A 114,446-nucleotide genomic window follows, 5' to 3' on the forward strand; every position below is an offset into this window, starting at 1 on the left:
TCCGTCAGTCGCTGGCCGGTATGAGCAAACTGCAACCGTATCTGTCGCACGGTGACCGGGTGCGCATCGAAGTGCTGGATCCGCACGGATATTCGCCCTTCGGTGCCATCCACCAGCGGGTGATAATTCGGGAGCGGGGAGCGGCAAATACGCCCGATATCGGCATGGTTTGATTGGTCCCAAGGCGGCATGGCTCACCGGCGCGATTATTGATGTCGATGGCGGTTTTCAATTAATGCCCTGAAAGTCGAATTTTTTATTAATGACTCTCTCTTATTAACACAATGAGGTGTGATGATGTCTCAAGACGATACGATTTATTCCGGCTCTGATAACCCACGTCAGGTCGCTGAGTTCGTTTGCCACGCGGTCAACGGCTGGACGGAAGACCCGACGCGCATGCTTCCTTATTTTACCGAGGATGGTGGCTGGGACTTTCCTTTCGCTCCCGAAGAGTTTGGCTTGTTCTTTAAGCAGCTTCGGGGGAAAGAGGCGATGAAAACCTATTTTTCATCACTGACGCCATATATGGAAAAGCTGGATGTAGGCCCTGCGGAAAATTGGGGGGCTCATAAAATCAATGTCCCCTGGACCTATCTCTTTACTTACTCTGGAACCGCAATCATCAAACCGAGCGGTAAGCCTTACAAACAAGATTATATTTCCGTGGTGACACTGGAGCACGGGAAGATAAAGAATTACCGGGAGTATTGGAATCCCTATGTCGCCTTGGTCGATTTCGGTTTGGCGGCCCCGGTTGGTCACCCCTGAAATATCTGCTACTCACTGTCTGGTTATCGAGTTTCGTGTGAATAAATTCAAATAAGGTGGTCATGATGAATGCAAAAGAAGTTGTTGCCGCAATGTGGGATGCGTTAATGACGGCGGGCGATCCCAATACTATCGATACTTACGTGGATCCTCATTACCGGCAGCATAGCCCCTATGTAAAAGATGGTCCGGAAGGATTGCGCGATCTCCTCGCCACATTGCGACCGGATTATCGCTACGAGCTGGTGCGCATTATCGGCAACCAGGAGTTCGCGGTGATGCACGGCATACACCATAACTGGTTGAATGGCGTATTTACCGGCGGTGAGGCGGTCGTTGGTTTTGATATGTTCCGGGTTAAAGACGATAAAATTGCGGAACACTGGGATGCTTCCATCCCCAGATTGCATGTCAGCGCGTCCGGACGCAGTCAACTGGACGGGCCGACGGCAGTGGGCCAGCCGCAACTGACCAACGCCAGTCAATCCGCCGGTGAGGCCTACGTGCAAACGGTGCTCATTGATGGCCACAGAGATAAGCTGTCCATTTTGGTGCGAAGCGACGTCAAACAACATCGCCCAGAGGTCGATGATGGCCTTGAGGCGTTGCAGAACGCGTTGGCGGAAAGCCATCAACATTACGACAAGATCCTGCATGTTATCGCTGAAGGTGAGTTTGTGGCCGTGCACTCCAGTGGTAACGTTCGGCAACAACCGTACTCTTTCTGGGATCTGCTGCGTGTCGACGATCAGGGATTGATTGCCGAACAATGGCAGGTGGCGGCGGTCTACCCGGACGTTGTCGCTCATGACAACGGCCCCTATTAATCACTGCAGCGGGGTAACGGTGAAGTGCCGGGGCTAAGGGAGATGATTAAACGCCCGATGAGGTTCATCGGGCGTTTCTATTCCAGGGCCAACTCGGCCGCGTTACGTCGACTCGCCTCGCTACCGACGCCGCCGTTCAACGCCAAACTACCCTCGCGCGCCGTCGATCATCGCCATCACTTGCCGGAACATCGCGCTTTCCGCATCGGCGAGCTCGTTGACCAACGTAAAGTGATTGCAGTGGCGGTCTGCCAGCAGCTGGACGTCGAGACCATGCGCCAGGCAAGCGTCATAATAGGCCTGCGTCTGGTTTTTAAACCCCTGCGTTTCCCGCTGGCCGACGTCGAGCAGGATCTGCGGCGCATGGCCTTTCGGCGGCAGCAGAAACAGCGGGCTGAGGGTGTGCGCCTGCTCGGGCGTCAGGTGCAGCCAGTCGTTGATATAGATATCGCACAGCGGGCGCAGATCGTATAAGCCGCTCAGCGCCAACGCGCCTTTGATTGCATCGGGCGGCAGACGATAGCGTTGCTGCCAGCCGTCGGCGATCAGCATGCCGCACAGATGCCCGCCGGCCGAACTGCCGCTGACGAAAATGCGCGCCGGATCGATGCCGAATGGTGCCCCGTGATGATAAAGCCAGGCGACGGCGCTGCGTACCTCATGCACGATCTCCGCCAGCGTCGCTTCCGGCGCCAGCGTGTATTCCAACGTGGCGACCGCCACGCCGCGGCGGGCAAACGCGGCGGCCATCGAACAGGCTTCCTCTTTGCGCTGCGAATGCCAGTAACCGCCATGAATAAAGATCAGCAGAGGGGCGGGCTGAATGCTGGCCGGGAACAGATCGAGGCGTTCGGCGGCGCCCATGCCGTAGCGCAGGTCATAAATGCCCGGCGTCTGCGCCTTGGCGCGCTGGGCCAGCGCGGCGTATTCCGCCATGCAGGCGTCAAAATCCTCGACCGAAGCGCGGGCGTTGTATTGCACGGCGCGCGCGTTCAGGTTTTCAAACGTCAGATCGATGCTCATCATTTCTCCTGGTTGTTATGCGTTCTGCCTCCATCATTGTCCAGGCGGCGAAAAGATGTTTGATCTCCTGTGCGCGCCAATGCGTCTTCTCTGATGCCGTTTTCTGCTGTATATTGCTGTTTAATGCTTTTTATTGCGGGATAAACCATGCACAAAGCGGCGCGACAACGACATTTACTGGATTTGCTCAGCGAACGCGGGCAGGCGGCGGTAGCGGAATTGGCCAACGCCATCGGCGTTTCCGTTGATACCGTGCGCCGCGATCTGGCCGATCTCGAGCGGCAGGGGCTGGCGCAAAAACATCACGGCGGGGCGATCGTGCTTGAACCGTCCGGCATGCCGCGCCAGGCGCGCGCGGCGCTGTTGCCGCAGATCAAACAGCGGCTCGGCCGCGCGGTGGCCGCACAGATCCCGCCCGGCAGCACTCTGATGCTGGATGCGGGCAGTACGCTGCTGGCGGTGGCGCAAGCGTTGCGCGGCCCGGCCACGGTGATCACCGCCTCGCTGGATATCGCGCAGTGCCTGAGCGACAGGCCGGAGATCCAACTGATCCTGCTGGGCGGTCAGTGGGATGCGCGTCAACGGCTGTTCGCCGGCAGCGCCACGTTGGCGTTGCTGGCGCGCTATCGCGCGGACATCGCCTTGCTGGGCGCCTGCGCGGTGCATGCTCAGCTGGGGCTGAGCGCCGGCGAAGAGGCCGATGCCGAGGTCAAACGCGCCATGCTGGCCAACAGCGGTGAGCGCTGGCTGGTGGCCGACCATATGAAGCTGGATCGCTGCGAACCGCATCACGTTGCGGATCTGGCGCAGATCCAACGCCTGTTTACCGATCGCCCGTGGGACAACCTGGACGAGCAATCAATGATTGAACTTTGTGTCGTCGCCGACGACCGCTAGAGGAGAACACTGATGAACGATAACGCTCAACCGTTGCAGGTGGCGCTGATTGGCTACGGCTTTGTCGGCAAGGCGTTTCACGCGCCGCTGATCAACGCCGTGCCGGGGCTGGAACTCAGCGTGGTGGCTTCGCGCGACGCCGCCAAAGTTCACGCCGACCTGCCGCATGCGCGTGTGATCGCCGATCCGCTCGAGGCGATCCGCCTGCCGGAGGTCGATCTGGTGGTGATTGCTTCGCCGAACGCCACCCATGCGCCGCTGGCGCTGGCCGCGCTGGAGGCGGGAAAGCATGTGGTGGTGGATAAGCCGTTTACGCTGGACCTGGCGGAGGCGCGCACGCTGATTGCGGCGGCGGAGAAGCACGGCCGCCTGCTGTCGGTATTCCAGAACCGCCGCTGGGACAGCGATTTCCTCGGGGTGAAACAGGTGATCGAGCAGGGGCTGATCGGCAAGGTAACGCATTTTGAGTCGCACATCGATCGCTACCGCCCAGAAGTGCGGGTGCGCTGGCGCGAACAGAACCTGCCCGGCAGCGGGCTGTGGTTCGATTTGGGGCCGCACATGGTCGATCAGGCGCTGCAGCTGTTCGGGTTGCCGCACAGCGTGCAGGCCAACATCGCCACGCTGCGCGCCAACGCGCAGGTCAATGACTGGGCCCATGTGGTGTTGAACTACCCGACGCACCGCGTGATCCTGCACGGCAGCATGCTGGTGGCGGGCGGCGTTTCACGCTTTACCGTGCACGGCGATAAGGGTAGCGTGGTCAAGGCGCGCGCCGACGGGCAGGAGAGCCAGCTGCTGGCCGGTGTGACGCCGGGCTCGGCGGAGTGGGGCAAAGACGACGACGCGATGAGCCTGTTTATCGGCACGGAGCCGGCGCGCACGCTGCCGACGCCGGATGGCGATCAGCGCCAATATTACTTCCAGGTGCGCGATGCGTTGCGCGGCACCGGCGCCAACCCGGTTACCGCGTCGCAGGCGCTGGCGGTGATGGCGGTGCTCGAGGCGGCCACCCTGGCGGCGGAAACCGGCGTCACTCAAACGCTGCCGCTCACTGCGGCGGAGATCGCCGCCTGGTAAAGGCGTTGCGCCAGATAAGGCGTCAGATGCATTGATACAGTGCATATCGTGCGTCTTCCGCCATTCCAGACCCTGACATAGGCTAACCCTCAGTCTATGTCAGGAGTCTTTATCATGTTATCCCATCCTTCGCCGCAGGGCGTCCGCGGCATACTGGCCGCACTTTCTCTGAGCATGCTGCTGTCGTCGCTCGGCATCAGCATCGCCAACGTCGGGCTGCCGGTGCTCGCCGCCGCGTTTCATGCCTCGTTCCAGGCCGTGCAGTGGGTGCTGCTCTGCTATCTGCTGGCCGTCACCACCTGCATCATCGGCATCGGCCGCTTGGGCGACAGCTGCAATCGCCGGCGCCTGCTGCTGGCGGGCATCGCGCTGTTTACCGCCGCTTCGCTGGCTTGCGCGTTGGCTCCGCAGCTTTGGCTGTTGTTGGCGGCGCGCATAGCGCAGGGGCTGGGAGGCGCTGTGATGATGTCAATCGCCATGGCGCTTGCGGGCGAGGCGCTGGGCGCGGAAAAAATCGGCCGCGCGATGGGGCTGCTCGGCACCATGTCGGCGGTGGGCACCGCGTTGGGCCCGTCGTTGGGCGGCGCGCTAATCGCCGGTTTCGGCTGGCGGGCGATGTTCCTGATCAACCTGCCGCTGGGCCTGCTGGCGTTGTGGCTCGTCTGGCGCTGCTTGCCGGATGGGCCACGGACGACTGCGCGCCCGGAACCTTTCGATCGCGCCGGCACGTTGCTGCTGGGCGGCGCATTGCTCTGTTACTCGCTGGCGATGACCCTCGGGCGCGGCAATTTCAGCGCGCTCAATCTGGCGTTGATGTTGGGCGCTTTGCTGGCGGGGGCGCTGTTTATCCGCGTGGAGCGCCGCGCCGCATCGCCGCTGTTGGCGCCGACGATGTTCCGCCATCCGGCCTTGACGGCGGGGCTGGCGGCCAGTGCGTTGGTGATGACGGTGATGACCGCCACGCTGGTGGTCGGACCGTTCTATCTGTCGCGTGCGCTGGGCCTAAGCGCCGCGCAGGTCGGGCTGGTGATGTCGGCGGGGCCGGCGGTGGCCATTCTGACCGGCATTCCGGCCGGCTATCTGGTGGATCGCTTCGGATCGCAACGCATCGCCCAGTTTGGGCTGGCGGCGGTGGCCGCCGGGGCGGCATTGCTCTCGTTGCTGGGCCGTTGGGGCGTGCTTGGCTATGTTGCGCCGATCGCGCTGTTGACCGCCGGCTATGCGCTGTTCCAGGTGGCCAACAACACGGCGCTGATGAAGGATCTGTTTCCTGAACGGCGCGGACTGATCGCCGGCATGGTGAACCTGGCGCGCAACCTCGGCGCGATCACCGGCGCTTCGGCGATGGGGGCGCTGTTTTATCTGGCTTCGCAACGGGTGGCGGGCGCCGCCGCCGCGGCCGCTTACGGTATGCAGGTGACCTATGGTGCGGCGGCGCTGTTGGCGTTGGCGGCGTTGCTCATCGCCCTCGGTGGCCGCCGATTGACGCTGCGTTATGACGCGCGCTGAACGGCATAACGCTCTTGTACGAAACCGTTGTCCGATTGTGTAACGGCGAGCAAGCGCAGACGCTGCTCAGGGGCATCGACGCCGAACAAGGGAATGCCGCCGCCCAGCAGCAGCGGCACGCGCGTGATGGTCAATTCGTCGATCAATCCGGCCTGCAGAAAGCGCTGCACGGTCTGGCCGCCGTCGATATACAGATGACGGCAGCCTTGGCTGGCCAACTGCGCGACGATGGCCGCCGGTTCGCCATTCATCCAGCGAACGTGGCCTGCTTCTTGCGGCGCGGGCGGCTGCGTCGACAGCACCACCACCGGCAGTTCGCCATAGGGCCATTCGGGAAAGGCGCGGACTTTTTCATAGGTATGGCGTCCCATCACCAGCGCGTCGACGTCGGCGATAAACGCCTCATAGCTCAACCCGTTGAGCAACGACACTGCGTATTCGGGACGCAGCAGCCAGTCGATGTCGCCGTCCGCACCGGCAATGAATCCGTCTACGCTGGTGGCGATGTAAACCGAACATTTCATCAGGCGAGATCTCCCCGGTAAACCAAATGAACCTTGTTGCCGTCGGGATCGCGCAGGTAAGCGCCGAAATAGCCTTTGCCGTAGTGCGCGCGCTCGCCGGGTTCGCCTTCACTGCTGCCGCCCGCCAACAGGCCGGCGGCGTAGGCGCGTTTGACCGCCACTTCATCGGCGGCGAGAAAGGCCAGCATGCTGCCGTTGCCGGCGCTGGCGGGCTGCCGGTCGAAGGGCTGGTAGGCATAGAAACGCGGCAGTGTCTGGCCCGGCATCACCCAGCAGCGAGCGGCGGGGCCGCCGTCCGGCGTCACTTCCCGCCGTTGTAATCCCAGCGGCAACAAAATCGCGTCGTAGAACGCGGCGGCGGCGTCCAGATCGCTGACGCCGACGGTAATATGGCTGAACATGGCGCTTCCTTTCCGAAAAGAGAGTGTGAAGGCATAGAACAGTAGCAGCGATATCGCAGGATGGACAGGCCGCAGCGGAGGATTCGGATTAAGGACGCGCGCAGGGGCGAACGCGCTTCACGGTTTGCGGAGCTGGCGCCGATCAATTGCTCTCGACGCGGGGATTGGCGTGCGTCGGCTGGCTGGGATAATCCACCTGATGCTTTTGCAGATAATCGCGGATCAGCTGGCGCACCACTTGGGAAGGGGTAACGTCCTGCTGCAGACAGAGTTCTTCCAGGGCTTTCTTTTTGTCCGGGTCAATCAGCACCGTCAGCCGCGCCGTTTTCTTTTCCATCAGGATCCTCCAGAGAATGATAACTGAATGATAATACCATGTGGGCGAAGCGGCCAGCCAGAGCGCGCCGCCGCCCGCGTTCAGCGGAAATGCAGCCGCTCTATTTTGCGCGACAGGTAGCCGAGCTCGCAGTTGAACAACTCGCCGCTGCCGGCGGCCAGCGTGCGCAGCGTGCTCAGCGGCAGCGTCACACGGGCCGGCGTAGCGTAAATGATCACGTTGCCGCTGGGGGCGACGCAAAACAGCACGGTGTTGAATACCCGATGCAAGCTGTGATACAGCAGGCTGTTTTCGTCGGGCAGGTCGTGGTAATTCAGCACCAGCCAGCCCCCGTCGTTCAGCCGCGCGGCGCAGTTCTCCAGAAATGTCTGACTGCCTTGCTGCGGATCCATGGCGAACGCCGAATAGAGATCGGAAAAGATCAGATCGTAGCGCGCCTCGGCGGGCGGGCGCACGAAGTCCATGGCGTCGGCGGTGCGCAGGCTGATGGTGTCGGTGGCCGGCAGCGTAAAGTAGCGGCGCGCGACGGCGATCACCGCGGCGCGCAGCTCGACCACGTCCAGACGCATCGCCGGATCGAGGGCATGCAGCGCACGCAGCAGGCTGCCGCCTCCCAGGCCCAGAATCAGCGCTGATGCCGGCGGCTGCCAGGCCACCGCCATCAGCATCGCTTTGATGTAGTTGTGGATCGGCTGCGCGGGGTTGCTGAGGCTCATCTTGCTTTGTTCGCAGATGCCGTCAAACCGCAGCGTGCGGTAGTCCTTGTGATCGGAAACGATGATTTCGCCCCAGGCGTCGGCTTCGCGGGCGATCACCTGACCGCGCGGGGAGAAATCGAGGGTTCTGAGTAAGCTGTCAACCAGAGACATGGTATTCGCAGGGCTCCTTTGGCAAGCGGCCTATTTACGGGCGCACATGAAATCGGCGGTGCAAATGCGCCGGCCATCGATGCTGGCGCGGCCGGTGAAGCGGGCGATCGCCCCGCGCCGACGCACGAAAGCGACCTCCATCAACACCTGGTCGCCGGGACGGGCGGCGCGATAAAACCGCGCCCGCTGAATGGCGGCGAAGTAGTAATGTTCCCCTTCATTGAGCGCCCCGAGATAGTAATGCGCCAACAGACCGGTGCTTTGCGCCAGCGCTTCCACCAACAGCACGCCGGGAAAACCGGCGAAATGCGCGTGGCCGCTCCAGAACGTCGGCTCATTGGCGGTGATGTTCTTGATGGCGCTCAGCCGCCCTTCGGCGATGCAGGTACCGGCGGGCAGCACGCGATCGACCAACAGACAGGGATAGCGATGAGGCAAAATCGCCTGAATATCGTTGAATTGCAGGGGTTGACCATTCAATGGCATGGGAGTGCGTGATCCTGTCTGCGGCGAAACCGGTGCGATGCCGGCGTTCAGTTCATTATGAGTGTAATGACATTATAATAAAATTATCATCAGATGTGCCAGGTGAAAAAACAGACGGCGGCGCGCAGGGGGAGTTAGGCGTGGGAGAGGCACCCGATCCTGACGATCGGGTGTCGCGGCGAGCTTAGTGCTTGGAGCGGGTCACCTTGTCCAGGTAGCCCATCACGAAAGCGGAGAGCACGAAGGTGAGGTGGATGATCACATACCACAACAGCTTGTTGTCCGGTACGTTCTTGGCATCCATAAACACCCGCAGCAAATGGATGGAGGAGATGGCGACGATAGACGCGGCGACTTTGTTTTTCAGCGACGTGGCGTCCATTTTGCCCAGCCAGCTCAGTTTCTCTTTCCCTTCGCTGATATCCAGCTGCGAGACGAAGTTTTCATAGCCGGAGAACATCACCATCACCAACAGGCCACCGACCAACGCCATGTCGATCAGCGACAGCAAGGTCAGCACCAGATCGGCTTCGGTAACGGCAAAAATATTTGGCAGGACGTGGAGAATTTCCTGAAAAAACTTGATCGACAGAGCGACCAGGGTAAGCGACAGGCCAAAATACACCGGCGCCAGCAGCCAGCGAGAGGCGTACATCGCATTTTCTAACAAGCGTTCCATAACATTATCTGAGTGTGGTCAAAAGGGCGCTCAGTATAGCGCAGGAGACCCGGGCGAAATCAACCGCTTGCCAATGGCTTGGGGATATTTGCGGTTGGGCATTCGCCGTAGCCTTAGGCATGACAATGGCATCATATGGGCATAAACTGCCGCTCTGTCTTGTCTTGCCACCGTGCGTCGATGGCTGCTCAAACTAAGGATGGTTATATGACTGACAACGCGTTTATCGCGAGAACACGAGCCGTCAACGGCTGTTTTTCCATGTTCTTGCTGATGTTCCTGATTACATTTATTCCGTTGTTTATTGAGAACCGCGCCGTATTGATGCAGCAAGGACTATTGCTGCCGTTGCTGTATGGGATGGAATTCGTCGCTATATTTTCGCTGTACCTTCTCTTTTTCCGCCGCAGGGAAGGATTAGGCAAAGGCGAGGTTAAACGCAGCGACTTTGCGCTGCTGCTGTTCGCTCTGTTGGTGATTCAATTCATTTTACCGCGCTTGCTGGGCGTGGAAAAAACGGAAGCTTGGGTGACGGAGCAGGTGGCGCTGCCCGGTGAGATTTTAGCGCTCAATGCCGGCTTGTTGATCTTCGTCGTCCCCATCTATGAAGAGATCGTATTTCGTGGCTGTTTGTTTAACGCGCTGATGTATTGGTTTAACGATAGGGTGCTTTGGACCGCGTTAACGGTGTCTGTCATCTTTGCCGTTTTACATACCCAGTACACCGATTGGCGCACGTTGGTTGCCCTGTTTTTAATCTCGCTGGTGTTGACGGCCGCCAGAGTGAGATCCAAGGGACTCGCTTTATCCATTGGGCTGCATATGACCATGAATGGCGTCGTGATGGCGGCCAGCTACGCGCTAAGTTGAATTCGCCATTACGCCGGCTGGGCTCCGGGTCTCAGTGCCGGGCTTTTTTACCGTCGCTGTGGCCGAGAGAACGCTCGGGGAAACTGTGATCGCGCAGCCGCTGTTTCAGCTGTGCCGCATCGGGGAAACCGCCGTCAATCTTGCGATCCCAAATCATCACGCCATCGACGCTGATTTGATAGACCCCGCCGGTGCCCGGCATCAGGGTGACGGAGGCGAGATCGTCGCCGAAGGTATCGAGCAGCTCTTGCGCCATCCAGCCGGCGCGCAGCAGCCAATTGCATTGTGAACAGTAGTGAATCGTAACGGCGGGGGCGTTTTTCATCATTGATCGACCGGTTAGTGGAAGCGGCTTGCAATCAGCCCGATGGCTCGCAAGCGATGGTGGCTTTGTCGCGCCAAATAGTCAAGCGCCTGCTGAGGCCGCCAAGCGCGGATAACGGCGGCGGCCTCAGACCCTCGGGCGCTATGGTTTGCTTTTGGCGAGCCATTCGACCCCACGCAGCATGCCCGCCCAATAAAATCGGGGTAAAAACCAGGCTTTCAGCCACCATGCCATGCGGCTGGGTTGGGTGTTGTCGAGCAGGGGAAAGGTGGGGAGCAATTTACTGTCGTAACCAAACTCAGCCAGCACAACCTTGCCTTTTTCTACCGTCAATGGGCACGAGCCATAGCCATCGTAATGCGCCGTGGGCGGAGCGCCGTTAATAAGCGCCGCGATGTTCTCGGCTACCACCACCACCTGTTTGCGAGCCGCAGCCAGGGTTTTGGCGTTGGGCGTGGCGCAACAGTCGCCAACGGCAAAAATCGTCTGCCAGCGCTTATGCTGCAGAGTGAACTTATCCACGTCGCACCAGCCGGATCCGTCAGACAGGCCGCTTTGGGCAATAAACGCCGGTGCGGACTGAGGCGGCACAACGTGGAGCATGTCGAAGGGCAGTGTGACCTCACGTTTATCTTCTTCATCACTATCACTGTCCAGAGCAAAGATCGCCTGCCGACGTTTCCCATCGACGCACACTAAATTATGCCGAAAATTGACCTGTGCGCGGTATCTTTTCAAATAATCGGTCAGCGGAGGAACAAATTGCGGCACACCGAAAACCGCCGTGCCCGCAAGGCAGAAATTGACGTTAATATTATTCAGAACGCCTTGTCGCCGCCAATGATCGCATGAAAGATATAAGGCTTTTTGCGGCGCACCGGCGCATTTTATGGGAAGCGTGGGTTGGGAAAATATCGCCTTGCCGCCTTGCATCTCCCGGACAAGTTTCCAGGTGTATTCTGCAAGATCAAAACGATAATTAGAGGTGACGCCGTTAAACCCTAACGTCTCTTCAAGGCCTTCTATTTTATCCCAACGTAAAACAAGGCCGCAGGCAACAATAAGGAAATCATAGCTTACGCGTTTCCCCTGACGGGTCTCGATATATTTTTCATCGGGGTCAACCCTGACAACGCTGTCCTGGAGCCATGAGACGCCAGAAGGAATAACATCGCGCATGGCGCGCCGCGTTTTACTTATATCAAAGAGCCCGCCGCCCACCAGGGTCCATGCCGGCTGGTAATAATGACAGTCATTGGGTTCAACGACAGTTATATCCGCATCTTTAACTCGCTTCCTTATGCTTGCGATGACGCCGATGCCAGATGAACCACCGCCAATAACAACAACTTTCTTCAGGGTGTTTATTTTTTCTGGTTTCATGCAGGTCTCCTTTCATAAGAAAGTAGGGGGTTGCGGCTCAGATTTAAAGATAATTTATAGAACTTATGGTTATATTAAAAATGACATATTCGATTTTGCTATATGTAATAGCTAAATGTAATAAGTTATTTGACAATCAACGAAAACTGATCGTTAATAAATGCCATAAATATCGAAAGGGAATTAATGCATTGGATTTTTTCCATTTTACTTTTTATACCCTGACGCTGTTGGTGATAACCGGGGGAATAGTCGGATTTCTCCTGGCTCTGACCGGGGGAGGCGGATCCATCGTCTGCGTGCCCTTGCTGCTGTATATGGTGAAAATCCCGGATACCCACTTGGTTATAGGCACCAGTGCCATGTCCGTTGCCATTAGCGCGCTGATCAATCTTTTTGTTCATGCCGCCAAAGGAAACGTCCGGTGGCAGACCGGCGTTACCGTTTCGCTGGTGGCGGTGGTGGGAACGCTGGTGGGCTCTCAGGTGGGAAAAATGACGGACGGGCACCATTTAACCCTGCCTTTCTCTTTGCTGATGCTGGTTGTCGCCGGATTGACGCTGAAAAGAAATCATCGGGCAGGCAACGGATTACCGTCCTCCCATCCGACATTTCATCCCGCCATCGTGTGGCCCAGCGTGCTGGCGCTGGGCGCGGTGGCCGGTTTTTTGGGCATCGGCGGCGGATTTTTGGTGGTGCCGGCGCTGCTCTGGTTCTTCCGCTTTTCGCTGGTTGAAGCGGTGGCGACCTCACTGGTCGTGGTTTCCGCCATGGGATTATCGACAAGCGCAAGCTATGCCATGTCCGGCAAGGTGTCGCTGGCCATTACCTGCTGGCTCATTGTCGGCGGCGTTCTGGGGGGCGTCGTGGGAGTGACGCTCACCGAGCGCCTGAAAAAACGCGAGGACATTATCCGTGTGCTCTATGCCGGCATGTTGCTGGTGCTGGCCCTTTATATGCTTTTTAAAAGCCTATAAAACAAAAGGAAAAAATATGCACATCCGTACTTACCATCATCAGCTCTCCTTTTCGGGGGCGCCCGCAGCGAATGATTTCGCTATCCTGCATCAACAAGGCTATCGGTTTATCGTCAACAATCGACCAGATGAAGAGCCGGGAGAGTACCTTAACCATCAACAAGAGAAAGCGTTGGCTGAGCAATGGGGAATGGGCTACGTCTATCTGCCTTACACGTTCGACACGCTGACCTGGGAGACCGTTTATACCTTCCATTACCTGTTGCGGCGGGGTGAGAAGACCTTGGCGCATTGCAGGAGCGGAGCGCGTTCTGCCTGCCTTTCCCTGCTGTATGCGCTGCGCGAAGGCCAGATAGACGAAGCGCAATTTCGCAGCCAGTGCGCAGAGTATGGCGCCGATGCCGATAAGGCGCTGGGCTGGTATGGTCGGCATCAGGCCGTTCAGCCTCACGCGGAAGTGCACGCGTTTTATGAGCCGGAAAGCGGCAGCCTGCAGTATGTCGTCGCCGATCCCGCAGCGCGCCGCTGTGCGATCATCGATCCGGTGCTGGATTTTGACCGCCGCTCGGGAACGGTATCGCACCAGCAGGCCCGCAAGATCCTGGATTTTACTCAGCAACGGGGGTGGGGCGTCGCCTGGGTATTGGATACCCATCCGCATGCCGACCACTTCTCCGCCGCCACCTGGCTGGCGCAGAAAACCGGCGCCTTCACCGGCATCGGCGAAAAAATTGCCGCGGTTCAGGGGCTGTGGGAAGAGATCTACAATTTAAAAGACCTGCCTGCGGCCAATACCGTCTGGGATGCGCTGTTCGCGGATGGAGACGTCTTTTTTATCGGTAACCTGCGCGCTGAAGTCTTGCTGTCTCCCGGGCACACTCTGGCGTCGGTCACTTATTACATTGCGGATGCGGCCTTTATCCACGATACGTTCTTCATGCCGGACAGCGGCACCGCAAGGGCCGATTTCCCCGGCGGCAATGCGGAAGTCTTATGGGATTCATTGCAGCGGATTCTGAGCCTGCCTGCGGATACCCGGCTGTTTACCGGCCATGATTACCGCCCGGCGGGGCGTGAGGCCCGCTGGGAAAGCACGGTGAGAGAGCAGCGCGAGAACAATCCCTGGGTGGTCAATATGGATAAGTCCCGATTTATTGCGCAAAGAAAGCAGCGGGACGCCACGCTGCCGCATCCGGAACTCATGCTGATGGCGCTGCAGGTCAACATCCGCGGCGGCGTGCTGCCCGACTGCGAAGACGATGGGCAGCACTACCTCAAAATTCCTGTTAATCGATTCAAGGGATGAGTCAAACAACAACATTTCAGGTGGAATAGACAGAAATCATCGGCGCCGGCAGTAGGGCCGTGGTGTCAGTGGTTTGATGCTTGTTTTGCGGCAATCCGGTTGATGCCATACAGCAAAATAACGCTGACGCTGCTCACGAGCAGCGAACGCAACAAGCCACTAACCCCCTGGGTTAGGCCCCAGCTATCCAGCGCCATAAAGAGCGCAACGGTAAGCAGCACGGCCAGTGGCACGCTCCACCAGCGGAACTGTATTTTGGAGAACATGTGCAGTTGCCTCTTCATTTTGCGTTGGTGGCCCGATCGCGCCTCGTTGATGACATGTAGGCAATATCTTGACCCTTTCTTATCATCCGCCGCCGCTGGGGCGGCTGTCAATTCGAATGAGATCGCGCCGTCTGTTAATTTTTTTTTATGAAATAATCATCCTGATTCATATTTAATTATTTGTTTTTACACAAAACACGCGGTGCTTGCCCTCACCGAATACAGTCACTACATTAACAACTGTACTTCCCACTCTGCTAAGGAAAACACCATGAAAGCTGCCGTAGTGACGAAAAACCATACCGTAGATATTCAGGATAAAGTGCTGCGCCCGCTCAAGCACGGCGAAGCGGCGTTGAAAATGGAGTGTTGCGGGGTGTGCCACACCGATTTGCACGTGAAAAACGGCGATTTCGGCGAGGTGCCGGGCATTACGTTGGGGCATGAAGGCATCGGCGTGGTCTCCGCCGTCGGTGAGGGCGTCACCTCGTTAAAAGTGGGTGACCGCGCCAGCGTCGCCTGGTTTTACCAGGGTTGCGGCCATTGCGAGTATTGCGTCAGCGGCAACGAGACCCTGTGCCGCTCGGTGAAAAACGCCGGCTACAGCGTTGACGGCGGCATGGCGGAAGAGTGCATCGTGGTGGCGGACTACGCGGTGAAAGTGCCGGACGGGCTCGATTCTTTCGCCGCCAGCAGCATCACCTGCGCCGGTGTCACCACCTACAAAGCGGTGAAAATTTCCGATATCAAACCGGGGCAGTGGATCGCCATCTATGGCCTGGGCGGGCTGGGCAACCTGGCGCTGCAGTACGCCAAGAACGTGTTTAACGCCAAAGTGATCGCCATCGACGTCAACGACGGCCAGCTGGAGTTCGCCAAACAGATCGGCGCCGATCTGACCATCAACTCCAAAACGCAAAATGCGGAAGAGATCATTCAGCAGCAAACCGGCGGCGCTCATGCGGCGGTAGTGACGGCGGTGGCGAAAGCCGCCTTCAACTCGGCGGTCAATGCGGTGCGCGCCGGCGGTAAAGTGGTGGCGGTGGGGCTGCCGCCGGAGAGCATGGATCTGAGCATTCCGCGCCTGGTGCTGGACGGCATTCAGGTGGTCGGCTCGCTGGTGGGCACGCGCGAAGACCTGAAAGAGGCGTTCCAGTTCGCTGCCGAAGGCAAGGTGACGCCGAAAGTGACCAAGCGGCCGCTGGGCGATATCAACGCCATCTTCGATGAGATGAAAGCCGGCACCATTCGCGGGCGCATGGTGATCGATCTCGGCATGGCGAAATAACCCGCGTCATCCACTGCGTGAAAAAAAGGCCACCTGCGGGTGGCCTTGTTGTTGTTACCGCGAGTCAGAACAAACCCAGCGGTTTGGCGTCGTAGCTGACCAGCAGGTTTTTCACCTGTTGATAGTGCGACAGCGCCGCCTTGTGGGTTTCGCGTCCGATGCCGGAGTTCTTGTAGCCGCCGAACGCGGCGTGCGCTGGATACAGGTGGTAGCAGTTGGTCCATACGCGGCCGGCCTTGATCGCGCGTCCCATGCGGTAGGCGCGGTTGATGTCGCGGGTCCACAACCCGGCGCCCAGTCCAAACTCGGTATCGTTGGCCAGCGCCAGGGCTTCGGCCTCATCCTTGAAGGTGGTGACGCCAATCACCGGCCCGAAGATTTCCTCGCGGAAGAAACGCATGCTGTTGTTGCCGGTAATCAGCGTTGGCTGCAGATAGAAACCGTTTTGCACTTCGTCGCCACGCTGGGCGGGTTCGCCGCCCACCACGATTTTGCCTCCCTCGTTTTTAGCGATGTCGATATAGGACAGGATCTTGTCGTACTGCTGCTTGGACGCCTGGGCGCCGATCATGGTCTCGGTGTCGAAGGGATCGCCCTGGCGGATGGCTGCGATGCGCGCCAGCACTTTCTCCATAAACTGCGGGTAGATGGATTCCTGAATCAACGCCCGTGAAGGGCAGGTGCAAACCTCACCCTGGTTGAAGAAGCCCAGCACCAGCCCCTCAACCGCCTTGTCGATAAACTCCGGTTCCGCCTGCATGATGTCTTCAAAATAGATATTCGGCGATTTGCCGCCCAGCTCGACGGTACTGGGGATAATGTTCTCCGCCGCACAGGCGAGGATGTGACGGCCGACCGGCGTGGAACCGGTGAAGGCGATTTTTTCGATGCGTTTGCTGCGCGCCAGCGCTTCGCCGGCCTCGGCGCCGAAGCCTTGCACCACGTTGAGTACGCCCGGCGGCAGCAGATCGCCGATCTCTTCCATCAACACGCTGATGCCGAGCGGCGTCTGTTCCGCCGGTTTCAGCACCACGCAGTTACCGCCCGCCAGCGCCGGCGCCAGTTTCCAGGCGGCCATCAACAGCGGGAAGTTCCACGGAATGATCTGGCCGACCACGCCCAGCGGTTCATAGATATGGTAGGCCACGGTGTTTTGGTCGATTTCCGCTGCGGTGCCTTCCTGCGCGCGCAGGCAGCCGGCGAAGTAGCGGAAATGATCGACCGCCAGCGGCAGATCGGCGTTCAGGGTTTCGCGGATCGGTTTGCCGTTGTCCCAGGTTTCGGTCAGCGCCAGCATCTCCAACCGCGACTCGATGCGATCGGCGATCGCCAGCAGCACGTTGGAACGTTCCTGCACGCTGGTTTTGCCCCAGGCGTCCGCCGCCGCATGCGCCGCGTCGAGCGCCAGCTCAATGTCTTTGGCGTCGGAACGCGGGAATTCGGCGATCGGCTGGCCGGTCACCGGCGAGGTGTTGGTGAAGTAGTTGCCGGATACCGGTTCGACAAATTTGCCGCCAATGTAGTTGCCATAGCGTTTGCGGAACGAAACCAGCGAGCCAGGCAAACCGGGGTGGACATATTTCATGTGAAGCACCTCTCTGCAGATGATAACCGGCGCTATTGCGCTGCGCCTGTGAGTGCGGCATGTCGCCGCCGCACAGAGAAGCACGCCCCGTGCCAGATTGATGAAGGGCAAGGGTGCTTATTAAAAGTGATTGTTTATTATGGAATTAGAAATTCATGCCGCTTGGCGAATCGCGCGGCGTCGCCGTCGCCGATGATTTTTTGTGTCCCGTGTCGCAACGCCTGATACACATTTATGATACAAGTTTGCAACACTCGCGAACGGGGGAGAAACGCATGTTGCCTGACGACCGCTTGCCCGCAGAGGGCGCCAGCTTGCTGACCCAGCCGTTGGCGGAATCCTGGCAACGCAGCCAGGGTTATGGCTTGACGCGCACCGATCAACATATCCCGTTTATCAAAGCCGGATTGCTTGAAGAGCTGCGCAGCCGCAACGATTGGGTGCCGCAGCGGGTGCAGCCGCTGATAGAGCAGCTGGGCGCGAAAATTACGCGCCAACCCGCCATCGTAGTGATCGCCGACGCCGACGGGCTGGTGCTGGAAACCTGCGGTAATACCGACTTTCTGCACAAAGCGTCGCGCTTTGCGCTGGCGCCGGGCAACCAGTGGGGAGAAGCGGAGCGGGGCACCAACGCCATCGGTACCGCGCTGGCGCTGGGCGCTTTCTGCGAAGTGCGCGGCGACCAGCATTTTCTCAACCAAAATGCCGGGTTGAACTGCACCGCCGCGCCGATCTATCGGCCGGATGGCCGCATTGCCGGCATACTGGATCTCTCCGCGCCCGCCCAGCGTCCGTATCCTGACGCGCAGCGCCTGATCATGCAGGCGGTGCGGCATATCGAACACCGTTGGGTCAGAAGCGCGATCGCCGATCGCCACTGGACGCTGCGCCTGCACGCCGATGCCGGTCGCCTGGGCAGCGCGCAGGAGCTGTTGCTGGTATTCCACGACGAAGTGCTGGTCGCCGCCAATCGGTTGGCGATGATGGAGTTTCAACTCTCGCCGGCGGCCTTTGGCTCGCTTGAGTTCGCCCAGCTGTTCCCCGAACTATTACGGCAGCCCGCCGGCGCGCCGCGTCAGACGCTGGCCGGCAATCAACGGCATTATTATTCGCTGCTCGAGGCGCCGCAGCGCCGCGTCAGCGCCCTGCGTTCGGTGCCGCCGGAGGAAAGAGCCGACGAACAACATCAGAAGGCGTTGCGCATTCTCAACGCCGGCCTCGCCTTGTGCGTGACCGGTGAAACCGGCTGCGGCAAAGAGCACTTCAGCCGCCGCCTGTTCCAGGAGAGCCGCTGGCGCAACGGCAACTTTGTGGCGATCAATTGCGCGGCGCTGCCTGAACCGCTGATCGAGTCCGAGCTGTTTGGTTATGCGCCGGGGGCGTTTACCGGCGCCAACCCTAAAGGTTATATCGGCAAGATCCGCGAGGCGGACGGCGGCGTGCTGTTCCTGGATGAGATCGGCGACATGCCGGCGGGCCTGCAAACGCGCCTGCTGCGGGTACTGCAGGAAAAAACCGTCACGCCGCTCGGCAGCCGCAGCGCTTATCCGGTCGATTTCGCGCTGGTCTGCGCCACCCACCACGATCTGCACCGGCTGGTGCAGGCAGGGGCGTTTCGCGAGGATTTGCTGTATCGCATCCAGGAATACAGCCTGCGCATCCCGCCGCTCAGAGAGCGAGCGCAATTGGAGACCTTCATTCTGCAGCTGTGGCGAGAGCTGGGCGGCGATCGGCGCGGCATTCGGCTGTTGCCGGAGGCGCTGGCGATGCTGGCGCGCTATCCGTGGCCGGGCAACGTGCGGCAATTGCTGAGTACGCTCAAAGTGCTGCTGGCGCTGGCGGACGATCACGCAGTGCTGAGCCTGGACGATCTGCCGCAGTCCATCGCGGTGTTGGCGCCACAGCGGGTGGACGCCGACGCCGGCCTTGGGGATCTGCAGGCGGCGATCGACAAGGCGAATGGCAACCTCAGCCGGGCGGCGAAAGCGCTCGGCGTTTCGCGCAGCACGTTGTATCGCAAGCTGGGGAGGCAGAAAGCGCTGGGGAATGAAACGGCATGATTGGCCGTCGGTAAGGCCCCGCCGCGCGGGGCCTGTGCTTATCTCAATCCCCCAGTCCCGGCGGGTTAATCTGCGAATGGTCGATTTTCTCGTCGCTCTCCGCCCAGCGATCCAATACCTGCAGATAGCTGCCGTTGGCGATGGCGCCGTTGAGCGAAGCCTGCACCGCGTCCACCAGGCCGTTGCCTTTCTTCAGCGTGACGGCGATGTTGGCGGTCTTCGGCCAGCCGCCGGGCACGATGCCCACCAGCCGGGTTTTGCCGGTCAGCCGCGCCTGATAAGCGCCTGAAACGTTGGGCCCGAAGGTGGCGTCGGCGCGGCCGGACTGAATAGCCAGCGTGGAGGCGGCCTTGTCGGTGACATACACCGGCTGCAGTGGCGCCAGCCCTTTGGCGCGGTTCTCTTTGTCCCAGGCCAGCAGCACCGCTTCCTGATTGGTGCCGGAGTCGACGATGATCTTTTTACCGGCGATATCCGGCGCCGTTTTGATCTGGGTGATTTTACTGTCGGATTTGACGTAGAAACCCAGCGTATCCTGCCGATAGGTGGCGAAATCGAATTTGGTCTTACGTTCGTTGGTCACGGTGATGTTGTAAACCGCGGCGTCATATTTGCCGGAGGCCACCCCCAGCGGCCAGTCTTCCCACGAGGTGGGCACCAGCTTGAGTTTTAACCCCAAACCGTCGGCCACCAGGCGCGCAATGTCCGCCTCGCTGCCAATCACCGTTTTATTGTCGCGGGCGTACAGGCCGAACGGCGGGCCGCTGCCCAGCAGGGAGATGGCGACCGTCAGCGTGCCGGGTTCCACGAACCGGAAGCCGGCGGGGATTTTGGCCACGGCTTCGGCGCTCTTCACCGTGTGGATCGGCGTTTCGTTGGCGACGAGATCCACGCCCGGTGCGGCGGCGGCGGAAAAGCTCAGCAGCGCCGCAATCATTATCATTTTTTTGCTATCTATCATTATGTTAATTACCTTCATTATTATGGGTGTCACACGGTCGTTGCACTATCTCTGAAGGCGGCAGATCTGTGAACGAACAAAATCAACTAACCAATCTTGGAAAAATCATGATGCGCCGCCGGCGCTGAAGACATCGAGGATGAGCCATGCTGTCGCGCTTCGCTACGTTGGGCCGCATACCGCGCGGCGTGTGGGTGTTGGGTGGGGTAAGCCTGCTGATGGACGTTTCCTCGGAAATGATCCACAGCCTGTTGCCGCTGTTTATGGCGACGACGCTCGGCGTTAGCGTGATAGTCATCGGCTTGATCGAAGGGCTGGCGGAGGCGACGGCATTGGTCGTTAAGGTGTTCTCCGGCGTGCTCAGCGATTATCTCGGTAAACGCAAGGGGCTGGCGCTGCTGGGCTACGGGCTGGGCGCCATCAGCAAACCGTTTTTCGCCATCGCGTCGTCGTCCGGCATGGTGATGAGCGCGCGCCTGCTGGATCGCGTGGGCAAAGGCATCCGCGGGGCGCCGCGCGATGCCCTGGTGGCCGACGTGACGCCGCCGGAAATTCGCGGCGCGGCTTTCGGGCTGCGCCAGTCGCTGGATACCGTCGGCGCCTTTTTAGGGCCGCTGCTGGCCGTTGGCCTGATGCTGCTGTGGCACAACGATTTTCGCGCCATCTTCTGGGTGGCGGCGATCCCGGCGGCGCTGGCGATTGCGCTGCTGTTTTTCGGCCTGAAAGAGCCGGCCGCCGCGATAACCCACAAGCGCACCAACCCGATTACCCGCGCCAACCTGCGGCTGTTGGGGCGCAGCTATTGGTGGGTGGTGAGCATCGGCGCGATCTTTACGCTGGCGCGTTTCAGTGAAGCGTTCCTGGTGTTGAAGGCGCAGCAGGGCGGCACGCCGCTGGCGTTGATCCCGCTGGTGATGGTCGCCATGAATCTGGTCTACGCCTGTTCGGCCTATCCGTTCGGTAAATTGTCCGACCGCATGAGCCATGAAGGATTGCTGAAAGCCGGGCTGCTGGTGCTGATCGCCGCCGACCTGGTATTGGCGCTGAGCGATCATTGGGCGGGCGTGCTGTTTGGCGTGGCGCTGTGGGGCGTGCACATGGGCATGACGCAGGGACTGTTGGCGGCGATGGTGGCGCACACTGCGCCGGCGCACCTGCGCGGCACCGCGTTCGGCATGTTCAATCTGATCAGCGGCGTGGCATTGCTGCTGGCGAGTCTCGGGGCCGGAACCCTGTGGGAACTGTTCGGTTCCGCCTCCACCTTTTACGCCGGGGCGATCGTCTGCGTGGTGACGCTGGTCGGCATGAAGCTGGCACCGTTCGGCGAACGGCAGGGCGCTTAGCGGCCCTCGACAAACTGCGGCATCGCCTGCAGCAACTCGGGCACCTGCTGGGACTCCACCGCCCGGCTGAACAGAAAACCCTGGCCGATATGGAAACCGGCTTCGCACAGCGTTTGGCGCTGCTGCTCGGTTTCCACGCCTTCGGCGATGATATCGATCGACAGTTTTTGACCGAGAATGCCGATGCTTTCCACGATCGCCAGGATCGCCGGTTCGGTGTTCATGCGTTGAATAAAGTCGCAGTCCAGCTTAATGCAGTCCAGCGGGTAATCCATGATATGGCTGAAGGAGGAGTGGCCAGTGCCGAAGTCGTCCAACGCGATGCGGATGCCCATTTCCTTGAGCATTTGCAGCGCGCGCAGCACGTATTTCGACCCGTGTTTGTTGAACGCGTGTTCGGTCACTTCCAGTTCGATCAGGTGGTGGGGAATATGGAATTTCAGCAGGCGCTGCAGGAAGGTTTCGGCATAATTGTCGCGTAAAAATTCGATCGGCGACACGTTCAGCGAAACCGGCCGCACCGCCACGCCGGCTGCGCGCCAACGGGCGATATCGGCGAACACCTTCAGCTGCATGGCTTCGCTGATTTTGGTCGCCAGCTCGTAGTCGTTGAATGCCTCGCTCACCGTCGCCGGCAACTGCACGCCGTTGACCGGGCAATGCCAGCGCAGCAGCGCTTCGAAGCCGACAATGCTACCGTCGGTCAGGCAGACCTTCGGCTGATAGTTGGGGCGGATGCAGTTGTCGCGCACGATCTGACGCGCGTAGTTGAGTTGGCTGGCGCGCGCGCTGGCTTTGTCCATCATCTTGCGATCGAACATATAAACGCCGCCGCGGCCGCCGTCCTTCAACTCATACAGCGCGGTATCGGCACATTTCATCAGCTCTGAAGCGTCGCGGGCGTCTTTGGGATAGATAGCGCCGCCGATGCTCATGCCGCAATGCAGCGTTTTGCCGCCGTGGGTGATCGGCGTCTCCAGCTGTAACAAAAACTTGTTGGCGATGCGAAAAATGTCCTGCTCGTTTTCGACGTCGCTTATCACCACGGCGAATTCGTCGCCGCCGAGACGCGAGACGAACGAGTGGGTATTCATGCAGGCGCTGAGCCTTTTACCCAGCACCCGCAGCAGATGGTCACCCGCTGCGTGGCCCAGCGTGTCGTTCACCAGCTTGAAATGGTCAAGGTCCAACAGCATCAGCCCGAGCGACATGCCGCCGTGCAGGGCGCGTTTCATCTCTTGCTTCAGTTTTTTCTTGAACAGACGCCGGTTGGGCAGGCCGGTCAATTCGTCATACTCGCTGGCGAGCAACAGACGCTGCTCCATCACGCGCTGCGAGGTTACGTCGCGCGAGACGCACAAGATCTCGGCCACCGCGCCGTGTTCGTCGCTGACCGGGGTGAGAATATTGTCCCAGTGCTGTTTTTTGCCCTGCGGCGTCACGCTCAATCCCGTGAAGCGCGCATTTTTACCCGCTCTGACGCTGCGCAGCGCCTTGCGGCCACGGCGGCGGATTTCGGGCGACAGCAACCCCAGCCAGGACATGCCAAACTCTTTTTGCGCCGGGTCAAGACCGAGCGCCAGGCTGCCGGACCGGTTCATATGGCGCAGCGTCCCGTCGTTATTGATCACTTTGATACAGTCGAGGCTGGCGTCCAGCATGTCTTGCTGGATGGAGAGCGCCTGAACGTTTTGCTGGCGCTGCAGCATTTGCAGATGAATATCGGTGGCGGCGAGGTACCAGCTGGGCTCTAACGCCATGCCATCCTGGCGGGCATTGAACGCCAGCATAAACCAACGGTAGATGCCGTGGCGATCGCACAGGCGAGCTTCGCCGGCGAACGAGGAGAGGGCGACGATCGCCTGGCGCCATTGCGCGGCCATCCGATCGCGATCGTCGGGATGCAGGGCATCGAGCCAGTCGGCGGCGCCGTGCTCGCCGGCGTTTGCGCCGGTATAGTCGCGCCACTGTTTATTAAAGTAGCCGCCAAGGCGGTTGCCGAAGCAAATCAGACCGGGCAAGTCGTCTACGATTTCGCCATAGAGATCAATCGGATTTTTGTTATTGGTCTGCTTGGGCAACAGGGTCATGCGGTATTTCCTCGGAAAATTACCCATATTCTCGCTCTATAGCAGAGCCTCTTTCAATATAGTTTTGCCAATGAAAATGGGAATAGCCAGCGGGCACGGCTAAAAATCAGCCCGCTAGCATGGAATACATCCCGCGCGAACGCATTAGGAATATTCCTGTTATTTATAAGCGGTCCTTATATTGCGACGAAAAATAAGTGATCCGACCACGATCGGATATTGCCATAAAAATTAATCAATCTTGATGTTTCTATTTGATGAAATGTTCAGGCGTTTTTATGCTCTCCCACCGGCTGTTCTGCCGGCTCTATGCGTCTTCACTGACGAAAATCTCACTTATGGCGGCAATAACCGCCATTTTATGCACTCTCCAGCGGTGGTCGCAGCGCCGTTGGTCGGGGTTTAGCAGAAAAGTCATGATACAAATCAAGAAATGTTTTGTTTCATCTGTTGACACTTTGCTTACGTATAAGATAGCCTCGCGAATGAAAATCATTAGAGAAACTGGATGATAAAACGAAATGCACCCACAGCCTGATCCCCAGGCCCGGTCCCGATGGCCGGGCCATTCCGGCGCAACGGCGCCGGCAAGCGTACATTCGCCTCCTCTTTAGACGTCTGCGCCATAGGCGCCCGGCGCGGCGACATTCCTTTGTCTGCCAGCGCCATTTGCATCACTCAGCATGTCTGTTCATGCGGCCCGCGTCGGGCCTGCATGCGTTATCTGTCGTTTCACGATCGAGGGAGGTCGCAGGGCGGTTAAAACGTAAGTTTTCTTCTGGGTATAAATAAACATGGAGCGTAAAATGATACTTAATAAAAGATTGAAGTTAGCGTATTGCGTTTTTCTGGGTTGTTATGGCTTATCCATTCATTCTTCTCTTGCCGCTTATCAGGATCCCGGCCGGTTGGGCGTGCCTGACAGTTGGAAAACCGCCGAGTTTAATCGTCAATGGGGGCTTGCGGCGATTTCCGCCGAATATGCCTATGCCAGAGGCTATACCGGTAAAGGCGTCACTATCGGTATTATCGATAATGCCATTCTTTCCCATTCTGAATTCGCCGGTAAACTGACGCGTCTGGATAACGGCAGTTATAATTTCTCATACGATAAACTAGATAATATGTCTTTCGGCGATCACGGCACGCACGTAGCCGGTATTGCTGCGGCTAAAAGAGATGGCGCTGGTATGCACGGCGTCGCTTTCGACGCGGATATTATCGGCACCAAATTGAATGATTACGGTAATCGCAACGGCCGTGAAGAGCTGATTCAGAGCGCGGCGCGCATCATCAGCAACAGCTGGGGGATTGCGCCGGACATTCGGCGAGACGCCAAGGGTGACATCATCTGGTTACCTAACGGCAGACCGGACTATGTGGCGTTCGTCAAAGGCGATGTGATCGGCGAAATGATGCGCAGCAAGTCCAGCGTGGAATGGGGCAGCCAACAGCCGGTGCCGACCGGCGCGCATAGCTCCATGTCGGCGCTGCTGCGTGCGGCCAGGCACGGTAAGCTGATCGTCTTCTCGGCAGGCAATTACAACAATTACAACATTCCCGAAGCACAAAAGTCACTGCCTTATGCCTTCCCGGACGTGTTGAACAATTACCTGATCGTGACCAACCTGAGCGACGAAAACAACTTAAGCGTCTCTTCGACCAGCTGCGGTCAAACGGCGAGCTACTGCGTTTCCGCGCCAGGCTCCGATATATACAGCACGGTCGGCCGGTTGGAGTCTAATACCGGCGGCGCCGTTAATCGTGATGCTTACAATAAAGGCGAGCTGTCGGTTAATCAAAATTACGGCTTCAAATCCGGCACCTCAATGGCCGCGCCGCATGTCAGCGGTGTCGCCGCCGTATTGATGCAACGCTTCCCTTATATGAGCGCCGATCAAATATCCGCCGTAATCAAAACCACCGCCACCGATTTAGGCGTGCCCGGTATTGATAATTTGTTCGGCTGGGGGCGCGTCAATTTACGCGATGCGATCAACGGGCCGAAAATGTTTATCACCAAGGAGGATATTCCGCAGGAATATTATGTGCCGGGCTCCTATAGCGAAAAACAATTCGTGGTAAATATTCCCGGCCTCGGCAATACCGTTGAATCCGGCACCACGGTTGAGCGCCGCTGCACGTCGCGCGAGTGCGATTTCGATTCGTGGAGTAATGACATCGCCGGCCACGGCGGGTTGACCAAAATCGGCGCCGGTACGCTGGAACTGGCGGGGAACAATACCTATCGCGGTGATACCTGGGTGAAACAGGGCGCGCTGGCAATCAACGGCTCGGTGGTATCCAACGTCTATATCGAAAACGGCGGCACGCTGGCCGGCAGCGGCAGCGTGAATGCCTTCCGGGCTGGCAGCGGCGGCAGCGTCGCACCGGGCAACGGCATCGGCACGCTGCACGTGGTGAATGACGCCGTCTTCGATCGCGGTTCGCAGTATAACGTGGAAGTGGCGGACAAAGGCCGCAGCGATAAGATCGCCGCGCGACGCGCTTTCCTCAACGGCGGCAGTGTGAACGTCAGCCTGGAGCGCAGCCAAAACCTGCTGTCGCAGAATGAGGCGCAGAGTCTGCTGGGCAACAAATACACCATCCTGACCACGACGGACGGCGTGACCGGTCGATTCGAAAACGCCAACCCGTCGTACCCGTTCGTGAATGTCGCGCTGGATTATCAGGGCAATGACGTCGGCCTTGGCATCACGCGCACCGCCGCCCGTTTTGACAGCCTGGCCAGCACCGAGAACGAGAAAGCGGTAGCTCGTGCGGTGGAGACGCTCAACGCGACGGAACCGGTCACGGCAACGGCCCAGCGCGGCGTGACGATCTCTGCGGCTGAAGCGGCCAACCTGCTGCAAAGCGATGGCGGCGAGGCGCAAGCCGTGAGCGAAGAGGCGAGCATCGTGGCCGGCCATCCGGTCTATGAAAGCTTCCTCGGCTTCACCTCAGCCCGAGATCTGCAGCAGGCGACCCGTCAGCTGTCTGGCCAGATCCACGCGGATATGGCTTCCGCCCAGATCAACGAAAGCCGTTACCTGCGCGATACCGCCACCGAGCGCTTGCGCCAGGCGGAAGGCCGCCGCGTCGCTACCGATATTAAAGCGGATGACAACGGCGCCTGGGCGAAACTGCTGGGCAGCTGGGGGCATGCTTCCGGCAACGACAACGCCACCGGTTACCAGACGTCCACTTACGGCGTGCTGCTGGGGCTGGACAGCGAACTGTTCGACGATGGTCGGTTAGGGGTGATGACCGGGTATACCCGCACCTCGCTGGATGGCGGTTATCAGTCAGACGCACACAGCGACAACTATCATCTGGGGCTGTACGGCGACAAACGCTTCGGCGCAGTGGCGCTGCGGGCGGGGGGGACTTATACCTGGCATCGCATCGACACCTCGCGCTCGGTGAACTATGGCGCGCAGTCAGATCGCGAGAAGGCCAAGTATAACGCGCGCACCGGTCAGCTGTTCATCGAAAGCGGTTACGATTGGACGAGCGATGCGGTCAACCTTGAGCCGTTCGCCAACCTGGCGTACACCCATTACCGTAATGAGGGGATCACCGAGCAAGGCGGGGCGGCAGCGCTGCGCGGCGACAAACAAAGTCAGTCCGCTACCGCTTCGACGCTGGGTCTGCGCGCCGACACCCAGTGGCAAGCCGACAGCGTGGCGATCGCTCTGCGCGGCGAGCTGGGCTGGCAGCACCAGTACGGCAAGCTGGAGCGTAAAACGCAGCTGATGTTCAAACGCACTGATGCGGCGTTCGACGTGAACAGCGTGCCTGTGTCTCGCGATGGTGCGGTCCTGAAAGCGGGCGTGGATGTAGCGGTTAACAAAAACGCCGTCCTGTCCCTTGGCTACGGCGGGCAGCTGTCGTCCAACCACCAGGACAACAGCGTCAACGCCGGTCTGACCTGGCGCTTCTGATCGCTGTTAACATGCTTCGTTTTATTCAGCCCTCATCGTGACGATGGGGGCTTTTTTTTGCGTCCAGGCGGCGTTGAAACCTTCTTTGGCATGAGGCGATGCTTTCTGCGCGACATATTCCCCCCGGCCGGTGTTCGCCGCTGGGTAAATCAATCAGAGGAAAGCAAACGCTGCTGCCAATCGCGCAATTGCGCCGGCGTGAGGGACGTAGCGGCGGCGACCGCCTCGCGATGTTCCAGGGCGATTTCCCGGGCGCGCTGCAACGGCTCGGCGCTGAGGCATTGCACAGTTTGCCGCAGCGCCTGCTGTGCCTGTTCCAGTTCATCAGCGCCAAGCTGCGCCAGCTCATGACGCATCTGCAGCAAGAATTCGTCGGTTAACTGCTGCAGCTGTTCAACGGTGAATGTCGGGGATTGCAGCGCAAACAGCAGGCCTTCGACATCGGCGCTGCGGTGAAAGGCGCATTGCACCACGTAACCGATGTTGCGCTCCACGCGCAGCCGCTGAAAATAGCGCGGCGCGTAAAGCTGGGCCAACACGCGCAGCGCCCAGCGGCCTTCGGCTGCATCGCTTTGCAGCGGGTAAAACCGCAGCAAGGCGTGTTCGGCGCCGCTTTCCGTCAGCGTGACGGGGCGATGAAGCGGAGGGAGCGGCCTCTGCGGCTCGGCGGTCACGGAATAGGGAAAGTCGTACAGCAAATGCGACAGCCGCCGCCGCAACTCGCCATCGCCGCCGATTAAGGCGGCATGCCATTGCGGCGTCGCCGCTGCCGGCGTGCACAACGCCGCCGGCAATTGGGCCAGCAGGCGGCGAATGGCGACGGCGTTTTGTTGTTCCGACTGGGCGAGGCGCAGGTTTCTTTCTGCTTCATCGAGGATGGCCGGCGGCAAGGCCGCCAGCGCGCGGTTCACGACGTTCAGGCCGTGACCGATCAGCGCCTCGCTGCCCGCCAATTGCAGCAACCACAGGCCCTGATGGCGCGTGAAGCTTAAATGCCCCTCCCGATGCGCGAGCTCCGCCGCCCCGGTGCGTAGCGCCGCCTGTAAACCATAGGCTTGCTGCTCGCTGAATGCGCTGGACGGCGAGGGGCGCAGCAGCAACACCGGTTGCGCCGTCTCGGGGTGCAGATGCCGCAGTGGCGCCTGGCCGGCTGGCAAGTTCGGGATCGGCAACGCCGCGGAGGAGGAGAAAAAGCGGAAAGGTTCCGTTGCGGGCGTCAGGGCGGCGCAGGCGAAAGGGGTGAGCGCCAGCGGCAGCCCCTGAATTTCGCGCGTTTCGCCGCCATTATCGGGCCACACGGCTAGCCGGCGACGCGGCGCGCTCATCAGCGCCGAAATATGCCGTGGCCAATCGTCGTTCGGCTCAGTCGGCGGCAGCCCAAACGCTCTGGCGCGCAGTTGTTCGAGCGGCGCCAAACGCTGAAAGTCGCGATTTGCCAGCTGCCCGAAATGTTCGAGCTGCGCCGGCGTCAGCGAGCGCAGCGCCTGCAGCCACGCCAACAGGGCGCTTTCGATGCGGGCGGCTTCAACGGCTGTCCCCTGATTGACGGTGAAGATAAAACTCAGCAGGGCGCTGTTTTCGCCGCAGCGGGAATAATCCAGCCGCGCGGCGTCGCACCATGCGTGAGCGCGCAGCCGGGCCAACAACCCGCCAGGGGCTTCATCCTGCAGCAGACGCTCCAGTCGCCGCAGCCAGCCGCGTGAGCGGGGGGCCGGCAGGGAAAAGACCAGCCTCAGCTGCGGCGCGCCGGGGAGATGCAGGGTGTAATCCGCCACGGCGGTCAACGGCGGCGATGGTTGGCGCGGGGCGGCGGCGTCCGGCGGCAAACGGCTGGCGCAGCGCTGCGCCAGCGCATGCAGCTGTTCCAGCGATTGCGGGCCTTGCAACCACAGCGTCATGTTTGGTGCTCGGTAGTACTGACGGTGAAACTGGCGCAGTGCCTGCTGCAGTGCGGAAATATCGCTGCCGAAAGCGGCGCGGCTGCCGATGTGAAAGCGCTGCAACGCGTCAAGACCACTGAACATCTGCCGCTGCGCCGCTTCGCAGCGGGTTTCAACATCGGCGCGCAGTAAGCGGTATTCGGCATCGATAACCTCGATCTCCTGAGCGATCGCCTCCGCCGTCAACCGCGGGGCGGCCAGCATATCGCTCAGCCGTGCCCACCCTTCAGCCAGATGGTCGGCGCCCACCTCAAAGAAGAACGCGGTTTGCGTGGCCTGGGTCGTGGCGTTTAACCGGCCGCCGACCGACGGCGCCCAGCCCATCAGGCCATCCTGCGCGCTGAAGTTCACGCTGCCGCGAAACAGCATATGCTCCAGCAGATGCGCCAGGCCCGGCCAGGCGGCAGGCGCCTGAAAGCTGCCCGCCTCGATGCGCACCAGCGCGGCGGCGGCCTCGGCGTCAGGGGTGCTTATCGCCCTGACGGCCAAACCGTTGGCGAGCTGCCACGAGGCGGCGAGTGTCATGGTCAGCCCTTGAAGATCAAACGGGAGTTGGTCTGATTACGAAAACGCAGCTGATCGATACCGACCTGCGAGCGATTCGCCGCTTCCCGCGCCGCCAGGATGGTGCCGTGGTGCGGCGATTTGCCGCACACCGGATCGGCGTTGTCAGCGTTGCCGGTCAGCATGAACGCCTGGCAGCGGCAACCGCCGTAGTCTTTCTCTTTCTCCGAACAGGAGCGGCAGGGCTCCGGCATCCAGTCATAGCCGCGATAGCGGTTAAAGCCGAACGAGTGATACCAGATATGCTGCAGATCGTGCTCCAGCACCGACGGGAATGCGATCGGCAGCTGACGGGCGCTGTGACAGGGTAACGCTATGCCCTCCGGCGTCACGCTCATGAAGATTGCCCCCCAGCCGCCCATGCAACCTTTGGGACGCTCCTCGTAATAATCCGGCGTGACGAACAGCAGATTAGCCAGCTTGCCGTCGGCGGCCATGCGTTCGCGATAGCGTTTCACCACCGCTTCCGCGTCGGCGATCTGCTCGCGGGTCGGCAACAGGCCCTCGCGATTCAGATGCGCCCAGCCGTAGAACTGGCAGGTCGCCAGCTCGACGTCGTCGGCATCCAGCTGGATCGCCAGTTCGATAATGCGATCGATCTGGCCGATGTTATGGCGATGCAACACGAAGTTGAGCACCATCGGGTAGCCGAGCGCCTTGACCGCCCTAGCCATTGCCAGCTTTTGCTGGAACGCCTTGGCGGAGCCCGCCAGCGCGGCGTTCAGCGTTTTGTCGCTGGCCTGAAAACTGATCTGGATATGGTCCAGACCGGCGTCGGCGAAGGTTTGCAGTTTCTTCTCGGTCAGACCGATGCCGGAGGTGATCAGGTTGGTGTAGAAGCCGAGATCGCGCGCGGCGGCGATCAGTTCAGGCAGGTCTTTACGCACCAGCGGCTCGCCGCCGGAGAAACCGAGTTGTACGCTGCCCATCGCCCGCGCCTGGCGAAACACCGCGATCCATTGTTCGGTCGTCAGCTCTTTTTCCTGTGCGGCAAAATCGAGCGGGTTGGAGCAGTAGGGACACTGCAGCGGGCAGCGATAGGTGAGCTCCGCCAGCAGCCAGAGCGGCGGATTGACCGTCGGCGCGCGTGGCTCAGTCACGGAAGGTCACCCATTTTTGTTCGTAGGCGCGCTGGAAAAACTCCAGCACGTCATCCGCCAACCCCTCGGCGCCGGGGAAGCGGGCGTTCAGCTGCGCGATGATGCCGTTCAGCGTGGTGTGGCCGTCGACCAGCTGTAAAATGGCGGCGGCGCTGTCGTTCAGTTTGGCCATGCCCTCCGGATAGAGGATCACGTGGCTATTTTGCACCTGCTCCCATTGCAGGCGGTAGCCGCGGCGGAAGACCGGGGTATGTTCAGGATTCGGCGTCATTACACCAGCCTCTGGTTGTGCCATACCCGCGCGGCGGTCACGCTGTGGTAAGGCGGGCGGTTCAGGGTATAGGCCATGCTCATGGCGTCGAGCATGCTCCACAAAATATCCAGCTTGAACTGCAGGATTTCCAACATGCGCTGCTGCTTTTCGACGGTGTCGCAATAGTCCAGCGCCAGCGCCAGACCGTGTTCCACATCGCGGTTGGCCTGGCCGAGGCGGCTGCGGAAATAGTCGTAACCGGCGGCGTCGATCCACGGGTAGTGTTGCGGCCAGCTGTCGAGGCGCGACTGGTGGATCTGCGGTGCGAACAGTTCGGTCAGCGAGCTGCAGGCCGCTTCTTGCCAGCAGGCGCGGCGCGCAAAATTGACGTAGGCATCCACCGCAAAGCGCACGCCCGGCAGCACCAGCTGTTCAGAAAGCAGGGCGTCGCGCTGCAACCCGACGGCCTCGCCCAGACGCAGCCAGGCTTCGATGCCGCCTTCGCTGCCGCCGTAGCCGTCGTGATCCAGGATGCGCTGCACCCATTTACGGCGGATTTCCGGCTGCGGACAGTTGGCCATGATCGCCGCATCCTTGATCGGAATGCTGGTCTGGTAGTAGAAGCGGTTGGCCACCCAGCCCTGGATCTGCTCGCGGGTCGCTTCGCCGTTGTGCATCGCGATGTGGTACGGGTGGTGAATGTGGTAATAAGCGCCTTTGGCGCGCAGCGCCGCTTCAAATTCCTGCGGAGTCAGTGGGAGTGGTTGCGTCATGGCGATTCCCTACAGTTCGATGTTCATGCCGTCCCAGCTCACTTCGATGCCGGCGGCGGTCAGACTTTGCCGCTCTGCCGAGTCTTCATTGAGGATCGGGTTGGTATTGTTAATGTGGATCAGGATCTTGCGTTTGGCGGGCAAGGCGCTGAGCAGGGCCGCCAGCCCGTGCTCTTCCGCTAGCGCCAGGTGCCCCATATCCTTGCCGGTGTTGCGCCCCACGCCGGCGTTGGCCAGCTCATTGTCGCGCCACAGCGTGCCGTCGATCAGCAGGCAGTCGGCGCGGCGCAGCCAGGGCATCAGTGCTTCGTCCGGTTCACCGAGGCCCGGCGCATACAGCAGGCCGACCCCGCGCGCGATATCTTCGATGAACAACGCCACATTGTGGCCCGGCAGCGGGCGATCGCGGTACGGCGAATAGGGCGGTGCGTTGCTGAGCAATGGAATGGCGGTAAAGCGTACGTTCGGGCAGACCGCCGTGTGGAACGGTTCACCGGGCGTTACCGGGTGGTGAATCAACCCGCCGTTCCAGTGGGAGAGCATGGGAAACACCGGGAAGCCGGTGCTGAGATCGTCATGCACTTCAGGCGTGCACCAGACGTGGTGCGGGCACCCCTCACGCAAATTGAGCAAGCCCGCGCTGTGATCGATCTGGCTGTCGGTCAGCACGATCGCGCCGATACCGGTGCCGCGCAGCACGTCGGGATTGTTCAATTCGGGCGAAGCCAGCAGTTGATGGCAAATGTCCGGGGAAACGTTGCACAGCACCCAGTTTTTACCGTCATCGCTGACGGCGATGGAGGACTGCGTGCGGCGCGTGGCGGTGATGCTGTGGTCACGAACGCCGCGGCAGTTGTCGCAGTTGCAATTCCACTGGGGAAAGCCGCCGCCCGCCGCCGAGCCGAGAACTTTTATCTGCATGTCTAAACCAGAAGAAAAGGGAAAGAAATGCCCGCGCGAAAGGCGGGCAGACGGGCGATTAACGGTTGGAAATGTACAGTGTCACTTCCAGCCCCAGACGCAGGTCAACAAACTCAGGTTTAGTCCAGGTAGTCATAGCGGTGCTCCTTTGCATGCATCGTGATAGTTCGAAGCCAATGAGAAAGATTCGCATTAGGCTGGTCCAATGTTGACGAAATGTGACGTTGATCGCAACCTTTAAAGCGTAACCGGGTTATTCACCCCAGGTGGCGGAGAGTACGCTCAGCCAGTTGCGCCAGGTCAGCTTTTCCAGCAGCCGGTTATCGAACCCGGCCTGCGCCAGCGCTTGCGTCAGGCGCGGCAGGCCGCCGACGTCCTCCAACGGTTGCGGTACGTTGACCCCGTCAAAATCAGAACCAAATCCCACGCGATCTTCACCAAGTTTAGCGATCAAATACTCAACGTGTTTAACAATTTCTGTGAAGTCAGTCGTTGCACTGTCACGCTTTCCGTCCGCCCGTAGAAAGGCGGTGCCGAAATTGACGCCGACCATCCCGCCGCTGTGAGCGATGGCGTCCAGCTGCGCGTCGGTCAGGTTGCGCGGCTGCGGGCAGAGGGCATGGGCGTTGGAGTGGGTGGCGACCAGCGGGGCGCGGCTCAACGCGGCGGTTTGCCAGAAGGTTTTCTCATTCATGTGTGAGACGTCGATCATGATGCGGCGGCGGTTGCAGGCACGGATCAGCGCCTCGCCGGCCGGCGTCAGGCCGGGGCCGGTATCGGGTGATCCGGGGAACGGCCCGCTGACGCCGGTACCGAAGGCGTTCGGCAGATTCCAGAACGGCCCGATGCTGCGCACGCCCAGCCGGTAGAAGGCTTCCAGCTGCGTCAGCTCCGCATCGATCATTCCCGCGCCTTCGATATGCAGCACCACAGCGATTTGCCGGTTGAAACGGCACTGTTCTATTTCGGTGGCGGTGCGGCAGATGCGCAGCCGCCCCTGAGAGGCCTGTTCCAGCTGATACATGATAGCTATCTGCCGTTCGGCGATCGCCAGCGGATCGAAGGCGGCCTGCGCCGCGTCCAGCGTTTGGTTGCGTATCTGGGCGATATAGCTGACCGGGGGAATAAACACCGCGAACAGCCCGCCGCAGAATCCGCCGCGCCGCATGCGGGAAAAATCGAGGTGGCCCGGCGTGACGCGGGAATAAAAGGCGGCGACCGGATCGTCGTCGTGCTGCAACCACAGGTTGAGCAGCAGATCGTTATGGCCGTCGAACACCGGCCAGAGAGGGGGAAGCGTCATGGGCATTTCACTGAATCAGGCATCATGAACGCTATGTTGTATTATTGCGCAATACCTGGCAAGTTTTCACATTATTCAATTAAGTAAAACACTTATAAAATAACAGATAATGGAGGTGGGCGCTTGACGTCAATTTTACTTTTGGCAAAATAAATTTTAGCCTAAAGCGCTTATTATAAGCGGAAATCTTTGCACGCATTCCATTTTTATTGGAATAATTTCTTATTGTTATTTTATCTACCGCAGCTTATTTGGAGTGAATTGTGAGCGATTCTGGGATTGAGAAATATAAGGACATGGATGCTTTGATGGCGGATTGGTACACAAGATTATGCAATGCTCAAACGGGGCACTATGTGTGTTCGGAAAGGTTGTATCGGAGAGCTGATTATACAGGCTATTTATTGATTTTTAGCTCAACGATTGTGACGTCATGTTTTTTTCTGCAGGCCGAAGGTGGGTTAAAACTCACGCTATTTTTCATCAGCGTGCTGTCAGCGGCATTGTCGGGCATCGTGTCGTTCGGCCGCTTTGCTGAGAAAGCCGAGTTGCATCGTTCGGCCGCGAGCTGTTATGGGAAATTAAGACGGCAGCTCGAGAACCTCCGTTCAAAAAAATCAGGGCTGCAAGATGATGACATGATTTCAAAATTGAAAGTATTGCGTATTGAGTGGGAGTATATATCTGAGAACTCACCACTGACACCTAAGTCAGCATTAGTGCGAAACTGATTAAGGTCTTATTGTTCGGCATGCATTTTATTGATCTGTTCTCTGGCGGCAGACGGCCAACACCAGCTGCCGCAGCCAGCGGTGATCCGCCTCGGCCTCCAGGCGCGGGTGCCACATTTGCGAGACGGTGATAGGCGGCGTTTTTACCGGCAGTTCGAACATGCGCAGCGGGCCGTCGGCCGGTTGGGCCTGCAAAAAGGAAGCGGGCAGCAGCGCCAGCAGGTTCGAGGCCTGCGCCACCGCCAGCGCGGCCGGAAAGCTCGGCACCACGGCGGCGATATGGCGCGCCAGCCCCAGCTCCGCCAACGCGGCGTCTACCGGCCCGAGGATGCGCCCGCTGCGCGAGGCCACCACGTGGCCACAGGCGGCGTAGTCGGCGGCGCCGATCTCCAGCTGTTGCGCCAGCGGGTGTGATGTTCTCATCACGCCGACAAAGCGATCGCGAAACAGCGCCTGCAGGCGGATTTCCGGGCCCATCTCGCCCAGCACGCCAATCTCCAGATCGATCCGGCCTTCGCGCAGGGGGCGGTCGCTCTTCTCCGGCTTAGGCGCAAAGCGCAGTCGCACCCGCGGCGCCTGTTCGGCGGCGGCGGCGATCAGCGCCGGGCCGAAGGCCTCGACGAAACCATCGTTGGCGCGCAGCGTGAAGGTGCGATCGAGCATGGCGGGGTTCAGCTCGCCTGGCGCCGGCCGCAGCACCGCACGGGCCTCGAATGTCGCGTTTCGCGCCCGCTCGCGCAGCGTCTCGGCATAGGGCGTCAGCACCATATGGCGGCCGGCGCGCACCAGCAAGGGATCGCCGGTGGTCGTGCGCAGTCGGCTGAGGGTGCGGCTCATCGCCGAGGCGCTTAAACCGAGGCGGCGTGCCGCGCCTGCCACGCTGCCCGTCGTCAGCAGCGCATCGAGGGCGATCAGCAGGTTAAAGTCAGGGTCGGTCATGCGTGCGTATCCTGTCGTGCAGAACATGGGAGAAGGCGTTTGATGCAGTATATCAGCGTAAGCGCTGCGTCACTTGCTATCTGATGGGCGATAAAAAAGCCGATAACCTGGGCAGTTATCGGCTTTTAATGCGCAGTGGCGGAGGGTTACGCCGGCAGCTGCTGTGCGGTTTTCTCGACCAGCGCCAGCAACAGCTTGATGTCTTCCAGCGTGACGATCGGGTTCAGCAACGTCATCTTCAGGCAAGTCACGCCATCGGACTCGGTCACGCCGACGTTGGCGCGGCCCGATTCCAGCAGGGCGTCACCGATGCGCTGGTTGAACAACGCGACGGCCGCGTCGCCCTTCGCCGCCAGCTGCGCAGGGCGGTAGCGGAACAGCACGCTGGCCAGCTGCGGCTGCATCACCAGTTCCAGCGACTCCTGATCGGCGATGTAACGCGCCACCTGTTGTGCCAGCGTGACGCCATGATCGATGATCTCGGCGTATTGCTTCTGCCCCAGCGCTTCCAGCCCCATCCACAGCTTCAACGCATCGAAGCGGCGGGTGGTTTGCAGCGATTTGGAAACCAGGTTCGGCACACCTTGCGCCTCGTCGAACTCGGAGTTCAGGTAAGCCGCCTGGTAACGCATCAGCTCATAATGGCGCGCGTCTTTCAGCAGGAAGGCGCCGCAGCTGATGGTCTGGAAGAACTGCTTGTGGAAGTCCAGGGTGATGGAATCCACCAGCTCCAGGCCGTCCAGGTAGTGGCGATACTGCTCGGAGAGCAGCAGCGCGCCGCCCCAGGCCGCATCCACGTGTACCCAGATCTGCTGCTCCGCCGCCAGTCGCGCGATTTCACGCAGCGGGTCGATCGCGCCGGCGTCGGTGGTGCCGGCGGTGGCGACAATCGCCATCACCTGCTCGCCGTTGGCTTTAGCCAGCGCCAGTTTTTCCGCCAGATCGTTCACGTCCATGCGGGCGAAGCGATCGGTTTTCACCAGGGTGACCGACTGATAGCCGAGGCCCATCAGCGCCATGTTCTTCTGCACCGAGAAGTGGGCGTTTTCAGAGCAGAACACCTTCAGCTTGCGCAGATCGCCCACCAGGCCGTCCTGCTGCACGGAGTGGCCCTGACGCGCAAAGAACGCGTCGCGCGCCAGCATCAGCCCCATCAGGTTGCTTTGCGTGCCGCCGCTGGTGAACACCCCGGCGTCGCCGGACGAGTAACCGACCTGGTCGCGCAGCCACTCGATCAGCTTCATTTCGATCAGCGTGGCCGACGGGCTCTGATCCCAGGAGTCCATGCTCTGGTTGGTGGCGTTGATCAGCACTTCGGCGGCCTGGCTTATCACCAGGCTCGGGCAGTGCAGGTGCGCCACGCACTGCGGGTGGTGCACCGACAGGCTGTCTTTCAAAAAGTACTCGATGGCGCGCTCGATCGCCGCCTGGTTGCCCAGGCCTTGCGGGGTGAAGTCGAGCTTGATGCGCTCGCGCAGTTCGGCAACGCTTTTGCCCTGATACATCTCGGGTTGCTGCAGCCACTGCACGACGGCTTCACTGCTTTGCGCGATCGCCTGGCGATAAGCCTCGGCGCTGTGTGCCGAGGAAGCCAGAATCGGGTTTAACTTGGACATCGCGGTCATTCGCTCCAATCAGACTGGCTTGACGCCGGCGGCCAACAGCGCCTGCTCAAATTTATCCAGGAAAATACCCAGCTCATCATTGGTGATCAGCAGTGAAGGCAGCAGACGCAGTACGCAGCCGTTACGCCCACCGCGCTCCAGGATCAAACCGGATTCGAAGCATTTTTTCTGCAGCAGCGCAGACAGCTCGCCATCTGCCGGGTAGCAGCCCATGTGATCCTGCGCTTCGTTCGGCTTGACGATCTCGATGCCGATCATCAGGCCCAGACCGCGGACGTGACCGATCACCGGATAACGTTTCTGCAGATCCGCCAGTTTGCCTTTCAGCCATTCGCCCTGAGCGGCCACTTTGTCGGCGACCTTGTGCTCTTTCAGGTATTGCAGGGTGGTCAGGCCGGTGGCCATCGCCAGCTGGTTGCCGCGGAAGGTGCCGGTGTGGTGACCCGGTTCCCAGGCATCGAACTCTTTCTTGATGCCCAGCACCGCGAGCGGCAAGCCGCCGCCGACCGCTTTCGACATCACGATGATGTCCGGCTCGATGCCTGCGTGTTCGAAGGCGAACAGCTTGCCCGTACGGGCGAAACCGGCCTGAACTTCGTCGATGATCAGCAGAATGCCGTGTTCACGCGTCACTTTGCGGATGCGTTGCAGCCACTCGGCCGGCGCCGGGTTAACGCCGCCTTCGCCCTGAACGGCTTCCAGGATCACCGCCGCCGGCTTACGCACGCCGCTTTCCACGTCGTTGATCAGGTTGTCGAAGTAGTAGGTCAGCGCCTTGACGCCGGCTTCGCCGCCGATGCCCAGCGGGCAACGGTATTCATGCGGATAAGGCATGAATTGCACTTCCGGCATCATGCCGTTGATCGCCGCTTTCGGCGACAGGTTGCCGGTGACCGACAGCGCGCCGTGGGTCATGCCGTGATAGCCGCCGGAGAAGCTGATCACGCCGGAGCGGCCGGTGTGCTTTTTCGCCAGCTTCAGCGCGGCTTCAACCGCATCGGCGCCGGACGGGCCGCAGAACTGCAGGCAATACTCTTTGCCTTCGCCCGGCAACAGAGAAAGCAGGTAATCGGAGAAACGATCTTTTAACGGGGTCGTGAGATCGAGAGTATGTAACGGCAAGCCGCTGGTAATGACATTTTGGATGCTTTGCAGGACGTCGGGGTGATTATGTCCAAGAGCCAACGTTCCCGCCCCGGCCAGGCAATCAAGATATTGATTATTCTCAACATCAGTGATCCAAACGCCCTGGGCTTTCGCAATTGCCAACGGCAATTTGCGCGGATAACTCCTAACATTCGACTCAAATTCGGCTTGGCGCGCCAAATAGGTTTCATTGTTTCCGTTTAATGAGTTTGCAACTAAAGTATCAATACGGACTTTATCCGTCATCATATCTCTCCTACAACCGAAGGTCTCAACACGCTACGATTGAATTAATGAATTAGAAAAGTAACTGCCTTGTGAAAAGCGCGACCAATATATGGCTTTTTCGCCTGGGACTCAATAGCCGATTTTGTTTTGAATTGTTTAGTTTTTTCTTAGGCTCATCAATATGTTGTTGATTTATTGACCGTTGGTTTTGCCGACAAAAAACAACATATTGTTAACATGGCGTGAAAACCCGTTCCGCCGCCAACCTGACGGTTTCTTTAATGCATTTATAATTAAGGTAAATTTCCGGCTAATAACATAAATAGAAAATAGCGGCTTATTTTTATCTATTCACCACCTTAAGTCCTATAGCGTTTATATACACAGAAATTGTGATGAATATAAATGACCAACCGTTAAAAGCGCAGCATCCAGATCGGTGATTTCTCTCAGATTTCACGTAGCGCGATCAAAAAAGCGCGATTTTTACGCAGCGCCGGCCAATTGGCCGGCGCCGTTGTTGTTAACGTTGCCGTAACCAGGCGTGGTAGCGCTGCAGGATACGGCGGGTGCGCCACCGATCGACGAGCAGCGTGAACAGCGGGGAGTAGCGCACGCTGCGTGGCCGATTGTCACTCAGCGCCCGCATGCGGCGTTTGACCAACGCCATGCGGGCGAGCGCCGCCATCGTTTTATTTCGCCAGGTAACCGGCGCGGGCAACGCATGAGGGGCGGCGCCGGTTTGCCAGCGCCGCGGCAGATCGGGCATTTCCGCCATGGCGGTGGCGATGCCGGCCACCGCGACGCCGCTGTCCAGCACCTGTTGCGCCACCGCCGGGCGAGCGATGCCACCGGTGGTCATCACCGGCATGCGGGCCACGGCGGCGAGATCGCGGGCGAAGGTCAGAAAATAGGCTTCGCGCGCCAGGGTGCGGCCGTCCGCCGTTTCGCCTTGCATCGCCGGGCTTTCATAGCTGCCGCCGGACAGTTCGATCAAATCGACCGGCAGATCGTTCAACATCAACACGACCTGCCGGGCATCGTCTGCGGAAAACCCGCCGCGCTGAAAATCGGCGGAGTTCAGTTTGACCGCTACGCAAAAGCCCGGTGAAACCCGCGTGCGCACCGCGCGCACCACCTCCAGCAACAGGCGGGCGCGGTTCGCCAGTTCGCCGCCCCAGCGGTCGCTGCGCTGGTTGGTCAGCGGCGACAGAAATTGAGAAATCAGGTAGCCGTGCGCCGCGTGGATCTCAACGCCGGTAAAGCCGGCCTGTTCGGCGGCGTGTGCGCTGGCGGCGAAGCGCGCGATGACCTCGGCGATCTGCGCTTCATTCATGGCCTGCGGCTGGGCGAACAGTTTGCTGTGCTTGCCCATCGCCAGCGGGATAGCGGAGGGTGCCCACGCGTTGCCGCCCATGTTCGCCATCACCTGACGCCCCGGGTGGTTGAGCTGCATCCACACCTGCGCGCCGCCCTGGCGCGCGGCCTTGGCCCAGGTTTCGAACGGCGCAAGCGGCGTATCCTGTTCCAGCACCACGCCGCCGGGGCCGGTCATGGCGCGGCCGTCGATCATCACGTTGCCGGTGATGATCAAACCGGCGCCGCCCTCGGCCCAATAGCGATATAAACGCCACAGCGCGGGGCCGGGCAGTTGGTTCCGGTCGGCCAGATTCTCTTCCATTGCCGCCTTGGCCAGACGGTTGGTCAAGCGGCTGCCGTTGGGCAAAGTCAGTGGGGTAAACATCGGGTTTGCGCTCCTGTCGCAGGGGAATGGCGTTATACTAGGTTTAAAGTTAACTTTAAGGTCAATAGGGCATGAAGATCGGAGAATTGGCGGAGCGCGTCGGGATGGCCACCTCGGCGATACGTTACTACGAGCAGCAGGGGCTGTTGCCGAAAGCGGTGCGTGGCGTCAACGGCTACCGGGTGTATAGCGAAAGCGCGCTGGAGCGGCTGCACCTGATCCAAATCGGCCAGAATCTGGGGTTTTCGCTGCAGGCGATTCGCGGAGTATTGGCGCTGCAGGGCAGCGCTTATGAGGAGGGGCTGATACAGGGCGTCGATGCCCGTTTGGCGGAAATCGAACGGATGATGGCGACGCTGAATGAGCAGCGAGAAGCGTTGCTGGCGACCCGGCTGACTTTGCTGCAGTCCGGCGTGGCCGGGCTGTGCCGCGCAAAAGATGAAAAGCGGGCCGGCGCGTTGCCGGCCTGCAAATCTTAACGCCGTTTGAAGGCCGATCGGCCGGCATACTCGGCGGCGGCACCAAGCTGATCTTCGATGCGCATCAGCTGATTGTATTTCTCGATGCGTTCGCCGCGGCTCGGCGCGCCGGTTTTCAGATGGCCGGCTCGCATCGCGACCGTCATATCGGCGATAAAGCTGTCGACGGTTTCGCCGCTGCGGTGCGAGATAAAGGTGCCCCAGCCGTTCGCCTGGCAAAGCTGCACGGCGGCGAAGGTTTCGCTCAGTGTGCCAATCTGGTTCAGCTTGATCAGCGCCGCGTTGGCCAGGCGTTCATCAATCCCGCGCTGGATGTATTTGACGTTGGTGACGAACAGATCGTCGCCGACCAGCTCCACCTGATCGCCCAGGGCGTCGCTGAGCAGACGCCAGCCGGCCCAATCGTCCTCGGCCAAGCCGTCTTCAATCAGCACGATGGGGAAGTCCTGCACCAGCCGTTGGTAATAGGCCGTCATTTGGGCGGCGTCCAGCTCAAGGTTCTCGCTGCGCAGACGGTATTTGCCGTTGGCGTAGAATTCACTCGAGGCCGGATCCATGCAAATGGCGATATCTTCTCCCGGCCGGTAACCGGCTTTTTCTATCGCCTGCACGATCAGCTCCAACGGTTGCCGGTTAGAGGCGACCGCCGGCGCGAAACCGCCTTCGTCACCGACGCCGACCGACAGGCCTTTGTCCAATAGAATTTGGCGCAGTGTCTGATAGACTTCGCTGCCCCAGCGCACGGCCTCGCGCAGCGACGGCGCGCCCAAGGGGGCAATCATAAACTCCTGAAAATCCGCCCCTTGCCAGCGGGCATGCACGCCGCCGTTGATGATATTCATGCAGGGTACCGGCAGCAGGTTGGCGCCGATGCCGCCTAGATAACGATACAGCGGCAGCTGCGACAACTGCGCCGCCAGGCGGGCGGCGGCCAGAGAAACGCCGAGCAGGGCGTTAGCGCCCAGGCGGCTTTTGTTCTCGCTGCCGTCCAGCGCGATCAGCCGGCGGTCTATCTCCTGTTGTTGGCGCACATCCACCCCGCGTAGCGCCTCATTGATCGCCGTTTTGACGCTTTGCACCGCTTCCAGCACGCCTTTGCCGCCGAAACGGCGCGGATCGCCGTCGCGATGTTCCACAGCTTCGCGCGAACCGGTGCTGGCCCCGGAAGGCACCGAGGCCCGTGCCACGGCGCCTGCCGCGCTCATTTCGACTTCGACGGTCGGGTTGCCGCGCGAATCCAGGATCTCTCTGGCGGTTACGCTTTCAATCTCATAGCTCATGGGGAGTCACCTCGCTTCTAGGGAGTGGGAACGTGTTTTATCAGCACGTCGATGGACAAGTGATTAATGAACTCGAAGCCGAAGGAGGCATAGACGCCAAACGGACGGTTCTGGTGGCCGAGCAGCAGCAGATCGACGCCTTCACGTGCAATCAGAGCCTCGACGTCTTTGAAGCGATGGATGCTGACGATCGATCGCACCTCCAGCGGGACTGCGCTGTCCTCCACCAGGCGGCTGAGCATGGCTTTGGCGGCGATCACCTCGCTGGACTGACGATCTTTGGTCAGCGAATCGCTCAGGTAATCCAGTTCGGCGTAGTCGGCGCTGATGTGCGCCACGGTAATGCGCGTATTCATCTGTTGATTAAGGCGTTCGGCATGGCGCAACAACAGCCGGCCGTCGCGTTCGTCCTGCACCAGCAGTAAAGCGTGTTGGTAGAGTGGCATGACTTATCTCCCTGCGTTAGCAATCTGGCGGGTTAACCACGGTAAAACCTCTTTTTTCCGGCTCGTCATGCCGGGCAGCGATACCTGACGGGCGTCGAGCACCCGGTTCGACGAAAAGTAAAGGGTGGAGCGGCCAAGCGTGATGTCGGTAACCAGCAGCGCGGCCATCTCCAGCCCGGCCTCCTGCTTCGCGTGTTCAAGCGCCTGTTGCAGCGCGGGCAGCAGCGGCTCGATGTCGCTCATTGCCCGCACTTCGATCTGCGACAGCAGCAGCGAGACGCTCTGGATGCGGTAATGCTTGGCGTCACGGTGCAGCAACTGCGGCGCGGATTGCCCCGAAAGGTCGGTCTTGGCGGCGATCAGGCCGGCGGTGAAGGCGTCATAGTCGACGTGAGCAATTGCGCTTAACCGTTCGGCGGCCAACCGATCCAGCTCGGTGGTGGTCGGGGCGCTGAGCGCGACGGTATCGCTCAGGATGGCGCCCAGCAGCAGCGTGGCCTGGGCGGCGGAAAGCGGCATCGGCCTTTCCACCGTCAGGATTTGCAGAATGACGGTGGCGCAGCAGCCGACGACGCGGATCCAGACATCGGGCGGGTTGCGGGTGATCAACGTGCCCAGCCGGTGATGATCGATAACGCCGACCACGTCGCTGTGCGGCAATGAGGCCGGGCCTTGCTCGGCGTCGGTAAAATCGACCAGCCAGACTTGACGATCGCGGAGATCGTCTTGCAGCAGCGGGGGGGCTTGCACGCCGGCGGCGGCCAGGATGTAGCGAGTTTCCGGCGTCAGCTCGCCGAGGCGGAAAGCCACGGCCGGCTTGCCGAGATGATTGAGCCAGTCGGCGACCACCAGCGCGCTGCAGATGCTGTCGCTGTCGGGATTTTTATGGCCGAAAACGTACAGGGGCCTCTCGCGCTCGACGGCATCGGGCTGGGAGGGAAGACGGGTAAAACATGACATTTGATCCATAGCGACTCCTGACATACCTGCCTAAAAAATAAAGCGAAGTTGTATATCAGGCGTCATCATCCGGTTCGAGCGAACCGGCGGTTGGGAAAGGTGGAACACCATCACCTTGCGAATGACTGTAGCGCAGCGCGGCGGCAAACGCAACGCCCGGCAAAGCTGGCGAGAATGCGCAATCGGATTGATACTGAGTGAGTCCATGATGGACAAGGATATTTACCGCTTAACCGGCGGATACGCTGAACTGACTCACGCCGGCCGGATGCGCCGGAACTGTCTGAGACACAATGGGAGACAACATGCTCGAACCCTGCTTCCCCGAAAACGAAGCCGAACGCCTGTCGGTATTGAATTCGCTGAACGTGCTGGATTCGAACTCGGTGGAAAAACTGGATCGTATTACACGGCTGGCGGCGAAATATTTCGGCGTCACCATTGCGCTGGTGTCACTGATCGACCGGGATCGCCAATGGTTTCTATCGCGCTACGGTCTGGATGCCCGGGAAACGCCGCGCAATATCTCGTTTTGCGGCCATGCCATCTTGCAACGTGAAGCGCTGGTGGTGCCCGACACCGCCAACGATCCGCGATTTTTCGATAACCCGCTGGTGATCGGCGGGCCGCGAATCGGCTTTTACGTTGGGCAGCCGCTGTTGTCGCTCGACGGTTTGCCGCTCGGTACCCTGTGCATTATCGACAGCCAGCCGCAGCCGTTTTCCCAGGAACAGGTGGCCGACCTGCACGATTTCGCTGCCGTGGTCGAGGAGTACCTGCAGAGCATTGAACGCCACGTCTATACCGAAAACCTGAAGTCCAACCTGCAGCGCTCGGAAGCCTTGTTCGAACAGACCTTTGCCCAGGCGGCGGTGGGGATGGCGCTGGTCTCGCTGCAGGGATACTGGCTGCGGGTCAATCCGCGCATCTGTGAAATGCTGCACTATTCCGAGCGCGAACTGATGGATCGCACCTTTCAGGACATTACCTATCCGCTCGATCTCAATACCGACCTGGAAAAACTGCAGCAGCTGCTGAGAAACGAGATCAGTACCTATTCACTAGAGAAACGCTATTTTCGCGCCGATGGTTCGATCGTATGGGTGCAGCTGACGGTGGCGTTAAACCGGCTGCCGAACGGTAAACCGGATCATTTCATCTCGGTTATCGTCGATATCAGCGAGCGCAAGGCGGCAGAGGCCGATCTGTTTGCGCTACAGCACGAGCTGGAACAACGCGTTGAAATTCGCACGCGCGAGCTTAACGTCGTGGTCAAGAAGCTCAACGAGGAGATTGAGACTCGGGTGCTTGCCGAATACCAGCTCAGCACGGAGAAGGAGCGCCTGCGCGCTATCACTGACAACATGCCGGCCTTAATCAGCCAAATCGACGCTAATGAACGCTACCTGTTTGCCAACAGCGCCTATAAAACCTGGTTTGGCCTGGAAGAGAGCCGCCTCAGGGGGATGACGGTGCGCGATTTTATGGGGGAGAACGTTTATCAGATAGCGAAACCGATGATAGACAGAGCGTTGGCGGGGGAAATGGTGAGCTTCGAAAATGAGCTCCAGACCCAACGGGGCCTGTTGATGATCCACACCACGCTGGTGCCGTGTGACGCTCAGGGGTTTTACATTCTTTCCATGGACATTACCGAGTTGAAACGCCTGCAGCAACGGCTGGAGTACGATGCCACACACGACATGCTGACCGGGTTGACCAATCGCCGCGCCTTCCTGCGTCGGTTGTCCGGCACATTGCAGGCCTGTTGCGAACAGCGGCAGATGGCGCTGATATTCATCGATCTCGATGGTTTTAAAGCCCTCAATGACAGCCATGGCCATGACTTCGGCGATCTGATCCTGAAGACGTTCGCCAGGTTGCTCAGCGCCTGCGCCGGCGAACGCCATAGCGTTTCGCGCCTGGCCGGCGACGAGTTCACAGTGATCCTGTGGCCGTTGGCGGATCCGCGGCGCGAGGTCAGCGAGTTTTGCGAAAACGTGTTGGCACGCCTGGCCGATATTTCGCAGATCGGGCCGCAGACGGTGAGCCTGTCCGCCAGCCTGGGTGCGGCGATTTCCTCGCACAATGACGTGACGGAGGAGATGCTGTTGGCCCGTGCCGACGGCGCGATGTATCAGGCGAAATTGGCCGGAAAGGGTACTTACGCCATCTGCGAGTTGTGAACGTGAAATGATGACCGTCTCGAGGTAAGCTGTTTGTTCTTTTCCTGTGGCCAGTACTCCGGATTTATTGCATGGCGTCAAATCATCAACATGAAGACTGGTTGGAACTGCGGCGTGATGACGAGACCGGCATTGAGAGCGTTAACGCCCACTTTCAGGGGCATGCCTACGATCCTCACGATCATGATGAAATGCTGGTGGGCGTTACGCAGCAGGGCTTGCAGCGTTTCAATTGCCACCGCTCGCTGCATACCAGCCGGCCGGGGCGCGCCATACTGATCGAGCCGGGTGCGGTGCACGATGGTCATGCGCCGCAGGCCGAAGGGTTTACCTATGCGATGCTCTATTTGCCCCAGCATTGGGTATCCGCGGCGATGAACCGCCGCGGATTGGGCGACGCCTCGGTATTGGAAGGCGCGTTCCACAGCACGCTGACGGAGGATCCGATTTTGGCGTCCGCGATTCAGCAGGCCTTTTTTGCCCTTCATCATGGTGAAGGGCGGCTGGCGCGCGATCAGAGCCTGGACCATCTACTGACGCTTTTGGCGCGGCATATTCGCGTCATGTCGAGTCCCCAATGCGATGACGCGTTGATTGAGATGAATCGTCTACGGGACTATCTGCATGCGCATATGGCGGATAATCCCAGTCTGGATGACCTGGCGCTTCAGTGTGGTCTGGACCGTTTCCGTCTGACTCGTCAATTTACTCGGGCTTTCGGCCAGTCGCCGCATGCTTATTTGGTTCGGTTGAGGCTGCGAGCCGCGCGGTTGTTGCTGGCGCAGGGGGAAGAACCGGCACAGGTCGCCATGCAGGTGGGATTTGCCGATCAGAGCCATTTGGGCCGCTGGTTCCAGCGTGCCTATCGTTTATCGCCGGCGGCTTATCAGCGCCAGTGCACAAACGTTCTATACCGCTGACTCGCCGATCTTCGATGATGTGCTTTTAAGAGCACAACGGAGTAGAGCGAAATATGTTTGATACCAAGATAGCGTTTATCGTGCGTGACGATCTGCAGACCTGGCAGCGGTTGAATGTGGTGGCCTTTCTGGCGACGGGCATCGCCGCCGCCGCTCCGGAAATCATCGGCGAGTGCTACGTGGATGCGCAAGGCAGACGCTACGGTGGCATTTCTGGGCAGCCGATGCTGATTTTTGCCGCAGATCTGCCGGGTTTGCAAAATGTGCATCGCAAAGGGCTGGAGCGGGAATTGACGCTGATCCCCTATGTGCACGCCATGTTTTCGACCGGACACGATGAAGCCAACCGACAGGTTTTTCTCGCTGAGGACGCGGATAATCTGGATTTGGTTGGGTTGGCGCTACGCGGGCCAAAAAAAGCAGTGGACAAAGCGATCAAAGGGTTAGCGCTTCACGGGTGAAATGCCACTATGGCGGCATTCTCGGCACGCTAATATAAATAAAATTATTGAGCGCCGGGTTAAATAATCAAGCAGGCGATTATTTGACCCGGCAAGTAATATACTATTTATCCTATTAGGTAAGTAAAAACAACTATACTGAAACAGTTTCCCGCCTCGTAGTTATTCCTTTTAAAGCCGAAACTTGATGATAAACCGATTTAATCAGTGTTAAGTCAATGAGGTTTATATGAAAACAGTCTTGCAGTATATCGAGAGAAATAAAGAGAGCTACGCCCAACTTCCGCTATTTGAGTTTCTGCGCGATGAACGGCGCACGCCGCAGGAGCGGTTGGCATTTCTGCCGCACATCGCGTTTTTTATTATGGCTTTTTCCGATCTGAATAAGTTCGTGCTGCGTGACGAAACGCCATCTATCGATAGTTATCAACGTAAAGTCAATGCGCACACCTATGAAGATGACCATCACTGGCCGTGGTACCTCGAGGATCTGCACAAACTCGGCTACAACCGCTCCGCTACGCTGGCCGCGCATTTGGAAGGGCTCTGGAGCGAAGGTACTCGGGAGAATCGACTATTGACCTATCGGCTGTGCGCGCTGATAAGCAGCCTCAGCGGGCTGGAGCGGATCGTGGTGATTGAGGCCATCGAAGCAACCGGCAACGTGCTGTTTGGGTTGACGACACCGCTGGCCAACCGAATTCAGCAGGCAACCGGCGTTGAACTGCGTTATTGCGGCGAATTTCATTTAGCGCTGGAGACCGGCCATGCCCAGCATCAGGGGCAGGATGATCTGGCCGAGACGACGTTGACCGATGCCGTCAGGCAACGTTGCATTACCCATGTCGATGGCGTTTTTGCCTGGTTCGGCGATTTTACGCATGAGATGCTTGCGAACATCAAGGCGTCTGAAAGATTGGCAAACCCGAGCTAGGTCTGAAAACTCTGCAGCCAGACGGCGAATTTCCTCACCACCTCATCGTCCCGATCGCGCAGCAGCAGGGAATAGATGCCGGTTCTGATGGTCAGCGTCGGGAACGGCGAGACCAGCCGGCCGGCCGCCAGGTGCTTGGCGCAGAACAGGTAAGGCACGACGGCCAGCCCCAGGCCGTCCTCGGCTGCCTGAATGGCGGCGAAGGTATGATCGAGTGTGAGCGGCGGCGGTGAGGCGTCCAGCGCCGTCGGGTAAGTATTCAGCCAGCTGCGCCATAAATCCTCACGGGCGCGGATGCGAATGGCGGTATGGCCGGCGAGATTGCCCGGCGCAATGACCGGCATGGCATGCAAATAGCTCTGACTGCAGACCAGCAGGCTGTCTTCCTGCAGGAAAGGGAGCGCTTTCAACCCAGAGAAGTGCGCGGGATCGCGCCGGATCGCCACGTCAAACGGCGTATTGCGATCGATGGCGCCGATGCCGGTGGTGATATCAATGGCGACTCCCGGATGAATGTCATTGAACGCCGCCAGCTTCGGCATCAGCCAGTGCATGGTGAACGTCGGCAGGCTGTGCACCACTAGCCGCGGCAGGCCGGCGCTCTCTTTCAGCGCGCTTTCCGCGGCAAACAATTCGCTTATCACCCGGGAGGCGGAACGGGAAAAGTTCTCGCCGGCCTGCGTCAGCCGCACGGACTTATGCCCGCGATAAAACAGCTTGGTCCCCAGCTGTTCTTCCAGGCTGCGAATATGGCGGCTAATTGCGCCCGTGGTGAGAAACAGTTCATCCGCAGCGGCGCTGAAGCTGCCAAGACGGGCGGCGGCTTCGAATGCGGACAGGTGCGGCAGGGAGTGGACTTTTTTCATAGGTTGAGTTTAGCTCAACCAAATGAGGGACGAAAGATCGTTTGTCAGCCGTTGATTTTGCTCACTATTATGGCGCATCCTTCCCGCGTTGCCGAGCGTGCCATGTTAAGCGTTGTCCCGTCTGTTATCCGTGTTAGTCGAGTCATCCTCACCTATCGATGGGCAGAGGGGCGGCACTGAATGCGGGCTTTCTATCTGCTTTGCGCGAGCCGGGCGGGCCTCTGTCTGGGCACCATGATGTTCGCCGGCGCGTTGCCGACCATCCGAAGCGAGTGGCAGCTCGACGCCGCCTCTGCCGGCACGGTGCAGACGGTGTTCAGCCTCACTAACGCCCTGGCATTGCTGGTGGCTTCCTGGTGGTGCGATTCGTTGGGCGCGCGCCGGGTTTATCTGCTGTTTTCCTGGCTGGGCGCTGTGGCGTTGGCGTTGTTTTCCGCCTTTGCTCATTCGTATGTCGGCGCGTTGATATTGATGGCTTTCGTCGGCCTGACGCAGGGCGGGGCCTATACGCCGGCGCTGCTGTTGGCGATGGGGATGAACGGCCCGGCGCGGCGCGGGTATGCCATCGGTCTGGTCCTGGCGGCCAGTTCGTTGGGATATTTCCTGTCGGTTTTCATCGCCGGCTGGAGCGCCATGCGCTGGGGATCCGGCGTGGCCTTCTCCCTGTGTGCCGCCGGCGCATTGCTGGGGGCGCTAGCCGGTTCGTTGGCCTTGTCCAGCTATCAGGAGCCGCGCCCGCACGCCATGGGAAGGAAGGCGAAGCGTGAGCGCTATGGCATCACCTATGTGACCCTGCTGTTGCTGATCGGGTATATCGCCCATAGCTGGGAGCTGCTCGGCAACTGGGCCTGGGCGCCAAGCCTGGTCAGTGAAGCATTGAGCGGTTTCCCTCTGGATCCGCTGAGCGCCGGCTTGATCGTTGCGGCGGCGATCCACCTGGCGGGCATGCTCGCCACGTTGATTGTCGGCACCGTTTCCGACTATTTCAATCGCGCGTCGGTGCTGATGTTTATGGGCGCCGCCGGTGCGCTGGGATCGCTGCTGATGGGGTGGTCGGCGAGCTGGGGACCGGGCTGGACGCTGCTGGTGGTCAGCCTGGGCAGTTTCTTTATCCTCGGCGACTCTGGCGTGCTGTCGGCCGCCATGGCGGACAATGTGCCGCCGCAGCAGCTCGGCAGCGTGATGGGTTGGCGATCGCTGTTGGGATTCGGCATCGGTTCCTTCGCCCCCTTATCCTTTGGCGTCGTGATGGATGCCACCCAGAGCTGGAGCACGTCTTATGCCGTGTTGGCCGGCGGCGGCGGGGTAGCCTGTCTGACGGCCTGGCTGCTTTGGCGTGAGGCGCGAGCATCATCAGATGAATGAGACAAAATCACGCATTGTTATCGCACTCTCCCATTACGGATTAGCGTTGTAACGCGCTCAACGTCGCTGCAGTTTTTTGCGCGGTCGGCGAGGCTCTTATATATTTAGTAGCATGCCTGAGGCAGGTTAGGCATGACGCGACGGCCGCTGGCCGCTGCAAGTACGACAGTTAATCCGTTCGCCAAGAGGCTGCGAGCCGGTGCTTTCGGTAGGGACAGCCGCCAATCGTTTTTACGGCGACCGAAGGCGGAGCAGCTACTCACAGGTCACGAGGACACTTACCATGCATAAGAGAACACTGGCGTCACTGCATTACGAAAACATGCCTTACGATGGGGTGCACTTTCATATTTTGAAACGGGAGACGCCTGGCCATACGGCGTTGCTGAAGCTGGATGCGGGCAGCCGACAACCGGCGCGCTTTCATCCGGGGTGGGTGAAGCTGATGGTGTTGAGCGGTGAGATGAAGGTTGACGATCAGACGCTGCAACCTCATGAAATGTTAATTATTCCCGCCAATACCGCCTATACGGTGCAGGCTATTACGGAAGTGATTTGTCTGGCGATTTCCGAACTGGACGGCGCCGAACTGGCCCGTTGATGGGATAACGGCAATGGATAGAGGAGAGCCTAGGCGCTCTCCATATCCATTCAGCGTTGAGCCGCCCCCCAGGCTGAGCTGTCTGCTGATTGATGCGTACACCTCCTGACTTATGCCACCGCGCTTTCCCTTTCCATCACTTTCGGCCACGTCGCCCCCGCAACGTGCCGCCATTGCGCAGCGCCTGCGCAACGTCATCGCCTCCGTTTTACGCAGAACGATGAAATGTTGGTGTAAATAGTGTGTTTCTTCGCATAAGGCCCCTGGTGTGGCTTGCGAGAACGTCACTATATGGAGGATCATGCGACCTCTCTATCAAATAAAAGACATTCGCGTTATCAAAAGGGACAAACGACCATGGGATTCGACGTCGACAACGCCGAAATAAAACGCATCGACCTCAGCGGCCACGAAAACTCCGCGTTCGAGGTGACGGGGCTGGTGAAACACTATCCGGCGGGCTTTGTCATTCCTTACCACTCGCATAAACGCTGCCATTTGCTCTATTCGCAACAGGGCGTGATGGCGGTCGAGGCGAGCTGCGGGCGTTGGATCGTGCCGCCTACCACCGCAGTCTGGCTGCGACCGGGGGTAGAACATCAACTGGTCATGCAGAGTAACATTTGCGTTTACGGGATTTTTGTCGATGAATTCACCGCTGAGCGGTTGCCGTTGCGCGATGGCGTCTTGCAGGTGTCACCGCTGCTGCGCGAGCTGATCGCCCAGCTGGCGACGTTGGCGCCAGAGGGCGAGGAGACTAAACGCCACGCGCTGCTCAGAGCCTTGTTCCTGGAGGAGCTGAGCCTGCAGCCGCAGCTGGCGCTGCATCTTCCCTGGCCGATGGAGGCGAGAATGGCCGAGATTTGCCGGCAGTTGGTCATCACGCCGGCCGACGATCGCGGCATTGAGATCTGGGCGGATTCATTGTCGATCAGTGCGAAAACCTTTCAGCGTCACTTCACTCAACAAACCGGCATCACCTTCGGCCAGTGGAAACAGCGCTTGCGGCTGCTGTCGTCGATCCCGCTGTTGCTGGCGGGCAACTCGATCATCCATGCCGCTTTCGAAAGCGGCTACGAGAGCCACAGCGCCTATTCAGTGGCGTTCAAAAAACTGTTTGGCGTTTCGCCTTCGCGCTTTACGCTATAGCCGTTCGCATCGCGCGCTTCTCCTATGGATTGAAGCAACCTAATGACGTATAAAGCAAAGCAGTCAACCGCCGAGGCCGCTTCCCGTGATAAAAGTTGTCCTGTATCTGATTCTTGCCGTGACGATCGCCATTATTGCGGCAAGAGCCATCTTTCGTTTGCCTGATATTTCCCAGCGTCCGCCACAGGCGGCATTGCCGGCGGATCCCGCTGCCCAGCTGCCGGCTCGGGCCGCCGAACTGATGGCGGCACATCCGGGCCTGAGCGGCGTGGTGCCGCTGGTCAGCGGGCACGATGCGTTCGCCAGCCGCCTGGCGCTGGCGCGGATGGCGGAAAGGTCGATCGACGCCCAGTACTATATCTGGCATAACGACACCTCCGGGCAGATCCTGCTGAAAACCCTGTATGACGCGGCTCAACGCGGCGTGCGCGTGCGTCTGCTGCTGGACGATAACGGCGTCGCCATGGACGAGACTCTGGCGGCGTTGAACGCCCAGGAAAACGTCGAGATCCGCCTGTTCAACCCGTCAACGGTGCGCACGCCGAAGCTGGCCGGCTACGCCTTTGACTTTATGCGCATGAACCGGCGCATGCATAACAAGTCTTTCATCGTCGACGGCGCCGTGGCGATCATCGGTGGCCGCAACATCGGCGACGAATATTTTCAGGTCGGCGACGAAAACTATTTCCTCGATCTCGACGTGTTGAGCGCGGGCAGCGTGGTGGCGGAGACCGCCGAGGTCTTCGACCGCTACTGGAACAGCGCCTCGGTGTTTGGCGTTGAGCAGATTATCAAGGGCAAAGGCAACCTCTCGGCATTCCTGACGCAGGCCGCCGCGACCGAAAGCAGCGAACGCGCCCGCAAGCTGGCGGTGCAGTTGGAAACCAGCGCGGTGCGCTTCCGCGATGGCGCCGTACAGCCTGAATTCACGACGGTGCAGCTGGTGGCCGACGATCCGGCGAAAGGTCTGGGCAAGGCCGCGCACGATCGTTTGATGGTGACGCAGCTCGGTAAGATCATCGGTGGCGTCAACCAGCAGTTGGAGCTGGTTTCCGCCTATTTCGTACCGGGGCGGGAAGGGGCGGCCTTCTTTGAATCGCTTGCCAGGCAGGGGAAATCCATACGCGTGCTGACCAACGCGATGAACACCACCGACGTGCTGGTGGTCCATGCCGGCTACGCCAAATACCGCCGCGATCTGCTGCAGGCGGGCGTGGAACTGTTCGAGCTGAAGCTGCGCGCCGGCCAACCGACGGGGCGCAAGGAACTCAAACCGCTGGGGCTGTCCGGCGCGGCGCTGCACGCGAAAACCTTCGCCATCGACGATAAACGGGTGTTTATCGGCTCGTTCAATTTTGACCCGCGCTCGGCGCACCTGAACTGCGAAATGGGCTTTTTGATCGACAGCCCGACGTTGGCGGCCGACACCCGCCAACTGTTTGATGGCCCGCTCGAGTACGCCGCCTATCGGCCAGCATTGACACCCGAGGGCAAAATGGTGTGGAACGAAGCCTTCGAAGACGGCCACACCGAGGTACACCAGCAAGAGCCCGGCGCCGGCTGGGTAAAACGCATCGTTCTCACCGTGGCCGGCTGGCTGCCGATCGAGTGGATGCTGTAACGGCGGTGAATGCCGCCGCCGCCCGTTGAGCCAACCGTTGCAAGGGAACCAATCCTGCGCTTATCGGTTGGCTTCAGCATCACCAGAGAGTTTAAAAGTAAACAACACTGTTTCATTAACGCTGCCTGGTACCCAGCAGCTGCGTGCGATAGCGCTTTTGGTGTCGCGATAGAATTCCGGTGTGCCCGTTAGCACGATATTTCTGGCTTTACCCTTATCATCAACATCAAACGTTGCGCTCACTTCGCCTTCACGTTTTTCAGCCTTCGCAGAGGCGGAATAGTATGGCCGCTCATAAAAGACTTGTCCGTCGCATCCCAGGTTAGGCGGTTGCTTTGCCATTGGAACATTGCTGCCTGCACGCCAGGCATAGACGCAATCGTTCACCGCACTGGCTTTTTCACAGCCATCAGGTTGCAATGGCGCGCAACCGGCAAGTGCCAGGCTCAGCGAGATGAGGGTGAATCGTGACATGGCGTTTCCTGCATGTTCTATCAATCAGATAACGCATATTTTCGCTTAGCACAGGGTATTTAGAAAGAGAAATCATGCAGCTTTCGCTAGGGTATTAATCATTCTTTTCTTAAGCTAATACTCTATTCGAAAATATGAGGGTAAATAGTTGTCCGGGGTGGGGTTAATTCTTTGGTTAATTATATCCATTATTTTACTTTACCATTGAAATCATTGGAGATAACAATTGTTTCACAGGGCATTAAAATAGAAAAAATAACCAATTAGATTATTATTTCTTGTAATTTCCTCGACAAAAACCAAAGGATCTTCCACCATGCGCATGATGAAAGCCGCCGCCTTTATAAAGCCACGGCGGGTTGGCGCTTCGGCAATGTTATCGACGGTACCCAGGCTGAATATGTACTGGTGCCTGATGCTGAAGCCAATTTGGCGCTCATACCGGACGGTCTGACGGATGAACAGGTGCTGATGTGCCCGGATGTGATGTCTACCGCGTCGCGCAGCCGGAACAGCGTCTGCGGGTTCCACACCAGCATGGCGCTGAAGTTCTCCAGCGCGAACCGTTCGACGCCACACTCATCGCGCCACGGCGGACGGCGCCTGGCGGCATGGGGAGCTACGGGCTCGGCGGTCGCATGTGAAGCAAGACAGAATTCAGATCGCTGATTGAGCTCATGGCGGATAACATTTCCGCCATGCAAAAATTATGGCGTTTCATCTGGCACTGAGATAAGCCAGGGTGTAGCTGAGCCATTTTTTATGGCTTCAATATAATTTTCTGCCAAAATCTGATTTTTTGCAGATATTTCACAGAACATTACCAGCTGGCCGAATAGTTCAGTGTCATCATTGATTTCATTAGGGATTGCTTCCGGAACGAATGTAACTGCGCGTTTAGACAACGTTCGCACGGTGAATTTTTTACCAATGACAGGTAGGTCATCAAACGCATTAACACCTATCTCAAGTGAATTTAGAGAGGGTGAGTAGACGGCATACCAATATTTTTTATAGCAAAAAATACCACTTTTGAATTCTGGCATTTCTTTGAAATCAATTGAGTTTTCCGTTTTTATTCGCTTTATGGCAGCTAATATATACTTTTTCGTTGAGTATACATCCTTGATTAAGATGGCAACACATAAAGAAAAAAAGCCTGCTGCAATAAAAGAAAATATGGCAATCAGAATGCTAGTGCCAGAAAGGTCTGAATTTAACAAGAAAATTATAACAATGCCGATAACTAGAGAGGAGGCTATATTTATCAACCCATCTTTGCTTTTTATTTCCTTCTTGAACTTCACAATGAAATAAATTAATGCAACAAAGACTAAACCATAAAAAAAGAGTAGTGACCGATCGGGCATGATTCCATTCGCCAAAAAATTGATATTACGTTTAATTTATAGTAATGGTTTAAAATAAGCAATATCAGGTTTGATTTTCAACCGTTATGGCAGGAGTCACATCAACTCAAATCTGAACCTTGGTGAGTCTCTTGTCTCCAAATTTCACGTAGCGCGATCAAAAAGGAGGGCATTTTGACCTGTTTTGCAGAGTTGCTGAATCTATTCCAGACGCTTGAAGTTGAACTGCATCGGCCAACGGTGCGCCGCGATCCGCAGCGCGTCGCGGCATTGCTGCATGATGACTTTGAAGAAATTGGTCGTTCAGGGCTGCGTTATGACAAACGCCAAACCGTTGCGGCGCTGGAAATGGAAACTGAACATCCGCAGATTTTTGCCGAAGGTTTTAAGCTGGCGCAAATCAGTGAAGGTGCTGTGTTGCTGACGTATAAAAGTTTTCAGCGTGATGCGCAGGGCCGCATCAGCCGTTGCACCGAGCGTTTATCAATTTGGATCCTGACAGAAAAAGAGGGTTGGCAAATGCGGTTTCATCAAGGTACGCCGACTGATGATTGATTGCGTTTAAAAGCGGCCGAGTGACAGTAAGCCTGGCGGGAAAACGGGATATCAGAGGGATAAGGTTGAAGGGTGAGGTGAGAGATAATGTGCAGGGCTAATCCCGGTGCGTATTCAGTTATTTCATTTAACATAATATACATTATGCGCACCAAGGTAAGGATACACGTATTCTGGCGTCCAGGCCTGATTCATGGGGTTTCTCCTGCGGCCAACCAAGTCCGCGCCAGTTGCTCATGCCTTTGAACAAATTCGTTTTTCGGCCGGCCATAGGCCTCTGGTTTTTACCTACAGGCTTCCGCAGTCTCCGCGTTGATACTTGCGCAGATAATCTCTGAACGCCAAATGTCTGATCGCCTGTTCACTTCCCGCATTACGTGGTGCGTGCGATTGTCGTTTCCCTTGATGTCGTAACGCCTGCCGGCAATCCCCGTTCTCGCCACGCGGCGTATATTCTATTTGCCGTTCACGCCAGCCACTATCTCGCGTAGTTTCAGCGCTTCACCTTTATAACGTTCCACCCGCTGCGGATCATAAGCCTCGACCGTGCTGATGCACGCTGCCATTGTCCACTTCATTAATGATGACTGGACATAATTTTCAATGGCGTATACCTGCCGGTATTGGCCAGGAACCCCCCTGCTTTTTTGATCGCGCTACGTGAAATCTGAGAAAATTCGGCAGCTACGATACTGCAGATTTCTCCCAAACGCGTCTCTTAAACGAGCACTATTTGCATGCTAAATGCACATGGCGTGTGTTTGCATCGCTTCCGACACCAATCACGGTATTGGCTATACTGAATGGGACATTTTTCTGCATCCTTCAGGAGCATTTCCATGTTTGATCATGTGAAATTTGGCGTTAGCGACTTCGCCCTCAGCAAAGCGTTTTTCCTCACTGCGCTGGCGCCGCTGGGCGTAAAGGTCGTGGCCGAAGGTGAACCCGCATACGGCGTTGAAATGTGTCCCGATCGAGGTAACGTTTCCTTATGTCTGTTTCAGACCGATGAAAAACCGGCGCATCTGCACCTGGCATTTGCCGCCAGCAGCCGTGAACAGGTCGATGCGTTTTACCACGCCGCGCTAAACGCCGGCGGCAAAGACAACGGCGCGCCCGGTTTGCGGCCCCAATACCATGCCCACTACTATGCGGCATTTGTGATCGCCCCGGATGGCCATAATATCGAGGCGGTTTGCCATACCTCGAAGGACTAGTGATTTTCCCAGCTAAAACAGCATATTAACTATGTGATGATGCTTTCTATTTAACATAACACAGATGTGACGTCGTCACTTAATGTTACCCCGTCACGTCTATCCACTCTGCTCCAGTGATGCTGGCGAGCCGTTGTGGCGTAATTCTCACGCCTGAATTATCGCTACCGCCTGCCGGAAGCACTTCATCGTAATCACGCAGGCTGCGATCGCAGTAAATTTTCACCGTTTCCGGTGCGGCAAAGGGGCAAACGCCGCCGGGCGGATAGCCGGTCAGCGCCTCCACCTCCTCTGCCGGCAGCATGCGCGCCTTTACGCCGAAGTATTGCTTGTACTTTTTGTTGTCGATCCGGGCGGTTCCCGCCATCACCAACAGCACCACGCCGTCGTTCACGCGAAACGACAGCGTCTTGGCGATCTGCCCACTCTCAACGCCAAAGGCTTCCGCCGCCAGCGCCACCGTCGCGGTGTTCTTTGCCAACACCGTTACCGTCGCTTCCGGTGCGTGCTCGGTCAGAAATCGCTGAACGCGTTCTATGCTCATGCCCTTCCTCCTGGTATTGCTAACCCATTGATAATGCCGAAGTGATGGTTTCGGTTTTAACATCGCATGCTAAAAATGAGAATCAAAATTGTTCAAATCGCTGAATCTGAACAAAGCTTTAAGAGGTCAATGCCCTTTTTACTCATCATTTTTCATGGAGATACCTGAATGACCACGCAAACGACAGCAAGGCCTTCAGCGGCTGCGGTGGCCGTCTATGAATGGCTCAACCCGATACCCTATGGGTTTTTCACTGCGGCGCTGATTTTCGACATTATCTATGCCTGCACGGCGAATATTCAGTGGGTCAATGGTGCCGGTTGGCTGATCGCCATCGGCCTGGTTTTTGCCATTATTCCCCGGCTGATTAACCTGGTGCAGGTGTGGTTCGGCAGCAGCCGCCGGCTGGGAGCATCGGTCAAACTCCACTTCTGGTTGAATCTGATCGCCATCGTTCTCGCCATCGTCAACGCTTTCGTGCATAGCCGTGATGCGTATGCTGTGGTGCCGCAAGGTGTGGTGCTGTCTGCCATCGTGGTCGCGCTGCTTAGCCTGGCTAATATTCTGCTGGCCCTTGCTGCCCGTGCAAAATAAGGAGGTTTTCATGAAGCTATCATCCCTGGCGCTCTCTCTGGCTGCCGTTTTGGCAGTGGCAGGTTGTGATAACAGCGCCGTCATTTCGCCAGAGCAACAAATGGGCCCGGATCCGACGTTGCCGGCGGCGCAAAACTTCCTGATCCCGCCGATGCAGGTGCCTAAGGGCGTGGGCTGGCAACAGAACCAGATGCCGAAAGTGGCCGAAGGCTTGAAAATCGAAAAGGTGGCGGACGGTTTACTGCATCCGCGCCAGTTGCTTACCCTGCCCAACGGCGATGTGTTGGTAGTGGAAGCCAACGGGCCGGGCACCGAAGCGGTAAGCACGACCAAGCAACTGATCGCCGGCCTGGTGAAAGGCCAATCCGGTAAAGGCGGCAAAGGCGGCAACCGCATCACCCTGCTACGCCCCACTGCCGACGGCAGTTGGGAAAAGCATGTTTTCCTCGAGGGGCTCGATTCCCCATTCGGCGTCCAGCTGATTGGCAACACGCTGTACGTGGCCAACACCGGCAACATCATGCAGTACGCCTATCAGCCGGGTGAGACGCGCATCAGCGATGCGGGTAAAGAGCTGGCCGACCTGCCGGACACCATCAATCACCACTGGACCAAGGCGCTGTTGGCCAGCCCAGACGGGAAGAAGCTGTATGTCGGGGTGGGTTCCAACAGCAACATCACCGAGAACGGCCTGGCCGTAGAGTACCGGCGCGCCGCCGTGCTGGAAGTCGACACCGCCTCCGGCGCCAGCCGCATTTTTGCCAGCGGCCTGCGCAACCCGACCGGGCTGCAGTGGGAGCCGCACAGCGGCAAGCTGTGGGCTATCGTCAACGAGCGTGACGAGATCGGCGCCGATCTGGTGCCGGACTACCTGACCTCGGTGCAGGACGGCGGCTTCTACGGCTGGCCTTACAGCTACTTTGGTCAGCATGTCGATCGGCGGGTGCAGCCGGCGCGGCCGGATCTTGTGGCGAAAGCCATCAAGCCGGACTACGCGCTCAGCTCGCACGTCGCGCCGCTGGGGCTGCTGTTCTACACCGCGAGCGCTTTGCCGGCCGACTATCGCGGCGGCGCCTTTATCAGCGAACACGGCAGTTGGGATCGATCGCCGCTGAACGGCTACCGGGTCAGCTATGTGGCGTTTGAACAAGGCAAGCCGGTTGGCAAGCTCAAAGCGGTGGTCACCGGCTTTGTCTCCGACGACGAGAAGGAACTCTATGGCGCCCCGGTGGGGTTGGCTGTCGATAAGACCGGCGCTTTGCTGGTTGCGGATGACGTCGGCAATACCGTTTGGCGCGTCAGCGCCAAATAAGGTTAACGGTCGGGTTCAGGCGAACCCGACCGTGACATTGTCACTCATCAACCTGCGCCAGCCACACCGTTCTCCCCCCGCAGGCGGGATCTTCCACGATATGGTCGACCACGCGGAAGCCGTTCTCCTGCAATAAGCGCCTATACTCTTCCGGCGCCAGGCTGGCGTGAAACAACGGCTGGCCTTCGAAGCTGCCGATCGCCACGCCGTCTGCAGGGCCACTGGTGAACATCAGTGCGGCATGCGGATTGGCATGCCGTCTGAACAGCGGAAACATGCGGCGCTGATCGTCGCGCGCCAGATGAAAGAAACTGTCCCAGGCCAGCAGGCCGTCGAACCTGACCGCCAAATCCAGCTGGCGCATATCCGTCTGCCGCCATTCTTGCTGCGGAAAACGTTGCCGGCAGCGCGCAATCATCGCCTGGGAGCTGTCGATGCCGGTCACCCGATACCCTTGATCGATAAAATAGGCGGCGATCGGCGTACCATTGCCGCAGCCGAGATCCAGCAGCCGCGCATTGGCCGGGGCCAGCTGCAAAAAGCGGTCGAGCCACGGCCGTTCAAACAGCGTGGTGGACCTGAGGCGTTCCCAGGCGGCAGCATGTTCGTCATAAAGCGGGATAATGGTGCTCGCCAGTTTTTCCGTCATTAATATTGTCCCCGTCACGTTATTGGCGCAAAAAAATAGCCGCTGGTCAGAATTAAAGCGCTCATTCGATAATATATTCATCAACAGACCGTTGACCAGAAATAAAAGGTTTTAACATTTCGACATAAACCAGTACAATTCCCTACCCTGTGTTAACCCTTTTTTTAGGTTGATTGTGTCGTTAATTCAGCCCCCTGCATCACGAAATCGGGCCGCCGCCTGGTTAGGGATGTTTGCCATTCTGATGCTGTTCATTGCGCCGGTGGTCTCGCGATCCCTGGAGCATGTGCGCGCCGGAAGTGCTGGAACGACCGTCATGGCGGACTGCGGCATGGAGATGCCGATGCATCACGGGATGCACTCGCCGCCGCCTGAACCTGAAAAAGCCGCGCCGCCGCAGATGCAGCACGGCGGCGGCCACCACAACATGGCGATGATGATGGACGACAGCGCCTGCGGCTACTGCGTGCTGTTGCTGCACGCGCCGCTGCTGGACGTGAGCCACGCCCCGCTGTTCTGGTCCCAATCGCTGGCCTCGCGGCCGCCGCCGATCCACTATCTCGTTCCCCTGTTTGCCCACGTTGTTCACACCGAATTACAGCCGCGCGCGCCCCCCGTCTCTTTCCTCAGATTTTAAAATAAGCCTATTGCCGTTCTCCGTATTAGCCGTTGATCGCTTCAACGCGGCGGAATTAATTCGCCCAATGGTTATGCATCGAGACGACATTATTAGCCCGGTTATTTCCACGTTGATGGAATTAACCCCCGTATTTCCCGATGGCGATTTTCGCCAGGCCGCCCCACGCCTGAATAATCCCTCGGCCAAGCACGGAAAAGAGTTAGCTTAAGGAAAGATGATGTTTAAACCGACGTATAAAAAGAATGCCGTTACCCGCGCTATCACTACCGCCATGCCGCTGTTTCTGCTGGCCGGCCACGCGGCGCAGGCGCACCAACACCCTGCCGAGGTCCAGACTAATGATGCCGATGTGATCACCGTCAGCGCGCCGCTCTACTCACCGCTGACCATCGTCACCTCGCCGAAAACACCGCGCCAGCCGGTGCCGGCCAGCGACGGCTCGGATTACCTGAAAACCATCCCCGGCTTTTCGCAGATCCGCAACGGTGGGACCAACGGCGATCCGGTGTTCCGCGGCATGTTCGGTTCGCGGCTGAAGATCCTCACCGACGGTTCGGAAATGTTGGGCGCCTGCCCGTCGCGGATGGATGCGCCCACCTCTTATATCTCGCCGGAAAGTTTCGATCTGTTGACCATCACCAAAGGGCCGCAGACGGTGCTGTGGGGGCCGGGATCGTCGGCGGGTACGGTGCGTTTCGAGCGTGAACGCCCGCGCTTCGACAAGCCGGGCATCAAGGGCAACGCCAGCGTGCTGACCGGTTCCAATGGCCGCTGGGATGAGAATATCGACGCCAGCCTCGGCGCCGAACAAGGTTATCTGCGGGTGATGGCCAACAAATCCCGTTCCAACGACTATCAGGACGGCACCAATACGCGCGTGCCGTCGCGCTGGGACAAGTGGAACGGCGATCTGGCGCTCGGCTGGACGCCGGACAACGATACGCTGCTGGAAGTGACCATGGGCCGCGGCAACGGCGAAGCGCGCTATGCCGGCCGCAGCATGGACGGTTCGCAGTTCAAGCGCGAAAGCCTGGGCATGCGGGTGGAAAAATCCAACATCGGCGAGGTGCTGGATAAGCTTGAAGCGCAGGTCTACTACAACTACGCCAACCACGTGATGGACAACGTGACCCTGCGCTCGCCGGGCAGCGGCGGCATGGGCGGCCACGGGGGGCATGGCGGCATGAGCATGGGCAGCCACGGCGGGCATATGATGTCTTCCGGCATGACGATGCAGCTCGATCGCCGCACCGTCGGCGGCCGCGTGATGGGTACCTGGCAGTGGCAGGACGTGAAGCTTGAAAGCGGTATGGACACCCAGACCAACACCCATCGCAGCATGAGCCGCGGCAGCTGGGAAAAAGACGCCCAGTTCAACAGCTACGGCGCCTTCAGCGAACTGACCTGGTCCACCAGCGAGCAGGATAAGCTGATCGGCGGCGCGCGTCTCGACCGCACCCTGGTGGAGAACTTCCGCAATGGCAACGATGTGGAACGTTCAGATACGCTGCCGAGCGGCTTTATGCGCCTTGAGCATACGCTGGCCGATCTGCCGCTGATGCTGTATGCCGGCGTTGGTTATACCGAACGTTTCCCGGATTACTGGGAGCTGTTCTCGCCGAAGCTGGGTCCGAACGGCAGCAAAGATCCGTTCGCCAGCGTCAAGAGCGAGAAAACCACGCAACTCGATATCGGCGCGCAGTACAACGGCAAGCGCTTCAACGGTTGGGTCTCCGCTTACCTGGGCCGGGTCGATGATTTCATCCTGTTCAAATACGATCCGCACAACGCGCGCCTCAGCCAGGCCGATAACGTCAACGCCAACATTATGGGCGGTGAAATGGGCATGGGCTACCAGCTGAGCGAACACTGGAAAACCGACGCCAGCCTGGCCTACTCCTGGGGTAAAAACACCAGCGACGGCCGCCCGCTGCCGCAGATCCCGCCGCTGGAAGCGCGCCTGGGCCTGACCTACGAGTACGGCGACTGGAGCGGCACCGGCCTGTGGCGTCTGGTCAGCAGCCAGCACCGCGTGGCGATCAACGAAGGCAACGTGGTGGGCAAAGACTTTGCCGATAGCGCCGGCTTCGGCGTGCTGTCCGCCAACGCCGCCTACAAGCTGAATAAGAACGTCAAGCTGAGCGCCGGTCTGGATAACATCCTGAACAAGACCTACAGCGAGCACCTCAACCTGGCGGGCAACAGCGCCTTCGGCTATTCGGCCAACAGCGCGGTGAATGAACCGGGCCGCACCCTGTGGGCCAAGGTTAACGTCACCTTCTAAGCCGTTCACCGGGCGATGGGCAACCGTCGCCCGGTCAAGCGATATGCGATCCGGTTCTTAGGATATGAGTTTTAAGTTTTTCCCATCCGGTTTAGCGGCGATTACTATCACGCTTAGCCTAATCACCGATCCGGAGGGAATATGCAAAAGCTCACTCGTTTTCTGGCCCTGCTCGGCGAGCTGATGATTGAAAAAGCCGAAGATGTCGCGCCACAGGCTGCCCAGCCTGACGATCGCGACGACGCGCTGCCACCACGCCTCGAGCGCGGCGTTCCGTTGGCCGACCGCTTCCTGTTCATGTAATTTCCCGCGCTGTTTTTTGTCCCGCACGTTCCGGTATTTCATTGCCGGACGCCTGCGTCTATCTTCTTTCGATGGTTCCAGCAGATTCATTACGCCTGAAACCCCTGTGGAGGAGAGAGCAACGCAATGAAGATCAGAACGATAACCCCGCAAGATGCTGAAGCGCTGACGCAGTTATTGAATGAGGTGATCAGCGCCGGTGGCACGACCGCGATAGAAACGCCCCTCACCCCAGCCGAATTCAGCGAATGGTTCATCAGCGGCATCAATGCGCTGAGTTGCCAGGTCGCGGAGGTGGATGGACTGTTGGTGGGCTTCCAGTCGCTGAGCGTTGACGATGCCCTGCCGTCCGATACCGCAGATATTGCCACCTTCTCTCGCCTGTCGCCGAAGGTGCGTGGCGTCGGCAGCGCGCTGTTTCCCGCAACGTTAGCGGCGGCGAAGTCGCACGGTTTCAAGCACATCAACGCCACCATTCGGGCGGATAACGTCGGCGGCCTCGCCTATTATCAAAAAATGGGCTTTCGCGATTACGATCGTTTGCTGCAGGTGCCGCTCAGCGATGGCACGCCGGTCGACAGAATTAAAAAGCGCTTTTCCGTTTAATCTGTCAAGCCGCTCACACGGAACGCAGGATATGATCCCGCAGCCACCGGTGAGCGGGATCTCTATGCGATCGTTCGTGCCACAGCATGGTCATTTCAAAGCCCGGCACCGCCAGCGGCGGCGTGATCTGCTGCAATAGAGGCTGGTTGCGCACCAGCCGCTCCGGCAACATCGCCACCAAATCGGATTGCGTCAGCACGGAGATGACGAACAGAAAATGCGGCACCGAAAGCACCACGCGCCGCGTCAGCCCCACGTCCGCCAGCGCCCGATCGGTCATGCCGTAGAAGCCGCCGCCGTCCGGCGAGACCATCACCTGCTCCAGTTCGCAAAATTGCGCCAGCGTCAGGTTTTCATGCAGATTGGGGTGGCCGACTCTGCCCACCAGCACATAGCGTTCACTGAACAGCGTGCGCTGACGCAGACCGGGCGGCGCGCCTTCGCGGGTGTGAAACGCCAGATCGATCTCTCCCTGTTCCGCCAGTTTGGCGAGACGTGCCGGCGCGATTTCCAGCACCGCCAGTCGGGTGCCGGGCGCCGCGGTTCGCAAACCCTGTAGCGCCGGTAGCACGATGGTGGATTCGCCATAGTCGAAGGCGGCAACGCGCCAGGTATCGGTCGCCACGGCAGGATCGAAAGGCGTGGCCGGCGTTACCGCCAACTCGAGCGCCGCCAAGGCCTGGCGTAACGGTTCCCGCAGCTGCTCCGCTCTGGCGGTCGGACGCATGCCGCGCGGGCCAGGCAGCAGCAGCGGATCGTCAAAGATCGCCCGCAGTTTGGCGAGATGCACGCTGACCGCCGGTTGGGAGAAATTGAGCCGCTGCGCCGCGCGCGTCACGTTGTGCTCCGCCAGCAACGCGTCGAGCGTCACCAGCAGGTTGAGATCCAGTCGCCTTAAATTATTCATAGTTATACCTGGGATAACGGTAATTCATTTCTAATATACCTACTAACGCCCTAACCTGCAGCTCTCACACCAAGGAGAGCTGTTATGAATGTGTTGATTGTTTACGCCCACCCGGAGCCGCAGTCGCTGACTGGCTCACTGAAAAACTTCGCCGTTGAACGCCTGACGCAGGCCGGCCATCAGGTGCAGGTTTCCGATCTGTACGCCATGCGCTGGAAAGCGGCGATCGACGCCGAGGACAGCCAGGAAGGTGCTTCAGGGCCCCGTTTCGATCCTTCGCTGGATTCGAAGCGTGCGTACGCCAGCGGCGTGCAGAGCGCCGACATCGAACGGGAGCAACAAAAGCTGCGCTGGGCGGACGCGGTGCTGCTGCAGTTTCCGCTGTGGTGGTTCTCGATGCCGGCGATCCTGAAAGGTTGGGTCGATCGCGTCTATGCCTATGGTTTTGCCTACGGCGTTGGTGAGCATTCCGATACGCATTGGGGCGACCGTTACGGCGAAGGGATGTTGGCGGGCAAACGAGCCATGCTGATCGTCAGCGCCGGCGGGTGGGAATCCCATTACGCCCCGCGCGGCATCAACGGGCCGATCGACGATATCCTGTTTCCGATCCAGCACGGCATGCTGCATTACCCGGGCTTCGAGGTGTTGCCGCCGTTCGTCACCTACCGCGCCGGAAAGACCGACGAGACGCGCTTCGCCGATCTGTGCGAGCGGCTCGGGCAGCGGCTGGATAATCTGTGGAACGCCGATCCAATCCCATTTCGGCGACAGAATGCCGGGGACTATCTGATCCCGCAGCTGACGTTAAAGGACCCCCTTTCGCCGGGGCAACGCGGCTTTAGCATTCACCTGAAATAGCGCGAGCCGCGCCATTATCGCGGCGCTGACGCGGCACCGCCCCCAAGCAGGAGTTTGGCGCCCAATCCCATCATCACCACGCCCGTAAATCTCTGCTGCCACACCAACCAACGGGGATTACGGGCGAGCCATTGCCCCACGGTGCCGGCGGCCATGGCGACAGAGCCCAGCGAAAGGATCCCGGCCAGTTTCTGAATGGAGCCAAAAACGAGCAATTGCACCCAAACCGGCCCGATTTCAGGGTTAACAAACTGCGGCAGGAAAGCAAACATGAACAGCAGCGATTTAGGGTTGGTCAGGCTGTTAATCGCCCCTTCTTTCACCGCCTGCCGCCCGGTCATCGTCCGGGGTTTCAATACCGCATCGACAGGCTGACGGCTTACCTTCAGCATTTTTATCCCCAGCCAAACCAAATAGGCCGCTCCCACCCAGCGCAACACGTCCAACGCCAGCGGATAAGTATGCAGCAGCGTGGCGAGACCTAGCACCAGCATGGAAACCTGCACCATGCCGGCGACAAAAACCATGCCGAAAACATTGAGCAGCGCGATGCGGCGGCCTTGGCCGATGCCTCTGGCCAGGGTGAGCATCATGTCCGGTCCGGGTGACAGTTCCAGGAGGATAAGCGCAATCAGAAAAGCAATGAACGTTTCGGCCGAAGGCATGGGGTTATCACCGGCGAGTCAAAGGATCCGCTAATCATAATCCTCCCCGGACATTCGCAACAGCACTATCAGGCGCATCCGGGGAGTATCGTTAATTCAGGGCGGCGAGAAATGCCTGGTAGCCCTGTGCGCTGCTGTCCAGCTCATGCTGCTGAACCTGTTCTGTCGCCCCGTCCGAAGCCGTCTCTTTGCCGTAAAAGGCGAAGAACGAGGCATAGTCGGCCCGCACGTAACCGGCGGTCACTTCAAACGGCCGAAAGATTTCCTCCAGCGAGTAGCGATAGCGCCCTGCGCGCGCATAATCTTCTGCGCGCACGCCCGCCGTGACCGCCAGCGCCAGCTTCTTGTTTTGCATCTTGTAACCGCTGCGGGAACCGTAGGCCCAGCCGTAGGTGAGCACGTCGTCCAGCCATTTTTTCAGCAGCGGCGGGCTGCTGAACCAGTAAATCGGAAACTGCAGCACGATGTTGTCATGCGCTTCAATCAGCTGCTGTTCCCTGGCGACGTCGATCCGCCAGTCCGGATAGGCCTGATGCAGTTCGTGCACGGTATAGCGCGCCGGATAGCGCCGCAGTTCCTCCAGCCAACGCTTGTTCACCACCGAATTCGCCATATCGGGATGGGTCACTACCACTAACGTTTTCATACTGATCTCTCCAGACAGGTGTTTCGACGCATCTTAGGGTATGCTGGCAGAATGTAAAATACGCACACTCACGACACATACTTACCCCGGAGAAAGTATAAAATGACCGCCGAATCCCGCTGCAGCCCAACGGGCATCAGCCTTGAAGACACCGGCTATGGCTACACCCTGTCGGTGATCAACGGCAAATACAAAATGATTATTCTTTATTGGCTGGCGCTGTATAAGCCGGTATTGCGCTTCAACGAACTGCAGCGCTGCATCGGCACCATTTCGTACAAAACGCTGAGTTCGACGTTGAAAGAGCTGGAAAAAGACCGCCTGGTGGTGAGAAAGGAGTATCCGCAGATCCCGCCCAAGGTGGAGTACAGCCTGTCCGAGCGCGGGCGTTCGCTGATCCCGGTGATCGACATGATGTGCCAGTGGGGAGAACGGCACCGGCCGGAACAGCCGGCGCCGTGAGGGGTTAGTTGTCCGCCGCCGCTGAGGTTGCCGCAGCGGGCCCATCGTGCTCGACCAACGCGTCCGCCGGCCGGCACTGGCGCAGCGTACGCACGCTGAAGGCCACCAGCACGCCGAGCACAGCGGCGAACGCGCCAAACGACAGCACGCTCATCAACGGGGTGAACACTCTGCCCAGTACGCCGAGCCCTAAGGCGCCGATCGAATCGCCGGTTACGTCCTGGGCGGTGCCGAGGCTGTTGACCCTGCCCAACAGATGATCCGGCGTGTTGCTCTGGATCAGCATGAACTGCAGGAGCGAAGCGATGGCATTGGCGTAGCCGTAGCACACCAGCGCCAGCAGCGCCGGCGCCAGGTGGCTGAACAGCCCCAGCGAAGCGATAGCGGTAAACGCGACGATGGCGGCGACCAGAATCAGTACGCCGGGACGAGCGTATCGCCCCACCCAACCGCTGGTCAGCGCGCCCAGCATCGCCCCCAGCGGCACCGCAGAGTACATCAGGCCGATAGAGGACGCGCCGACGTGGTAAGCGTCCTGCGCCAGCGCCGGAAACAGCACCCTGACGGCGCCGACGATGCTCATCAGCATCCCCAGCAACACCACCGAACCGACCACCTTATTGCGCCAGACAAACTGGAAACCGCTGGCGAGCGCGCGCAGCGGGTGTTCCGGTTCCTGATGCTGCGGCAACAACGTCGGCAAGCGCACCAGCGGAACCAGGGTGCCCAGCGTCCCGGCCGCCGCCACGGCGAACGCCAGCCCCACGCCGCCGAACACGATGATAATCCCGCCCAGCGCCGGCGCCAGAATAGCGCCGATGCGCACCGTCACCATGCTCAAGGCCCCCGCCGCCGCCAGGTTCTCACGCCCGACCAGCAGCGGGATCACCGCCATCAGCGCCGTCATGCCGAGCGCGCCGAAGAATCCGTCCCAGGCCGCCAGCAGATAGAGCGCCCACAGCGACGGCGCCGGGGCGAAGGCGTTCAGACTCAGGGCGACAAAGCCCAGCCCGCAGGTGCCGCGTGCAAACAGGATCAGCTTGCGGCGATCGTAGCGATCGGCAAGCACGCCGCCCAGCATCAGGCCGATAAACATGCCTACGCCGTCCAGCGCCACCGCGACCCCCACCTGCAACGTGGAGCCGGTCATGGCCTGGATCTGAATCGGCACCCCCACCGCCAACATGCCGAGGGAAAACACCGACAGCATGCGGGCGCAGAAAATCGCGCGAAAATGCGCATTGCTTCTCAGCAAACTGAAATCAAGAAAAAAAGAAGGTCTGGCCATAATGTCCTGCATTTGATGTTTTAGTACGGGCCGGTACGCACGCGTCCGGCCCGGTTGCGTTATACCAACCCGTAGCGCCGCGTCAGCAACTCATGCAATAGCGGCCCGAGCGTCTCCAGCGAGGCCGGCGACAGGATGTCGGCGTGCTCGCAGCCTTGGTGATGGCAGATCAGACCATCCAGATACGGTGCCCACACGGCGTTGATATCCATCTCTGGCGGCAGCGTCCGGTCGGCGACAAACAGCGTCGCCGTACCGTGGAAACGCCGACTGCGCGCCTGAGACAGAATGCGCACCGCATCGCGGTAGTTGGCGACAATGCTGTCGAACATCGCCGCCTTCTCCGCCATCAGCGCCGGATCGCCATGATCTTCCGCCATAAACTCTGCCTGCTCCTGCGCCACCTCTTTCTGCGCCTCCTCTTCGCTGGGGCCGGTCCAATCCTGACCTTCCGGCGGATAGGTATCCAGCATGCCGAGGAACGCCACCTCTTCGCCCTGCTGCTGCAGACGCGCGGCCATCGAATGCGCCAGCGTGCCGCCAAGCGAATAGCCCAGCAGGTAATACGGCCCCTGCGGCTGCATGCGGCGCAGAGTGGCGAGATGACGATCGACCATCTGCTCGATATCCTCGCAGGTGGCGATGGCACCATCCGGCCTTGGCGACTGCAGGCCGATAATCGGATAGTTCCCCGGCAGATAACGGCTCAGCCCCGAATACTGCCAGGCGAAACCGGAAGCCGGATGCAGACAGAACAGCGCCGGGCCTTGGCCGGTCCGCAGCTGCAGACACTCGCCGACGCCGCGGCTTTCGGCCGAGTTGGCCGCCTGCGCGTCATCGAGCAGGTGCGCCATCTTCTCCAGGCTGCGGGCGAACATGATCTGCCCGACGCTCAACGGTCGGGTAACGCGCCGCCGCAGCTCAGCCGCCAGGCGCATCGCCAGCAACGAATGGCCGCCCAGTGCGAAGAAGTCGTCGTCGGCATACACCGTCTCGCGCCCCAGCAGTTCCCCGAACAGCGCCGCCAGCAGGCGCTCGCTGTCGCCCTGCGGCGCACGCCCGGCTTGCAGGGCCAGCTGCGGCCGCGGCAACGCCTTGCGATCCAGCTTGCCGCTGGCGCTGAGCGGGAAACTGTCGGTCATGACATAGCTGACCGGCATCATATGCGCCGGCAAACGCGCCTCCAGCGCCTGATGCAGCACGCCGGTATCCAGCGTCACGCCCGGTTGGGCGATCAGCCAGGCGACCAACTGCCGCATATCGGCGCCGCCGAGCCCCGTCGCGCCCTCGCCCAGTTCGATGGCGTGTACCGCCGCCTGCGCGACACCCGGCTGTGCCAGCAGCGCCTGCTCGATTTCACCCAGCTCGATGCGCTGGCCGCGGATCTTCAGCTGATCGTCGCTGCGGCCCAAATACTCGACGCTGCCGTCTTCCAGCCAGCGGGCGATATCGCCGGTGCGATACATGCGGGCGCCGTTGCCGGCAGGATCGGCGACAAACCGCTGCGCCGTCAGCCCCGGCCGATGCAGATAGCCATCGGCCAGCTGAATGCCGCGCAGGTAGAGATCGCCGGCGCAGCCGACGGGCACCGGCCGCAGCATGGCGTCGAGAATGCTCAGTTGAGTGTTCCAGACCGGTTTGCCGATCGGCACGCCGGCGCTGCTCACCGCCGCCAGGGCCGCACCGGACGCCGGTTGGTAGGTGACATCGACCGCCGCCTCCGTCGGACCGTACAGGTTATGCAGCGGCGCGGCGACTAACGCCTGATAGCGGGAAGCCAGTTCACACGACAGCGCCTCGCCGCTGCAGAACACGCGTTTCAGGCTGGCGGCGGCGCGTTGCGGTGCACGTTCATTCAGCGCCTCCACCCAGATAGCCAACATGGACGGAACGAAATGCAGCGTGGTCACGCCATAGTCGTCGATCAACGTCGTCAGCGCCTGCGGATCGCGGTGCGCCTCCGGCGGCGCCATCACCAGGCGCGCGCCGACCATCAGCGGCCAGAAGAACTCCCAGACGGAAACATCAAAGCTGCACGGCGTTTTCTGCAATACCACATCCTGCGCATCGAGCGAATACTCATGCTGCATCCAAAACAGACGGTTGACGATCGCCCGGTGGTTCACCACCACGCCTTTCGGCCGTCCGGTAGAGCCGGAGGTATACAGCACATAGGCAGGATAATCGCCGTTCCCCGCCGGTGGGCGCGGCGCAGGTTCGCGGCCGCTGTCGTCCAGCGCATCGAACAGCAACGTCGGCGCCAGTGCGGCAAAGCGGGCGTCCAACGCGCTTTCGGTGATAATCAGCCGCGGTTTGGCGTCTTCCACCATGTAGGCCAGCCGCTCGTCCGGGTAACCGGTATCCAGCGGCAGCCAGGCGGCGCCGGTCTGCACAATCGCCGTCAGCGCCAGGCTGAGGCGCACCGATCGCGGCAACGCCACCGCGACGATATCGCCCGGCTGAATGCCGGCCGCCGTCAACCGTTCGGCCAACAGTGCGGCCTGGCGCTGCATGTCACGGTAGCTGAGGCTGTGCCCGGCATCCTGCAGCGCGATACGTTCCGGCGTGCGCCGCGCCTGATCGGCGATCGCCCGATGCAAGGTGGTGTCCGCCACCGCCTGACCGGTGCGGTTGACCGCGGCAATCAGCGCCTGTTCCTGCGGCGTTTGCAGTTGCCAACGCGGCAGCGGCAGATCCGGCTGCGCTATCCACTGTTGCAGCAGCGCCATCAGCCGCGCGGCGAAGCGTTCAGGCTGCGGCACCGAAGAGCGGCATTCCAGCAGCAGGCGCAAACGCTCGCCCGGCAGTACCAGCAGCGTCAGCGGATAGTGGGTGTAGCCTTTGTTGCGGATGGCGTCGCAGCGCAGCGCACCTGCGCCGCCCAGCAGTTCGTCGTTGTCCGGGTAGTTTTCCACCACCAACAGCGTATCGAACAGCGTACCCGCCCCGGCCTGGTGCTGGATCTCCCCCAGCCCCAAATCGTCGTGCTCCAGCAGTTCAATCTGCCGGTGTTGCAGCTCGATCAGTTGTTCCGTCAACGAACGATCGTGCTGCAGACACACCCGCACCGGCAGCGTATTGCTGAACAGACCGACGTGCTCTTCCACCCCATCGATCTGGCCAAAGCGGCCGGAAACCGGCGAGCCGAACACCACGTCCTGATGGCCGCAAGCGCTGGCCAGCTGCAACGCCCAGATGCCCTGCATCAGGGTATTGAGCGTCAACCCGCGTTCGCGGCACAGGGTCAGCAAACGCCTTTCCTCCGCCGGCGGCAGCGTCATTTCCAGCTCATGCACGCGATCGTCCTGCGCTTCACCGAACAACAATGTCGGCCGCACATCCTGCAGCGTTTCACGCCAGATGCGGCGCGAGGCGTCGGCATCCCGCGCGGTAAGGCGGCGAACGATATCGGCATAGTTCGAGCGCAGCGGCGGCAGCGCCGATTCCCCCTCGCGCAATGCGAGCATCAGATCGTTGAGCACCACCGGCGTCGACCAGCCGTCGACGATCAGGTGATGCGCATTAAGGAACAGCGTGTAGCGTTCACTGTCGCCGTGTTTGACCAGCCGCGCGTGCAGCATTGCGCCCGGCTGATTAAACAGATCGCGCCGCAGTTCTTCCTGCTCCAGTTCATGCAGCGCCTGCGCCTCTTGTTCGGCGGACAGCGGCGGCAGTGCGTGACTGTATAGCGGCCAATGGGTTGCCCGTTGACTGAGCTGTGGAATCAGCTGCAACGGCTCGCCCTCGCGGTTGAATCGGGCGGCCAGCTGCGGATGGCGGCGAATCACCGCATCCAGCGCCTGCTGAAGGTGATGAGCGTCCAGTTCGCCGCAGAGGCTCAGGCGCGTCAGCGAGTTATAGCTGCCGCCCTGCTGCGCCGTCTGCGCATGGAACAGCAGGCCGTGTTGCAACGGCAACAGCGGCAGCGCGGCGGTCAACGGTCCATATTCGCGCTCCCAGGCGCGCAGCGCCTCATCGTCGACGTTCGGCTGTGCGATCTCGGCCGCCACCAACGTCGCCGCAGCCCGTTCGGGATGGCGCTCGGCAAATTCGCACAGTGCGCGCACCGCTTGCTCGATGCCGTTATGCAATTCCGCAATGTCGCTCTCGCTGAAAATCCCCTCCAGCCAGCTCCAGTTGATCGCCAGGCAGGCGCCGTCGCGCCGCTCTTCGACAAAGATATTCACTTCCAGGCCATACGACAGCGCCTGCTGCGCATCCTGCGCCACGGCGAAGGCATCGCGGAAGCGAGTCTGACTGCGTTGCGGCGTCCAGTACCCCTCATCCTGGCTGAAGCGCCCGAGGTAGTTGAACAGGATCTCCGGCGCGTTGCGTTGCGCCAGCGCCGCCAGTTCGTCACGCTGCGGATGCAGATAGCGCAGCTGGCCGTAACCGACGCCGCGATCGGCCACCGCTCGCGTCACCCGCTTCACCGCGCGCACGGCCTCGTGGTGCTCGGCGTCATGCAGCTCGATGCACAGCGGATACTCCGCCGTCAGCCAGCCGACGGTGCGCGCCAGATCGAGGCCGTCGTCCAGTTCGGCGCGGCCGTGCGACTCCAAAGAGAAGCGCAGCGAAGCGGCCTGGAAACGACGACGGCAGGCCAGCGCCAGCGCGCACAGCATGATCTCTTCAACCTGAGCGCGGTACCCCTGCGGCAATGCGCCCAGCAGCGCAGCGGTCAACCGGCTGTCGAGCAGCGTGCGTTTTTCCGACACGTCGCCGGTGCGATCGGTCTGCGGATCCAGCGCGCGGCGCCCCAAACGCGGTGTGCCGTCCGCCAGCATCCGTCGCCAGAACGGCAGCTCGGTTTCCCGGCGTTCAGCGTCGGACCGTAAACGCGCGGACCATTCATAGAGCGAAGTCTCTTCCGGCGGCAGCGTAATCGGCTGCCCCTGCATGGCGCCGTCGGCCACCTGCCTCAGCTCGTCGAGCAGGATGCGCCAGGAAACGCCGTCGACCACCAGGTGGTGAATCGTCAGCACCAGCCCGAGGCTCTCGCCATTCCGTTGCAACAACCTCGCCTGCATCATGGCGCCGGCCGCCGGATCGAGATGGTCAAGCGCGGCATCAAACGCCTGCTCCGCCGCTAGCTCCAGCTCACCGGATATGGTATCAACCTGCATCAGCTCACCGGCGGCGGCGGTTTCAACCACCAACTGGCCATCGCGGATCCGCGCGCCCAGCGCCGGGTGCGCCGCGCGCAGCTGTTCCAACGCATAGCGCAGCTGTTCCGGTTGCAGCTCGGCAGGCACGCGCAGGAAAACGCCGTGCGCGAAGCGGCGATGAAGCTCGCCCGTCTCGGCAAACCAGTGCAGGATCGGCAGCCCGTCGATCGGGCCTTGCTGCACGCTGCGAGGGGCCTGAGAGTCAGCGGCCAGCGGCTGCAGCGCCTGCGCCATGCGTGCCGGGGTGTGCAGCGCGAAGATTTCGCGCGGGCGCAGCAGATAGCCTTTGCGCCGCAGGGCGGTGCCGAGCCCCATCGCCGAAATGCTGTCACCGCCGAGCGCGAAGAAATCGTCGTCGGCGCCGACGCGATCCATGCCCAGCAGCTGCGCCATGGCGTGGCAAATCAGCCTTTCCTGCTCGGTGGCCGGCTCGCGGATGCTTTGCGCCAGCGTCTCCTGCGGTTTGGGTAGCGCCTGACGGTCAATCTTGCCGTTGACGTTGAGCGGCAGCTCTGGCATCACCACCAGGATCGCCGGCACCATATAATCCGGCAGCCGTTGCGCCAACTGCCCCATCAGCTCGCTTTGCAGCGCCGGCGAGGCGCGGCGCGCGTCATCCTGCACCGAACAGTAGCCGATCAGACGATAGGTGGCACCGATCGGCTCGGCGATCACCACCGCCCGCCCCACGTCCGGCAAGGCGGCCAGTGCGCTTTCCACCTCACCCAGCTCGACGCGGAAACCGCGCACCTTGATTTGATGATCGGTACGGCCAATGAACACCAGCTGCCCCTCCGCGCTCCAGCGCATCAGATCGCCGCTGCGGTACATCACCTCGCCGTCGACGAACGGGTTGGCGACAAAGCGCGCCGCCGTCAGATCCGGGCGCCGCAGGTAACCGCGCGCGATGCCCTTGCCGGAAATGTACAGCTCGCCCGCCGCGCCGATCGGCACCGGCTGCAGGCGGCTGTCGAGCAGCCAGACGGAGGTATTGGCGAGGGGGCGACCGATCACCGGCTGATCGGCGGCCGTGACCGGCGCGCCGAGGGTATCGACGGTGTATTCGGACGGGCCGTAATAGTTGTGGATCTCCACCTCCGGATGCTGTTGCATCAGGTTCCACAGCGTCGGCGTCGCCGCCTCACCGCCGATCATCACGAACGACGGCAGCGGGAACTGCCCCTTCAGCAGACCGCAGTCCACCAACTGCGAGAAGAACGACGGCGTGATGTCCAGCAGATCGATCGGCGTCTTTTGGGTTTGTTCGAGCAGCGCCCAGGGATCGCGGCGCAGCTCCTCATCGAAGATGACCAGTTCGCTGCCCATCATCATGCAGAACAGCGGTTCCCAGGAGGAGTCGAAAGAGAACGAGGCGGTATGGCCGGCGCGCAGACGCCGCGCGTGGCGGATCTCGAATTTTTCAATCGCCGGGCCAAACAGCGAGGCCTGATGCGACAAGAACAGGTTCAGCAGCCCGCGGTGGGTGGACATCACGCCCTTGGGTTTGCCGGTCGAACCGGAGGTGTAAATCATGTAGGCGAGATGCGCTTCATTCAGCGGCGCACGCCGCTCTTCGTCCGTTATCGGCGTGGCTTCGGCGGCCGCGCAGCGCGCCAGGCACGATGCGTCGTCCAGGCACAGCACCTGCGGCAGATCCGGCATGTTTGCCTGCGTGGCGCGGTGGGTCAGCAACATCACCGGCCGCGCGTCGTCGCACATCAGCGTCAGGCGTTCACGCGGATAGTCCAGATCGAGCGGCATATAGGCCGCGCCGCTGGCCAGCACGCCGAACAGCGCAACCAGCGTGTCCACCGAACGCGGAATGCCGATGGCCACCACGTCTTCGGCGCCGATGCCGCTTTCGATCAGCACACGCCCCAGTTGCATCACCCGTTCGCAGAGCTGACGGTAGCTGAGTCGCACATCGCCGCAGACCACCGCCAACGCCTCGGGCTGCCGCTCAACCTGACGCTGGAAAGCGTCCATGATCGAGATCATGCCCGCCGGCGGCGTCAGTTCAGCGCCGCGCCCCCAGGCCGCGAGTTGACGCCGTTCCCCTTCGCTGATTAACGCCAGCTGTCCGATCGGTTGCTGCGGTTGCCGCGCCAGCTGCTGCAGCCAATGGCCGATGCGCTCTGCGTGACAGTGTAATGTACGCGGCGAGTATTTGGCCGGGTTGGCCACCAACGACAGCGTCAGCACGCCGTTGCGAAAGCCGATCTCAAACTCCAGATCATCGACCGGCCCCATCGCCAGCGTATGGGTAACGGCCGCCTGACCGTCGAAGGACAAGGCGCTGTGGTAAACCTTGACGTTAATCACCGGGCCGTACAGCTCTTGATGGCCGCCGACCAGGCCGAGGTCGCGTTTGATCTGCTCCGCTTCATAGCGTTGATGGCGGCGCGCCTGTTTGATTTCCGTTGCGGTCGCCTGGCAGACCTCCGCCAGCGACATCTCCGGCGTCACGTTCAGCAGCAGCGGCAGCACGTTAACCACTGGGCCGGCCGCCGCCAGCGCTTGTGAACCCATGCGGCGCATGAAAGGAAAACCGACTGAAAAGCGGGTTTCACCGCTCATGCGCGCCAGGTATATCGCCAATGCGGCCGTGACGATATCGGCCGGTTGCAGCGACTGCAGCGCGTCGATGCGCAATGCGGCGTCAAACAGCGACTCAGGCAGCACCAACGCCTGTTTAAGCGGCCGGGTACCCGGTTCAACCTCGCGGCTTTCCGTCGATAATGACAGCGGCGACGGCAGATCGCGCAGATGCTGTCGCCAGAACTCGGCCGCCCGCTGTCGCGCCGGCGAGGTTTGCCATTGCTGAAACTCTTCCACCACCTTGCCGAACGGCGTAAATGGCGAGGCCGCCGGCGACAGCCCGTGGCGCAGCGCGCGATAGATGTCGGCGATCCGGCGCGTGATGGCCTCGAAGCTGAAGCCGTCCAGGGTCAGGTGATGAAAACGCTGGTACCAGAACCAGCGATCGGCACTGATACGGATCAGCGCATGGCGATAGAGCGGCCGCTCGCCGTCCGCAGGCAATTCCTGAGCCAGATCGTCGTGCATCAGCGCCAGCGCCGCCTGTTCGGCGTCCGGCCGCGCGCTGAAATCGAACCACTCCGGCGCCTCCACGCGCGCGGGATCCGCACTGAGCGGTAAGCGTTGTGCCGGCTGGCCGTCCTGCGCCTCAAAGAACCGCGCCTGAACCGTATCCGCTTCCGCCAGCCCCTGACGGATCGCGCGTTCCAGCGCCGGACGATCGATATCGCCATGCAGTTCGGTGTAATGCGCCACGGCGAAGCTGTTGCGACGCAGCGCGATTTGATCGGCGATCCAGATCCCCGGTTGTGCCGCAACCAGCGGATAATCCCGGTACTCGACCTGAGTATCCGGCAATGAAAGCGTTTCTGACATGGTGTCTGTCCTTTTCCTCAAACGGAATGTAGCGATGTGGTTGCTGCGCGATTAACGCTGCGCATCCGTCGCTTTCAACGACGCCGGCCGCATGTCCTGCCAGTGCGTTTCGATGTAGTCGATGCATTCACCGCGCGCCGCCGGCCCCATCAGCACTCGCCACCCCGGCGGCGTATCGGCAAACTGCGGCCACAGCGAATACTGCTGCTGCGCATTGATCAATACGGAGAAACGGAGACTTTCGTCATCGAACGGGTTTTGTTGTTCCTGAGTCATTTGCCTTACCAGTCTGTCAACATGTGTGGGTTATTTCATCGCGCAAAGCAGTTGGCGCACGCCGTCCACCAGGCCGCCGCGCCAGCACAGCGCATCGTGGCCGCCGGAAAACACGCGATAATCGGCGCGGTGCCCCGCCGCCGTCAGCGCCTCGTGCATCTGGCGATTGACGAATTCGATGTCCGCCTCGCGATCGCCGGCTTGCTGGAGCACGGTGAGCGTGGGTGCCGCCGCGCGGCGTTGCCGAACCTGGCGTATCAGCCAGCCTTCCTCCAGCTCGTGGCGCTTTTCGAACTGGGTAACGAACTGCACCGTGGGCCACCAGAAAGAGCCGGACTGGCTCAGCACGTGGCCGAAGCGTTCTGGCCAGTGCAGGCCGGCGTACAGCGCCGCCAGCCCGCCGTAGCTCTGGCCGGCGACCACGGTGCGCGCGCCCGCCTCGCTGAAGGGTTCGCGCCGCTGCGCCTGCGGCAACAGTTCGTCGATTACCGCCTGCCAGAAAGCGGCGTTGCAAGGCAGTTCGTTTTCCCGGTGTTCGCCATCGATCGCATCGATCAGCAGCCAACATGCCGGCGGCAGCTGCCCTTTTGCGGTCTCGTTCTCGATCACCGGCAACAGCGCGTGCCTCTCGATCCAGTTTTGGCCATCGAGCAGCAGCACCAGTGGACGCTCCGCTTTCACCTCGGCGTCGCCGCTGGCATACAGCCAGACGCGCCGTTGGGTGCCCAGCCGTTCGCTGCGCCACTGCAAGAGCTGTAGCCGCGTTTGTTCCAGCGGCCGATCGGCGGCCTGCCAGGCGCTTTGGTCGTCGGCATCCGGCCCCTGGGCCAGGGAAACCGGGCGCAGGCGATGCGAAGGCCCCAGCGAGAGGCGATTCAGCGGATCGGCGATCGCCAGCGGGAACAAAGAGATCCACCAGGCGCGCTGCTGGCGATCGCGCAGCGTTTCTTCGTCGCTGAATACCGGGGGAAGCTCCCGGTCGGTGATGGGGATCAGGCTGTAGCCGCCGCGCCAGCGGCGATCGATAACGGCCGCGCCGTACCAAACGTCGGTGCCGGGGAGCCGGGTCAGGCTGCTGGGAGACGTGCTGTGGTGATCGGTAATGCCGTTGATATCGGCATAGACGCGACGTATCGGCGAGCACTGCTCATCGCCGGCAGGGTCGCGCCATAGCCAGGTCATTTTGACGTGGCTGTCGTCGTACGGCTCGACGATGGGCGTGCCGTGAGCGGCAACCTTCTGCCACCATGCGCGCTGCCCTGCCGTCTCTTCACGCAGCCATTGCGCCGCCAATCCCTCATGACCGTTGTCTGGCCTCTTTTCCGGCAAAAACTCCATAGCGCCCCTTACATAACATGAGTGATTTTTACAAAACCTGACAATCGTATTGATACTCATTATCATTTTCAATACTATTTGTCGGATTTTTACCGTCGTGCAAACACGACGCTTCCGCGTTGATGAGGCAAAGCACGCTCGTCGGCATTTCGGGGTTTATCAGGGTGGCATGACACACAAAAGCAGGTATTCAGGAGAGATAATGAAGATTAAAAACAAAGGGATGGACAACAAAAATGCCGAGGCGATGTCCGCCAGGCGTTTGTTGCTGGGATCGGCGCTGGCTTTACTGCCCTTCGCGCAAAGCGCGTCGGCCGCGGCGGACGAGACGATTTTGGTGACCGCCGACGCGCAAAACAGCGTGACCGCGCCGGTCAAAGGGATCGTCGCCAAAGAGAGCGCCGCCGGCACCAAAACCGCCGTCCCGCTGCGCAAGACGCCGCAGTCTATCTCCGTGGTCACGCGCGAACAAATGAACGACCAGGAACCGGCGTCGGTCGCCGACGCGCTGAACTACACCAGCGGGGTAATCACCACCTACCGCGGCAACTCCAACCGCAATGACGAAGTGATCAGCCGTGGCTTCCGCTATGCGCCCAAGCTGCTCGACGGCCTGCACTTTGGCCTCTCGAGCCAAAACGGCGGCGCCGGGCAGATCGATCCCTGGCTGCTGGAGCGCGTGGAGATGGTGCACGGCCCGGCCGGCGTGCTGTACGGTCAGGTCAGCCCCGGCGGCGTGGTAGTGATGACCAGCAAGCGCCCTACCGCCCAGAGCATTCACGAAGTTAAATTCAGCACCGGCAACCGCCATCTGGCGGAAACGGCGTTCGATTTCGGCGGCAAGCTCAACGACGACAACACCCTGTTCTACCGCCTGAACGGCATCGCCAGAACCGAACATGAGTTCGTCAAAGACAGCAAGCAGCAACGGGTGGCTATCGCCCCGGCCTTCACCTGGCTGCCGAACGAAGACACCAGCTTTACGCTGCTGACCAGCTACCAGAACGATCCGAAAGCCGGGTCGCGCAACTTCCTGCCGCGCGCCGGCACGCTGTTCCCGACCAGCGCGGGCTACGTGCCTTACGATTTCAACGTCAGCGAGCCCAGCTTCAACAAGTCGCGGCGCGAGCAGGCGTCGATCGGTTACAGCCTCGAGCATAACTTCAACGATGCGCTGTCGTTTACCCAGAACCTGCGCTTCACCCACCGCGATGAAGACTATAAATATCTGGTTTATAACGTAAACTCGAAGGTCAACGACCACACCGTCACCCGCATGGCGCAGCATGAAACGCAGATGACCAACGAGTTTGGCGTGGATAACCAGCTGAAGGGCCTGTTCGATACCGGCGAGGTGAAACACACCGTGCTGGGCGGGCTGGATTATCGTTACAGCCATATCGATTCGAAGATGTATCGCGATCGCGGCAACGACTACCCGATCGACTGGGCTAACCCGACGCATAGCAGCATTGATGGCAGCGCGCTGACGCTGGCTTCCAGCGACTTGAAAACGCTGAATCAGGTTGGGGTGTATCTGCAGGACCAGCTGGAGTGGAATGACTGGAACCTGCTGCTGTCCGGCCGCCAGGACTGGTCGCAGGTCAACACCCGCGATCGCACCGTCGGCGGTAAAGAGCAGACTTACAACGATGCGCAATTTACCGGCCGCGCGGGGCTGCTTTACGCCTTTGATAACGGTATTTCGCCGTATGTCAGCTACAGCACCTCGTTCGATCCTAACCTGTATCCGAGCGCGCCGGGCGCCGATCCGCTCAAGCCGACCACCGGCAAGCAAACCGAGGTGGGCGTGAAGTACCAGATCCCGGGCGGCAACACGCTGTTGACCCTCTCCTGGTTCGACATTACCCAACGCAACGTGGCGTCCTATAACCGTCTCACCTCCACCTACGAGCAGATTGGCGAGGTGAAATCCAAGGGGATTGAGGCGGAAGTGCACGCTCAGCCGACGCCGGAGATCAAGCTGACCGCCGCCTATACCTACACCGACGTGGTGACCAAAGACTCCAATTCGGCGGATGAAATCGGCCACAGCCCGGCGGGCATCCCGCGCCATGCGGCATCCGCCTGGGGCAGCTACAGCTTCCTGAGCGGTGCGCTGAACGGCCTGACCGTCGGCAGCGGCGTGCGCTACATCGGCGATGCGCCGGCCGACGCCACCGGCCAGTACGACGTGCCGCACTACACGCTGTACGACGCCATGGTGAAGTATGACCTCGGTCAGGCTTCGTCGGCGCTGCGCGGCGCGGCGCTCCAGCTCAACGTGCAGAACCTGACGGACAAGAAATACGTTTCATCGTGCAGCGGCGAGTACGCCTGCTTCTACGGCAGCGGCCGCAGCATTATCGCTTCGGTCAACTACCGCTGGTAACGACAAGGGGCGGCCATCGCCGCCCCTTTCCCGCTTTCTCGCCGCCTTTACTCCTGCTTCAATTCCCGCAGATGTTTGTACACCGTGGCGCGCCCCATCGACAGCACGTTGGCGATGTAATCCGCCGCGCTTTTAGCCTTGAACGCCCCCTGATGATAGAGATCGCTGACCAGGCGACGCTTCTGCTCGCGGCTCAGCGCGCCGAGTGCAGCGTTCTCGCGCCGCAGCCAGTCATGCAGGAAGGTGTTGATCTTCTCCTGCCAGTCGTCTTTGAACAGCTGTTGCGGCTGCGGCTGCAATCGCGTGACCGATAAAAACATATCCAGCGCGTTGCGGGCATCCTCGAACATCGCGGTGCTCAGGTTGATGCACAGCAGATAGCTCGGGTTGCCCTGCTCGTCGCGCGCGGCGATGCTCACCGAACGCATCTTTTTGCCGTCCCAGTTCAGCTTTTCATAGGGGCCGGTCACGCTGACGTCGTCGTCGAGCGTGAAGTCCTCCAGCCCGGCGTCATCGCCCGGCTTGCGTTTCGACAGGTTGTTCGCCAGATAGGCTATCTTGTTGGTGGTCAAATCGTGGATCACCACTTCCGCATTCGGGAAAAACAGCGCCGCGATGCCGTCGGCGACCGACCGCAAAAGTTCGAGTTGAGAAGAAGTGTTCGGCACGCTGGGGTGTCTCCGTATAGCCCGGTTTGGTTTGCTGTTCAGCCGCTTAGCATACCGCAGTTGCCGCCGCTTGCCGAGTGGGCCGGCGGCGGCCGCGCCTGCTTCGCCGGTTATTCCGCCTCGGCGCCGTGCTGATAAAACACGTAGCTCTCGCGCGCCAGACTGTCGCGCACCCGATAACGCCAGACCAGGCCAAGCGCGGTAAACCAGAGTGGCATGCTGCACAGCGCGATCAGCGTATCGCGATCGAACACCATCAGCACCAGCGTAAAGGCGAAGAACGCCAGCGTCAGCCAGGCCATCACGACCCCGCCCGGCATTTTGAAGTGGGAAGCGGCATGCAGTTCCGGTCGTTTCTGGCGATACACCAGATAAGCGACCAAAATCATGCCCCAGCTGTAAACCACCAGGATCGCCGCCACGGTGGAGACGATGGTGAACAGCGTCATCACGTTCGGCACCAGCACCAGCAGCAAGGTGCCGGCCACCATGCAGAAGCAGGAAAACAGCAGGCTGCGGATCGGAATGGCGGTGGTGCGCGACAGGATGCGGAACTGGCCGTGGGCGTGCTTTTCCATCGACAGGCTGTACAGCATGCGGGTGCTGGAATAGACCCCGCTGTTGGCCGAGGACATCGCCGAGGTCAGCACCACAAAGTTGATTATCGCGGCGGCGGCCGGCAGCCCCGCCTGATCGAACAGCATCACGAACGGGCTGCTGTCCGGTGAGATATGGCTCCACGAGGTAACGGCGATAATGGTCAGCATCGAGCACACGTAGAAGACGATGATGCGCGCCGGGATGGCGTTGATCGCCTTCGGCAGCACCTTCTCGGGGTTTTTGGCCTCCGCCGACATCGTGCCCAGCAGTTCGATGCCGGTGCAGGAGAAAATGGCGATCTGGAAACCGGCGAAGAAACCGAAGATGCCGTGCGGCATGAAAATGGCGGGATCGGTGACGTTATGCAGCGATGCGGTCACGCCGTCCGGCGAGGTCCAGCCGCTGAACACCATCCAGGCGCCGGTGGCGATCAGCGCGACGATCGCCACCACCTTGATCATGGCGAACCAGAATTCGGCCTCGCCGAACATCTTGACCGACAGCATGTTGAACAGACACAGGAACCCCAGCGTCAACAGCGCCGGTAGCCAGGGCGAAACGTTCGGCAGCCAATATTGCACATAGCCGCCGCACACCACCACGTCGGCGATGCAGGTCACCACCCAGCTCAGCCAGTAGGACCAACCGAGAAAAAAGCTGGCGCGCGGCCCCAGGTATTCCGAGACGAAATCGGCGAACGAGCGGTAATCGAGCCGGGTGAGCAGCAGCTCCCCCATCGCTCTCATCACCATAAACATGAAAAAGCCGACGATGGCGTAAGTCAGCACGATGGAGGTGCCCGACAGCGCGATGGTCTTACCGGAGCCCATAAACAGCCCGGTGCCGATGGCGCCGCCGATCGAAATCAGTTGAATGTGGCGCGCACTCAGTCCGCGCTGCAGGGTTTGGGCACAGTGAGGCCCCTCGGCTGAACCTGGGCTCAGCCGATCGCAGTGGTTTTTTGTCATGGTGTTACCTGTCCGTCGTTAAGGCGATTAAGCAACCGATGTGCGGTTGCAGCAGGAATGAAACGCCCGAGGGCGCTCTAACCGGCAAAAAAATTCAGACCAAACGCTGCCCGCCCCGTTGTGACAGGGAGGTAATAATAATGGATGCCTGGAAAATGCTCGCGTGAGCCGTCGTATCGCCCACGTTTGGCGTACAAAGCCCGAGCGTGGTGGGTAAACTCTAAAATATCAAATGGTTATGCTTTCCCTTGTGCAACAAAAAAACGACGCCGGAGCCGTTTTAACATGAATTTAACTCTGGCGAGGGGAAATGCCATTGTCAACATGGCAGTTAAATAAAATGAAACTTTTTGATCACATTCAAGCTTCTGAAAAATAGATAAAAAGGCTTTTTATGCGTTTTATATGCATAAAGTATGCATGTTCACGCTCACTGCCGAATAAAAGTAATTAACTATTCATTTATGCTCGGCGGGCGGCGAAAAACCGTCCGCTGGCCCGATGAGCGAGGGGCTAACAACCGGCATAATTAGTGGTAAATTAAGCGTCGCAAAGTGTTATGCGCTTGCTAATCCACGGTTAAACGAAATAAATACCTCTAATATATAAAGGTTGGTTATGGAAAAGCTATCCTACGCTTCAGACAGCAGCACCACCGCTTGGGCTACATATCTGCAACAAATCGATCGCGTCGCCCCTTACCTCGGCGAGCTGTCACGCTGGGTTGATACGCTGCGTCACCCTAAGCGCGCTTTGATTGTCGATATCCCGCTGCAGATGGACGATGGCACCATCCGCCACTTCGAAGGCTTCCGCGTACAGCACAACCTGTCGCGCGGGCCGGGTAAAGGCGGTATCCGCTTCCACCCTGACGTCGATCTGAACGAAGTGATGGCCCTGTCCGCCTGGATGACCATCAAGTGTGCCGCAGTCAACCTGCCGTACGGCGGCGCCAAGGGCGGCATCCGCGTCGACCCGTTCAAACTGTCTGAAGGTGAACTGGAGCGACTGACCCGCCGCTACACCAGCGAAATCGGCTTCATCATTGGGCCACAGAAAGACATTCCTGCGCCGGACGTCGGCACCAACGCCAAAGTGATGGCCTGGATGATGGACACCTACTCCATGAACCACGGCACCACCATCACCGGCGTGGTCACCGGCAAGCCAATCCACCTCGGCGGCTCTCTGGGCCGTGAGAAAGCGACCGGCCGCGGCGTGTTCGTCACCGGCAGCGAAGTGGCCAAGCGTCTGGGCGTGCAGATCGAAGGCGCCAAAGTGGCGGTGCAAGGCTTCGGTAACGTGGGCAGCGAAGCGGCGCGCCTGTTCGTCGGCGTCGGCGCTCGCGTCGTCACCATCCAGGACCACTCCGCCACCCTGTTCAACGCCAACGGCATCGACCTGACCGCGCTGACCGAATACCAGGCCAAGCACAAGCAGATCGCCGGTTTCCCTGGCGCCAGCGAGATCGAAAGCGAAGCGTTCTGGTCGGTTGACATGGACATCCTGATCCCGGCTGCGTTGGAAGGCCAAATCACCCGCCAGCGCGCCGAAATCCTCAGCGCCAAGCTGGTGCTGGAAGGTGCTAACGGCCCGACCTTCCCGGATGCGGACGACATTCTGCGCTCCCGCAACATCACCGTGGTGCCTGACGTTATCTGTAACGCCGGCGGCGTAACGGTCAGTTACTTCGAGTGGGTGCAGGACATGGCGAGCTACTTCTGGAGCGAGTCCGAAATCAACGAGCGCATGGACAAGATCATGACCGACGCGATGGTTCATGTCTGGAACAAGGCTGAAGAGAAAGAGTGCAGCCTGCGCACCGCCGCTTACATCGTGGCTTGTGAGCGCATCCTGACCGCACGTAAAGAGCGCGGCATCTACCCTGGTTGATGCCCGTTTCCCGGCCTGCTTCGGCAGGCCGGATTTTCCTCAACGCAAACAGCGCTTCAATACCTTACCGGTACTGGTCATCGGCAAACGTTCGACGAATTCAATGATGCGCGGATATTTGTACGCCGCCAGCCTCTCCTTGCTCCAGGCGATCAGCGTCTCCTCCTCGACCGGCTCCTCGCTCTCCTTCAGCACCACCACCGCTTTGATCTCTTCGCCCAGCGACGGATGCTCTACGCCGATCACCGCCACCAACGACACCGCCGGATGGCGAATCAACGCCTCTTCAATCTCGCGCGGATAGACGTTGAAGCCGCCGCGAATGATCATGTCCTTGGCCCGATCGACGATAAAATAGAAGCCGTCGGCGTCGCGGCGCGCCAGATCGCCGGTGCGGAACCAGCCGTTCTCCAGCACTTCCGCCGTCGCCTCCGGCCGATTCAGATAGCCCTTCATGATGTTATGGCCACGCACGGCAATCTCCCCCACCTGGTCGACACCGTCGATCGGCCGCCCGACGGCGTCCAGCAAACGCACCTCCACGCCCCAGATCGGCTGGCCGATGGAACCGGGCTTGGTCACCCGATGCGGATGGTTGAAGGTGGCGACCGGGCTGGTTTCCGATAGCCCGTAGCCTTCGTGAATATCGATGCCGAAACGGCGCGAAAAATCCTCCAGAATTTGCACCGGCAGACTGGCGCCGCCGGACACCGCCATGCGCAGCGTGCTGCGCAGGCGTTCGATATCCGTATGCTCGTCGAGCGCATTCAGCAGCGCCCAGTACATGGTCGGCACGCCGGCGAAGAACGTAATCCCGTGCCGCTGCATCAGCGCGATGGCCTGCGCGGCGTCGAAACGCTCGACCAGCACCAGCGTGGCCGCGGAGGCGAAACCGGCGTTCATCTGCACCGACGAACCGAAGGTATGAAACAGCGGCAACGTGACCAGATGGCGATCGGGGCGCGTTTCCGAACCGTCAAACAGCCGCACCGATCCCAGCGCATTGAACACCAGGTTGGCGTGGGTCAGCTCCGCCCCTTTGGCGCGACCGGTGGTGCCGCTGGTGTACAGCACCACCGCCGTGTCGTTTTCCGCCGTCGCCGCCGAAGCGAACTCGCTGGCCTGCGGGGCTATCGCCGCACTGAAACGTTCCCCCTCGAGCGGCAGCCGATCGCCGATGATAAACACCTCGCGGCAGGCCTTCGCCTGCGCCGCGGCATGCAGCGCCTCTTTCCCCAGCGGCAGTCCGCTGTGGCCCTCAAAGCAAAACAGCGCCACGGCGGCGGAATCCGCCAGGTAATAATCGAATTCGGCGCTTTTGAGCAAAATATTGAGCGGCACCACTACCGCGCCGCTTTTGAGAATGCCGTAATAGATCGCCGCAAACTCCGGGCGGTTACTGCAGGCCAACGCCACCCGTTCACCGGGCTGCACGCCGCGCGCGACCAGCAGATTCGCCACGCGGTTAGCCATCTCGTTCAGCGCCCGATAGCTGAGCGGGATATCGTCCTGAATCACCGCCGGCCGTTCCGGCCAGGTGCGCGCACTCTCTTCAAGCAAGGTTGCCAAATTCAGCATCGGGGTTCCTCCCTGGGGTAATGGCGGCGGTTAAAAATGCCGCAGTATCACGAGTATAGATAGGCGTTTCGCGGTTCGCATTCCCAGGGGCGCTGGGCTATACCTTAGGCAATCCCCATCCTGCAGGAGTTGTGATCATGAGCAAGAAAAAGATCCTGATGCTGGTCGGCGACTACGCCGAAGATTATGAAACCATGGTGCCGTTTCAGGCGCTGCAGATGATCGGCCATCAGGTGGATGCCGTGTGTCCCGGCAAAGCCGTCGGTGACTACATCCAGACGGCGATCCACGACTTCGACGGCGCGCAAACCTACAGCGAAAAACCCGGCCATCGCTTTATCCTCAATGCCGACTTTGCCGCCGCTAAAGAAGAACGCTACGACGCACTGCTGATCCCCGGCGGCCGGGCGCCGGAGTACCTGCGTTTGAATCCCGAGGTGATCGCGTTGGTGCAGGCGTTTGACGCCGCGAAAAAACCGATCGCCGCCGTTTGCCATGGCCCGCAGCTGCTGGCCGCGGCCGGCGTGTTGAAAGGCCGCACCTGCAGCGCCTATCCGGCCTGCGCGCCGGAGGTGCGGCTTGGCGGCGGCCATTATGCCGAGATCGGTATCGATCAGGCGCACGTCGACGGCAACCTGGTCACCGCCCCGGCCTGGCCGGCGCATCCGCAGTGGTTGGCGAAGTTTGCCGAGCTGCTGCAACAGTGACGCAGCGCTAGCGGAGCTGCTCGATAAGGAAATGGATATCGTACAGCCAGCGTTTGGCGCGCGCGGAGCGCACCAGCATAGACACGCACAGCGGCCGGGTGTGTTCTTTGCAGGCGGAGGGCGAGAACCAGCGCCCGGTATTGCTCGGCGGCTGGAAATAAAGCTCGTGGTTATAGTTGCTGCTGTCGACGCCGAAGGTGTCGAAGTAGCGGCGCATCAGCGTGTTGGAATCGCTGAACGACAGGTGGAGCGCGGTGTTGATCTCGGTTTCCGGGGTGATTGTCACGCCCTTCTTCAGCCGCCCTGGCGCGTTGAATGCGGCGATTAGCGTGATGACCTGTTGCTGAATGTCTTCTGTCATGACGACCTCGAGCCGGTGTTAATAGGGATAAATGCGTTATTCTGTCTGACTCTGCCCGCCGCGACGAGTTCGGGACGCCGGGCGGGTTTTCTGTTTCTTTACGTTTTCCGGCAGTAAAACGCACGCCGAGGGTTAGCGGCTGAGCGTGGTCTTGTCGGCGATGACGCCGTCCCCCTGCCGTTCGGCGGCGATGCCGCCGCCCAGCACTTTATACAGGGTGGCCTGATTGTCGTACGCAGTCTGCTGTGCGGCGATCAGCGACTGCTGCGCGGTATACAGCGTGCGCTGCGCGTCCAGCAAGGTCAGATAGCTGTCCACGCCCTGACGGTAGCGCAGTTCGGCGAGACGATAATATTGCTGCGCCGCCGTGACATAGCCGTTTTGCGCCGCCAGCTGTTCCTGCAGCGTTGCCTTGCGCGCCAACGCATCGGCGGTTTCCTGAAACGCCGTCTGCACCGCCTTCTCATAGGTGGCGACATACAGATCTCTCTGCGCTTTGCTGTAGTTCAGCTGCGAAGTGTTGTAGCCGCCGCTGAAGATCGGCAGGCTGATGCTCGGCGCAAACGACCAGACGCCCGCCCCGTGGCTGAACAGCGACGAGAGCTCACCGCTGCCCACGCCGCCGCTGGCGGTCAGGCTGATCGAGGGGAAGAACGCCGCGCGGGCCGAACCGATATTGGCGTTGGCGGACTTCAGGTTGTGCTCGGCCTGCAGTACGTCCGGCCGCTGCAACAATACCTGCGAAGAGATGCCGGACGGCAGATCGCGCATGATCCCGCCCAGCGCGTCGATGCCGCCCGGCAGCAGGTTTTCCGGCACGCTTTGCCCCACCGCCAGATCCAGGGCATTTTTCGCCTGTGCGGCGCTGGTGGCGTAACTGGCGGCGTCGGCGCGCGCCTGTTGATAGACGGTCTCCGCCGACGCCACGTCGACCAGCGACGAGATGCCGTGCTGCTGGTTCTTGCGCGTCACCTCCAGCGATCGTTTGGCGCTTTCCATCGTCTGCTGCGCCACCGCCAAATTGCTGCGCTCGGCCGCAACCGCCACCCAGTCGGTGACGATATCGGCGATCAGCGTCAGGCGGGTGCTTTTCGCCGCTTCGGAGTTGGCCAGATAGGTTTCGAACGCCGCCCGCGACAGGCTGGCGTTTTTGCCGAACAGATCCAGTTCAAAGGCGCTGACGCCGGCCTGCGCTTCGTAACTCTGGCTGATGGCCGTGGCATTGCCGTTGCCGGTCAGCGAACGCCCGCGGCTGCCGTCGGCGGTGGCGTTGATCGTCGGCAACAGCGCCGCCCGCTGCTCGCCGTACAGCGCACGCGCCGACGCGATATTAGCGATCGCCTCACGCAGATCGCGGCTGCTGTTCAGCCCCATCGCCACCACCTGCCGCAGCCTGGCGTCCTGCACATACTCGCGCCAGGCGACGTCCGGATAGCTCAGCGCCTGTTTGCCGCCGGCCTCGCCCTGCGGCAGCGTGGCCGCTATCGGCGCCGTCGGCCGCTGATAGTCAGGATCCAGCGAAATACAGCCTGCCAACAGCAGCGGTAAAGTTAACATCATGACTCGTTGCAACACGTTATTCTCCTGCCTGTGGCGGCCGGCTGGCGGCGCGGCGGCTAAACACGCGGCGCACCAGCACATAAAACAGCGGGACGAAAAAGATGGCCAATAGGGTCGCGGTAATGGTGCCGCCGATAATGCCGGTACCGATGGCGATGCGGCTGTTGGCCCCGGCGCCGCTGGATACCGCCAGCGGCAGCACCCCGGCGGTAAACGCCAGCGAGGTCATCAGGATCGGCCGCAGACGCATGCGCGCCGCGTGGATCGCCGCGCCAATCAGCGTTTCACCGCGCTGGTGCATCTCTTCGGCGAACTCGACGATCAAAATGGCGTTTTTCGCCGACAAACCGACGATGGTGAGCAGCGCCACCTGGAAGTAGATATCGTTTTCCAGCCCGCGCAGCGTGATCGCCAGCAGCGAACCGACGATGCCCATCGGCACCACCAACATCACCGCAAACGGAATCGACCAGCTCTCATACAGCGCCGCCAGGCACAGGAACACCACGATGAGCGAAATGGCGTACAGCGACGACGCCTGGCCGCTGGTCAGGCGCTCCTGATAGGAGAGCCCGCTCCAGGAATAGCTGCTGCCGGCGGAGAATTTCGCCGCCAGTTTTTCCATCTCGCTCATCGCCGTGCCGGAGCTGACGCCGGCGGCGCCCTGTCCGGTGATCTCGAACGACGACAGCCCGTTATAGCGCGACAGGTTTTCCGGGCCGTAGATCCAGTGTGAGGAAGCAAAAGCGGAGAACGGCGTCATGCTGCTGTCGCCCGCCGCGTTGGTGCCGCGCACAAACCATTTGTCGAGATCTTCCGGCTTGGCGCGATACGCTACGTCGCCCTGCATATAGACCTTTTTCACCCGGTTGCGATCGATAAAGTCGTTGACGTAGGTGCTGCCGAACGCGCTGCTAAGCGTGCTGTTGACGTCGCCGGCGCTCAGGCCGAGCGCCTGCAGTTTGCCGCTGTCGATCTCCACCTGCAGCTGCGGCGTGTCCGGCAAGGTGTTGGCGCGCACCGCCAACAGCGACGGATTGCCGGCGGCGGCGGCGACGATCTGATCGCGCATCGCCTGCAGTTCGGCGCGGGTAGTCGCCCCTTTGGCCTGCAGCTCGAAGGTAAAGCCGTCGGACTGGCCGAAGCCGTCGATCGCCGGCGGGCTCATGGAGAACACCTGGGCGTCGCGCAGCGAGGCGAAATGCGCCATGGCGCGCTTGGCGATGGCGTCGGCGGTGTTTTCGCTGCCGCCGCGTTGGCTCCAGTCTTTGAGGCTGACAAACGCCATGCCGGCGTTTTGCCCGCTGCCGCTGAAACCGAAGCCGTTGATGGTAAAAATGGTGCTGACGTTGGCCTTTTCCTGTTCGAGGAAATAGGCGGTGACCGCCTCGCTCACCGCCGAGGTGCGGGCGTTGGTTGCGCCGGCCGGCAAGGTGTACTGCACCATGACCGAACCCTGATCCTCATTGGGCAGAAAGCCGGTCGGCAGGCGCAGGTACATCACGGCGGCGGCGATCAGCAGCAGGCCGTACAGCAGCAGGTAGCGCGTCGGCCGGTGGATCACCCTGCCGACCTTGTCGGCGTACTTCTCCTGCAGCCGGTTATAGCCGCGGTTGAATTTACCCAGCAGCCCTTTGTCGGTCTGTTCTTCATGCGACGCTTTCAGCAGCGTGGCGCACAGCGCCGGCGCCAGCGTCAACGCCAGCACGACCGACAGCACCATCGAGGAGACGACGGTGATCGAGAACTGACGGTAGATCACCCCGGTTGAACCGCCGAAGAACGCCATCGGCAGGAACACCGCCGACAGCACCAGCGCGATGCCGACCAGCGCGCCGGTGATCTCGCGCATCGATTTCTCCGTCGCCTCGCGCGGCGGCAGCTTGTCTTCGCGCATCACGCGTTCGACGTTTTCCACCACCACGATGGCGTCGTCCACCAACAGCCCGATCGCCAACACCATGCCGAACAGCGTCAGGGTATTGATCGAGTAGCCGAACGCCGCCAGCACGCCGAAGGTGCCCAGCAACACCACCGGCACGGTGATGGTTGGGATCAGCGTGGTGCGCAGGTTTTGCAGGAACACGAACATCACCACCACCACCAGGACCACCGCCTCGAACAGGGTTTTCACCACCTCCTCGATCGAGATGTTGATGAAGTCGGTGCTGTCTTTCGGGTAGGCCACCTTATAACCGTGCGGCATCGCGCTTTGGTATTCCGCCACTTTGGCCTTCACCAGTTTGGCGGTATTGAGCGCGTTGGCGCCCGCCGCCAGCTTGACCGCGATCCCCGCCGCCGGGTGACCGTTGAGGTGCGCGCTGGCGGAATAGTCTTCGTTGCCGAGCTCAACCCGCGCCACGTCGCCCAAGCGCACCAGCGCGCCACTGCTGTCGCTTTTCAGGATGATATTGCGGAACTGTTCCGGCGTTTGCAGCCGCGACTGCGCCTTCACCGTGGCGGTCAGCTGCTGATCGGCGGCGGCCGGCAGATCGCCGATTTTGCCGGCGGATACCTGGGTGTTTTGCGCCTCGATCGCCGTCTGCACGTCGGACGGCATCAGCGCATAGGCCGCCAGCCTGGTTGGATCCAGCCAGATGCGCATCGCATATTCCGAGCCGAACACCTGCACGTCCCCCACGCCCTCGATGCGCGACAGCGGATCCTGCAGGTTGCTGACCAGGTAGTCGGAAATGTCGGCCATCGTCGCCTTGTCGCTCTCGTCATACAGCCCGACGATCAGCAGGAAGCTGCTCTGGGATTTCTTGACCGTCACGCCCTGGGCAGTGACCGCGCTCGGCAGGCGGCTCTCCGCCTGCTGCACCTTGTTTTGCACCTGCACCTGCGCGATATCCGGATCGGTACCCTGATCAAAGGTGACGTTGATGCTGACCGAGCCGCTGGAACTGCTGGTCGATGAAAAATACAGCAGACCGTCCAGGCCGGTGAGCTGCTGCTCTATCACCTGGGTGACACTGTTTTCCAGCGTTTCCGCATCCGCCCCCGGATAGGTGGCGGAGATGGAGATCTGCGGCGGTGACACGTCCGGGTACTGCGAGATGGGCAACGAATTGATCGACATCAGGCCGCACAGCATGATGATGATGGCGATCACCCAGGCGAACACCGGGCGGCGGATAAAGAACTGCGCCATATTACTGCTCCCCGCTTTGGGCTTTGTCGACCGAGACGGCGACCGGTTTCACCGCCGCGCCGATCGTCACCTTGCTGGTGCCTTCGACGATCAGGCGATCGCCCTCGTTCAGCCCGCTGCCGATCAGCCAGTTACTGCCCACCACCCGCTCGGCGACAACGGTGCGCTGCGCCACTTTGTTTTGCTCGTCCACCACCAACGCGGTGGCTTCGCCCTTGGCGTTACGGGTGATACCCTGCTGCGGCGCCAGAATGGCTTTGGGGTCGACGCCGTTGTCCACCGTGGCGTGCACATACATGCCCGGCAGCAGCTCATGCTCGGGGTTGGGGAACACGGCGCGCAGCGTGACCGAGCCGGTGGCCTCATCCACCGCCACCTCGGTCAGCTCCAGCTTGCCGGCATGGGCATAAGGCGAGCCGTCCTCCAGTTTGATGGCGACCGGCGTCACCGCCCCGCGTTGCAGAGCGGCCTGCTGGCGACGCAGTTTGAGCAACTGGGCGCTGGACTGGGTAAGATCGACATAGATCGGATCCAGCGCGCGGATGGTGGTCAACGCATCGCTTTGGCCGGCGGTCACCAACGCGCCCGGCGTCACCGACGAAATGCCGATGCGCCCGGCGATGGGCGCACGCACCTGGGTATAGCCGAGATTGATGCGCGCCGTTTCCAGCGCCGCCTGATACTGCGCCACCGACGCCACGGCCTGCAGATACGCGGCTTTGGCGTCGTCCGCGTCCTGTTTGGAAACGCCGTTTTCTTTCACCAGCGCCGCATAGCGCTGCGATTTGAGCCGGGTGGATTGCACCGTCGCCTGGGCGTTTTTCAGCTGGGCGGCGGCCTGATCGTAGCTGGCCTGATAGCTGGCGGGGTCAATTTGATACAACACTTGCCCGGCCTTCACCTCCGCCCCCTCGGTGAACAACCGCTGTTTGATGATGCCGTCAACCTGCGGCCGCACGTCGGAGGTCATGGTGGCGTTGACTCGGCCGGTCAGCTCGCTGCTCAGGGTCACTGGCTGGCCGCGCAGCGTGACGACGCCGACCTCCTGCTCACCGCCCGCTCCCGCCGGCGCGCCGGCGTTTTGTCCGTCGCAGGCGGCCAGCAGCAGCGACAGCCCGAGCACCAAAAGCATTTTCCTCTGCATGGCAATACGATCCTATTGAGAATGATTATTCTCAATATATCGAATGCCGGAATTCGCTTCTGAAAGGGTTGCGTAAGGATAGCGTAAAATCTTTTCGGGCTGAAAAACGCGCAGCGTGGTTGATTTACCCTAATCTGCGCGCCAGCGTCAGCGCCAAAACCGTGGCGATGCTGATGCCTGCCGCCCCCAGGAAAACGGCGGATGAGCTACCGGGAATGAACGCCATAAAGGATGACAAGAACTGGCCGGAGAATATCGCCATCGATAAATAGGCCAGATTTCGCCCCCGGGTGCGGGGGTGACTTCGTTCTACGGTCATATGATTAACCAACGGCACCGAGAAGCCGAACCCGCATCCCATCAGAATACCGCCGGCAACAAATGCCGCAGTCCCGTACGCAGAGGCGAAGATCAGATGCGCTGCGGCATAGCAGACAAACGCCGCGCCAAGCGCGCCATTTTCTCTGATTAAAGCCACCAGCCTGGGCATCAGCGCGGCGGCGAAAACGGCGATAAGCGAGATAAACGACAGGAAGTATCCCGTTTGCGCCGCCCCGATATTCATGTGGTGGAAATGCTGCGGGATGACAATGATCCCGGTGAAGAAGCAGATCATGGAAAGCACTGCGGAAAAATAGACCGTTGTTAAGCTGCCGGCGCCGGTGGAACTGGCATCACCGCGCTGAACGCTGTCTGATTCGCCCACATCAGGCTGGCGTTTGGGCACAAACAGCCACTGCATCGCCAGCAACACCCAGGCGACAAGATACAACAGGAAGGGCCACCGCCAGCCGAGCGTCGCCAACAGCCCGCCGATAAACAGAAAGATGACGCCGCCCAGCTCGATCGACATGCCTTGCGAAGCGATCATTTTCAAACGCGCCTGCCCGCTGTAAAAAGCAGAAATCAGACCGGTGCCGGCTGACATCACGATCGCCGTTGCGCCGCCAAGCAGCAGGCGGTCGAGCATCACCGGCCACAAGCCGCGAAGCAACAGCCCCCCCGCCCCAAGCAGGCCATACAACAACAGTCCCCAGCTGAGCGCGGCGTAAGCGCCCGCCCTATCAATAAAACGCCCGGCGAAGGGGCCAAATATCACCACGCCCAACGACGGCACGGTGACCAACCAACTGGCCGCTGAAGGCGTGCCCAACTGATTCGCGATTTCCGTCAAACCAGGAACGATCACGCAACCGACCATGATCGTCAGACAGGCCACGGCCAAGAGCGTAAACGCCGCCATTTTTCTTAATTCACGCATAAAGCGCCTCACTGTGATATCCATTAAATGGATGATTCATCCAATATACGGACGATATTCTTGAGGCTTCCGTTCAACATGTCAACGCGCAAACTGTAAACCGAATGTCAATCCCGCCCTGGCAACGTTCGGCGAACCCCTGCGGTTGCGGTTAGATCGCTGCAATGATTGGCAGGCGCTTTTTGGCAATCCATGCGCTTTGCCATTCAATGAGCGTTGACATCGCCCACATCCGGCAACACAATAATGACCATTATTCGGATATAAAGTCCATTATTCGGATATTCAAAAATCGATATCAACCACACTCCATCCCGCCGTTTCTCAGTCGGCGACAATCTAAGTGAGACGCTCATGAGTAAAGAAATTTCACGTCGTAATATCATCAAGCGCATTCCGCTGTTGGCTGGCGGCGCCTTGCTTTCTCAATCCCTGTTGTCTTCCGCTATCGCGGCACCATCATCCGCCCTACCGGCGGCGGCGCGGAAAGGCGCGTTTACTGATGCGGGCGCTTCGCTCGATAAATCATTGATTTCCTATTATCAGGTGCCGATGCAGAAACGTCTGAAAATCAATGAGAAAGGCATTCAGGGCAAGCCCTACGCCGAGTTCTTCGACAGCAATCTGGATGCGCCCGTAGAGATGATCCGCGCGCTGGAACAGGGGCCGTTGGCAAAAGAACACATTCTTCAACCCACGAAAGCGGGCCTGAAAACCCTATTGGAACGTTTTGACGAGTTTCCGGTATCGGGTTACGCCGTCGTTGAGGAGGGTGGCCCCTGCGCCTATGCGCAAAGCCGCCATATTTTTCCGGGCGTGACCACGGAGATGTTCAAGTGGTGGTTCTGCTGGCACCCGATCGAGAGCGAACGCTACTATCTGTGGTTCCCTCATGCTCATATCCACAACTCGGTTGTCGATCCCAAGCGTCTGGCGGATACCCGTCTGTCCTACGCTGAGCGGCTGTACGGCAACCCGAACCACATTACCGAGTACATTGGCGATAACTATCTGGACGGCGTTATCCATTTCAATGCGCCGGAAAGCTTCGGCGTCGAGAGCGAGTTGCTCAAAAAGCATCGCTTTACCTTTAACGCCAGCGGCATCATCACGCCTTATGATGCGCAATCAACGCCGCTGGTGCTGATGATTCATCTGGGACGCGACACGCCGCAAGGGATGGAAATGGTCAACCGTTACTGGATCGGCACGCATGAATCCTGGGATAGATTCGACAAGTTCCCTGACGGCGGAAAACGCTCGCGCGAATACATCGCAAAAGCGGGGATGACGAAAGCGTCGCTGGAAGGCTTTGCCTATGAAATGGCCGTCCACGATATGACGGAGTTCTCTTCGCTCGGCCGTTTTCTGCCTGAGATTTATGCCCGGTTCGGCAACAGCTGACCGCCGCCTTCCCTCGCCAACGCAGCGCCGGGAGCGAGGCATGCTGGCCCGGGCGTTCAGCACCTGCCAGGCCAAACGCCCCGGCTTGTTATGCCAGCATCGCTTCGATTTCCGCTTTGCACTGCATCAGCGAACCGAGCAGATGGTCAAACTTTTCCTCGAAACGCATGGCTGGAACCGCAATGGATATGGCGTAAAGCTCGTTGACGCCGATATTGAGGTAAACGCCGACGCCGCAGACGCCGCGAGCGTGCTCTTCGCGATCGATGGCGTAACGACGGATCCTGGTCTCCCGAATGTCCTCCAGTATGGATGAGACGGTTCTGAGGGTGTTATCCGTTCTGACATCCGGCTGGCCGCCGAGCAGATCCGTAATTTTTGCGTCAGGCAGCTCGGCCAGAATGGCTTTGCCATGCGCCGTGCAGTGGCACGGAAAGGCGGTGCCAACGGCTGATACGACGCGAAGTTCCTGATCGGAAACAAACTGGCCCACCGATACCGCGTGGCTGCCACGGTAGACACACAAATCGACGGTTTCACGGGTGCGACGGCCCAGCGTTTCCATCGCCGGTCTTGCCAGGGTGATCACATCCGTATGCGCGGAGGCCGCCAGACGGGCGAGCGCCGGCCCTAATTGAACGCCGCCGCTGCCGGTGATGAGCAGCTGTTGCGATTCAAGCGAGGTGACCAAACGGTGTACGGTGGTGCGCGGCAACCCCGTTTCCCGGGATAATTGAGAGATGGTCATGCCCTTCGGTTGAATTTCCAGCGCCCGTAACAGGGTGGCGGCCCGGGCAATTACCTGTGAGCCGCTGTTATCCGCGTCATTACTCATCGCAATGTTCCGAATTGAATGGAGTCAGGCCGAGAGAATACCACAGGATGTCCGCATGTTGGATAGGTTGAACGGGACGCCGGGGCACTCCCTCCCGGCGACCGCGTCAATCAACGCCCTATCACGCGTCGTGTTTCGGCAACTGGCTGGTCACACAGTGAATGCCGCCCCCGCCGGCGGCGATGGCGTCGATCTCCAGCTGCACCACTTTGCGCTGCGGATAGAGCGCCGTCAGCAGCTCAAACGCCGCTTTATCCGCCTGCGGATCGCCAAACTCAGGGGCGATCACCGCGCCGTTGATGACGAAGTAATTGATGTAGCCCGCCGCAAAATCGGGATTGTTGCGGCTGAAACGACTGTCGCGCGGCGCCAGCGGCGGCGAAAGCGTATGCACCTGCAGCTTGCGGCCGTCGGCGTCGGTCGCCTGCTTGAGGATCGCCAGATGCGCCTGGGTGACCGCATGATCATAAGAATCCGGATCGGTATCCAGGTTGGCCACCACCACGCCCGGCCGCACGAAGCGAGCGTAAAAATCGACGTGGGCGTCGGTAATGTCCCGGCCTTTGATCCCCGGCAACCAGATAATTTTACGCAGGCCGAGCATCGCCTTCAGCTCCTGCTCCACCCGATCGCGGTTCCAGCCTGGATTACGGTTTGCATTCACCCAACTGCTCTCGGTCATGATGCCGGTGCCGCGCCCATCCACCTCAATACCGCCGCCTTCGCCCACCAGCGCGCTGCGGCGCGGTTGAGCGACGCCGTATTTTTTGGCGGCGAACGCCGCCAGACGCGCATCCTTGGCATGCCGCTGTTTATTGCCCCAACCGTTGAAGTTGAAATCCACCGCGCCCAGCGCACCGGCGTCGTTAACGACGAAATTGGCGCCAATGTCACGCATCCAGATGTCATCCAGCTCGGTGACGACATAGCTGACGTTCTGGCTGCCGCAGGTGGCCTCCGCCAGCTGCCGTTCGTGCGCGCGGCAAAATACCGTCAGCGGCTGAAACTCGGCGATGGCACGGGCGATGCGCCCCTGCGCCGCCTGTACATCCGCCGTGAATCCGCCCCAGATGGCCTTCTGGGCGCCGAAGGCGAGAAACGCCCGCAGCTGAGGTTCCCCTTCGTCGGGCATCCGCCAGGCCGGATTAAGCGCAGCTTGTGCGTGACCGCGTAATGGAAAGCCCAACGATGCCGTCAAGCCGACGCCGGCCACTGCCGAAAGCTGCTTGATGAAGGTGCGACGCGATGACATAAACAACCTCTTTTAATTAATTTAAATTCAAACAGTTAACCGGGAATCTCACTCTCCGGCAATTGAATCTCATGCTAGTCTTCCCAGGCTGCCGCAACAAACGATATATTTAGTGGATATCTGATTAGACAGGCTTATCGATAATGTTAAAACACTGGCCCCCTCTGAACGCCCTGCGCGGTTTTGAAGCGGCGGCGCGTCTGGGCAGTTTTCATCAGGCCGCCGAAGAGCTGCACCTTACCCAGTCGGCGATCAGCCAGCAAATCCGCAGCCTTGAGGCATTTTTGGAACAGCCGCTGTTCTTTCGCACCGGCCGCAGCGTAACGCTGACCGACGCCGGCCAGGATCTGTTCAGCACCGCGCAGGTGATGCTGCAACAGCTGGCCGTCGGTATTCGCCGTCTGGATCAGTACCGCAAACCCAATCAGCTGATCGTCAACACTACGCCGGCCTTTGCCCGTCACTGGCTGACGCCGCGGCTGGGCGAGTTCAATCAGCGGCATCCGCAGGTCGATCTGTGGCTGTTCACCAGCTTCGAACCGCCGGATATGGCGACGGACAGCGTCGATCTGGCGATCCGCGACGATCTCAGCGCGCAGGCGGACTGCTCCTTTAAGGTTCTCTGCACCGACCGGCTTTATCCCGCCTGCCATCCCAGCCTATTGACGCTGACGGCGGAGCAGCGCGTCACCCTGCACGGCGAACGCGAGATGGACTGGAGCCACTGGACGGTGGCGGGCGGCGCGCACGTCGGTCAGCGCGATAGCGGGCTGAACTTCTCCGATCCCGGCCTGCTGCTGGACGCCGCTTGCCAGGGATTGGGCATCGCATTGGTCAGCCAGCTGCTGGCGCAGCACGCGCGCGACGCCGGGCTGCTGCAACCGTTAACCCAACAGCGGGTGCGCGGCGCTAACTGGGCGTGGCTGCTGCACCGCGACAGCGAACACAACCCGCTCGCCCGACAGTTCTGCCAGTGGCTGTTGTCGGCCCTGCCTGCCGGCGCATAACGCGCCACGTCACGATTCGCTATTCCGGTCAGGCGCCGCCGCCTGACCGCTGCTACCTTCAATAAAGCGCCGCAACAGTCTAAAGAATACGCGCTAACCTGCTGTTTCAGAAATAATTAGCTGAATTCACCTGATAACTGAACATCGCTAAAAGGATTGCCTATGTCTGCCGGTTTATTGAAAACGATAGCTCTGAGCGTGACCCTTGTTTGCTCCCTTCCCGCCGCCTTTGCCGCCGATCTGACCGCCGGCGCGGTCGCCGCTCCGGATCAGTATGGCGCAAAAGTCGCCGCGCAAATTCTGCAGGCCGGCGGCAACGCGGTCGATGCGGCGGTCGCCACCGCCTTTACCCTCGCGGTGACCTACCCTGAAGCCGGCAATATCGGCGGCGGCGGCTTTATGACGCTGTACGTCGACGGCAAGCCCTATTTTCTCGACTACCGCGAAGTGGCGCCCAAGGCCGCCAGCAAGACCATGTATCTGAACGAGAAAGGAGAAGTGATCGAAAATCTCAGCCTGGTGGGCAGCCGCGCCGCCGGCGTGCCGGGCACCGTGCTGGGGTTGTGGGAAGCCCATAAACGCTTCGGCAAACTGCCCTGGGCCGAGCTGCTGACGCCGGCGATCGGTTACGCCAGGCAAGGTTTTCAGGTGGCGGATCAGCAGTATCAGTACCGTGAAGACGCCAACAAGCTGTTCGCCGGTAAAACCAACTTCGGCGACTATTTCGGCGCCATGAAACCCGGCACGGTGTTCAAACAGCCGGAGCTGGCTGCCACCCTCGAGCGCATCGCCAAATCGGGCGCCGACGATTTTTATCACGGCGAAACTGCCCGCCTGTTGGTGGCGCAAATGCAGCGCGACAACGGGCTGATCGGCGCGGCGGATCTGGCCGATTATCGAGTGAAATGGCGTGAACCGATGCGCATCAGCTGGCGCGGCAACACCGTGTATACCGCCCCGCTGCCCAGCTCCGGCGGCATTGCGCTGGCGCAGCTGCTGGGGATAAAAGAAGATCGCGCCGCCGACTTCAAGGGCGTGCCGCTGAACTCGGCGCGCTATATCCACCTGCTGGCGGAGATCGAAAAACGCGTGTTCGCCGATCGCGCCGACTACCTCGGCGATCCGGATTTCACTAAAGTACCGGAAGCGCAGCTGATCGCCCCCGACTATCTGCAAAAACGCGCCGCCGAGATCAACCCGACGGCGATCTCGCCGACCGAGCAGGTACGGCCGGGGCTGGAAACCCACCAAACCACCCATTTCTCGATCGTCGATGCCGCCGGCAACGCCGTCAGCAACACCTATACGCTCAACTGGGACTTCGGCAGCGGCGTGGTGGTCAAAGGCGCCGGCTTCTTGCTCAACGACGAGATGGATGACTTCAGCGCCAAACCGGGCGTCGCCAATGCCTTTGGCGTGGTGGGCAGCGACGCCAACGCCATCGAGCCGGGCAAACGCATGCTCTCCTCGATGAGCCCGACCATCATCACGCGCGACGGCGACGTCAGCCTGGTGATCGGCACCCCGGGCGGTTCGCGCATCTTCACTTCGATCTTCCAGGTGATCAATAATCTCTACGATTACCACCTGCCGCTGGCGCAGGCGGTCGCCGCCCAGCGCGTGCACCATCAGTTGCTGCCGAAGGACACCCTGTACTACGATAGCTTCGCGCCGCTGACCGGCAAACCGGCGGACGAACTGAAAGCCATGGGCTACACCCTGGAAGATCAGGGCTGGAACATGGGCGATATTCAGGTCATCCGCATCGATGGCCGCACGCCGGAAACCGCCTCAGATCCGCGCGGCCGCGGCGTGGGCCTGGTGGTGAAAAAGTAACGCGTCCGGCGGCCCGCCTCAGGCACAACGGGCCGCCACTCCCCCGCACAGACTGCCGCTGCGCCCTTTTTCACTCATCTATACTGAAGCGACAGGCCCGCGTTTAAACACGCAGGCGCCTGCGTTCCGTCTTGGACGATAAGAATAATACTTATAGTAAATAAATCACCTGCATTTATCGTAAGCGGTATCGGAGGCAATCGACAATGGCGAAAAGACGAGCAGTACCCGGTGTTCATCCCTACGATGGGCCCGCCGGCGGTTGGGGCGCGCTGAAAGCGACGGCCATCGCCGTGCGCACGCAGATGGATACCTTCGAGGCGCCGGTGACGCTGATGCGCACCAATCAACCCGACGGATTTGATTGCCCGGGATGCGCATGGCCGGATAAAGAACATCGCTCCACCTTCCAGTTTTGCGAAAACGGCGCCAAAGCCGTGACCTGGGAAGCGACCAGCAAACGGGTGACGCCCGAGTTTCTGGCGCAAAATACCGTGACGTCACTGCTGCAGAAAACCGATTACCAGTTGGAAGACTATGGCCGGCTGACCACGCCCCTGTTTTATGACGCCGGGACGGATACCCTGCGTCCGATGGCCTGGGACGAGGCGTTCCAACGCATCGCCGCCGTCTTGCAGACGCTGCCGCCGCAACAGGTGGAATTTTATACCTCCGGCCGGGCGTCCAATGAGGCGGCCTACCTGTTCCAGCTGTTTGCGCGCGAATTTGGCAGCAATAACTTTCCCGACTGCTCCAACATGTGCCATGAACCGACCAGCGTTGGCCTGCCGCAGTCGATCGGCATCGGCAAAGGCACCGTCTCGCTGGACGACTTTGACAGCGCGGAGCTGGTTATCTCCATCGGCCACAATCCGGGCACCAATCACCCGCGCATGATGGGCACGCTGCATGAGCTGGCGCGTAAAAAGGTGCCGATCATCGTGTTTAATCCGCTGCGTGAGCGGGCGCTCGAGCGCTTCACCGATCCGCAAAACGTTATCGAAATGGCGACCTACAGTTCGACGCCTATCGCGTCAACCTACTATCAGGTTAAAGCCGGCGGCGACGCCGCGGCGCTCAAAGGCATCGCCAAAGCGCTACTGCAGCTGGATGAAACACAAGGCAATGCCGTGGATCACGCTTTCATCGCCCAGCACACGGAAGGGTTTGCGGCTTTCGCCGCCGATCTGGCGGCCACCCGCTGGGAAGCCATCGAGGCGGAGAGCGGCCTGGCGCGCCAGGATCTGGAACAGGTGGCCGCCGCCTACGCAAAATCCAACGCCACCATTGTCACCTACGGCATGGGCATTACGCAGCACAATAAAGGGACGGCCAACGTGCGCCTGATCGCCGACCTGCTGCTGCTGCGCGGCAACATCGGCAAACCGGGCGCCGGTATTTGCCCGCTGCGCGGCCACTCTAACGTGCAGGGCAACCGCACCGTCGGCATCACCGAAAAACCCTCGGCCGAATTTTTGGCGAAGCTGGAAACGGTGTTTGGCTTCACGCCGCCCAAAGCCCACGGTCACGACGCCGTGAAGTGCATGCAGGCGATGATCGACGGCGCTTCGAAGGCGTTAATCTGTCTGGGCGGCAACTTCGCCGTGGCGCTGCCGGACCCCGAACAGAGCTTCCCGGCGATGAAGGCGCTGGAGTTAAGCGTGCATATCGGCACCAAACTCAATCGCAGCCATCTGTTGGTGGCGAAAGAAACCCTCATTCTGCCCTGCTTGGGCCGTACCGAGCTGGACCTGCAGGCCAGCGGACGGCAATCGGTGACGGTGGAGGATTCGATGTCGATGGTGCACGCATCGTCCGGCAAATTAAAACCGGCGTCGGAATGGCTGCGTTCGGAACCCGCCATTGTGGCCGGCATGGCCAAAGCGGTGATGCCCGCCAGCAAGGTGCCCTGGGATGAGCTGATCGAAGATTACGACGTGATACGCGATCTGATCGAAAAAACCATACCGGGCTTCGACGATTACAACACGCGCATTCGCCAACCGGGCGGTTTCCGCATGCCGTTGCCACCGACCGAGCGCCAGTGGCCGACGGCGACGGGCAAAGCGATGTTTTCGGTGTTCAGCGGGCTGCACGAAGACCAGATTGCGGCGGAACAAGATACGCTGCGGCTGATCACCCTGCGCAGCCACGATCAGTACAACACCACCATCTATGCCCTGGACGATCGCTACCGCGGGGTTTTCGGCCGTCGCGACGTGCTGTTCATGAATGACAGCGATCTGCAACGTTTGGGGTTGGAACATGGCGACGTGGTCGACCTGGAAACGGCGTTGCCCGGCTGCACTCAACGCCTGGAAGGCATCACGGTGATCGCCTACAACATCTCGGCCGGATCGGTCGGCGCCTATTATCCGGAGGCCAACGTGCTGGTGCCGTTGCATTACATCGATGAGGAAAGCGGCACGCCTTCGTACAAATCGGTGCCAATCCGGGTGAAATTGAGATCCAAAGAGGTGCGCGCGGTTGATATCGCCTGACGGCAGCGGTTTGAGCCTTTCTCCACATGGAGAAAGGCTTTTCCCCTTTATACCTGCGCTACCAACACATTGACGTTGGCGGGGAAAACCAGCCCTTCGAGCGCATTGCCGCTGTCGGAAGTGACCAGGTAATCGATCTCTGGCCATTTGGCCACCAGCGTCATCGCATGGCCGCGCAGCTTGTTTTCATCCGCCAGCACGATGCATTTGCGGCTCTGCGCAATCATTTTGCGCGCGATGGCCGCCTCATTGACGTTTTGATCCATCACCCCGGTCTGCACATTAACCGCACCGGCGCCGATAATGGCGTAATCGGCGAAAAACGCTTCGATATTATTCAATGCGATCGCCCCGAGGCACTCCATTTTTGAGCCGATGAACTGCCCGCCGATCAGCACCACGTCGATGGAGTCATTTTCCAGACAGACGTTGGCGATCAGCGGCGAGTTGGTGATGACCGTCAACTGATCCACCGTCGCCAACTGCCGAGCGAACTCCAGCGTGGTGGAGCCGAAATCCACGAACACCGTATCGCCCGGTTGGATCAGCGTCACCGCTTTCTCCGCGATGGCGCGCTTCTCAGCCTCGGCGATTTTGGCCCGTTCATTGAATTCATGCTCGAACTTGAACTGGCTGCTGACTGCGCCGCCGTGGATCTTCTTGATCAGCCGATAGTCTTCCAGCTTGTTCAGATCGCGCCGAATGGTTTCCTGCGAAACCTGGAATTTATCCGCCAGCTCATTCACGTAAACCCGGCCATTGGCCTGGATCAGCGCCAGTATTTCATTGCGCCTTTCCACGGAATTAGAGATATCCATTCACATTACACTCGCTGCCTTAAGTAAGAGTGACTGCTTCCGCCGAGACTCGCGGCGTTAACTGACGGAATACTACGGGTTTCATGGCGTTAGACGCAAGCCGTTACCGCCGTTCATCCGGCGGGTTCGATGCTGATGTGCAGCACGTCACGCTCGCCGTCGGCCGGCAAGGCGATATTGCGCAGCAAGATCCGCCGTTCAGGCAGGCAGCGATGCGTTTTGCGATACAGCACGTTCTCCCCCAGCCGCACTACGATCGAACCGGACACCGGCTGTTCCACGCGCATATTGATCGTGACCGTGGCGGGTTTGCCGATCAGCGCCACGTTGGCAGGCGCGGTCAGGCGAATGCGCTCGTCATGCCGCACCGGGAGGATTTGCCTCGCCGGCGGCAGCGTACGCTGCAGCGAACGGGCAACGGCTTCGCCGACGCGCAGCCCTTCCTGATAACACTGGTCGCCCATGTCTGCCGGATGCAGCATGTTACCGACGGCGAAATAGGCGGCGTCGGAACAGCGGCCGAACTGATCGGTCAGCGGGCAGCCGTTGTCCGGCCGCTGCGCCAGGTGGCTCTGGCGGATCAGCGTATACTCCCCGGTGAAGCGGCCGGTGAAGATCAGGCTGTCGCAGGCGATGCGCCGTTTCTCTCCCTGGCGGTTCTCCACCTCGATGGATTCGACCCGTTCGCGGCCGGCAATGTCGGTCACCCGCGAATAATAATGAATCGGCACCCCCATCAGGCGCGCATAGAGCGCGCTAAGACGCCAGGCGACGGGCCTGCCGCCGCTTTCAATCATGGCGACGGCGCGCACGCCGGCATTGCGCAGCGTCCACAGCGCGGAGAAACTGACCAGCTCGGTGCCGACCACCACCGGCGCCTTGCCCGGCTGCAGCCCGCGCAAATAGACGAACTGCTGCAGCGCGCCTGCGGTCAGCACGCCCTGCGGCCGCAGGCCGCTCACCAGGCGCGGATGACGCGGCGTCTCGCGCACGCCGGTCGCCAGGATCACCCGCTGCGCTTTCAAGCTGCTGACGCCACGACGGTCCGTGATGGTCAGCTCACCGTCCGGTTTGATGGCGAGCACCGTCACGCCGGTGCGGATCTCTACCCGTCCGGCGCGCGCCAGTATCTTATCGACATAGGTGGACCCCAGCATCGGCCGGTAAAAAGTCTGCAGCCCGAAGGTGGGATGCCGGCAGTGCCTGGGCACGCCGCCCGCCTGCTGTTCGCGTTCCAGGATCACCACATCCTCGATGCCCGCCTGCCGCAGCGCGGTCGCTGCCGCGATCCCCGCCGGCCCGGCGCCGACAATCGCCACCTGATACTCAGTTTTCATCAATGCTCCCTACGGCCAGCGTTTGGCCAAAACGATCGCCCACCATTTCCGCCACCCGGCTGCTGCAATAGAAACCGTTGCAGCGCCCCATCATCACGCGCGTGCGGCGCCGCAGCCCGCCGATGCATTCCGGCGGCACGGCGGAATCGAACGCCGCCTCTATCTCCCGCTGGGTCACCAGCTCGCAATGGCAAACGATGCCGCCGTTGTCCGGGCGCGCATAATCGCGCAGCGCATAGTCGGCAAGCATCGGCATCTGCGGCCAATGCACGGTCTCTGACGCGGTTGGCGTGAAGCACGGCGTAAAATGGTCGCGATAAAGCTGCTCCACGTATTGCGCGATGCCGAGCGCCGCCGTCAGGCCGGTAGAGCGAATGCCCGCCACGCAGATCCACTGCCGGTCGGGATAGTGCTGGATGCGGTAGTGTTTCTGCTCGGTCGCCGGCCGCAATCCGGCATAGCTGGCGGTCACGCTGTAATTCGCCAGCGTGGGCAACAGCCGCGTTCCCTGTTCGATCAGTTCGCGCATTTTGGTTTCGTCCACCGTCGCCGTCTCGCGATCCTGCTGCTCTTCGGCGGTCGGCCCCAGCAGCAAATTGCCGAAGATGGTTTTCGACAGCAGCACCCCTTTGGTGATCGCCGTCGGCACCGGCAAGATAATGGCGTTGACCTGCCCGGCGGCGGCCTTGTCGAACACCAGGAACTGGCCTTTGCGCGGGCGAATTTCAAACTCGGGCTGATGGCAGAAACGTTCCACCCGGTCACCCTGATTACCGGCGCAGTTGATGACGATTTTGCCGTGAAATACGCCCCGGTTGCTGGTTAACCGCCAGCCGGTCGACAAGCGCTCGGCGCCGGTCACCTCGGTATTGAAGCGATAGTCGCCGCCGTGCTTGACGCCTTGCGTCAGATACGCAAGCGGCGTGCTCCAGGGATCGATCACGCTTTCTCCCGGCACCTCTACCGCCGCCAACGCGCCGGGCGCCAACTGCGGCTCACGGCGATACAGCTCGGCGGCGTCGATCTGCGCCACATCCAGCACGCCGTTGTCGTGCGCCTGCTGCACGATCGCGGGCAGCGCCGCCAACTGCTGCTCGTCCCACGCCACCACCAACGCGCCGGTGGGCAACAGCGGCAAATTCATCCGTTCACGGATGGCGATAAACTCCCGGTAACCGGCCTGCATGCAGCGCAGTTCCAGGCTGCCGCTGGGCGCATCGAAGCCGGTATGCAGCAGCGCGCTGTTGGCTTTGCTGGCACCGGACAGGATATCGCCCCCCTTCTCCAACAGCAGCGTACGGGCGCCCATCAGGCAGAATTTGCGGAATACCGCACACCCGACCACACCGCCGCCAATCACGACAATGTCCCAACCCGCTTGTTCTTCCATCATGCTGATGCCCCGTCTTAATGTGATAACCACATAAAACCACACAATAACCCCATTTGAAATGACAAAAACAACACAAACCCCAAAAAAAACGGCAGGACGCGGTGATAAGCAAAAAGTATGAGGTCGATCACGCGGGGTTATTTTATCTTGTGATTTATGTTGCTTTAATGTGTGAAATTGAAGATAGATTATTAAAACGGTCACACAAACAACACCAGGCGCAATAAAAAAACAAAACCTATAAGAGAGCGAAGCAATGATGAATCAACGTTATGCCGCGATTGATCAGGGAACCACCGGCACCCGGGTCGTGGTGTTCGGCGAAGACGGCAGGCACCATTCGCCGGCCAGCATGCCGCACAAGCAGATCACCCCCAATCCGGGCTGGGTGGAACATGACGCCCTGGAGATATTGGCGAATATCCGCCGCTGTCTCAGCCAGTGCGACATGGTGGACGCCATCGGTTTAGGGCATCAGGGCGAAAGCCTGCTGGCCTGGGACGCCGACAGCGGTCTGCCGCTGTACAACGCCATCGTTTGGCAGGATCAGCGCACCGAGCCGGAGATTCAGCGGCTGAAACGCGAAGGCGTTGAGCCGCTGGTGATGGCGAAAACCGGCCTGCCGCTCGACACCTACTTCTCCGCCAGCAAAATGGGCTGGCTGATGAACAACGCACCGGGGGCCAGGCAGCTGGCGCAACGCGGCCGCCTGCGGCTCGGCACCATGGACGCGTTCTTCCTGTTCCACCTGTGTGGCCGGCATCTTACCGACTATAACTCGGCGTCGCGCACCTCGTTGTTCAACATTCATACCCTGCAGTGGGATGAAGAGCTGTGCCGGTTGTTCGGCGTGCCGATCGACAGCCTGCCCGAGGTCAGAGACAACATCGGCCACTTCGGCGACGTCGCGCTCAACGGCAAGCCGGTGCCGCTGACGGCCTGCATCGTCGACCAGTTTGCCGGCACTTACGGCCACGGCTGCCATCGACCGGGACAGATGAAGATCACCTTCGGCACCGGCGCCTTTTTGCAGGCGATCACCGGGCCGCGTCCGGTCGACGCCGGCGAATCCGGTCTGCTGCCCACGCTATGCTGGAAGCTGCCCGGCGCCGAGCCGGTATACGGTCTGGATGGCGGCGTCTATAACGCCGCCTCCGCCATCAACTGGGCGAGAAAAATCGGCCTGTTCAACGACTTCGATGAATTCGGCGATTTCCCGGCCCAGCCGGCCATCGCGCGCGGCCTGGCTTTTGTGCCCGCGCTTTCCGGATTGGCCTGCCCTTACTGGGACCGCTCCGCCGCCGGCGTGTGGGCCGGGCTGTCGCTGGAAACCGAACGCAAGGATCTGCTGCAGTCGATCCTCGAAGGTATCGCCATGCGTTCCGCCGAGGTGATCAATGCCATGGATAAAGTAAAGCCGATCGGCGACAGCATTTCGGTGGACGGCGGTCTGTCCGCCAACCGTTACTTCACGCAGTTTCTCGCCAACCTGATCCAAAAACGCATCGTCTCTCCCGCCAATAAGGAGATCACCGCCCTGGGCGTGGCGCTGTTGGCGCGTAAAGGATTGGGGATGGAACATCCGCTCAAGGTGCTCAACCGTTATGAAGTGACGGAACCCGCCGAGGTCGATATGACGCTCTGGTTTACCCGCTATCAGGAAATCATCGCGCGCTCGCGCGGCTTACGTTCACCGCAGGAGGAACACCATGGCTGAGTTCGGTAATTTCATCATCTATATCATCATGGCCGGCACCCTGATCGGTGCGTTGGCGTCGATCGTTAAACCGGAAGGTGAACTGGGGCGTGAGTTCGTCAACGGCATTCATGCCATCGGCCCGGTGTTTCTCGCTCAGGCGGGCATCATGGCCGCGATCCCGATCATCTCTTACCTGATCATGTACAGCATCGGCCCCTTCTTCTCGGCGCTCGGCTCAGACGCCTCGATCGCGGCGCTGGCGGTGATCGCCGTGGACATGGGCGGTTACCAGTTGGCCGACGCCATCGCCGCCAACCGCGATATGTGGATCGTCGCCATGCTGGTGGGTTACACCTCCGGCGCCAGCATCGTATACCTGATCCCGGTCGGGCTTATCATGCTGAACCGCGATGACCATAAGTATCTGGCGTTAGGGGCCATGGCGGGTTTGATCAGCATTCCGTTCGCCGTGCTGATCGCCCTGGTGACCATCACCTTCAACAACCTGCCGGTCAGGGAGATTATCTCTACCACTTCGCCCGCCGCGCACTATCTGCAGCTGGACCTGCTGCAGGCGCTGCGGCTGCTGTCGCCGCTGTTCGCCCTGTGCTTCCTGCTGGCGTTGGGGCTGAAACTGCGGCCGGCGGCGATGGTGAAAGGGTTCCTGATCTTCGGCAAGGCGGCGGATGCCTTTATCAAGCTGGTGCTGGCGTTATGCATCATCGAACATTTCACCGGCGTATTTAAAAAGGTGTTCGGCGGTTGGGTATTCGATCCGTTATTCGCCGACAAAGACGAATTATTCCGCGCTATCGAAATTGCCGGCTATATCGGCATTATGTTGGCGGGCACATTCCCCATTTGTTATTTGTTCCAGCGCTATTGCCGCAAACCGATGCATTTCATCGGCAAAAAACTCGGTCTGTCGGATACCGGCGCACTGGGCTTTATCATGGTGTTGGCCAATATCATCGCCGTATATCACCTGTTCAAAGGCATGCGGGCGCGCGATAAGGTGCTTTGCGTGGCCTTTGGCATCTGCGCGCAGGCCACGCTGGGCGATCACCTGGCGTTTACCGCCAACTTCCAACCTTCGCTGGTGCTGCCAATCATGATGGGCAAGTTCCTCGGCGGCATGATCGCCGTGCTGATCGCCATCAAAATCTCGGTGCCGGAAGCTGAATTGCTGGAAAAACAACAGACGCAAAGGCCATCGACGGCGATTGCCGCCGCCGTTCGCTGAATTTACCCCTGAACCATAAGAAATAAACGGGGCGCCGCCTCACGGGGAAGCTGCGCCCTTTTTTCACCCCAAACATCATTTATTGAGAGAGCCAACGGTAATGAGAAAGATATTTTTAGCCTGCCCTTACAGCCACGCCGACGCCAACGTCGTGCAACAACGCTTTATCGCCTGCAACGACGTCGCCGCCGCCATCGTGCGCGCCGGCAGCGCCGTTTTTAGCCAGGTTAGCATGTCGCACCCGATCAACGGGTGTTTGCAAGATCTCGATAAAACCGCCATCGGTAATCTGTGGGCGCCGATCGACGCGCTGTTTATGGCGGCGATGGATGAGCTGATCGTGCTCGATCTACCGGGTTGGCAGGAGAGCGGCGGCATCAAACGCGAGATGGACTACTTTGCCGCGCGCGGCTGCCGCGTCAGCCTGTGGTCCGACGTCGCGGCCGAGTTCAGCTGAGGCGTGCGCCCCGCCGCCGAACGCGACGGGGCGGCAGCTTATTTGCCGTTGGCCAACTCGCCGTACACCACCTGGCCGCGGAAACCGCGCCGCACCTGCTGGAACAGCTCGCGGAACGCCGGGTAATCCTGCGCCTGGCACAGCGCTTCCTTGCCGCGAATGGCGTTTACCTGCAGGCGGTGATTGACGATCACCTGCTGCCCGTCGCGGCGCCACTCGACGCGATAGTCGCCCGCCGCATTGCGGAACTGCCTGTCTTGCGGAATGGCGATGATCGGCACGTTGGCCGGCAACTGCAGGCGATAGGTTTCGTCGTAACGCTGCGCGCTGCAGTAGAACGGGGTTTCGTTGCCCGGCGCCGCCGTGGTGGTATACAGCGTGCGGAACGATTTGCCGCCGGGCGGATTGGGCAAGGTCATGCCGCCCACCACGCCGAAATCGACGTAGTCGTCCGCCTTGAAGCGGAAGCGGTAACCGAACTGTTTCTTGAGATCTAACGGATCGCTGTTCATCGCCACCTCGCCGCTGCCGTCGATGCCGGATGCGGACATGATTGACGCTTCGGCCTGCGCCCGGTTCTGCCGGTTGATCTGCGAGAAGTAGCCCCGCAGGTCAATCTCTTCCACTTCGCTTAGCCGACGCTCGGTCTCCCCCTGCAGGTTGCCGGCCTTGTCGAACACGAAATCGACGCTCAACGCGCTCTTGACCGGTTGCTCGTCGCTACCCGGCGTGCGCGCCAGTTTGGCGTCGCGCGTCAGCAGCACCGGCGCGCCCAGGTCACCTTCCGGCAGCTGGCCGAACCGCGCCCAAGGGTTGGTGGAGTCCAGGTACAGTTTGAACTCGGGCACGTAGGTGATGGCGTGATTAAAGCGGCTGAGCAGCGGCACTTTAGGCAGTATCGGGCCTTCGTCCATGCCGATCAGCACCGGCGAGCTTTCGATCCCCTTGGCGGCGAGCAACGCTTCCAGGATCACCACGTGATCCTTACAGTCGCCGTAGTGGTTATCGAGAATGCTCTGCGCCGAATTCGGCTCCAGCCCACCGTTGCCCAGATACACCGCCACATAGCGAATGTTTTGCGCCACCCAGCGATAGAGCGCCTCCGCCTGCTGGCGCCGATCGCTGATGCCGGCGGTGATGTTGTCCGCCAGCGCCTGAATGCCCGGCGTCACCTTCGCCGCCGCGCCGGCCTTCAGCTGGTAGGCCTTGGCCAACTGCGGCCAATCGCGGTAGGTGCTGGCCATGATGGTCGGACTGAAGGTCCAGCTGTCCGCCGCCCAGTTTTGCGCCTTCATCGGCGCGCTGCGCGAATAATGCCAGCGCCAGTGCGCCTGTCCGCCGCGGATCTGCGGCTGGTCGCCACCCGCCACGCCGCGGGTGAAAATATGCATCGGCAGCTTGGCCGGCGCCTGCAGGGTCACTTCGGCGTCGTCGAACTGATCGAAGACGCTGAACGTTTCCCACAGGCCGAAATAGTCGGGGAAATACGGCGTGTTTTGCGTGCGGCGCAGCTCATACACCACGCGTGAGCCCGGCGCCAGGTTGGAAAACACGATGACGCGCACCTTGCGATCGGCGTACAGCGGCGCCGTGGCGCTGGAGTAGCTCTCCTGGGTATAGATGCGGTCGGGCGCCACATCGTGGCGTTGGCCGTCGGCGGTCAGCGTATAGGCGGCGACCACCTCGAGCGTTTCCATTTTTTCGCTGTAGCTCAGGCGAATCTGGCTGAATTTCTCGATCGCTGCCTTGGTCTTCAGCAGCACCTCGTAGCTTTCCGTTTTCACGTTGGTGGCGTTGGCGTTGACGCGGTAATCCGCGCGATAGCGCACGAAGCTGAAATCATTGTTGGCCGTATCGTTCTGGCCTTGCTCTGCCGCCGCAGGCGCGGCAACCGCCAACACGGTGGCCGGGTGCGTCGCCGTCAAACCGGCGAGTAACAGTATGGAAGGAATAGCGATTTTCATCTTCGGTCCTTGAAGGGCAATAAACGGCGACGCCGGGCTACCCGCTCGTCCCGGCGTCAAAACAGGTGGGCACACTAATATAATTGAGAATCATTTTCAATAAACGGACCTTCAACGCCCGGGTTAGCCCTGTTCGATCAGCATCACGGCGGTGGTCTCCGGCTCCAGCGCTTCGAATACATGTTCGCGATCGGCCGAGTAGCTGATGTAATCGCCGGCGCTCAACTCCAGCGGCTGATCCGCCGGCCCCAGGCGCGCGCGCCCGCTGCTGATGATCACATGCTCAACGGTGCCGGGGGGATGCGGCCGGGAGAGTTTCACTTCGCCGGGCTGCACCCGCAGCCGATAAATATCGCGTTGCGCCCCCGGTGGGCAGGTCGCCAACAGCGTGGCGGCGTAGTTGCCCTGCTCCGACAGCGCCGGCGTTCCCTCATGGGCGCGGATCACTTGCACCTGCCTGCTCGGCTGCGAAATCAACCGGCTGACCGGCACGTCCAGCGCCATC

The 114,446-nt window shown here is 60.3% G+C and carries 98 protein-coding genes and 1 riboswitch (2 of these 99 cut by a window edge); of the genes, 43 read left to right on the forward strand and 55 right to left on the reverse strand.

The features are described 5' to 3' along the window. From AC6BYQ_RS00295 to AC6BYQ_RS00305, 3 genes are all read left to right on the forward strand, one after another. Positions 1–173, forward strand: the final stretch of a protein-coding gene (locus tag AC6BYQ_RS00295; RefSeq protein WP_498056059.1) for a fumarylacetoacetate hydrolase family protein. The gene continues 871 nt to the left of window position 1, outside the view; 173 of the gene's 1,044 nt are visible here — the last part of the coding sequence; its start codon lies off the left edge, out of view; its stop codon occupies positions 171–173. A gap of 121 nt (positions 174–294) precedes the next feature. Beyond that, on the forward strand, positions 295–771 hold the full coding sequence (locus AC6BYQ_RS00300) for a nuclear transport factor 2 family protein (RefSeq protein ID WP_498056060.1): 477 nt from the start codon (positions 295–297) through the stop codon (positions 769–771). 62 nt (positions 772–833) lie between these two features. Next, positions 834–1,598, forward strand: coding sequence for a nuclear transport factor 2 family protein (locus AC6BYQ_RS00305; protein ID WP_498056061.1), 765 nt, complete (start codon positions 834–836; stop codon positions 1,596–1,598). A gap of 147 nt (positions 1,599–1,745) precedes the next feature. Here the strand turns inward: AC6BYQ_RS00305 and AC6BYQ_RS00310 are convergent, their stop codons facing one another. Continuing rightward, positions 1,746–2,621 carry an alpha/beta hydrolase gene (locus AC6BYQ_RS00310; RefSeq protein WP_019456304.1) on the reverse strand — a complete coding sequence of 292 codons (876 nt, stop codon included), beginning with the start codon at positions 2,619–2,621 and terminating at the stop codon, positions 1,746–1,748. 147 nt (positions 2,622–2,768) lie between these two features. Between AC6BYQ_RS00310 and AC6BYQ_RS00315 the strand changes: the two genes are divergently transcribed. The 3 genes from AC6BYQ_RS00315 to AC6BYQ_RS00325 all read left to right on the forward strand — a co-directional run bounded on the left by AC6BYQ_RS00315 (position 2,769) and on the right by AC6BYQ_RS00325 (position 6,107). After that, on the forward strand, positions 2,769–3,518 hold the full coding sequence (locus tag AC6BYQ_RS00315) for a DeoR/GlpR family DNA-binding transcription regulator (protein ID WP_498056062.1): 750 nt from the start codon (positions 2,769–2,771) through the stop codon (positions 3,516–3,518). Between the two features lie 12 nt (positions 3,519–3,530). Continuing rightward, positions 3,531–4,598 carry an oxidoreductase gene (locus tag AC6BYQ_RS00320; protein ID WP_498056063.1) on the forward strand — a complete coding sequence of 356 codons (1,068 nt, stop codon included), beginning with the start codon at positions 3,531–3,533 and terminating at the stop codon, positions 4,596–4,598. A 114-nt stretch (positions 4,599–4,712) separates the two neighbouring features. Next, positions 4,713–6,107, forward strand: a complete 1,395-nt coding sequence (locus AC6BYQ_RS00325) for an MFS transporter (protein WP_498056064.1) — start codon at positions 4,713–4,715, stop codon at positions 6,105–6,107. Here AC6BYQ_RS00325 and AC6BYQ_RS00330 read toward each other — a convergent pair. The 6 genes from AC6BYQ_RS00330 to AC6BYQ_RS00355 all read right to left on the reverse strand — a co-directional run bounded on the left by AC6BYQ_RS00330 (position 6,092) and on the right by AC6BYQ_RS00355 (position 9,403). After that, the gene (locus AC6BYQ_RS00330; RefSeq protein WP_498056065.1) at positions 6,092–6,631 is read right to left on the reverse strand and encodes a dihydrofolate reductase family protein; all 540 of its coding nucleotides are present in this window, start codon (positions 6,629–6,631) and stop codon (positions 6,092–6,094) included. The two genes, AC6BYQ_RS00325 and AC6BYQ_RS00330, sit on opposite strands and share 16 nt — an antisense overlap. Next, on the reverse strand, positions 6,631–7,032 hold the full coding sequence (locus AC6BYQ_RS00335) for a VOC family protein (protein ID WP_025159742.1): 402 nt from the start codon (positions 7,030–7,032) through the stop codon (positions 6,631–6,633). The genes AC6BYQ_RS00330 and AC6BYQ_RS00335 overlap by 1 nt, the downstream gene beginning before the upstream one ends. 142 nt (positions 7,033–7,174) lie before the next feature. Then, on the reverse strand, positions 7,175–7,369 hold the full coding sequence (locus AC6BYQ_RS00340; RefSeq protein ID WP_019455315.1) for a ribbon-helix-helix protein: 195 nt from the start codon (positions 7,367–7,369) through the stop codon (positions 7,175–7,177). Positions 7,370–7,449: 80 nt separating this feature from the next. Continuing rightward, positions 7,450–8,238: a spermidine synthase gene (locus AC6BYQ_RS00345; RefSeq protein ID WP_019455316.1), complete on the reverse strand. Its 789-nt coding sequence runs from the start codon at positions 8,236–8,238 to the stop codon at positions 7,450–7,452. Between the two features lie 30 nt (positions 8,239–8,268). Beyond that, positions 8,269–8,724, reverse strand: coding sequence for a 3-hydroxyacyl-ACP dehydratase FabZ (fabZ, locus tag AC6BYQ_RS00350; RefSeq protein ID WP_019455317.1), 456 nt, complete (start codon positions 8,722–8,724; stop codon positions 8,269–8,271). A gap of 184 nt (positions 8,725–8,908) precedes the next feature. Then, positions 8,909–9,403: a TIGR00645 family protein gene (locus AC6BYQ_RS00355; RefSeq protein ID WP_019455318.1), complete on the reverse strand. Its 495-nt coding sequence runs from the start codon at positions 9,401–9,403 to the stop codon at positions 8,909–8,911. Positions 9,404–9,610: 207 nt separating this feature from the next. Between AC6BYQ_RS00355 and AC6BYQ_RS00360 the strand changes: the two genes are divergently transcribed. Beyond that, complete coding sequence (locus AC6BYQ_RS00360; RefSeq protein ID WP_019455319.1) at positions 9,611–10,273, forward strand: CPBP family intramembrane glutamic endopeptidase; 663 nt, start codon at positions 9,611–9,613, stop codon at positions 10,271–10,273. A gap of 31 nt (positions 10,274–10,304) precedes the next feature. On the opposite strand, the gene AC6BYQ_RS00365 is transcribed toward AC6BYQ_RS00360, so the two are convergent. After that, on the reverse strand, positions 10,305–10,598 hold the full coding sequence (locus AC6BYQ_RS00365) for an Rdx family protein (RefSeq protein ID WP_498056315.1): 294 nt from the start codon (positions 10,596–10,598) through the stop codon (positions 10,305–10,307). Positions 10,599–10,739: 141 nt separating this feature from the next. Next, on the reverse strand, positions 10,740–11,981 hold the full coding sequence (locus AC6BYQ_RS00370) for an NAD(P)/FAD-dependent oxidoreductase (protein WP_498056066.1): 1,242 nt from the start codon (positions 11,979–11,981) through the stop codon (positions 10,740–10,742). An 80-nt stretch (positions 11,982–12,061) separates the two neighbouring features. Between AC6BYQ_RS00370 and AC6BYQ_RS00375 the strand changes: the two genes are divergently transcribed. Together AC6BYQ_RS00375 and blh are read left to right on the forward strand one after the other, a co-directional pair. Further along, positions 12,062–12,958: a sulfite exporter TauE/SafE family protein gene (locus tag AC6BYQ_RS00375; RefSeq protein WP_230328901.1), complete on the forward strand. Its 897-nt coding sequence runs from the start codon at positions 12,062–12,064 to the stop codon at positions 12,956–12,958. Further along, positions 12,906–14,264, forward strand: coding sequence for a bifunctional sulfur transferase/dioxygenase Blh (blh, locus tag AC6BYQ_RS00380; RefSeq protein ID WP_498056316.1), 1,359 nt, complete (start codon positions 12,906–12,908; stop codon positions 14,262–14,264). Before AC6BYQ_RS00375 ends, blh begins: the two co-directional genes overlap by 53 nt. Before the next feature lie 65 nt (positions 14,265–14,329). On the opposite strand, the gene AC6BYQ_RS00385 is transcribed toward blh, so the two are convergent. Then, complete coding sequence (locus tag AC6BYQ_RS00385; RefSeq protein WP_432525198.1) at positions 14,330–14,530, reverse strand: hypothetical protein; 201 nt, start codon at positions 14,528–14,530, stop codon at positions 14,330–14,332. A gap of 271 nt (positions 14,531–14,801) precedes the next feature. Here AC6BYQ_RS00385 and adhP point away from each other — a divergent pair, with 271 nt between their 5' ends. Further along, complete coding sequence (adhP, locus tag AC6BYQ_RS00390) at positions 14,802–15,818, forward strand: alcohol dehydrogenase AdhP (RefSeq protein ID WP_004928541.1); 1,017 nt, start codon at positions 14,802–14,804, stop codon at positions 15,816–15,818. Between the two features lie 64 nt (positions 15,819–15,882). Here adhP and exaC read toward each other — a convergent pair whose 3' ends face one another. Then, the gene (exaC, locus tag AC6BYQ_RS00395; protein WP_025159746.1) at positions 15,883–17,403 is read right to left on the reverse strand and encodes an acetaldehyde dehydrogenase ExaC; all 1,521 of its coding nucleotides are present in this window, start codon (positions 17,401–17,403) and stop codon (positions 15,883–15,885) included. A gap of 275 nt (positions 17,404–17,678) precedes the next feature. Between exaC and AC6BYQ_RS00400 the strand changes: the two genes are divergently transcribed. Beyond that, a complete protein-coding gene (locus AC6BYQ_RS00400; RefSeq protein WP_498056067.1) occupies positions 17,679–19,463 on the forward strand; it encodes a sigma-54-dependent Fis family transcriptional regulator in 1,785 nt (594 codons plus the stop codon). Positions 19,464–19,506: 43 nt separating this feature from the next. On the opposite strand, the gene AC6BYQ_RS00405 is transcribed toward AC6BYQ_RS00400, so the two are convergent. Beyond that, the gene (locus AC6BYQ_RS00405; protein ID WP_498056068.1) at positions 19,507–20,424 is read right to left on the reverse strand and encodes an ABC transporter substrate-binding protein; all 918 of its coding nucleotides are present in this window, start codon (positions 20,422–20,424) and stop codon (positions 19,507–19,509) included. A gap of 146 nt (positions 20,425–20,570) precedes the next feature. On the opposite strand from AC6BYQ_RS00405, the gene AC6BYQ_RS00410 reads away from it, so the two are divergent. Further along, the gene (locus AC6BYQ_RS00410; protein WP_498056069.1) at positions 20,571–21,767 is read left to right on the forward strand and encodes an MFS transporter; all 1,197 of its coding nucleotides are present in this window, start codon (positions 20,571–20,573) and stop codon (positions 21,765–21,767) included. Here the strand turns inward: AC6BYQ_RS00410 and AC6BYQ_RS00415 are convergent. Continuing rightward, complete coding sequence (locus AC6BYQ_RS00415; protein ID WP_498056070.1) at positions 21,764–23,857, reverse strand: putative bifunctional diguanylate cyclase/phosphodiesterase; 2,094 nt, start codon at positions 23,855–23,857, stop codon at positions 21,764–21,766. The two genes, AC6BYQ_RS00410 and AC6BYQ_RS00415, sit on opposite strands and share 4 nt — an antisense overlap. A gap of 908 nt (positions 23,858–24,765) precedes the next feature. Between AC6BYQ_RS00415 and AC6BYQ_RS00420 the strand changes: the two genes are divergently transcribed. Further along, positions 24,766–27,801 carry an autotransporter domain-containing protein gene (locus AC6BYQ_RS00420; RefSeq protein WP_498056071.1) on the forward strand — a complete coding sequence of 1,012 codons (3,036 nt, stop codon included), beginning with the start codon at positions 24,766–24,768 and terminating at the stop codon, positions 27,799–27,801. A gap of 149 nt (positions 27,802–27,950) precedes the next feature. Here AC6BYQ_RS00420 and pqqF read toward each other — a convergent pair whose 3' ends face one another. From pqqF to AC6BYQ_RS00455, 7 genes are all read right to left on the reverse strand, one after another. Next, entirely contained in the window at positions 27,951–30,266 is a 2,316-nt protein-coding gene (pqqF, locus tag AC6BYQ_RS00425; protein ID WP_498056072.1) for a pyrroloquinoline quinone biosynthesis protein PqqF, read from the reverse strand. Between the two features lie 2 nt (positions 30,267–30,268). Next, complete coding sequence (gene pqqE / locus AC6BYQ_RS00430) at positions 30,269–31,405, reverse strand: pyrroloquinoline quinone biosynthesis protein PqqE (protein WP_498056073.1); 1,137 nt, start codon at positions 31,403–31,405, stop codon at positions 30,269–30,271. Further along, the gene (pqqD, locus tag AC6BYQ_RS00435; RefSeq protein ID WP_019455334.1) at positions 31,398–31,676 is read right to left on the reverse strand and encodes a pyrroloquinoline quinone biosynthesis peptide chaperone PqqD; all 279 of its coding nucleotides are present in this window, start codon (positions 31,674–31,676) and stop codon (positions 31,398–31,400) included. The genes pqqE and pqqD overlap by 8 nt, the downstream gene beginning before the upstream one ends. Next, positions 31,676–32,431: a pyrroloquinoline-quinone synthase PqqC gene (gene pqqC / locus AC6BYQ_RS00440; RefSeq protein ID WP_498056074.1), complete on the reverse strand. Its 756-nt coding sequence runs from the start codon at positions 32,429–32,431 to the stop codon at positions 31,676–31,678. Before pqqC ends, pqqD begins: the two co-directional genes overlap by 1 nt. A 9-nt stretch (positions 32,432–32,440) precedes the next feature. Continuing rightward, entirely contained in the window at positions 32,441–33,352 is a 912-nt protein-coding gene (gene pqqB, locus AC6BYQ_RS00445; RefSeq protein WP_019455336.1) for a pyrroloquinoline quinone biosynthesis protein PqqB, read from the reverse strand. 58 nt (positions 33,353–33,410) lie between these two features. Continuing rightward, positions 33,411–33,488 (reverse strand): pyrroloquinoline quinone precursor peptide PqqA, encoded by a 78-nt coding sequence (gene pqqA / locus AC6BYQ_RS00450; protein WP_004937827.1) that lies wholly within the window; start codon positions 33,486–33,488, stop codon positions 33,411–33,413. Positions 33,489–33,605: 117 nt separating this feature from the next. Beyond that, on the reverse strand, positions 33,606–34,655 hold the full coding sequence (locus tag AC6BYQ_RS00455) for a membrane dipeptidase (protein WP_440529178.1): 1,050 nt from the start codon (positions 34,653–34,655) through the stop codon (positions 33,606–33,608). Between the two features lie 263 nt (positions 34,656–34,918). Between AC6BYQ_RS00455 and AC6BYQ_RS00460 the strand changes: the two genes are divergently transcribed. After that, positions 34,919–35,386 (forward strand): SLATT domain-containing protein, encoded by a 468-nt coding sequence (locus AC6BYQ_RS00460; RefSeq protein WP_139285523.1) that lies wholly within the window; start codon positions 34,919–34,921, stop codon positions 35,384–35,386. A gap of 27 nt (positions 35,387–35,413) precedes the next feature. Here the strand turns inward: AC6BYQ_RS00460 and AC6BYQ_RS00465 are convergent, their stop codons facing one another. From AC6BYQ_RS00465 to AC6BYQ_RS00480, 4 genes are all read right to left on the reverse strand, one after another. Further along, a complete protein-coding gene (locus tag AC6BYQ_RS00465) occupies positions 35,414–36,325 on the reverse strand; it encodes a LysR family transcriptional regulator (RefSeq protein WP_498056075.1) in 912 nt (303 codons plus the stop codon). 146 nt (positions 36,326–36,471) lie between these two features. Continuing rightward, positions 36,472–37,941 (reverse strand): pyridoxal phosphate-dependent decarboxylase family protein, encoded by a 1,470-nt coding sequence (locus AC6BYQ_RS00470; RefSeq protein WP_063919621.1) that lies wholly within the window; start codon positions 37,939–37,941, stop codon positions 36,472–36,474. 18 nt (positions 37,942–37,959) lie between these two features. After that, positions 37,960–39,342 (reverse strand): diaminobutyrate--2-oxoglutarate transaminase, encoded by a 1,383-nt coding sequence (locus AC6BYQ_RS00475; RefSeq protein ID WP_071532855.1) that lies wholly within the window; start codon positions 39,340–39,342, stop codon positions 37,960–37,962. Positions 39,343–39,847: 505 nt separating this feature from the next. Then, a complete protein-coding gene (locus tag AC6BYQ_RS00480) occupies positions 39,848–41,068 on the reverse strand; it encodes an NADH:flavin oxidoreductase/NADH oxidase family protein (protein WP_498056076.1) in 1,221 nt (406 codons plus the stop codon). A gap of 71 nt (positions 41,069–41,139) precedes the next feature. Between AC6BYQ_RS00480 and AC6BYQ_RS00485 the strand changes: the two genes are divergently transcribed. Then, complete coding sequence (locus AC6BYQ_RS00485; protein WP_074054250.1) at positions 41,140–41,547, forward strand: MerR family transcriptional regulator; 408 nt, start codon at positions 41,140–41,142, stop codon at positions 41,545–41,547. On the opposite strand, the gene eno is transcribed toward AC6BYQ_RS00485, so the two are convergent. From eno to AC6BYQ_RS00500, 3 genes are read right to left on the reverse strand one after another with little or no spacing between them, the layout of a single operon-like run. Beyond that, positions 41,544–42,827: a phosphopyruvate hydratase gene (gene eno, locus AC6BYQ_RS00490; RefSeq protein ID WP_063919459.1), complete on the reverse strand. Its 1,284-nt coding sequence runs from the start codon at positions 42,825–42,827 to the stop codon at positions 41,544–41,546. The genes AC6BYQ_RS00485 and eno overlap by 4 nt on opposite strands. Before the next feature lie 17 nt (positions 42,828–42,844). Next, positions 42,845–43,273, reverse strand: a complete 429-nt coding sequence (locus AC6BYQ_RS00495; RefSeq protein ID WP_063919460.1) for an adenine nucleotide alpha hydrolase family protein — start codon at positions 43,271–43,273, stop codon at positions 42,845–42,847. 3 nt (positions 43,274–43,276) lie between these two features. Next, on the reverse strand, positions 43,277–44,242 hold the full coding sequence (locus AC6BYQ_RS00500; protein WP_498056077.1) for a DHHA2 domain-containing protein: 966 nt from the start codon (positions 44,240–44,242) through the stop codon (positions 43,277–43,279). A 40-nt stretch (positions 44,243–44,282) separates the two neighbouring features. Next, positions 44,283–44,357, reverse strand: a riboswitch (Fluoride riboswitch). A gap of 181 nt (positions 44,358–44,538) precedes the next feature. Between AC6BYQ_RS00500 and AC6BYQ_RS00505 the strand changes: the two genes are divergently transcribed. From AC6BYQ_RS00505 to AC6BYQ_RS00520, 4 genes are all read left to right on the forward strand, one after another. Then, entirely contained in the window at positions 44,539–46,419 is a 1,881-nt protein-coding gene (locus AC6BYQ_RS00505; RefSeq protein ID WP_019455347.1) for a PAS domain S-box protein, read from the forward strand. A 71-nt stretch (positions 46,420–46,490) separates the two neighbouring features. Next, the gene (locus tag AC6BYQ_RS00510) at positions 46,491–47,339 is read left to right on the forward strand and encodes an AraC family ligand binding domain-containing protein (RefSeq protein WP_498056078.1); all 849 of its coding nucleotides are present in this window, start codon (positions 46,491–46,493) and stop codon (positions 47,337–47,339) included. Between the two features lie 53 nt (positions 47,340–47,392). Continuing rightward, entirely contained in the window at positions 47,393–47,800 is a 408-nt protein-coding gene (locus AC6BYQ_RS00515) for a DUF2000 domain-containing protein (RefSeq protein WP_019455349.1), read from the forward strand. A gap of 229 nt (positions 47,801–48,029) precedes the next feature. After that, entirely contained in the window at positions 48,030–48,734 is a 705-nt protein-coding gene (locus AC6BYQ_RS00520) for a hypothetical protein (protein ID WP_498056079.1), read from the forward strand. On the opposite strand, the gene AC6BYQ_RS00525 is transcribed toward AC6BYQ_RS00520, so the two are convergent. Continuing rightward, on the reverse strand, positions 48,731–49,600 hold the full coding sequence (locus AC6BYQ_RS00525) for a LysR substrate-binding domain-containing protein (RefSeq protein WP_498056080.1): 870 nt from the start codon (positions 49,598–49,600) through the stop codon (positions 48,731–48,733). The genes AC6BYQ_RS00520 and AC6BYQ_RS00525 overlap by 4 nt on opposite strands. Positions 49,601–49,780: 180 nt before the next feature. Between AC6BYQ_RS00525 and AC6BYQ_RS00530 the strand changes: the two genes are divergently transcribed. From AC6BYQ_RS00530 to AC6BYQ_RS00545, 4 genes are all read left to right on the forward strand, one after another. After that, positions 49,781–50,965, forward strand: coding sequence for an MFS transporter (locus tag AC6BYQ_RS00530; RefSeq protein ID WP_498056081.1), 1,185 nt, complete (start codon positions 49,781–49,783; stop codon positions 50,963–50,965). A 283-nt stretch (positions 50,966–51,248) separates the two neighbouring features. Continuing rightward, positions 51,249–51,566: a cupin domain-containing protein gene (locus AC6BYQ_RS00535; RefSeq protein WP_019455354.1), complete on the forward strand. Its 318-nt coding sequence runs from the start codon at positions 51,249–51,251 to the stop codon at positions 51,564–51,566. Positions 51,567–51,923: 357 nt separating this feature from the next. Beyond that, positions 51,924–52,715 carry an AraC family transcriptional regulator gene (locus AC6BYQ_RS00540; RefSeq protein ID WP_019455355.1) on the forward strand — a complete coding sequence of 264 codons (792 nt, stop codon included), beginning with the start codon at positions 51,924–51,926 and terminating at the stop codon, positions 52,713–52,715. A gap of 85 nt (positions 52,716–52,800) precedes the next feature. Next, positions 52,801–54,336: a phospholipase D family protein gene (locus AC6BYQ_RS00545; protein ID WP_063919464.1), complete on the forward strand. Its 1,536-nt coding sequence runs from the start codon at positions 52,801–52,803 to the stop codon at positions 54,334–54,336. Between the two features lie 60 nt (positions 54,337–54,396). Here AC6BYQ_RS00545 and AC6BYQ_RS00550 read toward each other — a convergent pair whose 3' ends face one another. The 3 genes from AC6BYQ_RS00550 to AC6BYQ_RS00560 all read right to left on the reverse strand — a co-directional run bounded on the left by AC6BYQ_RS00550 (position 54,397) and on the right by AC6BYQ_RS00560 (position 56,180). Next, on the reverse strand, positions 54,397–54,810 hold the full coding sequence (locus AC6BYQ_RS00550) for an energy transducer TonB (protein WP_071532856.1): 414 nt from the start codon (positions 54,808–54,810) through the stop codon (positions 54,397–54,399). Positions 54,811–55,041: 231 nt separating this feature from the next. Then, positions 55,042–55,389: a hypothetical protein gene (locus tag AC6BYQ_RS00555; RefSeq protein WP_498056324.1), complete on the reverse strand. Its 348-nt coding sequence runs from the start codon at positions 55,387–55,389 to the stop codon at positions 55,042–55,044. Positions 55,390–55,517: 128 nt separating this feature from the next. After that, positions 55,518–56,180 carry a hypothetical protein gene (locus AC6BYQ_RS00560; protein ID WP_498056082.1) on the reverse strand — a complete coding sequence of 221 codons (663 nt, stop codon included), beginning with the start codon at positions 56,178–56,180 and terminating at the stop codon, positions 55,518–55,520. Positions 56,181–56,354: 174 nt separating this feature from the next. Here AC6BYQ_RS00560 and AC6BYQ_RS00565 point away from each other — a divergent pair, with 174 nt between their 5' ends. Continuing rightward, positions 56,355–56,735 (forward strand): nuclear transport factor 2 family protein, encoded by a 381-nt coding sequence (locus tag AC6BYQ_RS00565; RefSeq protein WP_019455363.1) that lies wholly within the window; start codon positions 56,355–56,357, stop codon positions 56,733–56,735. Positions 56,736–57,574: 839 nt separating this feature from the next. After that, positions 57,575–57,952, forward strand: coding sequence for a VOC family protein (locus tag AC6BYQ_RS00570; RefSeq protein WP_440529664.1), 378 nt, complete (start codon positions 57,575–57,577; stop codon positions 57,950–57,952). A gap of 85 nt (positions 57,953–58,037) precedes the next feature. Here the strand turns inward: AC6BYQ_RS00570 and AC6BYQ_RS00575 are convergent, their stop codons facing one another. Continuing rightward, positions 58,038–58,496: a YbaK/EbsC family protein gene (locus tag AC6BYQ_RS00575; RefSeq protein WP_019455365.1), complete on the reverse strand. Its 459-nt coding sequence runs from the start codon at positions 58,494–58,496 to the stop codon at positions 58,038–58,040. Between the two features lie 168 nt (positions 58,497–58,664). On the opposite strand from AC6BYQ_RS00575, the gene AC6BYQ_RS00580 reads away from it, so the two are divergent. Then, positions 58,665–59,090, forward strand: a complete 426-nt coding sequence (locus AC6BYQ_RS00580; protein ID WP_063919476.1) for a DUF2231 domain-containing protein — start codon at positions 58,665–58,667, stop codon at positions 59,088–59,090. 10 nt (positions 59,091–59,100) lie between these two features. Continuing rightward, positions 59,101–60,402, forward strand: a complete 1,302-nt coding sequence (locus AC6BYQ_RS00585; RefSeq protein ID WP_498056083.1) for a PQQ-dependent sugar dehydrogenase — start codon at positions 59,101–59,103, stop codon at positions 60,400–60,402. A 40-nt stretch (positions 60,403–60,442) separates the two neighbouring features. On the opposite strand, the gene AC6BYQ_RS00590 is transcribed toward AC6BYQ_RS00585, so the two are convergent. Continuing rightward, positions 60,443–61,051: a class I SAM-dependent DNA methyltransferase gene (locus AC6BYQ_RS00590; protein ID WP_019455368.1), complete on the reverse strand. Its 609-nt coding sequence runs from the start codon at positions 61,049–61,051 to the stop codon at positions 60,443–60,445. 229 nt (positions 61,052–61,280) lie between these two features. On the opposite strand from AC6BYQ_RS00590, the gene AC6BYQ_RS00595 reads away from it, so the two are divergent. From AC6BYQ_RS00595 to AC6BYQ_RS00610, 4 genes are all read left to right on the forward strand, one after another. Further along, entirely contained in the window at positions 61,281–61,688 is a 408-nt protein-coding gene (locus tag AC6BYQ_RS00595) for a DUF2946 domain-containing protein (protein WP_071532857.1), read from the forward strand. Between the two features lie 220 nt (positions 61,689–61,908). Further along, entirely contained in the window at positions 61,909–63,975 is a 2,067-nt protein-coding gene (locus AC6BYQ_RS00600; RefSeq protein WP_498056084.1) for a TonB-dependent copper receptor, read from the forward strand. Between the two features lie 141 nt (positions 63,976–64,116). Next, positions 64,117–64,278: a hypothetical protein gene (locus tag AC6BYQ_RS00605; protein ID WP_019455371.1), complete on the forward strand. Its 162-nt coding sequence runs from the start codon at positions 64,117–64,119 to the stop codon at positions 64,276–64,278. 126 nt (positions 64,279–64,404) lie between these two features. Beyond that, positions 64,405–64,884 (forward strand): GNAT family N-acetyltransferase, encoded by a 480-nt coding sequence (locus AC6BYQ_RS00610; RefSeq protein WP_063919479.1) that lies wholly within the window; start codon positions 64,405–64,407, stop codon positions 64,882–64,884. A 13-nt stretch (positions 64,885–64,897) separates the two neighbouring features. Here the strand turns inward: AC6BYQ_RS00610 and AC6BYQ_RS00615 are convergent, their stop codons facing one another. Then, on the reverse strand, positions 64,898–65,791 hold the full coding sequence (locus AC6BYQ_RS00615) for a LysR family transcriptional regulator (protein WP_498056085.1): 894 nt from the start codon (positions 65,789–65,791) through the stop codon (positions 64,898–64,900). Between the two features lie 84 nt (positions 65,792–65,875). Between AC6BYQ_RS00615 and AC6BYQ_RS00620 the strand changes: the two genes are divergently transcribed. Continuing rightward, a complete protein-coding gene (locus AC6BYQ_RS00620; RefSeq protein WP_498056086.1) occupies positions 65,876–66,652 on the forward strand; it encodes an NAD(P)H-dependent oxidoreductase in 777 nt (258 codons plus the stop codon). Positions 66,653–66,666: 14 nt separating this feature from the next. On the opposite strand, the gene AC6BYQ_RS00625 is transcribed toward AC6BYQ_RS00620, so the two are convergent. Together AC6BYQ_RS00625 and AC6BYQ_RS00630 are read right to left on the reverse strand one after the other, a co-directional pair. Then, complete coding sequence (locus AC6BYQ_RS00625) at positions 66,667–67,317, reverse strand: LysE family translocator (RefSeq protein ID WP_498056087.1); 651 nt, start codon at positions 67,315–67,317, stop codon at positions 66,667–66,669. A 91-nt stretch (positions 67,318–67,408) separates the two neighbouring features. Then, positions 67,409–67,963 carry an NAD(P)H-dependent oxidoreductase gene (locus tag AC6BYQ_RS00630; RefSeq protein WP_019455376.1) on the reverse strand — a complete coding sequence of 185 codons (555 nt, stop codon included), beginning with the start codon at positions 67,961–67,963 and terminating at the stop codon, positions 67,409–67,411. Positions 67,964–68,065: 102 nt separating this feature from the next. On the opposite strand from AC6BYQ_RS00630, the gene AC6BYQ_RS00635 reads away from it, so the two are divergent. Next, a complete protein-coding gene (locus AC6BYQ_RS00635; protein ID WP_019455377.1) occupies positions 68,066–68,425 on the forward strand; it encodes a winged helix-turn-helix transcriptional regulator in 360 nt (119 codons plus the stop codon). Positions 68,426–68,429: 4 nt separating this feature from the next. On the opposite strand, the gene entS is transcribed toward AC6BYQ_RS00635, so the two are convergent. From entS to fes, 4 genes are read right to left on the reverse strand one after another with little or no spacing between them, the layout of a single operon-like run. Next, positions 68,430–69,713: an enterobactin transporter EntS gene (gene entS, locus AC6BYQ_RS00640; RefSeq protein ID WP_498056088.1), complete on the reverse strand. Its 1,284-nt coding sequence runs from the start codon at positions 69,711–69,713 to the stop codon at positions 68,430–68,432. A 59-nt stretch (positions 69,714–69,772) separates the two neighbouring features. Beyond that, positions 69,773–78,295, reverse strand: coding sequence for an amino acid adenylation domain-containing protein (locus AC6BYQ_RS00645; protein WP_498056089.1), 8,523 nt, complete (start codon positions 78,293–78,295; stop codon positions 69,773–69,775). A 51-nt stretch (positions 78,296–78,346) separates the two neighbouring features. Continuing rightward, positions 78,347–78,571, reverse strand: a complete 225-nt coding sequence (locus tag AC6BYQ_RS00650) for an MbtH family protein (protein WP_019455380.1) — start codon at positions 78,569–78,571, stop codon at positions 78,347–78,349. Positions 78,572–78,601: 30 nt separating this feature from the next. Then, a complete protein-coding gene (gene fes, locus AC6BYQ_RS00655) occupies positions 78,602–79,909 on the reverse strand; it encodes an enterochelin esterase (RefSeq protein WP_498056090.1) in 1,308 nt (435 codons plus the stop codon). A 202-nt stretch (positions 79,910–80,111) separates the two neighbouring features. On the opposite strand from fes, the gene AC6BYQ_RS00660 reads away from it, so the two are divergent. Continuing rightward, a complete protein-coding gene (locus AC6BYQ_RS00660) occupies positions 80,112–82,301 on the forward strand; it encodes a TonB-dependent siderophore receptor (protein WP_498056091.1) in 2,190 nt (729 codons plus the stop codon). Between the two features lie 47 nt (positions 82,302–82,348). Here the strand turns inward: AC6BYQ_RS00660 and AC6BYQ_RS00665 are convergent, their stop codons facing one another. Beyond that, positions 82,349–82,969, reverse strand: coding sequence for a helix-turn-helix transcriptional regulator (locus AC6BYQ_RS00665; protein WP_309531241.1), 621 nt, complete (start codon positions 82,967–82,969; stop codon positions 82,349–82,351). Between the two features lie 110 nt (positions 82,970–83,079). Further along, on the reverse strand, positions 83,080–84,537 hold the full coding sequence (locus AC6BYQ_RS00670) for an amino acid permease (protein WP_498056092.1): 1,458 nt from the start codon (positions 84,535–84,537) through the stop codon (positions 83,080–83,082). Between the two features lie 618 nt (positions 84,538–85,155). On the opposite strand from AC6BYQ_RS00670, the gene AC6BYQ_RS00675 reads away from it, so the two are divergent. After that, positions 85,156–86,430, forward strand: coding sequence for a Glu/Leu/Phe/Val family dehydrogenase (locus AC6BYQ_RS00675; RefSeq protein ID WP_019455385.1), 1,275 nt, complete (start codon positions 85,156–85,158; stop codon positions 86,428–86,430). 39 nt (positions 86,431–86,469) lie between these two features. On the opposite strand, the gene AC6BYQ_RS00680 is transcribed toward AC6BYQ_RS00675, so the two are convergent. Further along, on the reverse strand, positions 86,470–88,008 hold the full coding sequence (locus AC6BYQ_RS00680) for a long-chain-fatty-acid--CoA ligase (protein ID WP_498056093.1): 1,539 nt from the start codon (positions 88,006–88,008) through the stop codon (positions 86,470–86,472). 137 nt (positions 88,009–88,145) lie between these two features. On the opposite strand from AC6BYQ_RS00680, the gene AC6BYQ_RS00685 reads away from it, so the two are divergent. Further along, positions 88,146–88,715 carry a DJ-1/PfpI family protein gene (locus tag AC6BYQ_RS00685; protein ID WP_498056094.1) on the forward strand — a complete coding sequence of 190 codons (570 nt, stop codon included), beginning with the start codon at positions 88,146–88,148 and terminating at the stop codon, positions 88,713–88,715. A 7-nt stretch (positions 88,716–88,722) separates the two neighbouring features. On the opposite strand, the gene AC6BYQ_RS00690 is transcribed toward AC6BYQ_RS00685, so the two are convergent. The 5 genes from AC6BYQ_RS00690 to AC6BYQ_RS00710 form a co-directional block, all read right to left on the reverse strand. Further along, positions 88,723–89,076 (reverse strand): DUF1493 family protein, encoded by a 354-nt coding sequence (locus AC6BYQ_RS00690; protein ID WP_019455388.1) that lies wholly within the window; start codon positions 89,074–89,076, stop codon positions 88,723–88,725. A gap of 132 nt (positions 89,077–89,208) precedes the next feature. Further along, entirely contained in the window at positions 89,209–90,651 is a 1,443-nt protein-coding gene (locus AC6BYQ_RS00695) for an efflux transporter outer membrane subunit (protein WP_498056095.1), read from the reverse strand. Position 90,652: 1 nt separating this feature from the next. Next, positions 90,653–93,790 carry an efflux RND transporter permease subunit gene (locus AC6BYQ_RS00700; RefSeq protein WP_019455390.1) on the reverse strand — a complete coding sequence of 1,046 codons (3,138 nt, stop codon included), beginning with the start codon at positions 93,788–93,790 and terminating at the stop codon, positions 90,653–90,655. Between the two features lies 1 nt (position 93,791). After that, positions 93,792–94,934 (reverse strand): efflux RND transporter periplasmic adaptor subunit, encoded by a 1,143-nt coding sequence (locus AC6BYQ_RS00705; RefSeq protein ID WP_498056096.1) that lies wholly within the window; start codon positions 94,932–94,934, stop codon positions 93,792–93,794. Between the two features lie 124 nt (positions 94,935–95,058). Next, positions 95,059–96,177 (reverse strand): MFS transporter, encoded by a 1,119-nt coding sequence (locus AC6BYQ_RS00710; protein ID WP_498056097.1) that lies wholly within the window; start codon positions 96,175–96,177, stop codon positions 95,059–95,061. Positions 96,178–96,549: 372 nt separating this feature from the next. On the opposite strand from AC6BYQ_RS00710, the gene AC6BYQ_RS00715 reads away from it, so the two are divergent. Continuing rightward, positions 96,550–97,599: a DAPG hydrolase family protein gene (locus AC6BYQ_RS00715; RefSeq protein WP_019455393.1), complete on the forward strand. Its 1,050-nt coding sequence runs from the start codon at positions 96,550–96,552 to the stop codon at positions 97,597–97,599. 88 nt (positions 97,600–97,687) lie between these two features. On the opposite strand, the gene AC6BYQ_RS00720 is transcribed toward AC6BYQ_RS00715, so the two are convergent. Next, positions 97,688–98,434, reverse strand: a complete 747-nt coding sequence (locus AC6BYQ_RS00720) for an IclR family transcriptional regulator (RefSeq protein ID WP_498056098.1) — start codon at positions 98,432–98,434, stop codon at positions 97,688–97,690. 121 nt (positions 98,435–98,555) lie between these two features. Further along, a complete protein-coding gene (locus AC6BYQ_RS00725) occupies positions 98,556–99,686 on the reverse strand; it encodes an agmatine deiminase family protein (protein ID WP_154746225.1) in 1,131 nt (376 codons plus the stop codon). 143 nt (positions 99,687–99,829) lie between these two features. Between AC6BYQ_RS00725 and AC6BYQ_RS00730 the strand changes: the two genes are divergently transcribed. The 3 genes from AC6BYQ_RS00730 to AC6BYQ_RS00740 all read left to right on the forward strand — a co-directional run bounded on the left by AC6BYQ_RS00730 (position 99,830) and on the right by AC6BYQ_RS00740 (position 105,030). Next, positions 99,830–100,693 carry a LysR substrate-binding domain-containing protein gene (locus AC6BYQ_RS00730; protein ID WP_019455396.1) on the forward strand — a complete coding sequence of 288 codons (864 nt, stop codon included), beginning with the start codon at positions 99,830–99,832 and terminating at the stop codon, positions 100,691–100,693. A gap of 162 nt (positions 100,694–100,855) precedes the next feature. Beyond that, complete coding sequence (ggt, locus tag AC6BYQ_RS00735; protein WP_211129800.1) at positions 100,856–102,529, forward strand: gamma-glutamyltransferase; 1,674 nt, start codon at positions 100,856–100,858, stop codon at positions 102,527–102,529. Positions 102,530–102,735: 206 nt separating this feature from the next. Further along, on the forward strand, positions 102,736–105,030 hold the full coding sequence (locus AC6BYQ_RS00740) for an FdhF/YdeP family oxidoreductase (protein WP_498056099.1): 2,295 nt from the start codon (positions 102,736–102,738) through the stop codon (positions 105,028–105,030). 47 nt (positions 105,031–105,077) lie between these two features. On the opposite strand, the gene AC6BYQ_RS00745 is transcribed toward AC6BYQ_RS00740, so the two are convergent. The 3 genes from AC6BYQ_RS00745 to AC6BYQ_RS00755 form a co-directional block, all read right to left on the reverse strand. Then, the gene (locus tag AC6BYQ_RS00745; RefSeq protein ID WP_498056100.1) at positions 105,078–105,848 is read right to left on the reverse strand and encodes a DeoR/GlpR family DNA-binding transcription regulator; all 771 of its coding nucleotides are present in this window, start codon (positions 105,846–105,848) and stop codon (positions 105,078–105,080) included. A 113-nt stretch (positions 105,849–105,961) separates the two neighbouring features. After that, the gene (locus tag AC6BYQ_RS00750; RefSeq protein WP_498056101.1) at positions 105,962–107,185 is read right to left on the reverse strand and encodes an FAD-dependent oxidoreductase; all 1,224 of its coding nucleotides are present in this window, start codon (positions 107,183–107,185) and stop codon (positions 105,962–105,964) included. Next, positions 107,175–108,578 (reverse strand): NAD(P)/FAD-dependent oxidoreductase, encoded by a 1,404-nt coding sequence (locus tag AC6BYQ_RS00755; protein WP_498056102.1) that lies wholly within the window; start codon positions 108,576–108,578, stop codon positions 107,175–107,177. Before AC6BYQ_RS00755 ends, AC6BYQ_RS00750 begins: the two co-directional genes overlap by 11 nt. 256 nt (positions 108,579–108,834) lie before the next feature. Here AC6BYQ_RS00755 and AC6BYQ_RS00760 point away from each other — a divergent pair, with 256 nt between their 5' ends. The 3 genes from AC6BYQ_RS00760 (at position 108,835) to AC6BYQ_RS00770 (ending at position 111,977) form a co-directional block, all read left to right on the forward strand. Continuing rightward, a complete protein-coding gene (locus AC6BYQ_RS00760) occupies positions 108,835–110,295 on the forward strand; it encodes an FGGY-family carbohydrate kinase (RefSeq protein WP_498056103.1) in 1,461 nt (486 codons plus the stop codon). Next, positions 110,288–111,520, forward strand: coding sequence for an ethanolamine utilization protein EutH (gene eutH, locus AC6BYQ_RS00765; protein WP_498056104.1), 1,233 nt, complete (start codon positions 110,288–110,290; stop codon positions 111,518–111,520). Before AC6BYQ_RS00760 ends, eutH begins: the two co-directional genes overlap by 8 nt. A 100-nt stretch (positions 111,521–111,620) precedes the next feature. Continuing rightward, positions 111,621–111,977: a DUF1937 family protein gene (locus AC6BYQ_RS00770; protein ID WP_498056105.1), complete on the forward strand. Its 357-nt coding sequence runs from the start codon at positions 111,621–111,623 to the stop codon at positions 111,975–111,977. Between the two features lie 38 nt (positions 111,978–112,015). On the opposite strand, the gene AC6BYQ_RS00775 is transcribed toward AC6BYQ_RS00770, so the two are convergent. Beyond that, on the reverse strand, positions 112,016–113,941 hold the full coding sequence (locus tag AC6BYQ_RS00775) for a DUF3857 domain-containing protein (RefSeq protein ID WP_019455399.1): 1,926 nt from the start codon (positions 113,939–113,941) through the stop codon (positions 112,016–112,018). 123 nt (positions 113,942–114,064) lie between these two features. Next, positions 114,065–114,446, reverse strand: partial view of a helix-turn-helix domain-containing protein gene (locus AC6BYQ_RS00780; protein ID WP_141972936.1) — the 3' portion only. 173 nt of this gene lie beyond the right edge of the window; the window shows 382 of its 555 coding nt (coding positions 174–555); its start codon lies off the right edge, out of view — the gene reads right to left on this strand; its stop codon occupies positions 114,065–114,067.

Source organism: Serratia sp. LTN-2, assembly GCF_059740205.1.

Bases quoted from the DNA above. Each gene is read 5' to 3' on its own strand.
- AC6BYQ_RS00300 (WP_498056060.1), top strand. From the start codon at position 295: ATGATGTCTCAAGACGATACGATTTATTCCGGCTCTGATAACCCACGT.
- AC6BYQ_RS00305 (WP_498056061.1), top strand. From the start codon at position 834: ATGATGAATGCAAAAGAAGTTGTTGCCGCAATGTGGGATGCGTTAATG.
- AC6BYQ_RS00310 (WP_019456304.1), bottom strand. From the start codon at position 2,621: ATGAGCATCGATCTGACGTTTGAAAACCTGAACGCGCGCGCCGTGCAA.
- AC6BYQ_RS00315 (WP_498056062.1), top strand. From the start codon at position 2,769: ATGCACAAAGCGGCGCGACAACGACATTTACTGGATTTGCTCAGCGAA.
- AC6BYQ_RS00320 (WP_498056063.1), top strand. From the start codon at position 3,531: ATGAACGATAACGCTCAACCGTTGCAGGTGGCGCTGATTGGCTACGGC.
- AC6BYQ_RS00325 (WP_498056064.1), top strand. From the start codon at position 4,713: ATGTTATCCCATCCTTCGCCGCAGGGCGTCCGCGGCATACTGGCCGCA.
- AC6BYQ_RS00330 (WP_498056065.1), bottom strand. From the start codon at position 6,631: ATGAAATGTTCGGTTTACATCGCCACCAGCGTAGACGGATTCATTGCC.
- AC6BYQ_RS00335 (WP_025159742.1), bottom strand. From the start codon at position 7,032: ATGTTCAGCCATATTACCGTCGGCGTCAGCGATCTGGACGCCGCCGCC.
- AC6BYQ_RS00340 (WP_019455315.1), bottom strand. From the start codon at position 7,369: ATGGAAAAGAAAACGGCGCGGCTGACGGTGCTGATTGACCCGGACAAA.
- AC6BYQ_RS00345 (WP_019455316.1), bottom strand. From the start codon at position 8,238: ATGTCTCTGGTTGACAGCTTACTCAGAACCCTCGATTTCTCCCCGCGC.
- fabZ (WP_019455317.1), bottom strand. From the start codon at position 8,724: ATGCCATTGAATGGTCAACCCCTGCAATTCAACGATATTCAGGCGATT.
- AC6BYQ_RS00355 (WP_019455318.1), bottom strand. From the start codon at position 9,403: ATGGAACGCTTGTTAGAAAATGCGATGTACGCCTCTCGCTGGCTGCTG.
- AC6BYQ_RS00360 (WP_019455319.1), top strand. From the start codon at position 9,611: ATGACTGACAACGCGTTTATCGCGAGAACACGAGCCGTCAACGGCTGT.
- AC6BYQ_RS00365 (WP_498056315.1), bottom strand. From the start codon at position 10,598: ATGAAAAACGCCCCCGCCGTTACGATTCACTACTGTTCACAATGCAAT.
- AC6BYQ_RS00370 (WP_498056066.1), bottom strand. From the start codon at position 11,981: ATGAAACCAGAAAAAATAAACACCCTGAAGAAAGTTGTTGTTATTGGC.
- AC6BYQ_RS00375 (WP_230328901.1), top strand. From the start codon at position 12,062: ATGACATATTCGATTTTGCTATATGTAATAGCTAAATGTAATAAGTTA.
- blh (WP_498056316.1), top strand. From the start codon at position 12,906: ATGCCGGCATGTTGCTGGTGCTGGCCCTTTATATGCTTTTTAAAAGCC.
- AC6BYQ_RS00385 (WP_432525198.1), bottom strand. From the start codon at position 14,530: ATGTTCTCCAAAATACAGTTCCGCTGGTGGAGCGTGCCACTGGCCGTG.
- adhP (WP_004928541.1), top strand. From the start codon at position 14,802: ATGAAAGCTGCCGTAGTGACGAAAAACCATACCGTAGATATTCAGGAT.
- exaC (WP_025159746.1), bottom strand. From the start codon at position 17,403: ATGAAATATGTCCACCCCGGTTTGCCTGGCTCGCTGGTTTCGTTCCGC.
- AC6BYQ_RS00400 (WP_498056067.1), top strand. From the start codon at position 17,679: ATGTTGCCTGACGACCGCTTGCCCGCAGAGGGCGCCAGCTTGCTGACC.
- AC6BYQ_RS00405 (WP_498056068.1), bottom strand. From the start codon at position 20,424: ATGATAGATAGCAAAAAAATGATAATGATTGCGGCGCTGCTGAGCTTT.
- AC6BYQ_RS00410 (WP_498056069.1), top strand. From the start codon at position 20,571: ATGCTGTCGCGCTTCGCTACGTTGGGCCGCATACCGCGCGGCGTGTGG.
- AC6BYQ_RS00415 (WP_498056070.1), bottom strand. From the start codon at position 23,857: ATGACCCTGTTGCCCAAGCAGACCAATAACAAAAATCCGATTGATCTC.
- pqqF (WP_498056072.1), bottom strand. From the start codon at position 30,266: ATGACACTCGCCGCCTCGTGGCAGCTCGCCAACGGTTTGGCCGTCAGG.
- pqqD (WP_019455334.1), bottom strand. From the start codon at position 31,676: ATGACGCCGAATCCTGAACATACCCCGGTCTTCCGCCGCGGCTACCGC.
- pqqC (WP_498056074.1), bottom strand. From the start codon at position 32,431: ATGACGCAACCACTCCCACTGACTCCGCAGGAATTTGAAGCGGCGCTG.
- pqqB (WP_019455336.1), bottom strand. From the start codon at position 33,352: ATGCAGATAAAAGTTCTCGGCTCGGCGGCGGGCGGCGGCTTTCCCCAG.
- pqqA (WP_004937827.1), bottom strand. From the start codon at position 33,488: ATGACTACCTGGACTAAACCTGAGTTTGTTGACCTGCGTCTGGGGCTG.
- AC6BYQ_RS00455 (WP_440529178.1), bottom strand. From the start codon at position 34,655: ATGACGCTTCCCCCTCTCTGGCCGGTGTTCGACGGCCATAACGATCTG.
- AC6BYQ_RS00465 (WP_498056075.1), bottom strand. From the start codon at position 36,325: ATGACCGACCCTGACTTTAACCTGCTGATCGCCCTCGATGCGCTGCTG.
- AC6BYQ_RS00470 (WP_063919621.1), bottom strand. From the start codon at position 37,941: ATGTCCAAGTTAAACCCGATTCTGGCTTCCTCGGCACACAGCGCCGAG.
- AC6BYQ_RS00475 (WP_071532855.1), bottom strand. From the start codon at position 39,342: ATGACGGATAAAGTCCGTATTGATACTTTAGTTGCAAACTCATTAAAC.
- AC6BYQ_RS00480 (WP_498056076.1), bottom strand. From the start codon at position 41,068: ATGTTTACCCCACTGACTTTGCCCAACGGCAGCCGCTTGACCAACCGT.
- AC6BYQ_RS00485 (WP_074054250.1), top strand. From the start codon at position 41,140: ATGAAGATCGGAGAATTGGCGGAGCGCGTCGGGATGGCCACCTCGGCG.
- eno (WP_063919459.1), bottom strand. From the start codon at position 42,827: ATGAGCTATGAGATTGAAAGCGTAACCGCCAGAGAGATCCTGGATTCG.
- AC6BYQ_RS00495 (WP_063919460.1), bottom strand. From the start codon at position 43,273: ATGCCACTCTACCAACACGCTTTACTGCTGGTGCAGGACGAACGCGAC.
- AC6BYQ_RS00500 (WP_498056077.1), bottom strand. From the start codon at position 44,242: ATGGATCAAATGTCATGTTTTACCCGTCTTCCCTCCCAGCCCGATGCC.
- AC6BYQ_RS00505 (WP_019455347.1), top strand. From the start codon at position 44,539: ATGCTCGAACCCTGCTTCCCCGAAAACGAAGCCGAACGCCTGTCGGTA.
- AC6BYQ_RS00510 (WP_498056078.1), top strand. From the start codon at position 46,491: ATGGCGTCAAATCATCAACATGAAGACTGGTTGGAACTGCGGCGTGAT.
- AC6BYQ_RS00515 (WP_019455349.1), top strand. From the start codon at position 47,393: ATGTTTGATACCAAGATAGCGTTTATCGTGCGTGACGATCTGCAGACC.
- AC6BYQ_RS00520 (WP_498056079.1), top strand. From the start codon at position 48,030: ATGAAAACAGTCTTGCAGTATATCGAGAGAAATAAAGAGAGCTACGCC.
- AC6BYQ_RS00525 (WP_498056080.1), bottom strand. From the start codon at position 49,600: ATGAAAAAAGTCCACTCCCTGCCGCACCTGTCCGCATTCGAAGCCGCC.
- AC6BYQ_RS00530 (WP_498056081.1), top strand. From the start codon at position 49,781: ATGCGGGCTTTCTATCTGCTTTGCGCGAGCCGGGCGGGCCTCTGTCTG.
- AC6BYQ_RS00535 (WP_019455354.1), top strand. From the start codon at position 51,249: ATGCATAAGAGAACACTGGCGTCACTGCATTACGAAAACATGCCTTAC.
- AC6BYQ_RS00540 (WP_019455355.1), top strand. From the start codon at position 51,924: ATGGGATTCGACGTCGACAACGCCGAAATAAAACGCATCGACCTCAGC.
- AC6BYQ_RS00550 (WP_071532856.1), bottom strand. From the start codon at position 54,810: ATGTCACGATTCACCCTCATCTCGCTGAGCCTGGCACTTGCCGGTTGC.
- AC6BYQ_RS00560 (WP_498056082.1), bottom strand. From the start codon at position 56,180: ATGCCCGATCGGTCACTACTCTTTTTTTATGGTTTAGTCTTTGTTGCA.
- AC6BYQ_RS00570 (WP_440529664.1), top strand. From the start codon at position 57,575: ATGTTTGATCATGTGAAATTTGGCGTTAGCGACTTCGCCCTCAGCAAA.
- AC6BYQ_RS00575 (WP_019455365.1), bottom strand. From the start codon at position 58,496: ATGAGCATAGAACGCGTTCAGCGATTTCTGACCGAGCACGCACCGGAA.
- AC6BYQ_RS00580 (WP_063919476.1), top strand. From the start codon at position 58,665: ATGACCACGCAAACGACAGCAAGGCCTTCAGCGGCTGCGGTGGCCGTC.
- AC6BYQ_RS00585 (WP_498056083.1), top strand. From the start codon at position 59,101: ATGAAGCTATCATCCCTGGCGCTCTCTCTGGCTGCCGTTTTGGCAGTG.
- AC6BYQ_RS00590 (WP_019455368.1), bottom strand. From the start codon at position 61,051: ATGACGGAAAAACTGGCGAGCACCATTATCCCGCTTTATGACGAACAT.
- AC6BYQ_RS00595 (WP_071532857.1), top strand. From the start codon at position 61,281: ATGTTTGCCATTCTGATGCTGTTCATTGCGCCGGTGGTCTCGCGATCC.
- AC6BYQ_RS00600 (WP_498056084.1), top strand. From the start codon at position 61,909: ATGTTTAAACCGACGTATAAAAAGAATGCCGTTACCCGCGCTATCACT.
- AC6BYQ_RS00605 (WP_019455371.1), top strand. From the start codon at position 64,117: ATGCAAAAGCTCACTCGTTTTCTGGCCCTGCTCGGCGAGCTGATGATT.
- AC6BYQ_RS00610 (WP_063919479.1), top strand. From the start codon at position 64,405: ATGAAGATCAGAACGATAACCCCGCAAGATGCTGAAGCGCTGACGCAG.
- AC6BYQ_RS00615 (WP_498056085.1), bottom strand. From the start codon at position 65,791: ATGAATAATTTAAGGCGACTGGATCTCAACCTGCTGGTGACGCTCGAC.
- AC6BYQ_RS00620 (WP_498056086.1), top strand. From the start codon at position 65,876: ATGAATGTGTTGATTGTTTACGCCCACCCGGAGCCGCAGTCGCTGACT.
- AC6BYQ_RS00625 (WP_498056087.1), bottom strand. From the start codon at position 67,317: ATGCCTTCGGCCGAAACGTTCATTGCTTTTCTGATTGCGCTTATCCTC.
- AC6BYQ_RS00630 (WP_019455376.1), bottom strand. From the start codon at position 67,963: ATGAAAACGTTAGTGGTAGTGACCCATCCCGATATGGCGAATTCGGTG.
- AC6BYQ_RS00635 (WP_019455377.1), top strand. From the start codon at position 68,066: ATGACCGCCGAATCCCGCTGCAGCCCAACGGGCATCAGCCTTGAAGAC.
- entS (WP_498056088.1), bottom strand. From the start codon at position 69,713: ATGGCCAGACCTTCTTTTTTTCTTGATTTCAGTTTGCTGAGAAGCAAT.
- AC6BYQ_RS00645 (WP_498056089.1), bottom strand. From the start codon at position 78,295: ATGTCAGAAACGCTTTCATTGCCGGATACTCAGGTCGAGTACCGGGAT.
- AC6BYQ_RS00650 (WP_019455380.1), bottom strand. From the start codon at position 78,571: ATGACTCAGGAACAACAAAACCCGTTCGATGACGAAAGTCTCCGTTTC.
- fes (WP_498056090.1), bottom strand. From the start codon at position 79,909: ATGGAGTTTTTGCCGGAAAAGAGGCCAGACAACGGTCATGAGGGATTG.
- AC6BYQ_RS00660 (WP_498056091.1), top strand. From the start codon at position 80,112: ATGAAGATTAAAAACAAAGGGATGGACAACAAAAATGCCGAGGCGATG.
- AC6BYQ_RS00670 (WP_498056092.1), bottom strand. From the start codon at position 84,537: ATGACAAAAAACCACTGCGATCGGCTGAGCCCAGGTTCAGCCGAGGGG.
- AC6BYQ_RS00675 (WP_019455385.1), top strand. From the start codon at position 85,156: ATGGAAAAGCTATCCTACGCTTCAGACAGCAGCACCACCGCTTGGGCT.
- AC6BYQ_RS00680 (WP_498056093.1), bottom strand. From the start codon at position 88,008: ATGCTGAATTTGGCAACCTTGCTTGAAGAGAGTGCGCGCACCTGGCCG.
- AC6BYQ_RS00685 (WP_498056094.1), top strand. From the start codon at position 88,146: ATGAGCAAGAAAAAGATCCTGATGCTGGTCGGCGACTACGCCGAAGAT.
- AC6BYQ_RS00690 (WP_019455388.1), bottom strand. From the start codon at position 89,076: ATGACAGAAGACATTCAGCAACAGGTCATCACGCTAATCGCCGCATTC.
- AC6BYQ_RS00700 (WP_019455390.1), bottom strand. From the start codon at position 93,790: ATGGCGCAGTTCTTTATCCGCCGCCCGGTGTTCGCCTGGGTGATCGCC.
- AC6BYQ_RS00705 (WP_498056096.1), bottom strand. From the start codon at position 94,934: ATGCAGAGGAAAATGCTTTTGGTGCTCGGGCTGTCGCTGCTGCTGGCC.
- AC6BYQ_RS00710 (WP_498056097.1), bottom strand. From the start codon at position 96,177: ATGGCGGCGTTTACGCTCTTGGCCGTGGCCTGTCTGACGATCATGGTC.
- AC6BYQ_RS00715 (WP_019455393.1), top strand. From the start codon at position 96,550: ATGAGTAAAGAAATTTCACGTCGTAATATCATCAAGCGCATTCCGCTG.
- AC6BYQ_RS00720 (WP_498056098.1), bottom strand. From the start codon at position 98,434: ATGAGTAATGACGCGGATAACAGCGGCTCACAGGTAATTGCCCGGGCC.
- AC6BYQ_RS00725 (WP_154746225.1), bottom strand. From the start codon at position 99,686: ATGTCATCGCGTCGCACCTTCATCAAGCAGCTTTCGGCAGTGGCCGGC.
- AC6BYQ_RS00730 (WP_019455396.1), top strand. From the start codon at position 99,830: ATGTTAAAACACTGGCCCCCTCTGAACGCCCTGCGCGGTTTTGAAGCG.
- ggt (WP_211129800.1), top strand. From the start codon at position 100,856: ATGTCTGCCGGTTTATTGAAAACGATAGCTCTGAGCGTGACCCTTGTT.
- AC6BYQ_RS00740 (WP_498056099.1), top strand. From the start codon at position 102,736: ATGGCGAAAAGACGAGCAGTACCCGGTGTTCATCCCTACGATGGGCCC.
- AC6BYQ_RS00745 (WP_498056100.1), bottom strand. From the start codon at position 105,848: ATGGATATCTCTAATTCCGTGGAAAGGCGCAATGAAATACTGGCGCTG.
- AC6BYQ_RS00750 (WP_498056101.1), bottom strand. From the start codon at position 107,185: ATGAAAACTGAGTATCAGGTGGCGATTGTCGGCGCCGGGCCGGCGGGG.
- AC6BYQ_RS00755 (WP_498056102.1), bottom strand. From the start codon at position 108,578: ATGATGGAAGAACAAGCGGGTTGGGACATTGTCGTGATTGGCGGCGGT.
- AC6BYQ_RS00760 (WP_498056103.1), top strand. From the start codon at position 108,835: ATGATGAATCAACGTTATGCCGCGATTGATCAGGGAACCACCGGCACC.
- eutH (WP_498056104.1), top strand. From the start codon at position 110,288: ATGGCTGAGTTCGGTAATTTCATCATCTATATCATCATGGCCGGCACC.
- AC6BYQ_RS00770 (WP_498056105.1), top strand. From the start codon at position 111,621: ATGAGAAAGATATTTTTAGCCTGCCCTTACAGCCACGCCGACGCCAAC.
- AC6BYQ_RS00775 (WP_019455399.1), bottom strand. From the start codon at position 113,941: ATGAAAATCGCTATTCCTTCCATACTGTTACTCGCCGGTTTGACGGCG.